This is a genomic window from Sutcliffiella sp. NC1, assembly GCF_027594365.1.
GTDB classification, from domain to species: Bacteria; Bacillota; Bacilli; order Bacillales; family Bacillaceae_I; genus Sutcliffiella; species Sutcliffiella cohnii.
This window is the reverse complement of sequence record NZ_CP115153.1, coordinates 3,028,677-3,144,019: the sequence shown is the minus strand read 5'-3', so window position 1 is coordinate 3,144,019 and position 115,343 is coordinate 3,028,677. Positions and strand designations below refer to the sequence as shown.

Here is a 115,343-nt window from a genome sequence, read left to right as displayed (position 1 = left end):
ATGTAATGAATGTGTTACGTGAAGCTCTATACGAATTCCCAGTGTTAGAAGTAAATGTAAACCTTCCTAGCTGGGTAATGGTACTAAAAGAAAGTCATTGGCTACGTGAAAGCTATCAGGATGCTGTGAAAGATACAGTAAAAGATATTAAAAGATTACGCGATGTTGATCGAGTAGTTGGACAGTTTACGGAGTATGATTTTATTGACCGAGCTGGGCTAGCTGGTATTGAAATGGGTCAAGGGGTTGCAGAAATAGACCTATACGCTCCAGATGATTTATATGACCAAATCTTAAAAGAGGTTGTCGGAGTGGAAATTCGAGGGAAAGATCATCTCCTTCAATTAATGCAAGACTTTGCACATGCAAAGCAAGAATATGACCAAGTGGCGGATGCACTAAAAATGGTGAAGCAAACTGGCTACGGAATTGCATCACCTGCGTTAAGTGATATGAGTCTAGAAGAACCAGAAATAATCCGTCAAGGCTCTAGATTTGGAGTTCGATTAAAAGCTGTAGCTCCATCTATTCACATGATTAAAGTTGATGTGGAGAGTGAATTTGCACCGATTATCGGTACAGAAAAGCAGAGTGAAGAGCTAGTACGTTACTTAATGCAAGATTTTGAGGACGATCCATTATCAATTTGGAACTCTGATATTTTTGGTAGATCGTTAAGCTCTATTGTTAGAGAAGGTATTCAAGCCAAATTATCATTAATGCCAGAAAACGCTCGTTATAAATTAAAAGAAACACTTGAAAGAATTATTAATGAAGGATCCGGCGGTTTAATTGCCATTATCCTTTAAAAATACTAACCATGTACTTGTTGAGAAAATACAACTCACAAGTGCATGGTTTTTTTCTTTTTTCTTTTCGATAGAGAGAGAAAAGTAACTTTATGTTATAGTGGACAAAATAGAACCAGTCTTTTCGTATAGATTATTAGATAGTTTTTGTAAAAAAACTTACTACAGTTCAATAAAATAATCTTAAATTATAAAGCAAAAAACGCAAAAAAAGCAATAAGTTCAACAATATTAGACGATTTTTATCAAAAATCGTGAAAACAGTATTGCTTAACCGATTTTCTTATGTTAATCTACTAACAGAATTCATCAATTGGTGAATAATACCTGTACATATTATTATTTACACGACTTTACTTAAAAAAGGTTTATTATTTATCCAATATAGCCATATTGTTTGATTTATCATACTTTGTTATGTATAAAATAATTAATAAGTGTAAAGAAATGATAGTACAATCAATGATTTTAATAGGTCTTTTTAAAAGGGTCTATCAAAGTAATAAACTTCCTTTGGGAGGAGGTGAATGGCATGAACAAGACAGATTTAATTAATGCAGTTGCTGAAGCTAGTGAGATTTCTAAGAAAGACGCTACTAAAGCAGTTGATGCTGTTTTCGATACAATTCAAGAAGCATTAAAAAATGGCGACAAAGTACAACTTATCGGTTTTGGTAACTTTGAAGTACGTGAGCGTGCAGCTCGTAAAGGACGTAACCCACAAACTGGTGAGGAAATCGAAATCGCTGCAAGTAAAGTACCAGCATTCAAACCTGGGAAAGCACTTAAAGATGCAGTGAAATAATCGATTACATATATGTCATCATAAAAAAAAGAGGCGCGAATGAGTGCCTCTTTCTTTTTGGCTTTTTTTGTACAATATGCTAGAATCGGAAAGATAGGAAGCATTTTTTTAGGAGGACATTATACATATGGGACAAGTGAATAAATCTCAAATTGAACAAGCTGTTCGATTAATATTAGAAGCTATTGGTGAAGATCCAAATCGCGAGGGATTGTTAGATACGCCTAAACGTGTTGCGAAAATGTATGAAGAAGTATTTTCAGGATTAAATGAAGATCCTAAAGAACATTTTAAAACTGTATTTGGTGAACCACATGAAGAACTAGTTTTAGTGAAAGATATTCCTTTCTTCTCAATGTGTGAGCATCATTTAGTTCCGTTTTTTGGTCGAGCTCATGTCGCCTATATCCCTAAAGGTGGAAAAGTTACTGGTTTAAGCAAGCTTGCTAGAGCGGTGGAGGCGGTTGCGAAACGACCACAACTACAAGAAAGAATTACTGCTACAATCGCAGATTCTATTGTGGAATCGTTAGAGCCACATGGTGTGATGGTTGTAGTTGAAGCAGAGCATATGTGTATGACGATGCGTGGAGTGAAAAAACCTGGAGCAGTAACAGTTACTTCTGCTGTACGCGGTACATTAGAAAACGATTCAGCTGCTCGTGCTGAAATATTATCTTATATTAAAAAATAAAGGGGAGAGCACACAATGAGTAATTCACAAAATACAGATTATCTAGTAATTAAAGCTTTAGAAGATGGTGTGAATGTAATTGGATTAACACGTGGCTCAGATACAAGATTTCATCATTCTGAAAAATTAGATAAAGGCGAGGTAATGATTGCTCAATTTACAGAACACACTTCAGCCATTAAAATTAGAGGAAAAGCTAGTGTTCAATCAGCTCATGGAACAATCGAATCAGACTAAAGAACAGTAATAATAGAAAGGGCTTTCTTTTGCTTATCTACTTATAAAGAAAAACCTTTTTGATTGTGAATAAAATGTCTTATCACATTGTTTCCTTTTGCTCGCCTCTTGGCGAGTTTTTCTATTATTGCTTAATACATTCTTAAGAAGCAATCGCTAGTGTGTTAAAAATATAAAAAGGGATAGACTATTACAAAAGTAGCTTCTATCCGAATCTAAATACTAAACTTAATGCAAGAAACTATTGAGTCGTTAAGTTTTCACTAATGTCTAAATATGATACGATAAAATAAAGCAATGAACCATATTTTTATGCTATAATAATCTCTGTGCATTTATTAAAGTTTTTATTACATAGAAAATCTTATTACAATTTGCATTATTAAACAGATTATATACCCTATAAACCTTTAAGGGGATCGTGTGACAAAGGGTGGTTTTAGTGGAAGACGTTCAAATACATATTTCAAATTTAAAAGAGAAAATTCAAGAAAAAATACAACATAATTATTTATTTCACCATATTCCTTACCCAATCATAGATGAGGATAAAATACTGATACTACATTCATTACTTGAACCGTTATCGCTAACGAAAGAAAAGAAAGAGCAATATATCCTATCTACAATGCTAGCTCAAATTGCTTTAGACACTCATGAAGAAGTACATTCACATAATGATATGGATGAAAAACAATTTAAAGCACAGCAATTAACGGTATTGGCTGGTGACTTCTTCAGTGGATTATACTTTCAGCTTTTAGCTAATGCTGAGGATATCCCTATGATTAGAACGCTCGCCCATTCGATTAAAGAAATTAATGAATATAAAATTACTTTATATCAAAATGGAATTTCTAAAATGGATGATCTACTGGATTGCATTCGAAATATTGAATCTTCGCTAATTCAAGGAGTATCCGATTATGTTGATGAAGCCATTTGGTCAGATTTAAGTGGGAATATATTACTTTTAAAACGGCTTGTTAATGAGCGAGAGTTATTCATACAAAAAAAGCCATCTTTACTTGTAGACAATATAAAAAAGCTAATTGAATTAGATAAATCTTATAAAGAAGAGATAATTAATATATTTGATGAATACATAGCGAAACTTTGGAAAATGATTCATTCTGTACTAGCAGGAATTCCACATACAAACTTTTTAAAAGAGAGACTAGCTAGTTTTGTAAACGAACTACCATTTTCAACAAATTTGTACGCGGAAGAAGGGTAAGATATTATGCAACATCCATCCAAAGAAGAGAGAGTCCATAAAGTTTTTGAAAAAATTTATGGAAACTATGATAAGATGAATTCGGTTATTAGTTTTAAACGTCATACGGCATGGCGTAAAGATACTATGAAACGAATGAATGTCCAAATAGGAGCTAGTGCGTTAGACGTTTGTTGTGGTACTGCTGATTGGACAATTGCATTATCAGAAGCTGTTGGAGATTCTGGGAAAGTTAGTGGATTAGATTTCAGTAAAAATATGTTATCTATCGGCGAAGAAAAAGTAAAAGCGTTAGGTAAGAAAAATATAGAATTAGTACACGGTAATGCAATGGAATTACCGTACGAAGATAATACATTTGATTATGTAACGATAGGCTTCGGATTACGTAATGTACCGGATTATTTTAAAGTATTAAAAGAAATGTATCGTGTTGTTAAGCCTGGTGGTAAAGTAGTTTGTTTGGAAACATCACAACCAACTTTGATCGGATTTAGACAAATGTACTTTTTATACTTCCAATATATAATGCCAGCGTTAGGGAAGATATTTGCTAAAAGCTATGAAGAGTACGCATGGCTTCATGAATCTGCAAAAGACTTTCCCGGTATGAAAGAACTTAAAGAGATGTTTGAAAAAGCAGGGTTTGAAAATGTCCAAGTGAAGGCCTATACCGGTGGGGTAGCAGCAATGCACTTAGGTTTTAAACCGACTAAGTAGTTAAAGGTGACCTATATGAAATTAAATTTAATGTATTCTTTTTTGAATACGGACCTACAACTAATAGAAAAAGAATTAGAACAAGCTATTCAATCCGATAAGCAACTGTTACAAGAAGCTTCTCTCCACTTGCTGCAAGCGGGTGGAAAGCGCATACGTCCTATTTTTGTATTATTAGCTGCAAAATTTGGTGACTATAACGTAAATAAGATTAAACATGTTGCGGTAGCTTTAGAACTAATTCATATGGCTTCACTCGTGCATGATGATGTTATTGATGACGCTGAGCTTAGAAGGGGAAAACCTACTATAAAGGCAAAGTGGGACAATAAAATTGCTATGTATACGGGTGATTATATTTTTGCTCGTGCGATAGAGCTGATGACTAAAATTGAGCATCCTGATGCACATCGAATCCTATCAAACACCCTAGTTGAGTTAACTAAGGGTGAAATCGAACAAATTAAAGATAAATTTGACTTTGACCAAGATTTACGGACGTATTTGCGAAGAATTAAACGTAAAACTGCGATTTTAATAGCTGCAAGTTGCCAATTAGGTTCCATTGCTTCCGGAGCATCAAAGGAAGTAAGTCATAGCTTATATTTATTTGGTTACTATGTAGGGATGTCTTTTCAAATTACGGATGATATTTTAGACTTTACAGCGACGGAAGAGCAATTAGGAAAGCCTGCAGGAAGCGATTTGTTGCAAGGAAACATTACGTTACCTGTTCTCTATGCAATGAAAGATACTAATTTCAAAGATAAAGTATTGAACGTAAATGAAAATACTCATAGGGATGAACTTCAAGAACTTATTCAATATATTAAACAATCCGAAAGTATTGATCGCTCTATTGCATTAAGTGATCATTATTTAAATAAAGCTTTTAAGGAGCTTGAAAAACTACCAAATAATGTAGCAAAACGTACGTTAAATAATATCGCGAAATTTATTGGAAAGCGTAAATATTAAGATAATTCTCCACTTTTTAAGTTGCGAAACAAGGAAAAGCATGTTATATTTTTCATGGCTAGGAAAAACTTCTAGTTATACATAACAACTTATGGGGTGGAGATTTTATTATGGAAAAAACATTTCTAATGGTAAAACCAGACGGAGTACAACGTAATTTAATCGGGGAAATCGTTACACGCTTTGAAAAAAAAGGCTTTCATTTAGCAGGTGCTAAATTAATGCAAATTTCTACTGAATTAGCAGAGCAACATTATGGGGAACATAAGGAACGTCCATTTTTCGGAGAATTAGTAGATTTTATTACATCTGGCCCAGTATTCGCTATGGTATGGGAAGGGGAAAATGTAATTGCTACTGCTCGTCAAATGATGGGTGCTACAAATCCAAAGGATGCTCAACCTGGAACAATTCGCGGAGACTTCGGTGTAATTGTAGGAAAGAATATCATTCACGGTTCTGATTCACCTGAAAGTGCTGAGCGTGAAATCGGCTTGTTCTTTAAAGAAGAAGAATTAGTAGCATATTCAAAAGATATTAACAATTGGGTTTATTAATTTTGTAAACGTTTTTATGTCAGCTATTAAACTAGCTGGCTTTTTTATTTTCATAAATTGATAAGTTTTCTTGTCGAAACTTTATTAAATTCATATATACTATTTGTAATGATGATAATAGAAAGAAGGATACTTAAGATGGATGGTTATGAGCAATTTATACATAATATTAAAAAGAAAACAGGAATCGACTTATCGTTGTATAAAGAGGCGCAAATGAAAAGAAGACTAACATCTCTTTTTGAGAAGAGAGGCTTTACATCTTTTACAGCTTACTACAAAGGGTTAGAAAGAGATGAATTACTATTAAAAGAGTTTTTAGATAGAATGACAATAAACGTATCAGAGTTTTTCCGCAATTATAAAAGATGGGAAGTACTAAAGGAAAGATTATTACCAGAACTTGTACAAAATAAGCCCTCCAAATTAAAAGTTTGGAGTGCGGCCTGTTCGTCTGGCGAGGAACCGTACACACTAGCAATTGTTTTATCAAATTTTTTTCCTCTAAATAAAATCGACATTTTAGCTACAGATATTGATGACAACATTTTAGCACAAGCAAAAATAGGTTTATATCAAGAGCGTTCGCTCCAGGAAGTACCGGAAGAGCTAAAGTCAAAATTTTTTAATGTGCAGAACGGATATTATAAAATAAATGATGAAATTAAAAAAACAGTCACTTTCAAAAAACAAAATTTGCTAGCTGACCGATTTGAACAAAATTATGATCTTATTGTTTGTAGAAATGTACTAATCTATTTTACCGAAGATGCGAAGGTAGAGTTATATCAAAAGTTTAGCGATGCTCTACAACCTGGTGGATTATTGTTTGTTGGAAGTACAGAACAAATATTTCAGCCTGCTAAATATGGATTTGAAGTAGTGGATACGTTTTTTTATAGAAAAATGAAGTAGCAAATAATAATAAAGAACACAAAAAATGTAAAAGAATCGAAAATTTAAAATATTATATGAAAATACAATGTAGATTGTTTAACGATGTATGTGATATAGTTAAAGTACAATCATCAACACATAAACGCTTTAAAGAGTTAAAGAGGAGGATCGATTAATGAGATATTTAACAGCTGGGGAATCACATGGTCCACAACTAACAACGATATTAGAAGGGGTACCTTCTGGTTTAGCATTAACAGCAGAACAAGTAAACGTAGAATTAGCAAGACGCCAAAAAGGTCATGGTCGAGGCCGAAGAATGCAAATTGAAAAAGATGAAGTGAATATTTTAAGTGGTGTACGACACGGTTACACACTCGGCTCACCTATTACTCTGACAGTAGAAAATAACGATTGGAAACATTGGACAGGGATTATGGGCATTGAACCAATTTCTAAAGAAGAGCAAGACGAAGTGAAACGCAAAATTACTAGACCACGTCCAGGTCATGCTGACTTGAACGGTGCTATAAAATACGGTCATCGAGATATGAGAAACGTGTTAGAAAGATCCTCTGCGAGAGAAACTACCGTACGAGTAGCTGCAGGGGCAGTTGCAAAAGAATTATTAAAAGAATTAGGTATTAAGGTTGCTGGCCATGTTGTTGAAATAGGTGGTATTAAAGCGGAAGTAAATGAGATTAATTCATTGGAACATTTGCAAGAAGTAACAGAAGCTTCACCAGTCCGTTGTTATGATTCGAAGGTAGAACAACAGATGATGGATTTAATAGATACAACGAAAAAAAATGGCGATTCAATTGGTGGTGTCGTAGAAGTAATAGTTGACGGTGTCCCACCAGGTATCGGTAGCTACGTTCATTATGATCGTAAATTAGATGCGAAAATAGCATCATCCATCATGAGTATTAATGCTTTCAAGGGGGTTGAATTTGGTATAGGTTTTCAAGCTGCAAGCCGCCCTGGAAGTGAGGTCCATGATGAAATTGCCTGGTCCGAAAACCGTGGCTACTATCGATTAACTAATAATCTTGGTGGTTTTGAAGGTGGAATGACAACAGGAATGCCAATTGTAGTCCGTGGTGTAATGAAACCAATCCCAACTTTATATAAACCATTAAAAAGTGTGGATATTGATACAAAAGAAGTGTTTGAAGCAAGTATAGAACGCTCTGATAGTTGTGCTGTGCCAGCAGCAAGTGTGGTAGCTGAAGCAGTAGTAGCTTGGGAGATAGCAACTGCTTTAATGGAGCATTTAAGTGGCGATTCTATGGAGTTGCTAAAAGAAAATATACAGAGGTTAAGGGAACATGCCCAACAATTCTAAAGTAATGAAGGTTCAAACGGAAACGAAAACATATTCAATATACGTAGAAGAAAACGCGTCATTACGAATAAAAGAAGTACTGCATTCCTTTCATAAAAATGTTAGTAAAATACTGATCGTTACAGATTCCAATGTTGCCCCACTGTATTTAGAAAAGGTTAGTAACTTAGTACAGGAATATAATCCAATTCAATATATTTTGCCAAACGGAGAAAACGCAAAAAGCTTTGAACATTTTTATGAACTTCAAACTTACGCACTAGAGATGGGGCTTGATCGAAATTCTCTAATCATTGCTTTAGGTGGGGGAGTGGTTGGTGATATTGCAGGCTTCGTAGCGGCCACGTTTATGAGGGGAATTCGCTTTATTCAAATGCCAACAACACTTTTAGCTCATGATAGTGCTGTGGGCGGAAAAGTAGCTATAAACCATCCGCTTGGTAAAAATATGATAGGAGCCTTCTATCAACCAGAAGCGGTTATTTATGATACTGACTTTTTAAAAAGTCTTCCAGAGAGTGAAATTAGATCTGGTTTTGCGGAAGTTTTAAAGCATAGTGTTATCCGTGATAGTGATTTTTATAATTGGATAGAATCAAATATTACAGAGCTATCACAAATGGAAGGATCTAATTTAGTTAAGTGCATTGAAAAAGGAATTAGTATAAAGGCAAGCATCGTTTCAAATGATGAAAAAGAAAATGGAATTAGAGCAATATTAAACTTTGGACATACAGTTGGTCATGCGATAGAAAAAAATTGCGGGTATGGAAAAATGACGCATGGAGATGCTGTTGCATTCGGGATGCTAGTGGCTGCGAAAATTAGTGAAAGAATAAATGGCTTCGCAAATTTTAGTCAACTTTCTGACGTCATTAGCCGATTTAATTACCCAAGTAAAATTCCAACTAATATATCAATCGAACAAATTTTGAAATCGATGAAAAAAGATAAAAAATCACAAAACGGGCATATACATATGGTATTAATAAAAAAGTTTGGAGAAGTATATGTTCAACCAGTTTCGGATGAAATAATTCGTGAAACATTAGTATACTTTCTACCAGAATAAATAATACACATATGCTGCCTCCCAAAAAAGGAGGGAAAATATTCTTGATTAGGGGAATAAGAGGAGCCACGACAATTAATAGCAATACCGAAAATGAAATAGTGGAGAAAACGTTACAGTTAGTTGAAAAAATGATTCAACAAAATGAGATAAAAAGTGAACACGTTGCACAAGTTATCATTTCTGTTACAGACGAAATTACAGCAGCATTTCCCGCCAAAGCATTACGATTGTTAAATGGATGGGAATATGTGCCGGTAATGTGTACACGAGAAGTGCCGGTGCCTGGTTCATTACCTTTTTGTATACGAGTTATGATGACCGTAAACACAAAAACGGCACAAAAAGAAATTAATCATATTTATTTGTACGAAGCAAAAAAGCTACGTCCAGATCTAGTGAAAGAAAATTAATGGATTGACTCTTTTAATGGAATATTATATAGTGTTTAACAAGATTAGTTGAGAGAAAGTTTAGAATAGTTGAGTAGTTGAGTAATTGAATATTTCTGATTTAGCATAGTTTAGTTTAGTTTAGTTGAGCCGAGAATGAGTTGAGATTAGTTGAGGTGTAGTTAAAATTTATAACACTACCCAAAGACTATTGTCTTTGGGTTTTCTTTTTATCGAAAATACTTCTTAAAATCCTCTAATAATCACTCATTCTCCATTTCAAAAAATGGAGGAAAAAAAATGAGTAGCTACAATGATTTCACTTCTTTTTTATCAGCATCATTTAAATATGATACCATTCCGATTTATCAGTCTTTTTTTCTGGATACTGTAACACCTATAAAGGCATTTCAGCTGTTCCAAGAGGAAGCTACTTTTCTGTTAGAAAGTAAAGACGATTCCTCAACGTGGAATAGATATTCTTTTATCGGGCTACATCCATTTTTATCGATTGAAGGTAGAGAAGCTCTTCAAATAATTGGAAAAGAAAATAGCGTTTTGCATGATTGCAAGACGATTCAAGAGGCATTTCAATGTTCTCTAAATATGTTAAAGGTTGCTCCGCTATCGATGGAAATCCCGTTTTTAGGGGGAGCAGTAGGCTATATTTCATATGACTATATAACAACATTAGAAAAAGTATCACCCCATCCAAAGTGTCAAAATGAAAACTTAGTTAACCTCCAATTTTGTGAAACAGTTATAGTATTAGACCATAAAACAAATATGGTTACGATCATTCATTACATTCGTTTAAAAGGATTGGAAACAAAACTAGAAAAGGAAAAAATGTATCAGAGAGGAAAAGCAGAAATTAACCGGTGTGCCACCCAGTTGAATAAAAGAAATGAAGATGAAATGTTTGTAAGTGAAGAATCGAATGAGCATTTCCCCATTCAGTTTAAATCTTCTTATACAAAAGAAAAATTTATACAGCATGTAGAAATAGTAAAAAACTATATCCGTCAAGGAGATATTTTTCAATGTGTTTTAGCTCAAAAATTTTCAGTTGAACTTGATATAGACGGTTTTGATGTTTATCGAGTATTACGAAATGTTAATCCTTCACCATATCTGTTTTATATTAAATTATCGGATCGAGAGTTAATTGGCAGCTCTCCAGAAAGACTAGTAGAAGTAAAGGATAGAATTTTAGAAATACATCCGATTGCTGGCACACGTAGAAGAGGAAAGACAAAAGAAGATGATGAACGAATGGGTAGTGAACTGCTTTCCGACAAAAAAGAGCAAGCAGAACATGTCATGTTAGTAGACCTAGCTAGAAATGATATTGGAAAGGTTGCAAAGTTTGGGAGTGTTCATGTTTCTGAATTTAAAAAACTTGTTTACTTCTCGAAGGTTATGCACATTATTTCAATCGTTAAAGGAGAGCTAGAAAAAACTAAATCCCCTTTAGATGCGTTGTTGGCTACTTTTCCGGCGGGGACTGTCTCTGGCGCTCCTAAGGTAAGAGCGATGCAAATAATTCAAGAACTAGAGCCTGTGGAAAGAAATACGTATGCAGGGGCAATATGTTACATCGGTTTTGACGGCAATATTGATTCTTGCATAACTATTCGGACAATCGAAAAGAAAAAAGATACTTTCCAAATACAAGCTGGTGCGGGGATTGTCGCTGATTCTATACCGGAGTTAGAGTGGAAAGAAACCAATAACAAAGCTAGAGCCTTATTAGAAACTTTACAAATAGCCAATCAACTATTTCAAAAAGAGAAAAGAGGGTGATAATCATGTTTCAACAATATTTACAAAGAGTAATAGATAACAAGTCGTTAACTGAAAAGGAAGCAGAACATGCGATGTCACTTATTATGGATGGAAATATAACAGCTAGCCAAATAGCAAGTTTTATTACAGTGTTGCGTTTTCGGGGGGAAACAGTAGAAGAAATGCTAGGTTTCACACAGGCAATGAGAATGAAAATGAAAAAAATAGAATTTAATCATCCTAACGTAATAGATACATGTGGAACAGGAGGAGATAGTGCTTCCACTTTTAACATATCAACAGCTGCGGCGATTGTTGCTTCCAGTGGTGGTGCTAAAGTTGCGAAGCATGGAAACCGAGCGTTTACATCTAAAAGCGGTAGTGCCGATGTGTTAGAGCAATTGCAAATACCAGTACAGCAAACAACGGAGGATGTGAAAGCTGCTCTCCAAAAAAAAGGAATGGCCTTTTTATTTGCACCTAACTATCACGAAGGAATGAAGCATGCTGTCCAACCACGAAAAGAAATTGGTTTCCGAACGATATTTAACATATTAGGACCTTTAGCCAACCCAGTTCAATGTAAAAACCAAGTGATTGGAGTTTTCTCTAAAACTTATGCGGAAAAAATGGCACAAGTACTCGTCAAATTAAAGGCTACTCATGTTCTTTTAGTTTGTGGTGAGGACGGATTAGATGAGTTTTCTATAACAGGAAAGTCTCACGTACTTGAGGTGAAAAATGGTCAGCTCCACAAATTTTCGGTTGAACCTGAAGAAGTTGGGTTACGAAGACATAGTCTACAAGACATTCAAGTTCGCAATTCTTTAGAAAGTGCACAAACAATTCAGCAAGCTTTTCAGCTAAAGTCAACCGAAGCCGTTATTGATACGATTGCCTATAACGCTGGAGCTGCATTGTATGTTGCGAATATAGCAAAATCTATGATTGAAGGGATTTATCAAGCTAAGCAACTATTAAAAAATGGAGACGCATTAAGACAATTACAACTACTTAAACAGGAAAGGGGACAATTTCATGCTAGCGCAAATCATTGAGCAAAAAAAGAAAGAAGTTAAAACCTTAACTGCGAGACCGAAACAAAATGTTGAAAAGGTTTCCTTTTATAACGCACTAAAAAACCCGAACCGATCACTTGCGGTAATTGCAGAAATAAAAAAAGCTTCTCCGTCAAAAGGGGTCATAAGAGACAGATTCGATCCGCTAGAAATTGCAGCTCAATATGAAGCAGTTCTTGTAGATGCTATTTCCGTTTTAACGGATGAAACTTTTTTCCAAGGCTGCCATCATGATTTATCAATGGTGAAACAAGTTACAAGTGTTCCTATTTTGAGGAAAGACTTTATTATTGATCCAAAGCAAATTACGGAAAGTGTGGAAATAGGCGCGGATGCAATATTATTAATTGCGGAAGTGTTGGAAGATAAACAGTTATACCAATTATATAATGAAGCGTATAACCATGGTTTAGATGTGTTAGTCGAGGTTCATAGCTTATCTCGATTAGAGCGGTTATTACAAACATTTATACCTAAAATAATCGGAGTTAACAATCGGAATTTAGACACGTTTGAAACGAGCTTACAAACAACGGTAAATTTAGCGAAATATATACCGGAAGAATCTCTTTTTGTTAGTGAAAGCGGGATTCGTTCATTCGATTGTATTGAAACAATCGTAAATAGCGGTGCTAACGCCATACTTGTAGGGGAAACATTTATGAAAGAAAAAAATGTAAAAGCAGCCGTTACCAAACTGTTTAAGGAACACGTAGTATGAAAAATTTACTTTTAAAATTTTGTGGAACAAAAAGTGGTGAAGACCTCCAAATCGTATCGCAATCTTCTGCAAGTCATATAGGGTTTATATTTGCAGAAAGTAAGAGGCAAGTTACGGTCCAACAAACTTTGAAGTGGTTAAGTGATGTCGATATTACTGATAAAAAATTAGTTGGTGTTTTTGTCAATCAATCTATCGAAGAAATTGTAAGTATAGTAAAATCATTAAATCTATCAATTATCCAATTACACGGTGACGAATCACCAGGTTATATTCGGAAATTAAAAGAAAAGACCCTTGTGGAAATATGGAAAGTTTTTCACCATAAAGGGGATGAAACAGTTAGGAAAATAGAAAAATATGAAAAGTTGATTGACGCGGTTTTAATAGATTGTAAAGTGGGTTCGCAGTATGGAGGGACAGGAAAAGTGTTTGACTGGACGTATATTCCAAACTATAAGGAAGTAACAAAACGTCTTTTTGTCCCACTAATTGTTGCTGGTGGTATTACAGTTGATAACATTGAAAAACTTTTATTATATGAAGAACTGGACGGAATTGACCTTTCGAGCGGGATCGAAGTGAATTTTCAAAAAAACAAAGAGCTAATAGAAAAATTAGAAAGTAAGGTGAGAGGATGATACCAGATTATTTTGGAAGATACGGCCAATTTGGTGGTAAGTATGTGCCTGAAACGTTAATGGCACCCCTAGAAGAATTAGAGAAAGGCTTACAGGAAGCATTACAAGATGAACAATTTTCTCAAGAACTTCTATTTCATTTAAACGAATTTTCGGGAAGACCGACAGCGCTAACTTTTGCGAAAAACATAACAGAAGAACTTAATGGAGCAAAAATATATTTGAAAAGGGAAGACCTTAATCATACAGGTGCACATAAAATTAATAATGCTATCGCTCAAGCATTGTTAGCGAAAAGGTTAGGGAAAAAGAAAATAATAGCGGAAACAGGTGCGGGTCAACACGGTGTTGCGGCTGCTACCGTTGCTGCCAAATTTGGCCTTGAGTGTAAAGTTTTTATGGGTGAAGAGGATATAAGGAGACAAGAATTAAATGTATTTCGAATGAAATTGTTAGGGGCTGAAGTTGTTCCTGTGGATAGTGGCAGCAAAACTTTAAAAGATGCCACAAATGAAGCGATTAGATATTGGGTTCAGCATTGTGAGGACCACTTTTATATGATTGGTTCAGTTGTAGGACCACATCCTTATCCATACATGGTACGGGAATTTCAAAAAATAATTAGCGAAGAAGCGAAAGGACAGTTTCTTGAAAGAGAAGGGAAGTTGCCTACGAAAGTAGTTGCATGTGTAGGTGGTGGTAGTAATGCAATAGGGATGTTTTATCACTTCCTACAAGATGTAGTGGAATTAATAGGAGTAGAAGCTGGTGGAAAAGGCATTCATACAGACAATCATGCTGCAACGTTAGCTAAAGGGTCAAAGGGAGTTATCCACGGTTCTTTAACCTATTTACTTCAAGATGAATATGGCCAAATTACGGAACCTTATAGTATTTCAGCTGGTTTAGATTATCCGGGAATTGGACCAGAACATGCCTACTTACATGATACAAACCGTGTAAAATATGTTAATGTCACGGATATGGAAGCGCTAGAAGCACTTTCGTTTTTATCAAAAAAAGAAGGGATTCTCCCAGCATTAGAATCATCCCACGCGCTGGCATTCGCCTTCAAAGCAGCGAAGAATATGAAAAGTAATGAATCAATACTAGTATGTCTATCTGGTAGAGGGGATAAGGATGTTCAAACTATAATGAATACGATGGAGGAACAAGGCTATGTACGGTAACAGATTACCTAATCATTCGAAAATGTTTATACCTTTTATAATGGCAGGTGATCCAACTCCACAATTCACGATAGATTTAGCGCTTTTACTTCAAGAGGCTGGTGCATCCGTAATAGAATTAGGGGTACCTTATTCCGACCCGCTTGCAGATGGACCTATTATTCAACGGTCCTCTCAAAGAGCGTTACGAGGAAATATGAATTTAGAAAATGCTATTAATTTAGCTGGGCAGATGAGAAAAAAAGGAGTAAAAATTCCGATTATTCTCTTTACGTACTTTAATCCTGTGTTACAATTAGGATATGAACGCTTTTTCGCTTTAACGGATAAAAATGAGGTAGATGGATTACTCGTTCCCGATTTACCATTCGAGGAGAGTGAAATAGTTCGACAGCGCTGCCAACAAAATGGACTAAAATATATATCTTTAGTTGCGCCAACATCTAATGAAAGAATAAAATTAATTGCAAATAATGCAGAAGGTTTCCTTTATTGTGTCTCTTCGTTAGGGGTTACAGGGATAAGAAAAGAACTTTCTCCAAAAGTTCAACAATTTCTTCAAGATGCAATGAAAGAAAGTAACATACCTGTAGCAGTTGGATTCGGAATTTCAAGTGCTGAACAAATAAAAGAACTTCTCCCGCATTGTAACGGGATAGTGATAGGTAGTGCCATTATTGAGTTAGTCGAAAAGCAATTAAGTAATATTTCAACTAATAACGACGTCGCACTCCATTTTATACAGAAACAAGTGCAATCCATGATTGCACCTATTATTTTAGAAAGGTAGATCAATCATGAAGCTTAAACAACAGCTAACGTCATTAAAACCATATCAACCCGGTAAACCAATCGAAGAAGTAAAGAGGGAATATGGTTTAGAAAACATTGTAAAACTTGCATCTAATGAGAACCCATACGGTTGTTCTCCAAATGTAAAAACAACTTTATTTGAAAAATTAGAGAAAAGTGCTACATATCCTGATGGATATGCACAACAATTAAGAACGGTAATCGCAAATCATCTTGACGTTACTGAGAAACAGCTAATGTTTGGGAATGGTTCAGATGAACTTATTCAAATCATTTGCCGTGGACTGCTAGCACCTGGGAAGAATACGGTAATGGCAACTCCTACTTTTACTCAGTATAAACATAATGCTATTATCGAAAATGCAGAAATCCGTGAAGTACCGTTAACGGAAGATGGAGACCATAATCTTCAGCAAATGTTAGAACAAATAGATGAGAAAACAGCTGTTGTATGGTTATGTAATCCTAATAATCCAACAGGGAATTATATTAATGAACAACAGCTAATACCATTTTTAGAAAAAGTACCTTCCACTACGTTAGTAGTAGCGGATGAAGCGTACTATGAATACGTTACGGAAGATGATTATCCTAATTCCGTAGCCCTTCTTTCCCGTTTTTCTAATTTATTCATTACTAGAACATTCTCAAAAGCTTATGGATTAGCAAGTTTTCGCTTAGGTTATGGAATTAGTAGTGAAGAAGTCATACGAGCCTTAGAACCGGTGAGAGAACCGTTTAATGTTAATAGTTTTGCTCAAGCTGCTGGTGCTGCAAGTATTGAAGATTCTGCTTTCGTGCAATCTTGTGCTAGAAAAAACAAAGAAGCTTTAAGTACTTTTTATTCTTTCTGTGAAGAAACAGGGCTAAAGTATTACAAGTCACAAGGAAACTTCATTCTTATTGATTTCCAAAGAGATGGAGACGAAGTGTTTCAATATTTATTGGAACGAGGATACATTGTTCGTTCTGGAAAGGCGTTAGGATTCCCTACTTGTGTTCGTATCACAGTAGGTACACCGGAACAAAATGAGGAACTCTTTTCTCTTATAACTCAATTTCTTCAAGAAAATGTTTAAAGAGAGGATGACTTCCTCTCTTTCTTTTTTGCATGATTATTTATTCCTGTTCGCTTCCTAGGCGAACTAACTATTTTTATTTTTTTGAGTTATTTAAAGAGGGGAGAGATGAACACAGTGGATGGTAATGTTTTAGTTATTGGGCTCGGTTTAATAGGCGGCTCTATAGCGGTTTCTATTAAAGCTACATATCCTTCATCCGTTATTTTTGGATTTGATGTAAAAGAAGAACAAGCAAACCTAGCTAAGACGCTTGGGGTAATAGATAAAGTAAGTAATGATTATTTAGTAACGGCAGAAAAAATGGACTTAATTATCGTATCGGTTCCTGTTTTACAAACAAAAGAAGTGTTACAACGTTTAAGTAAAGTTTCTTTTTCTAAAGAGGTAATTATTACAGATGTTGGAAGTACTAAAGAAAAAATTGTACAGTTTTCCAAACAGTTATTTGAAGCATCTAACGTAACTTATATAGGGGGGCATCCTATGGCTGGTTCCCATAAAAGTGGTGTTGTTGCTGCGAAGGCTCACTTGTTTGAAAATGCCTTCTATATTTTAACCCCAGATGATAGTATCGGTGAGGACAAAGTTCAATTGTTAAAACAATGGTTACAAGGTACAAGAGCAAAATTTATTACGTTGCAACCTTCTGAACACGATAAAGTGGTAGGTGCAATTAGTCACTTTCCACATATTATAGCGGCAAGTCTTGTCCACCAAGCTGAAGTGTTAAATGAAGAAAATAATATCGTGTCTAATTTAGCTGCTGGAGGATTCAGAGACATCACACGGATTGCCTCAAGTAATCCAGTAATGTGGAAAGATATACTTATTCAAAATAAAGAGCATTTGTTACAATTATTTAATAACTGGGAAAAAGAAATGACGGATATAAAAGAAAAATTGTTACGTGGGGATGAAGAAGAATTAGTATCATTTTTTGAGAGTGCGAAATCGTTTCGAGATGGTTTGCCAGTGAAACAAAAAGGAGCAATCCCTTCATTCTATGACTTATATGTTGATATTCCTGACCACCCAGGTGTGATATCAGAAATAACCGGTTATTTAGCGAAGGAAAAAATAAGTATTACGAATATCCGTATTATTGAAACACGAACAGACATTTATGGCGCATTGCGAATAAGTTTTCAATCAGAAGAAGATAGGGTTAAAGCACAACGATGCATTCAACAACATACTTCATATGAAACGTATTTAAATGTATAATATAAAATTTTGGAGGATTAACAATGAAAGAATTGGTGACAAATGTAAAAAATCTACGAGGAGAAATAGACATACCAGGTGATAAGTCTATTTCCCATCGAGCAGTGATGTTTAGTTCTATTGCAACTGGTACGACAACAGTTGAAAACTTTCTAGAAGGAGAAGATTGTTTAAGTACGATACATTGTTTTCGAAAATTGGGTGTTGAAATTGACCAAAAAGGTACAGAGGTTACAGTTCATGGAAAAGGACTTAAAGGACTAGTAGAACCTACTGAAGTGCTGGACGTTGGGAATTCAGGAACTACTGCTAGATTGATGATGGGTCTACTTGCTGGACAGCCTTTCCATTCAGTAGTTGTTGGAGATGAGTCCATTGCAAAGCGGCCAATGAAACGTGTAACAGACCCACTTCGTAAAATGGGAGCAAACATTCACGGAAGAGCTGATGCAAACTATACCCCGATTTCCATTTCTGGTAGTGATATTTCAAACATAGAGTTTCATTCGCCTGTAGCATCTGCACAAGTAAAATCAGCTTTACTTCTCGCTGCGTTGCAAGGTGAAGGAGAAATGGTTATACATGAGCCTGCTAAGTCAAGAGACCATACAGAAAGAATGTTACAAGCATTTGGCTGTGAAATAGAAGAAACAGGCAATACTGTTCGACTGAAAGGCAATCAGACTTTAACTGGTGGAATACATATTACTGTTCCTGGTGATATATCTTCGGCCGCCTTTTTTATCGTAGCAGCATTAATCGTTCCAAACAGTAAAATAACGTTGAAAAAAGTAGGTTTAAATAAAACGAGAACCGGCATTATTGATGTGGTAGAACAAATGGGTGCGACTGTTTTCTACGAGAATAAAAATGTAGAAGGTCCAGAACCTTATGCTGATTTAATTGTGGAAACGAGTGAGTTACACGGTATTGTAATTGGTGGTGAAATTATGCCGAGACTAATTGATGAAATCCCAATAATAGCTTTATTAGCAACAAGAGCAAAAGGAACGACTGTCATAAAAGATGCTGAGGAATTGAAAGTGAAGGAAACAAATAGAATTCGTACTGTTGTTAGTGAACTAACAAAATTGGGTGCTAATATAACGGAAACAGACGATGGGATGGTTATTGTCGGCAATAATACACCATTGCATGGAGCAGAAGTTAACAGTTATGGAGATCATCGTATCGGCATGATGCTAGCGGTAGCAGCTTTAATAGTAGAAGAAGGAGAGGTGCTGTTACAAAATAGTGAAGCTATCTCAGTGTCTTATCCTAACTTTTTTGACCACCTTTCCAATTTAATTTCTTAATATATATCATATATTAATCCTTCCTAACATAGTTTGTTGATAAGACAAGCTATAATAGGAGGGATATTTAAATGGCCTATATAATGGAGGAAGTGAATGTTTTAAAGCACGATAAAGAAATTAAAACGTACTCCCTCTTAGTAAAACACAATAAAATTTCTTTTATGAAAGAAAATAACCAACCAATAGAAAGTTATTTTACGATGAATCTATCGCAATATATTTTAACACCTGGTCATGTCATGATAGATTATAATATGCAAATGATGAATTTTTCACAATTTAAAACATACATAACGAATAAGCTTATTAACAGAGGTTGTACAACGTTGATATCGGTCTTTACCATTGAGAGTGAAAGAGAATTTCACGACCGATTAAAAGAAGCTAGAGCACGTCTGCTCAATAGTCCTATCGATTATTATTTAGCATTAAAACTACCGCTAGAAAAATTAACTCCCTCTATTGTAAGAAAGTGCAAAAGAAATAAAATTCCGGCTATTTTTATCGAAATAGAAAATGTAGAAGCCTTTAAAACGCACCCTTGGGGATGGATTAAAGATGCTTTATACCAATTTCCACTTGCTTTTTTTCCTATTTACAAAGGACCAAAGATGAAAAGTTTTAATAAAATTTGGTCAGGAGTATTAAAAGAACAAAACATTGTGTTTGTACAAACGTGTCCAAAACAACATGCCCCTTTACCCTTAGATGTGTTGATGAAGATAGGAATTTACCCTTCAAAAGGAGAAATTAGAATTGGAGGGGAGTTAGATTATAATTTATATACGTGTCCAGAAGGGATGATTCTTGAAACTGCAAGCGAACTAGATTATGATAATCAACAACCGGAGATTACATTTCATAGAGGAAAGATATTAAAAGCCGGAAAAGAAGTATATTTTCGTCCTGGATTTGGGAACGAATGTAAAGTAACAGTACCAGGGCATTTTCAACTGCAATGAGAGGGAGAGGGAAAGTTTGTCAAACAATGTAATAGAAAAAGCGATGGAACATATTCTAAGTGGAGATACGGAAACAGGACTATCTCTATTAAAGAAAAATGAGAAGAGCTTTTCCGATGAAGAGAAATATAATATTGCACATTATTATACTCAGCTAGGTTTAATAAACGAAGCGAAAAATATATTCGAAGAGTTGGTAGCTAAATATCCTACGGAAAGTGAATTATTAATATCTCTAGCAGAAGTCTATATTGATGCTGATGAAGATGATGAAGCGGTTGGATTATTAGAAACTGTACCTAGAGATGATGAATCATATCCCCAGACGTTAATGCTTTTGGCAGACTTATACCAAGCACAAGGCTTACTTGAGGTTAGCGAAAGAAAGTTACTAGAGGCAAAAAGTATTTTACAAAATGAGCCAATCATTGATGTCGCTCTTGGTGAAACGTATTTATCAATGGGCGATTATAAAAAGGCTATTCCTTATTTTGTAAATGCAAAAAAATCTGGAGAAATAGTTGATTTTTCTTTTGATGAGAGGTTAGCAGAGTGTTATAGTAGTACAGGCCAATGGGAAGAAGCGATGCCATATTACGACAACGCGTTAAAAAAAGAGTTGAATATTGACGTATTATTTCAGTACGCTTTTACTGCGTTTCAAGCAGGATATTTTAAAACGGCTATCGAAAAGTTTAGAGAGGTAAGAGAGTTAGATTATGAATATGCTTCAGTATATTTATATTTAGCAAAGGCACTTGAACATGAAAATTTATTAGAAGAAAGTTTCCAAGTATCAAAAGATGGTTTAGCAGTAAATGAGTACAATAAGGAATTACAATTATTTAGTGCAAAAATGGCATTAAAGCTGCAAAATTTAGATGAAGCAGAAAAACTATTAAGAGAAGCCATTGCACTTGATCCTGGTTACTTAGAAGCGGCTCTAACGCTAACAAAGCTATTGTTACAGGAAGAACGATTTGATGATGTAGTGGAATGTATCGAGGAATTAGAAAAGTTCGGTGAAACTGACCCTCAATTTGATTGGGATTTAGCATTAGCTAAAGAAGGATTAGAACAATATTCAGATGCATTAAATTACTACCGTCAAGCATATACTTCTTTTAAAGATAATAGTGACTTTCTTCAAGACTATGCCTACTTCTTATTGCAGGAAGGATTGCTACAAGAAGCGAAGCCTCTATTTAAAGTATTACTTCAGGAGGATCCTACAAACATTGAGCTTCAGGACGTATATTCTCGATTAGAGGAATAAAAAAGATATTGCAGAGGAGGGACTTTTATTTGGCTACCCCTGTTTCTGTCAACGAGAAGAAAGAATTCATTCGCTGGTTTTTAGGAAACTATCAGCTAAAGAGACGAGAGTGTGTATGGATTTTAAATTATTTAATGAGTCATGATCAACTGATGAGAAAAGTACATTTTGTTGAGCAGGCGCAATTTTGTCCACGTGGCCTTGTAATGTCTACTCACTGTGTAGACGAAGTGCCGTTTAGATTTTACAAGCAAAATGTTATGACCACTGATGCGGAAAAATCTTTCCACGACATACGATTAAATCGAGACGAAGACATTTATATTCAATTGAATTTCCGGTCTGCATATCATTCCCCACAATATGCAGCAGTCCTCGAGGAAAATCCTTTTATGCCTAAAAATATTCAAGGAAATGAAAAGGATCGTATTTTAGCAGAAAAGTTTTTGGAGGAGTCACTTAATAAGTTCCAACGTGAGAAACTATTAAGTATGATTGATGACGCATTAGATCAACAAGATAAAGAAGCATTTGCGAAATTAACGGAGCAATTAAAACAACTATGAAAGATAAAACCTTGTATAATACAAGGTTTATTTTTTTGCTTGCAACACTGTGTGGTATGTTTTATGTTAAAATGAGAAAATGTCAATAGTTTATGTTAGTTACATAAACTTACATAATAATTTGTATAATAGCCAATCACTGAAAGGAAGATTAAAGATGAAATGGACAACCAAAGACGTTACAGTATATGAACAATCAAAAGAGTATATAGACACAGCTATTATTCCGCTTGTACCTATCAGTTTTAAGGCAGATATGAAGAACTTAGCTTCATTAGGAGAATACATTACAACTTTAACGAATGAGCTTGAGAGGCAGTTTAAAGGACGTGTAATGCTATTGCCAACTTATACATATTTGTTTCATGGAAATGGAAGAATAAAAAAAGAAGCGTTAAATGAATATATTCAACATTTGGAAGCGGAAGGAGTTAAACATATTTTCTTACTAACTTCTGATCAACAATGGAAACAAGAAGAGGAGGAGATAAACGGAAAACTATTATGGCTCCCAGCAATCCCTCTAGAGGATATGGAAGAAAAGTACAAGCAAAAACTAATAACAGATCAAATGAATCAGCTTTTACCAATTTTTATTTCAAAGTGGCATTAATATGAAAAGTCAATAAGAACTTGGTAAAAAATAAAATTGTGCTAAAAAAGTCATAACTAATACATTAATTCTGTAAATGTGATTATTGACCTTGCAACAAGATTGATATATCATGAGAATGTCCTAGTTTTCTATGTGTTATTAACTGCTGTCCGTAATGGACGGACTAAGTTTTTCTATATAAGGGGGGAAAAACAAATGAGTGAGAAAAACCATCGTGTTTCTAGACGTCAATTTTTGAACTACACTCTTACAGGTGTAGGTGGATTCATGGCAGCAGGGATGCTTATGCCAATGGTTCGTTTCGCAATTGATCCAGTATTAAAAGCTGGCGCAGAACAAGACTTAGTTGCAGTTGCAAGTGTAGATGAAATTACAAATGAACCACAACGTTTTGACTTTAAAGTACATCAGGTTGATGCTTGGTACGAATCAGAGGAACCAAGATCTGCTTGGGTATACAAAGATGAGAGCGGAAATATTATCGCATTATCGCCAGTTTGTAAACATTTAGGTTGTACTGTTAACTGGGCTTCCGACCCACAAAATCCAGACAAGTTTTTCTGTCCTTGTCACTACGGCTTGTATTACAAAGATGGTCGTAATGTAGAAGGTACACCACCTATCGCTCCACTTGATGTATACGTACATGAAGTGAAAGACGGAACATTATACTTAGGTGCTGCAAAACCACCACAAAGCTAGAAGGGAGGCGTAATCATTGCTTAATAAGATTTATGATTGGGTCGATGAACGTTTAGATATTACGCCTATGTGGCGTGATATTGCGGACCACGAGGTTCCAGAACACGTTAACCCAGCACATCATTTTTCAGCGTTCGTTTATTGTTTCGGTGGATTAACTTTCTTCGTAACAGTAATTCAAGTTTTATCTGGTATGTTTTTAACTATGTACTACGTTCCAGATATTAAGAATGCTTGGGAATCTGTATACTATTTACAAAATGAAGTTGCATTTGGTCAAATCGTACGCGGTATGCACCACTGGGGTGCTAGTTTAGTTATTGTAATGATGTTCTTACATACATTACGCGTATTCTTCCAAGGGGCATATAAAAAGCCACGTGAACTTAACTGGATGGTAGGAGTATTAATCTTCTTTGTTATGTTAGGTTTAGGTTTCACAGGATATTTATTACCTTGGGATATGAAAGCGCTATTCGCTACAAAGGTAGGTCTACAAATTGCAGAGGCAACACCGTTTATAGGTACTGCCGTAAAAACATTGCTTGCAGGACACCCTGAAATAGTTGGTGCACAAACGTTAACACGTTTCTTTGCTATTCATGTATTCTTCCTACCAGCAGCATTATTCGGTTTAATGGCTGCTCACTTTATTATGATTCGTAAACAAGGTATTTCTGGTCCACTATAAAATTAAGTGAAGATAAAAGGAGGGGAAATGTATGCATAGAGGTAAAGGAATGAAGTTTGTTGGAGATTCTCGTGTTCCTGCAGAAGGAAGAAAGCCGAATATCCCGAAAGATTATTCGGAGTACCCAGGAAAGACAGAAGCTTTCTGGCCTAACTTCCTTCTAAAAGAATGGTTGGTTGGTGCTGTTTTCTTAATTGGTTTCTTATGCTTAACAGTAGCTCATGAACCTCCATTAGAACGTATTGCGGATCCAACAGATACAGCTTACATCCCAGTACCTGACTGGTACTTCTTATTCTTATATGAGTTATTAAAATATCAGTATGCGGCTGGTCCTTATACTGTAATCGGTGCAATGGTAATGCCTGGGATCGCATTTGGTGCATTATTACTTGCTCCATTCTTAGATCGTGGTCCAGAGCGACGCCCACATAAGCGTCCACTAGCTACTGGTTTCATGTTACTAGCTATTGCTTCTACGTTCTTCTTAACGTGGCAATCTGTAGAATCTCATGATTGGGAGGCAGCTGCAGAGCAAGGTGCCATCAGAGAAGAATTAGCAATCGAAATTGATGAAACAGCACAAGGTTACGAAATATTACAAGCACAAACGTGTTTATCTTGTCACGGTAACGACCTACAAGGTGCTCCTCCACTAGGACCATCCCTATTGGATAACCCTGATTATACTGCAGAAGATTACATGAAAATCGCTGTAGAAGGAATCGGTGGTATGCCAGGTGATGTATTTAAAGGTACTGATGAAGAATTAGAAATTCTTGGTCAATATTTAGTGGAAATGAACGAAAAAGTTGCAGAACTAGAATAAAACTGGCTATTATAGCCAGTTTTTTTTTGTCTGTTTCAAGTATTATAATAAACAAATTGGTCCATAATGAAATGTTATTATTCTATAGAAGGCCAATTTTTCTCTTCATGACTGGATTTTTACAATCGGAAAAGTTTACAATTGTAATGTTGTAATAAAATATTAGAATACTCTTTAGGAAAGGAGAACAACTCATTGAAATCTACTTGGATACTGCAATTATTAGCACATAGATCAATCCTATGGTTATTACTAATTGTCAATATTTTCGGCACAATATATGGATACATATGGTATGGAGTTCAATTATCGAGCACACCGCTTCACTTTATTCCGTTTGTCCCTGATAGTCCAACAGCTAGCTTATTTTTTGTAATTGTTTTAATCGGTTTTTTGATAGGTAAAAACTTTAAATTATTTGAGGCGTTAGCACTTATTACGTTAGTAAAGTACGGAGTATGGGCTGTTGTCATGAACCTATTAACGCTCATGGAAAATGGTTATTTATCATGGGACGGTTATTTGCTAATTGCCTCACATGGTGCCATGGCGGTACAAGGCATTCTGTACAGTTCTTACTATCGTTTTCGCATGTCACATTTAGTTATTGCAGCAATATGGACAATACATAACGATATTATAGATTATGTTTTTGAGATGATGCCTTGGTACGGTAGTTTATCTCAATATATGCAGCCAATCGGTTATTTTACGTTTTGGTTAAGTATTTTTTGTATCGGATTAGCATATTATCTTGTCATACGAAAAGATAGCTATAAACTACAACTGAATTAATGTTCTATCCTTGTCCCATTTTACATATGATTTAATAGATTGCATGGGAGGGACAAGGTATGATGGTTCGCTTACTTATTGGAATAATAGCTATCTTTTTATGTTTCCCTATTACACAAGTGACAGCTGCAGATTCCAAACCTTATGAAAAACTAAATGATTTACTAGAAACATCTATTCAGTTATCTCGACAAGAACGTTATGTTGAAGCACACAATTTATTAGAAATATTTATGGATGATTTTTCGAAAATGATGACCACACAAAAAAATGTAAAAATGGATGATGTCCGTGTCATTATGTCGGTACATTCACAAACGAAGGATATTTTAATGAACGGAACAGTACCTCATGAAGAAAAAGTCAGGAATGTAATGATGTTACGTCTGGCCGTCGATGCGATGAGTTCGGAACATCAGCCGCTATGGACAGAAATGGAAGAACCGATTATTACTACCTTCCAGCAGTTAAAGCATTCAGTTGAGTCGAAAGATGAGAACATATTCGGTCAGCATTACTATCGGTTAATTAAAACTTATAATCTAATCCTTCCTAGCCTTAGAATGGATGTAAAACCTGAGTATATTGCAAAGGTTGATGCTCACTTACAATATTTAGACCAAAACAAGCGTACAATAATTCAAGATCCATCTAAAATGGATCAACTTAATGCAATGGAAACAGATTTTAGAGCATTATTTGAACAGTTAAAGGAAGATGAAACAGATCCGAGTTTATTATGGGTAATGATCAGTACAGGGAGCATTATTTTACTTACATTGTCCTATGTTGCTTGGCGGAGGTATGAGGCAGAAAATCGTAAGCGAAAGCGTAAAAAGCAAAAAGATTGACAACAATAATGAATAATAAATAAAATAAAATTATCATTATGTTGTTAATTTATTTTCTAGGAGGAACAATACGGAATGGCGATGTTCATAATATATTTTGCTGCTTTGCTTATTTTACCATTATGGGCACAATCAAAAGTAAAAAGTGCATATAAAAAATATTCTAAAATTGCAAACACATCAGGTATGACAGGTGCACAAGTTGCAAGAAAAATATTAAATGATAACGGCATGTATGATGTACGAGTAGAAGAAACAAGAGGAATTTTAACAGATCACTATGATCCGCGTTCTAAAGTTGTTCGTCTCTCATCAGAAAACTATCATGGACATTCAGTTGCTGGTGCAGCCATTGCAGCCCATGAGGTGGGGCATGCAATCCAAGATAATCAAGACTATGCTTTTTTAAGATTTCGGCACGCGTTAGTTCCAGTTGCGAATCTTGGATCTAATTTTTCTTACTTTTTAATTTTGGCTGGTATTTTTATGTATTCAAATAACTTACTTCTTCTTGGTATTTTATTCATGGCTGCTGCCGTTTTATTTCAAGTAGTAACGTTACCAGTAGAGTTTAATGCATCGAATAGAGCAATGGATCAACTAGTTGCTACTGGGATTATTACAAATAGTGAAGAGCGTGAAACGAAAAAGGTATTAAATGCTGCTGCATTAACATATGTAGCTGCAGCTGCTGTAGCAGTACTGGAGTTACTCCGCTTCGTATTAATTTATTTAAACAATAGAGAATAACATTTAACGCAAGGACATAGTCCTTGCGTTAAATGTTAGCGAAGATACGTTCAATTTGGAAGTTATTCTATAATGGTCATGAAATAACCGAATGGTAAGTGGACATATTAATTAAAGCGGTAGTAGGAAGAATAAAACGTTTTAAATGGAAAACGCAACGATTTTTTCGCTGCGTTTTTCTCTATTACGTTATTTATTATCGTTCTAACGGGTTTTTGTTCTCATCTAAAGTAAAACCTTCCCCTAGTACATCATGAACATCACTTACGGCTACAAAGGCGTGTGGGTCAGTTGATGTAATAATATTTTTAAGTTTTACTATTTCATTTTTGCCTACTACACAATATAAAATATCTCGGTCTTGTTTAGTATAAGAGCCTTGACCACGCAAAATGGTTACGCCACGATCCATTTCTTTTAATATATTGGATGCTATTAATTCATTTTTATCGGATATGATTGTAGCCCCTTTTGCTGCATATGCTCCTTCTTGCATAAAATCAATCACTCGGGCCGCTACAAAAACTGCAACTAGAGTGTACATCCCTTCACGGTAGGAGAGATACGCAATAATGGAAACGGCAATAACGATGGCGTCGAAAAGAAACATCGTCTTTCCCATACTCCAGCCAATATATTTGTGGGCAAGTCTTGCAATAATGTCAACACCACCAGTAGTTCCACCAAAACGGAATATTATTCCGAGTCCAACACCAATTGTAACCCCAGCCAAAAGAGCAGCTAACGTTAAATCATCCAATAAAGGTGGAAACATAATGTTAGGCGTTCGTTGGAAAATCCATAAAAATACAGACAAACTAACAGTTCCTAAAATGGTATAAATAAAAGTGTTTTTACCTAAAAGTTTCCAACCGATAAAAAAGATAGGGATGTTTAAAATTAGGTTAGTATAGGATGGGTCTAAGTTAAAAACAAAATATAAAAGTAATGTTATCCCAGTAAAACCGCCTTCTGCTAAATTATTTTGCATATTAAAATTTACTAATCCATAGGCAAAAATTGCAGAACCTAAAAGAATATAAAGTATATTGACAAGTCGTAACCCTTTCATCTTTTATTCCTCCACCGAATCATATTTCAACCGTTTCATTATAAAGTATCTTTAACATAGAAGTAAACCGAATATTATATTTGTCAAATGAGCTACTTTTAGCTAACATGAAAGAGAGGTGAATGATAGTGGAAGAGCGTAAAACGTTGGAACAAATTCAACAAGAAGTGGATAACTACATTTCTCAATTTAAAGAAGGATATTTTAGTCCTTTAGCGATGTTAGCGCGTTTAACAGAAGAGTTAGGAGAGCTAGCTAGAGAAGTGAACCATTATTATGGAGAAAAACCTAAAAAAAATACAGAAACAGAAAAAACAATTGAAGAAGAACTAGGCGATTTATTATTTGTGCTTATATGTTTTGCAAATTCTCAAGGAATAGACCTACAAGAGGCACATGACCGAGTAATGCATAAATTTAACACTCGTGATAAAGATCGATGGACAAAGATTGATGAAGGGATAGAATGATGTGGAAAAAATAAAAATAATTTTAGCCGGCCCTCGTGGTAGAATGGGAAAAGAGGCAGCATTTTTAATACATAATACGGAACACTTTGAACTTGTCGGGTGTATCGACCGAATAAATGATGGTAAAGCATTAGCGGAAGTAGAAGGATTTCCTAACTCTTTAAAGGGTAAAATTTATACTGACGCAGAATACTGCTTTCAAAATGTTGAAGCGGATGTTTTAATCGATTTAACAACTCCTGAAATTGGAAAAAAACATACAGAACTTGCCCTTCAATACGGAGTTCGTCCTGTTGTTGGCACAACAGGGTTTACAGAAGAGGAGTTAGAACATATAGGGAAACTAGCAAAAGAGAAACAGTTAGGTGTAATTATTGCTCCAAACTTTGCAGTAGGGGCAATCTTAATGATGAAATTTGCTCAAATGGCTGCTAAACATTTTGCAGATGTAGAAATTATCGAATTACATCATGATCGAAAATTAGATGCTCCTTCTGGGACAGGAATTAAAACAGCAGAAATGATTTCCCAAACTCGTACATCAAAACAACAAGGTCATCCAGAAGAAGAAGAACAAATGCAGGGAGCAAGAGGGGCAACGACGAAAGATGGTATACATATTCATAGCGTGCGTTTGCCAGGACTAGTAGCCCACCAAGAGGTTATATTTGGAGGAGAAGGGCAATCTTTAACGATACGTCATGATTCTTATAACAGAGCATCGTTTATGTCTGGAGTTAAATTAAGTGTAGAAACAGTAATGAAATTAGATATGCTTGTATATGGATTAGAAAATATTATCGAATAATGGGGGACTAACGATGAAAATTGCATTAATTGCACACGATAAAAAGAAAACAGATATGATTCATTTTGCTACAGCATACAGCACTGTTTTAAAAGAACATGAACTTTTTGCAACTGGTACTACGGGGATGAAAATATCGGAAGCAACAGGACTAAATGTATATAGATTTCAATCAGGCCCACTAGGAGGAGACCAAGAAATTGGGGCAATGATTGCGCAGAATAATATGGATTTAGTTATATTTTTTAGAGATCCATTAACAGCTCAACCACACGAACCAGACGTAACAGCTCTTTTAAGGTTATGTGATGTATATGCGATTCCGTTAGCAACAAATATGGGCACCGCTGAAATTTTAATTAAAGGATTAGAACGTGGAGATTTTGTGTGGCGTAACGTTATTCATGATCGACAGAAGGAAGAGAATTAATAATGAATCTTGATTTTTTAATTTTTGGTGCACACCCTGACGACGTTGAGATCGGAATGGGTGGCACAATTGCAAAATATGTGTCAGAAGGTTTTAAAATAGGTATTTGCAATATAACGAATGCGGAATTGTCTTCTAACGGAACTGTGTCGCTTAGACAAGAAGAAGCTACTAAGGCAGAAAAGGTTCTTGGTATTGCAGTGAGGGAACAGTTGGATATTCCAGACCGTGGTATTTATATACAAGAAGACAATGTGAAGGAAGTAGTTGCAATAATCCGAAAGTGGAAACCGAAAGTAATCTTTTTTCCGTACCATATAGATAGACATCCTGACCATGGTAATTGTGCTGCGCTTGTACGGGAGGCAATCTTTTCTGCCAAAATAAAAAAATTTAATGATAAAAATAGTCTCCCGGCACATCAAGTAGAAAAACAATACTCCTATATGATTAATGGTTTTCACAAACCTAATTTTTTCGTAGATATAACAGATTTCATACATAAAAAACAAGAAGCACTAAGTTGTTATCGAAGTCAATTCGAAAAAGAGGAAGGCGGAGAAGATACACCTTTAACTTCGAACTATATTAGTTCAGTAATTAGCAGAGAAAAAGTGTTTGGTAAAGAAATTGGAGTTGGTTATGCAGAAGGATTTTTTGCAGAGAGCCCACTTGTATTGCATCACGATTTAGTGGGAGGAGCTCGAAAATGACTCGTAAATTGAAAATAGGTATAACATGCTATCCGACTGTTGGAGGTTCGGGCGTTATTGCAACAGAACTTGGCAAATTACTCGCGGAAAGAGGACATGAAATTCATTTTATTTCCTCAAGTATGCCGTTTCGATTAAACAAAGTTTATAGCAATATTTATTATCATGAAGTTCAAGTAAATCAATATTCTGTTTTTCAATATCCACCTTATGATATCGCCTTAGCTAGCAAGATGGAGGAAATCGCTAGGAGAGAAAAATTAGATATACTTCATGTTCATTATGCTATTCCACATGCTATTTCGGCATATTTAGCGAAAAAGATGACAGGGGACAAGCTTAAAATAGTGACAACATTACACGGAACAGATATTACTGTTTTAGGTTACGACCCTTCGCTTACTAATATGATACGATTCGGCATTGAAGGTTCAGATATTGTGACAGCTGTATCCAAATCATTAGTAGAACAAACGTATGAATTGGTTAAACCTAATAAAGAAATTCAAACGGTTTATAATTTCGTAGACGAACGAGTATATTACAAACGAAATTTAGATGAATTAAAACAGCAGTATGGTATATTACCCGAAGAGAAAGTCGTTATACATGTATCTAATTTCCGAAAAGTAAAAAGAGTAACAGATGTTATTAAAAGTTTTGAATTAATACATAAGGAAATACCTTCAAAATTATTATTAGTAGGCGACGGACCAGAAATATCTGTCGTTTGTGATTTAGTAAGAGAAAAGAATCTAGAAGGTCAAGTGTTATTGTTAGGAAAACAGGAAAATGTAGCGGAACTATACTCTATTAGTGACCTCATGCTTCTGCTATCAGAGAAAGAAAGTTTTGGGCTTGTGTTGCTAGAAGCTATGGCATGTGGTGTACCAACTGTCGGAACAAAAATCGGTGGAATACCTGAAGTTATTGATAATGGCGTAACGGGCTACATTTGTGAACTAGGTGATATTAATGACATTGCTAATAAAGCAATTACTATACTAACGGATCCTGATACATATCAACAATATTCACTTCAAGCTTTGAAAAGAGTTAAGGAAAACTTCAGTTCACAAATTATTCTTGAACAATACGAACAGCTTTACTATGCATTAATGAGCGAATGATTATACTCGTAGTTACAGGGAGATTGTTATGAACGCAGCATTTATGAGAGCAATACCAGTGCTAAAAGTGTTAAAACAGGAAGGCCATGAGGCGTATTTCGTTGGTGGATCGGTACGTGATTCCCTACTAAAAAGGGAAATTGGAGATGTAGATATAGCTACTTCTGCAACTCCAGAGCAAATTATTAATATGTTCCCTAAAACAGTGGACATTGGAAAAGAGCACGGAACAATAATTGTTGTAACGGAAGAGGAATCTTACGAAGTGACGACGTTTCGCTCTGAAAGTACATATTCTGATAATAGAAGACCTGATAGTGTAACATTTATAAAAAGTTTGAAGGAAGATTTAAGAAGGCGCGATTTTACTATTAATGCAATGGCAATGACAGAAACAGGAAGTATTATTGACTACTTTCAAGGAAAGGAACACCTTAAGCAGAAAAAGATTCATACTGTTGGCAATGCCGATGAGCGCTTCTCAGAAGATGCACTAAGGATGTTAAGAGCTGCTCGTTTTAGTAGTCAACTAAAATTTACCATTTCACTTAAAACTGTCGAAGCGATGAAAGCAAACGCTAAGCGATTAGCGGCTATTTCTGTCGAACGAAAGACTGTTGAGTTTGAAAAGTTATTAAAAGGCGTAAACATTGTGTACGCATTAAATATTTTATATGAGACTAATCTGCTTTCCTATTTGCCACGGGTGAGTGGAAAAGTAATGCAACTAACACAAATCGGTGAAAAGTTAGAACAAACTAGTTTAAATGAACGCTCAGAACTTTGGACAGCAGTTGTTAAAAGTTGTGGAATTGAAAACATAGAGCTGTTTTTACAGGAATGGAAATTGCCTAAAAAGGTAATTCATTCGGTAATGAAAAATGTACGTATTTGGAATATATTAAACAATTCCTCTTGGGATACATTTAAAGTGTATGAAGCAGGCATTACGACTGCCCTAGAAGTTGAGAAAATTCGATCTGTTATAGAGGGTACGCAGCCTCAATATGAGATAGTAAAAAGCCTATATGAACAATTACCAATTCGTTCAAAACAAGATTTAGCAATAAATGGAACTGACTTAATACATATGTATGGGAAGAAGCCAGGTAAATGGGTCTCAGACATATTAAATAAACTTGAAGAAAAAGTGTTAGAAGGAACGATTATAAACACCCCTTCTACAATAAAGGAGTGGGTTCTTCAATGCAAAATGAAACAAGAAAAAAATTATTAATGATTTTTACAGAAGCAAACGGTGATTGGGTATCTGGTCAAAATATAAGTGAAAAACTAGGTTGTTCCAGAACCGCCGTTTGGAAGCATATTGAAGATTTAAGGCAAGAAGGATATGAACTAGAAGCGGTTCGAAGGAAAGGATACCGAATAACCAAAGTCCCTGATAAAATTAGTGGGAATGAGATTGGACTTGGTCTCCAAACGGAAAGATTAGGGCGCTTCATTCATTTTGAAGAGTCTGTTGACTCTACCCAAAAGATTGCACATAAATTAGCATACGATGGAATGAAGGAAGGAACGATCGTAGTCGCGGAAGAACAAATCTCAGGAAGAGGTCGTTTAGATCGAAAATGGCATTCACCTAAATATACTGGTATTTGGATGAGTGTACTCCTACGACCGAATTTACCACCTCCTAAAGCACCACAGCTCACTTTAATAGCAGCTGTAGCAATTGTTCAAGCAATTGAAGAAGTTACAAGGTTACAACCTAATATTAAATGGCCGAATGATATATTACTGAATGGAAAAAAAATTGTTGGCATTTTAACGGAAATGCAAGCAGAAGCAGACAAAATTAATTCAGTCATTATAGGAATTGGCATAAATGTAAACCAACAGTTAGAGCATTTCCCAGAAGAACTACAGACAATCGCCTCTTCCTTATTAATTGAAAGTGGTAAAACTTATACTAGAGCAAAATTAATTCAAGTTATTTTAGCTAAGCTTGAGAAATTATATGATCAATATTTACAACACGGCTTTTTGCCAATAAAGCTATTGTGGGAATCGTATGCGCTGAGCATTGGTAAACAAATTGTTGCTAGAACGATTACCGGTTCCATAAAAGGAGTAGCTAAAGGCATTACGGACGATGGTGTGCTAATGCTGGAGGATAAAGATGGTAAGACACATTATATCCATTCAGCAGATATTGAAATGGAGAAAAAATAATAGATTCTTTTATCTTAATTCTTTATAATGTACTTGAATGGGCGGTATCTCAAAAGAACTGCACCGATTTTAGTAAAAAAACTTATGAATGAAAGTCTGCCTTGATCTTTTAGGACGGGGACAGAGGGATATAGTCACTTCACTCCTTCTTTCTCAATTTTCGAAAGAAGGTTTTTTATTTTTTCTAACCTCTTCCTACTAAAAAGGCGACATAATACAGGAGGAGATTAACGATATGAAAACTTCTACCGATTTTTTAAAAATGAAAAAGAATAGCGAAAAAATTGTAATGCTTACTGCTTATGATTACCCTTCGGCTAAAATTGCGGAACAAGCTGGAGTAGATGTCATATTAGTTGGAGACTCGTTAGGAATGGTTGTGTTAGGGTATGACACGACTGTGCCTGTAACGATTGAAGATATGATTCATCATACAAAGGCAGTAAAAAGAGGCGCACCATCCACTTATATCGTAACCGATATGCCATTTATGACATATCACCTTTCTATGGAAGATACGTTAAGAAATGCTAGGGAAATCATTCAACAATCTGGTGCACATGCATTGAAGCTTGAAGGTGCAGGTAATGTTATAGAAAAAATGGATGCACTTAACAAAGCTGGGATTCCTGTTGTTGCACATTTAGGATTAACACCACAAACTGTTGGCGTTTTAGGTGGCTATAAAGTGCAAGGTAAAGATATAAAGAGTGCGAAAAAGCTTATAGAAGATGCGAAAAAATGTGAAGAAGCTGGGGCGATAGCTCTTGTTTTAGAATGTATACCAATGCAGCTTGCAAAAGAAGTTTCAGAGTCTATATCAATTCCTACAATCGGTATTGGTGCAGGGATAGATACAGATGGGCAAGTGCTAGTGTTTCATGATGTTGTTACGTACGGTGTTGATCGTGTCCCAAAGTTTGTTAAGCAATATGCAAATATGCAAGAGCAAGCGTTAAAAGGAATAGAATCATACGTTTCAGAAACGAAAAATAATATTTTCCCTACGAGAGAGCATTCATTTACGATGAAAGAAGAAACAGTTCAAGCTTTATATGGAGGGAAAAAGCAATGAAGCGTATTTCAACAGTTTCCGAGATGCAAGAGATTAGTATAAATAATAAAAAGTCAGGTAAACGAATCGGGTTTGTTCCAACTATGGGCTTTTTACACGAGGGACATCTGCAATTAGTAAAGAAAGCTAGAGAGCATAATGATATTGTCGTTTTAAGTATTTTTGTCAATCCACTACAATTTGGTCCTAATGAAGATTTTGAAGCCTATCCTCGTGATATTGAAAGGGATGAAATGCTTGCTAAAGAAGCAGGTGTCGACTATTTATTTTATCCTTCAGTGGAAGAAATGTATAAAGAAAAAAGAACATCGGTGATTCAAGTGGTGGAAAGATCGAATGTACTATGTGGTGTAAATAGAGTAGGGCATTTTGACGGTGTTGCAACGGTCGTAATTAAATTGTTTAATATTGTTTTACCGGATAAAGCCTATTTTGGTATGAAGGATGCTCAGCAAGTAGCAGTTTTAGAAGGAGTTATAGAAGATTATAATATTCCAGTTGCAATTGAAAGAGTACCAACTGTTCGAGAGGAAGATGGTTTAGCCAAAAGTTCTCGAAATGTTTATTTAACAAATGAAGAAAGAGCTGAAGCGCCAGTTTTATATCAAGCGTTACATCTTGGAAAACAATTACTACTTGAAGGTAAAACAACCAACTTTGTTAAAAATAGTATAAAAGAAATGATTGAAAAAGAGACAACAGGTCATATAGAATATATAGAGGTTTTAACTTATCCTGATTTAAAAAGTAAAAGTAGAAATGATAAGGAACTTATTATAGCGTTAGCAGTTAAATTTTCAAAAGCTAGACTGATTGATAATATAGTCTTTACATTTTAATATTTTATGCAGCAGGAGGCCAAAAACATGTTTCGGACATTAATGAATGCGAAAATACATCGTGCAAGAGTAACGGAGTCTAACTTGAACTATGTTGGTAGCATTACGATAGATGAAGATATATTAGACGCTGTAGGGATGGTTGCAAACGAAAAAGTTCATATTGTAAACAACAATAATGGTGCTCGTTTTGAAACGTATATTATCCCTGGAAAGCGTGGGGGGAAGGAATTCTGCCTAAATGGAGCAGCAGCGCGCTTAGTGCAACCAGGTGATGTCATAATCGTCATTTCCTATTGCATGTTACCAGAAGAGAAAATTCATTCGCACAAACCAAAAGTCGCTGTTATGAATGAAGAAAATGAAATAGTAGAAATGTTAGGAACCGAACCAGCAGCAACAATTAAATAAAAAATTATAAGAAGATGAGATTATTCGCTCATCTTCTTTTTTGATCGTTAAGTAACAAAACGTGTAAATTTTGTGGATAACTACTAACTTTACTTACGTTACGTCTAGCTCCGGCTCAAACTTCACTTTTCCTCCGTACGATAAGTCAACATCAGCTTAACGAAGGTTCGCTGTGTTTCCTTTATCTCCCTCGGAAAAGCTCCAGTTTGTTTGGACCTGAACGAGCCGCCTCCGCTTTTCTAACTACTGGAACTAGATTTTGTATGTTACAATACTTTATATAAGTTGTATCTATTATTGGAGGAAGATTTCATTGAAACGAAAAGAGTTTGCGGTTATAGGTTTAGGGAGATTTGGAGGCAGTATTTGTAAAGCGTTAAGCGAAGAAGGAGTAGAAGTACTCGCGATTGATATAGATGAGGATAGAGTAAATGCTTACGCGAATATTGCTTCACATGCTGTTGTTGGAGATACAACGGATGAAGCGGTATTGAAAAGCTTAGGTATTCGTAACTTCGATCATGTAATAGTAGCGATAGGAGATAGTATTCAAGCGAGTATCCTTACAACACTTATTTTAAAAGAATTAGGCGTGCCTCATATTACGGTTAAAGCAACCAATGACTATCACGAAAGAGTGTTAAATAAAATAGGGGCTGACCAAATCGTCCATCCAGAACGAGATATGGGAAAACGCATAGCTCATAATATTATATCTAATAACGTATTGGATTACTTAGAGTTATCTGACGAGCATAGCATTGTAGAAATTGTTGCTAGTAGAAGATTAGACGGTCATTCCATAATTGACTTAGACATACGCGCAAAATATGGAATAAATATCGTTGCTATTAAGCGTGGGAAAGATATCATTGTTTCCCCGCAAGCAACAGAAATTATCCGTCATGGTGATATACTAATTGTCATCGGTGCAGATACAGATATAAATCGTTTCGAGAAAAAGCTAGTTGAAGAATAAAAATATTCAATTGCTGGACCTAAACAGAAATAAATTAAAAATGCAAATAGACAAATAGTTCAAAATGAAACAGGTACCACTATAGCGGTACCTGTTTCATTTTAATTATTGTGCTTAATAAATTTGTGAATTTATTATCCTTCGAAAAGACACTTGATGTTATTAGCAAAGGCCTCCCATTGTTAAATGAAACCTCCACTGGAAGAGCTTGTCTTATACTTGTCAGGAAGGACTCTTCATCTACGCTTTTATATTTATACTTCCATTATAATTGGAAGTATCATTGGGCGACGTTTTGTTTTTTCATATAAAAATGGTGATAACGTGTCCGTTATTTCATTTTTAATTTCAGACCATTGAGTAGTGCGACGTTCCATAATTTTATTAAGATGTTTATGAATTAAACTTTGAGCATCATTAATTAAATCACCAGACTCTCTCATATAAACGAATCCTCGTGATATGATGTCTGGACCAGCAGAAATTTTAAACTCTTTCATATTTATACTTACCACTACTACGACTAAGCCTTCTTCCGACAGGATACGTCTATCTCTTAACACGATGTTACCAATATCACCTATACCACTACCATCGATAAAGACATTTCCGGAAGGTATTTTGCCAGCAACTGCTGCTTCGTCCTCGCTTAATGCTAATACTTCACCATTATCCATTATGAAGCAATTATCAGGATCGACACCACAGTCAATTGCGTGCTTTGCATGCATTTTTTGCATACGGTATTCACCGTGTATTGGCATGAAAAACTTCGGTTTCATTAAACGCAGCATTAATTTCTGTTCCTCTTGACCACCATGACCTGATGTATGTATATCACTTAAAGCTCCATGAATAACATCAGCACCAGCACGGAATAACATATTAATTGTTCGATTAACGCTTAATGTGTTACCTGGAATCGGTGATGAAGAAAATACAACAGTATCTCCAGGTATAATTTGAATTTGACGATGTGTTCCATTGGCAATTCGAGAAAGGGCTGCCATTGGTTCACCTTGGCTACCTGTACAAAGAATAGTAACTTTATTTGCAGGTAATCGGTTTATTTGGTTTGATTCAATAAAAGTATCTTTAGGGGCTCTTATATAACCTAAATCTAAACCAATATTAATGGCTGCTTCCATACTTCTTCCGAATACAGCAATCTTTCTGCCATTCGCGACAGCGGCTTCTGTAACTTGTTGTAGACGATGGATGTTAGATGCAAACGTTGCAAAAATAACTCTTCCAGATACTTTACGGAAAATATCGTGAATACTATCTCCAACTTTACGTTCCGACATTGTAAAGTCTGGCACTTCACTATTTGTACTGTCTGATAAAAGACAAAGTACTCCGTCCTTACCGATTTCAGCCATTTTTGTTAAATTTGCAGGTTCCCCAACAGGTGTAAAGTCAAATTTAAAGTCACCAGTGTGCACGATATTTCCAGGTGGTGTTTTTACAACAATACCGTATGAATCAGGAATGCTATGTGTTGTACGGAAGAACGTTACAGATGTTTTTCTAAATTTAATAATATCGTCTTCTTGTACTTCAATTAATTTGGCAGTTCTTAGTAACCCATGTTCCTCTAATTTGTTCCGAATTAGACCTAGAGCAAGTTTACCACCGTATACCGGGACATTAATTGCTCTTAATAAGTAGGGAATACCACCAATATGGTCTTCGTGACCATGAGTGACGAATAATCCTTTAATTTTTTCTTCGTTTTTTACTAAATAAGTGTAATCAGGAATAACATAATCGATCCCAAGTAATTCATCTTCGGGGAATTTTATTCCAGCGTCAATCAAGATAATTTCATCTTGAAATTGAACTGCGTAGGTGTTTTTTCCAATCTCACCTAAACCACCTAACGCAAACACTGCTGCTTGATTGTTTTTGACAAACTTCATTATCCTATCTCCAATACTTTAAAGTGTTCTGATTGTTGTTCGTAAGCTAAGTATTCACCTTCAACAGGAATTACAATTTCAATGTTGTATGGCTTATCTTTCAATGCAATACGAACATCTTTTTCGGCTTCTCCTTCTACAAACACCGTTTTTGTTTTTTCTCTTACTGGTGCTTCAGTAAGTTGTTCTTGATAATAAACTTTAAAAATCATAAATAATCTCTCCTTGGTTTTATTTCTATATATATTAACTACTTTTAAACGCTTTATTTATACGAAACGAACCGATAAGTGCACAAGCGCAAACATATGCAGCATATCAAAGGGTATGTATAACAAATTGAGAGTACAACAAAAATAACTTCATTATTCTCTATTCTATTAAAAGTAATTTAACTAATAAATTATTGATGTGTTCGACCTTGAATATAATCTGCGGAGGAGGGTAGAAATGTTCCTCTTCCGTACAGAGATAGTAGTTATAAACGGACGGTAGTCTAGATTTTTATTTTACCATAATCCCAGTAACCGAACAAATTGGTACAATTACCATAGTTATCCTTTATTATATATAATTTCTATTCATTTTGCATGTTTTACATGAAAACATATAATATGTATTATTTTTTATATAAAAAAATTATAGGCTGTCCTAAGTATATATTAAATAGTATTTTCGCCGTTTTGGACAGCCTATGTAAATAAATTAAGCGATTGTTCTTCGTTTTAATAAATCGTTCCATCGACGAAGTAACTCTTTTTTTAATTTTTTAAGCATAAAAGTACCTCCTACCTATAGTGTGTTTTTAAGGTATTTGGTTTTATTATGTGTTATTTTCAGAAATACTCTCTTTAAAAAATAAGGAAAAAGATTTCTTCGTTTTTTACGGTTTACGAATAAAAAAGACTATTTACCAATTAGTAAATAGTCTTTCATCTTACATGCATCATTACTTTAGTATTACTATCATTTTATCTTTCAATCGGTGTAGCGTCTTCAGGAGGAGTTGATGGATTTTGTTTATTAATATGGTCATAAAACATTATTCCGTTTAAATGGTCTATTTCATGTTGGAAAACTACCGCAACAAGACCTTTTAATCTTAATTTTAATTCTTCACCCGTAATGGACGTTGCTTTCACAGTTATTCTTGCATATCTCGGTACAAAGCCTTCTATATTTTCGTCCACTGATAAGCATCCTTCACCAGTCGTTAAATAGCTTTTTTCGACAGAATGACTAATTATTTTTGGGTTAACTAGGGAATAGCTATGAAGTGTTCCTTTTTCATCATGAACATGAATTGCTATCATTCTTTTTGAAATGTTTATTTGTGGTGCAGCTAATCCAATTCCTGGACGCAATTTGTATTTAGCTGAAACTTCAGGATCTTGGGAATTTTGAACATATTCCATCATCTTTTCTAAAGTTTCTTTATCTTCATTACTTAATGGTAATTTTACTTCACTCGCTACTTTTCTTAATGTTGGATGTCCATCTTTAATAATGTCATCTGTTGTTAACATTTATGTCACTCCATTCAATGTGTCTATAAAATCATTTTAACAATTATTTTTACTGACTGTACATAAATTTGTAATTTTTTTGGACGAGCACCATACGTTAATTATAAGTACAATTTTATTACACTTACTAATTATTATAACAAATGTGTGAAAAAGCTATTGTCAAACATTGTAGCAAAATTTATAGTTAAGATGTTACTAAGTTAGGGGGATATAATTGTGTGGCAATGGAAAAAAGTATTACTATCGATCGGATTGGCAACTACATTAATATTGACAGGTTGCACAGAGAAAGAAAAAGCAGAACAAAAAATCTTTGATACGTTGGAACATGTAGTAGAATTAGAAACTAACTTTGAAGAGCAACAAGAGCCACTACTTCAACTAGAACAAAAAGAAAAAGAACTTTATGACGAAATCATCTCCCTTGGGATGAAAGAATTCGAGCAGATTATCGTTCTTGCTAAAGAGGCTACATCAGTAGTGGAAGAACGTAGAGAACATATGGAGAGAGAAAAGGCGAGCATCGATGAGGCTAGAGAACATTTTGAAGAAGTTTCTACTCATATGGAAGAATTAGAAGATGAACAATTAAAGCAAGAAGCGCAAGAACTCTATCAATTAATGGAGAAAAGATATGGAGCCTACGATGAACTGTATACGTATTACATGGAGGCAATAGAACTTGACATAGAATTATATGAGTTATTCCAACTAGAAGATTTAACGATGGAGCAATTAAAAAATCAAATAGATAAGATTAACGACACGTATACAAAAATTAAAGAAGCAAATGAGAAGTTTAATGAAAATACAGAACAATATAATGAAGATAAATATAAGTTTTATCAAAATGCTGGCTTAAATGTGGAATATAACAATTAAAGTGTGAGGAAAAGGGTATTATCTAAAGATAATACTCTTTTTTGTATTATCTTTTAAATGTATGAAAAAGTGAAGGCTTTACATAGTTTAAAGTTATTATAAAATAGTATTTTATATAATCTGTTCCAATATTGTAGTACAGTTTATGTTTTTGTATTAATACAGAGTTTTCAATGGGTTTCTATTTTTAATTAAAAAACAAAGTAATTGACTGAATGGAGCGATTTATTGTACACTCATTATTGTACTATTATTAATGTAGTTAACTATTGATACAGGTTAATTATAGTGGTATTGTAAATAAGTACGTACACTATAAATTTTTAAAGCAAAAAGTTGCTGCAATGATTGACAATAAAAATTGTCTTTTTCAATTTGTTTTTGGGCAACCTATTTTTGTATGTTTCAAAACAAATGGTATCAATGAATTTTCTTAATAGAAAGGAAGAGGTGACGAACATGGCAGCAAAAACGAAAAATGCCAAATTCGATCCACAACAACAATTTAAAAAAGTGGAAGAGATTTTTCAAACGTTCCAAATTTTAAATGAAGAAGGAAAAGTGGTTAATGAAGCTGCAATGCCAGAACTAACTGATGAGCAGCTTAAAGAACTAATGCGTCGTATGGTTTATACTCGCGTATTAGACCAACGTTCTATTAGTTTAAATAGACAAGGGCGTTTAGGATTCTACGCTCCAACAGCTGGTCAAGAAGCTTCACAATTAGCTTCACAATTCGCGCTTGAAAGTGAAGACTTTATCCTTCCTGGATACCGCGATGTACCGCAAATGATTTGGCATGGCCTTCCGCTGTACCAAGCATTCTTATTCTCACGTGGACATTTCCACGGAAACCAAATGCCAGAAGGAGTTAATTTATTACCACCACAAATCATTATTGGTGCACAAATTATTCAAACTGCTGGTGTTGCATTAGGATTAAAGAAAAAAGGTAAACAAGCAGTTGCGATTACATACACAGGAGACGGTGGAGCTTCTCAAGGTGATTTCTACGAAGGAATTAACTTTGCAGGTGCGTATAAAGCACCAGCTATCTTTGTTGTTCAAAACAACCGTTTCGCAATTTCTACTCCTGTTGAAAAACAATCGGCTGCAACTACAATTGCACAAAAAGCTGTTGCTGCTGGTATTCCTGGAATCCAAGTAGATGGAATGGATCCGCTTGCTGTGTACGCTGCAGTTCGTGAAGCTCGTGAAAGAGCAATAAATGGCGAAGGTCCAACATTAATTGAAACGTTAACTTACCGTTATGGTCCTCATACAATGGCTGGTGATGATCCAACACGTTATCGTACTTCTGAATTAGATAACGAATGGGAAAAGAAAGATCCGATTGTACGCTTCCGTAAATTCTTAGAAGAAAAAGGAATTTGGAACGAATCAATCGAAAATGAAGTTATTGAACAAGCAAAAGAAGATATTAAAAATGCTATTAAAAAAGCAGATGATCAACCAAAACAAAAAGTTACGGACTTAATCTCCTTCATGCATGAAGAACTTCCGTATAACTTAAAAGAGCAAAACGAAATTTATAAAGCGAAGGAGTCGAAGTAAGCTATGGCGCAAATGACATTGATTCAAGCAATCACTGATGCGTTACGCACAGAACTAAAAAACGACGAGAATGTTTTACTATTCGGTGAAGACGTAGGACAAAACGGAGGAGTATTCCGTGCTACTGAAGGTCTACAAGCTGAATTTGGTGAAGATCGCGTTTTTGACACACCTCTTGCGGAATCAGGAATTGGTGGTTTAGCGGTCGGCCTTGGCGTTACTGGCTTCCGTCCAGTAATGGAAATTCAATTCTTTGGATTTGTATACGAAGTAATGGATTCTTTAAGTGGCCAAATGGCGCGTATGCGTTACCGTACAGGTGGCCGTTGGAATTCTCCAGTTACTATTCGTTCACCTTTTGGTGGAGGAGTTCATACTCCAGAACTACATGCGGATAGCTTAGAAGGATTAGTAGCACAACAACCTGGTTTAAAAGTAGTAATTCCTTCAACACCGTATGATGCGAAAGGTTTATTGATTTCTGCTATTCGTGATAATGACCCAGTTATTTTCTTAGAGCATATGAAATTATACCGTTCTTTCCGTCAAGAGGTTCCTGAAGAGGAATATACAATTGAAATTGGTAAAGCTGATGTTAAAAGAGAAGGTAAAGATTTATCAATGATAACTTACGGAGCAATGGTACATGAGTGCTTGAAAGCTGCGGATGAGCTAGAGAAAGAAGGTATCTCTGCTGAAGTAGTAGACCTTCGTACTATTAGCCCATTAGATATCGACACTATTATTGCTTCTGTTGAAAAAACAGGACGAGCAATCGTAGTCCAAGAAGCACAAAAACAAGCTGGTATTGCTGCAAATGTAGTAGCAGAAATTAACGATCGTGCTATTTTAAGCTTAGAAGCACCAGTATTACGTGTTGCTGCACCTGATACAGTATACCCATTCTCTCAAGCTGAGAGTGTTTGGTTACCTAACTTCAAAGACGTTATTGAAACTGCTAAAAAAGTAATGGAATTTTAATAATTAAAATTAATGAAAAAGGCCCTTTTAATGGGCCTGTGACATTTATATATGTAGGAGGTAGAAAATCGTGGCATTCGAATTTAAATTGCCTGATATCGGTGAAGGTATCCACGAAGGTGAAATCGTAAAATGGTTTGTTAAACCTGGCGATGAAGTTAATGAAGACGATGTTTTAATGGAAGTACAAAATGATAAAGCAGTAGTAGAAATCCCTTCCCCTGTAAAAGGGAAAGTATTGGAATTAAAAGTAGATGAAGGTACTGTTGCAACAGTTGGTCAAACTATTATCACTTTTGATGCGCCTGGTTACGAAGACTTAAAATTTAAAGGCGACGATCATGCTGATGAAGCTCCGAAAGAAGAGGCACCAGCCCCTGAAGAAACGAATGAAACTACTTCAGCTCCAGCAGCTACTGCTGTAGAAGTTGACCCAAGTCGTCGCGTTATCGCAATGCCTTCTGTTCGTAAATATGCACGCGAAAAAGGTGTAGACATTCGTCAAGTTGCAGGAACAGGAAACAATGGCCGTGTACTAAAAACAGATATCGATGCATTTACTACTGGTGGAGCACCTGTAACAGAAGCACCAGCAGCTGCTGCAGAAGTACAAACGGAAGCACCGAAACAAGAAGCTGCTAAACAACCAATTCCAGCTGGTCAATATCCAGAAACTCGTGAAAAAATGAGTGGAATTCGTCGTGCGATTGCAAAAGCAATGGTTAACTCAAAACACACTGCACCACATGTAACGTTAATGGATGAAATTGACGTAACGGAACTTGTAGCTCATCGTAAAAAATTCAAAGGTGTTGCGGCTGACAAAGGCGTCAAACTTACTTATTTACCATACGTCGTAAAAGCTTTAACATCTGCATTACGTGAGTTCCCAGCTCTAAACACTTCCTTAGATGATGCAACAGATGAAATTGTTCATAAGCATTACTACAACATCGGTATCGCTGCAGATACAGATAAAGGTTTATTAGTTCCTGTAGTAAAAGAAGCAGATCGTAAATCTATCTTTACTATCTCTAATGAAATTAATGAACTAGCTGTAAAAGCTCGTGATGGAAAACTTTCTGGTGATGAAATGAAAGGTGCTTCTTGTACGATTACTAATATCGGTTCAGCAGGCGGTCAATGGTTTACTCCAGTTATTAACCATCCGGAAGTTGCTATTTTAGGTATTGGTCGTATTGCTGAAAAGCCAGTAGTAAAAGACGGTGAGATTGTTGTAGCTCCAGTATTAGCTTTATCACTAAGCTTCGATCACCGCATGATCGACGGAGCAACTGCTCAAAATGCGCTTAACCATATTAAGCGATTATTGAACGATCCACAATTATTATTAATGGAGGCGTAATAAATGGTAGTTGGAGATTTCGCAATAGATGTAGATACGCTTGTCATTGGAGCGGGTCCTGGTGGATATGTAGCTGCAATTCGTGCAGCACAATTAGGACAAAAAGTAACAATTGTTGAAAAAGCTACACTTGGTGGAGTATGTTTAAACGTAGGTTGTATCCCATCAAAAGCTTTAATATCAGCAGCACATCGTTATGAAACAGCTCTACATTCTGCAGATATGGGAATTAAAGCTGAAAATGTAACAGTTGATTTTTCTAAAGTTCAACAATTCAAAGCAGGAGTAGTGAAAAAACTTACTGGTGGAGTTGAAGGACTTCTAAAAGGTAATAAAGTAGATATAGTACGTGGTGAAGCATATTTCGTAGATGCAAACACAGTTCGTATCATGGATGAGAACTCTGCTCAAACATACAAGTTTAACAACTGTATTATAGCTTCTGGGTCTCGCCCAATTGAAATTCCAACGTTCAAATATTCTAAACGTGTCCTAGATTCTACAGGAGCTTTAGCGCTTGAAGAAATCCCTAAAAAGATGATCGTAATTGGTGGGGGTTATATCGGTACAGAATTAGGTACAGCTTATGCAAACTTTGGCACGGAAGTTGTAATAGTAGAAGCAGGCGATGAAATTTTAGCTGGTTTCGAAAAACAAATGAGTGCTTTAGTAAAACGTAACTTAAAGAAAAAAGGAAATGTTGAAATCTTCACGAAAGCAATGGCTAAAGGCGTTGAAGAATCAGCAGACGGCGTGAAAGTTACGATAGAAGTAAAAGGTGAAGAAAAAGTTATTGAGGCTGATTACGTATTAGTAACGGTTGGTCGCCGTCCAAATACAGATGAAATGGGCTTAGAACAAGTAGGAGTTGAAATGACGGAACGTGGGATTATCAAAATTGATAAACAATGCCGTACAAACATTTCGAACATCTACGCAATTGGTGATATTGTAGAGGGACCACCACTAGCTCATAAAGCATCATATGAAGGAAAAATAGCTGCTGAAGCTATTTCAGGACATCCTTCAGAAATTGATTATCATGGAATCCCTGCTGTTGTATTCACTGAACCGGAATTAGCTTCTGTTGGTTATACAGAACAAGAAGCTAAAGAGGAAGGTATTGAAGTAACAGCTGCTAAATTCCCATTTGCTGCAAATGGACGTGCTCTTGCTCTAAACACTACAGACGGCTTCTTGAAGCTTGTTACTAGAAAAGAAGATGGTCTTGTAATTGGTGCACAAATTGCCGGTGCAAGCGCATCTGACATGATTGCTGAATTAGGGCTAGCAATTGAGACGGGCATGACAGCTGAAGACTTAGCGATGACTATCCATGCTCACCCAACTTTAGGGGAAATCACAATGGAAGCTGCGGAAGTAGCTATAGGAAGTCCAATTCATATCGTAAAATAAAAATTTATCATATGAGAAGTTGTCTATTTAGTATTATACTAAGTAGACAACTTTTTTATATTGTAGCAATTTTGATTACGACCAGTGCCCTCATTTAAATGGTACATAAAATAATTCTTTCCTTAAAAACGTTGCAAACAGTTTCTAACTACTAGTATTATATGTACTATGTGATACTCTGTATAAATTTGATGCTCGTTTTTCATTTACAAAAATAAGATGTATTCAATTGTAAAATATGTAGAGTGCTAAAAAACACAAATAGCTAAAAAGATGGAGGAAAGGAAATGAAAAACTGGATTATTTCTAGCGTACTTTTACTCTTCCTAACTGCTTGTACGAATAATAATATGGTGGAAGACACAAACAACAAACAAGACAACGAAGAGCCTGTTATTGATATGGAGACAGATGTAGAGGAGAATCCTTCATCCCCTGAAGATAATAACGATGAGATAGTAGATAGCCCTGTAACTGATGAACAAAATGAAAAAGAGCAAATTAATATTAGTCCTCAATATAAAATAAGTGGTGACTGGAGCATCGTACCAATTGATAATGCAAATCCAAAAGTGGTGCTTCTAACAATTGACGATGCGCCGGATCGATATGCTCTTCATATGGCTGAGACATTACATACTTTAGGTGTAAAAGCCATATTCTTTGTAAATGGCCATTTTCTTGATACGGAAGAAGAAAAGAAAGTGTTAAAGGAAATTCATAGGCTTGGTTTTCCAATAGGAAACCATACAATGACACATAAAAGGCTTTCAACTATCAGTGAGGAAGAGCAAAAATCTGAAATAGTAGAACTTAATAATGTAGTAGAAGAGATAATAGGAGAGCGTCCAAAGTTTTTTAGAGCACCATTTGGTGTAAATACTGATTATGCTAAAGATATAGTAAAAGAAGAAGGAATGCTTCTAATGAATTGGACGTATGGATATGACTGGGAACCTGATTATAAAACAAAAGAAACAATATCAGACATAATGGTAAATGCACCAGAACTTAGAGATGGTGCAAATCTTTTAATGCATGATCGTGAATGGACAAGTGAAGCTTTAGAGGACATTGTAGTAGGATTACAAGAAAAAGGATATGAAATCGTAGATCCTGACTTGATTGAAACACCTTAAAACAAAAACAACGGCATAATTAGCCGTTGTTTTTTTATCTTTTATAAAAATACATAACTTTTCCTGTAAATAATTGCAGTTCTGCTTCTAGTTTTTTAGCGATAAACTTACAATATTCATTAGCTTTTCCTTTGTCGCCATGTGTAGATTGGTCATGTAACGTTATTTGGATGTATGATAATGTTTCCTCGTCTTCTCCATTTTCACTAGGTTGTGAACCTATACCGACTAAAATCATCTTGTAGCGATCTTCTATACCTTTTAAATAAAACCATTTTCCTGCTCCTTCTGGATTCTCTTTTATCATATAAGGGAAGGAGGATTCTTCGTATTGCCAGCTTAGTTGTTGACCTGTTTTAGATGTAATATCTTTATAATAGTGGAATAACTCTTTCACGTCGTCGATTGTAAGTGTTTTCTTTTTTGATTTTGGAACTAGTTTAATATATGCACTACTTGCCATTCTACTCACTCCTAGTAAATGCTCTAATAATATCATTCTAGCATTTGCATGAATAATTTGACAACGTTAAAATTTTGTTGCTAAAATTTTAAGTTTTAGGTTATAATAAAATTCAGAATAAAAAAATAAAAAGGAGGTCCTTATGAACCTATTTGACAAATTATATGATGATAATGAAAATGTAAATGCCCGATTTGTAGGCTTTACAACGGAAGAAGCTCGATATGATTTTGCAATTGTTTACACAAATTTATTTTTTGGAAAACCTCTAGTCGTTTGTATGCAAACTGGCCGCTCAACCCTCCTCGACCCTAAAGATATAACCGATTTAAATCACCTACAAACTGTTTTCCGGATTGATTCCAAGGAACAAGCAGAAGATTTAGCCGAATTTTTTAAATCAGCTATACCAAATGTCCCATTTACGGAACAATATTAATATTTGACTAAAAAGAGCTTAGAGAAATCTTAGCTCTTTTTTGTTTTTATAAACATAGTATGAAATATTTGTTATTCGTAGATAAATTTTGTATGATTAAATCGTGTACGATTTAATGAGGAACAGGAGTGATAATGTTGAATTCCGTATATGACTTTACTGTTAAAAAACCTAGTGGTGATGAAATTTCATTAAAAAATTTCAATGCAAAAGCTCTACTAATTGTCAATACTGCTAGTAAGTGTGGACTTACACCACAATTTAAAGGGTTGCAGGAACTTTATGAAAAGTATAAAGATCAAGGTCTGCAAATACTTGGCTTCCCTTGTGATCAATTTAATAATCAAGAATTTGATGATATCGATGAAACAACACAATTTTGTCAATTAAATTATGGTGTATCTTTTCCTATGTTTGCAAAAGTCGATGTTAATGGTGATAAGGAAGAACCACTATTCACATTTTTAAAAACAAAGAAGAAAGGGTTACTAACTAAAAATATTAAATGGAATTTCACCAAATTTCTTGTTGATGAAAATGGTCAAGTAGTTGAAAGATATGCTCCTACTACAGAGCCTGGAAACATTGAAAAGGACATTCAAAGGTTACTGAATTTGTAGGTGAAGAAATGGAAGATTTTTTAACGCTAGAAAACCAACTATGTTTTGCTATCTATGAAACAGCAAATGAATTTATTAAATTATATACAAAAGTTTTAAAACCTTATGATATGACGTATCCACAATATTTAGTATTATTAGCACTATGGGAGAAAGACGGAATTACTCTTAAACAATTAGGACAAAAGCTAAATTTAGGTACGGGGACGTTGACACCAATGATTAAAAGAATGGTTGATAAAGGTTGGCTTGAAAAAGTGCGTTCCGAAGTGGATGAGCGAAATGTCTATATATTTTTACAAGAAAAAGCGATAACACAAAAAAAGATAATCACGACACAAGTTGCTAATGAAATCCAATTATGCAATATTAGTATGGAGGAATATAACGAATTAATGAAACAATTAAAGACTCTCCAAACTAAAATAAATACGAGGTCATAAGCAAAACAAAAGCTTCTAATAGGTGATAACTCACTATTAGGAGCTTTTTTATTATACACATATCCTACTACTTTATAAAAATCTATTCATTTTTATGACTACTATTCTATAAAAAAATAATTAATGTGTTATACAATTTAACTATTGACATAACACATTGCGTGATTTATGATTAAATTAATAAAGGATAACGCTTACAAAAGTGTATTACAAAACGTTTTTAACAAAACGAGTAAAGGGGAAATGGAGAAATGGGTACAATCGTATGTCAAACATGTCAAGCAACGTTAGAATATTTTGAAACAGAAAAAGTTTCCACTCTCTATGCAAAATGCAGTAGTTGTAAGTGTACTAGTAAAGAAGAAAAAAAGTAGTTAAACAGGGGTTTTTATAAATAATAGTTTAGTAGTTTCAACTAAATATATGGATGGGTAGAAATATTAGGATGAAAAGTGATTTCATCCTTTTTCTTTTTTTGTAAAAAAGAGCTTGGCACGGTGCCACCTGGAAAAGTCAGATCTTTCTTTTAACTTCAGGCAGCACCGTAGCTAAGCTCTTTTATATATTATTTAATTGCAACATGTTCTTTAATAACTCTTAGTGTCTTTAATTCATAATCTTCTGGGCCTTGAACTGGTAAGCCGGCTTCTATATTCATTTGTATATAACGTAAATTATCTTCCGTAATAATCTCTCCTGGTGTGAAAATCGGAATCCCTGGTGGATAAACCATGATGAATTCTGCAATAACTCGACCAGCAGATTCTTCAAAAGGAACAACTTCAGTTTCAGAATAAAAAGCCTCACGAGGTGCAATCGCTAATACTGGTATATCTGGTAAATATACTTCTTTATGGTTATGAGGGTTTGACTCGTCTAACCCAAAAGCTTGCGATAAATCTTTTAGAGCGTCTACTAGTATATCTGTTTCTTTATCACTATCACCTGGTGTAATAATACATAGTATATTGTATAAATCTGACAATTCTACCTCGATATTGTACTTTTCGCGTAGCCATTTTTCTACATCGTATCCGTTTATAGAGAGATTTTTAGTTGATATTATCAACTTTGTAGGATCAGCGTCAAACGTTGCTTTTGTACCTAATATTTCTTCCCCAACACAATACAAATGTTCAATTTCATTAATTCTTTTACGTGTTTTATTGGCAAGTTTTATTGCTTGGTCAATAATATCATGTCCTTCTGTTGCTAACCTTTTTCGTGCTACATCTAAAGAAGCTAGTAATAAATAGGATGTTGATGTTGTAGTAAGCATACTTAATATCGATTGAATACGATTTACATTTACTAAACCTTCTCGCACATTTAAAATGGAGCTTTGCGTCATAGACCCGCCTAATTTATGTACACTAGTAGCTGCCATATCTGCCCCTGCTTGCATTGCAGAAAGTGGTAACTCTTCATGGAAATGTATATGCACTCCATGTGCTTCGTCGACTAATACAGGAACATCGTAAGAATGGGCTAGTTCGACTATTTTACTTAAATCAGCCGAAATTCCAAAATACGTTGGGTTTATCACTAATACGCCTTTTGCATCTGGATGTTGTTGTAACGCACGCTCTACTGCATCTGTTGTTATACCGTGAGAAATTCCTAATTCTTTATCTACTTCTGGGTGTATAAAAATTGGAACAGCACCTGAGAAAACGATGGCACTCATTACAGATTTATGCACATTTCGAGGAACAATTATTTTTTCTCCAGGACCACAAACTGCCATTACCATCGTCATAATGGCTCCACTTGTACCTTGTACAGAAAAAAACGTGTGATCCGCACCAAACGCTTTTGCAGCGAGGTCTTGTGCTTCTTTTATAATACCTTTTGGATGATGTAGGTCGTCAAGCGGCCCGATATTTATTAAATCGATTGATAATGCGTTTTCCCCAATATAGTTACGGAACTCTGGATCCATTCCGGTTCCTTTTTTATGTCCCGGTATGTGAAATTGAATTGGGTTTTTCTTTGCATGTTCCACAAGTCCGGAAAACAACGGTGTAGAATTTTGGTTAATAGTCAATTTATGTTAACACCTCTTTAAATCTAGTTATGTTTCAATTAGTGAAAAATATTACATAAAACAAAAGGATTATAGCATTTCTTGTATTATTTGCAAAGAATTTTTTATTATAATTTCACAGTGGAAGTTTACAAATACAATACTTCGAATTCAGTTGTTCAAGTATAAAGGATTTTTTCGATGAAACTAGAAGTAGTAGTAGGTATTAATATTTTGGAGGAGATAAAATGGAATGGAGCACGAGAGTTACCGATTTATTAAATATTAAATATCCAATTATACAAGGTGGGCTCGCATATTTAGCGTACGCTGATTTGGCAGCATCTGTATCTAATGCGGGTGGACTTGGTCAAATTACAGCTATGAGTTTATCAACACCTAACGATTTAAGAATGGAAATACATAAAGTAAGAAAACTAACCAATCAACCATTTGGAGTTAATTTTGCTATTGGACAGCATGGAAGGCCATTTGAAGATATGCTGAATGTTGCTATAGAAGAAGAAGTTCCTGTAATTTCAATGACTGGTGGAAATCCAACGCCGATATTTAAAAGATTAGAAAATACGAATGTAAAAAAATTAGTGTTAGTAGCAGCAAGAAGGCAAGCGGAAAAAGCGGAAGAACTTGGTGCGGATGCAGTAATGGTTGTAGGACAGGAAGGGGGAGGGCATTTAGGGAAAAGTGACATAGGTACGATGGTACTAGTACCAAAAGTAGTTGATTCTGTCTCTATTCCTGTAATCGCATCAGGAGGTATAGGAGATGGCCGTGGATTAATGGCAGCTCTCTCACTTGGAGCCGAAGGAATTGAGATGGGCACACGGTTTATTGCAACGAAGGAATGTATACACGCTCATCCTATTTACAAAGAGATGCTTGTAAATGGTTCTGAAAATGACACCGTTGTTATTAAACGAACACTTGGTGCGCCAGGAAGAGCAATACAAAATGAATGGACAGAGAAAATTTTACAAGTAGAATCTGAAGGTAAAGGATACGAGGAATTAAAAGAATATATAAGTGGAATTGCGAATAAGCGTTTTATATATGAAGGAGAGGTTCATAAAGGGTTTGGTTGGGCTGGACAAGTGATGGGGTTAATAAATGATGTGCCAACAGTTGAAGAACTAATAAATAGTATCGTTAAGGAAGGAGAAAAGATTCGTAAAGCTTGGATATAATAATGGCAAGTGATTGAATGAATTGTTATACTTAACATTATTTTGTACTAGAGGTGAGTTTTATGGATTTTTCCTATCCGCTGTCGATTGATTGGAGCACAGACGAAATAATTGATGTCATTGCTTTTTATGAAGCTGTAGAGGAAGCATATTTGAAAGGGATTGAAAGAGATACTTTAATGTTTAAATATCGTCGATTTAAAGAAATTGTCCCAAGTAAATCTGAAGAGAAAAAATTAACGGATGAATATGAAGAGTTATCTGGTTATTCTTCTTATAAAACAATTCAAAAAGCTAAAAATGCTCCAGCTGGAGAAAGAATAAAAATGTAATAATTACTCTGATCAAAAAAGGTGCTCACTGTAATGAAGTGAACACCTTTTTCATTATTTAAACTGCTGCCTTACTTAAGTCAAATAAAGGTTGTACTGTTTTAAATGTTTCTTCAAATCTTTTTATCGTTTCTTCACCAGATAATGAAATTGCTTCTTCTTTTCGAATATGTATACCACAAAGTATTTCCGCTTTTTTAACAGTTGCAAGTCTTTCAAATAGTGTTAAAAGCTCCTCTTTGGACAGGTCTCCTTGTTTTAATACTTCTGGCTTCATATGATCTTTAGACCAAACAAAATCTTTAGGAATTTTTTCGTATATAGTATCAACATTTTTCATTAATTCTTTCCCAAACTGTTGTTTCATGTTTGCTTCGTATATGACAGCAAACCATGCGAAAACATGTGTCTCCCAAAGGCCAATTTGGAAGTGAGGAACCATTTTGTATCCTCGTTTATTACCAGCAATAGCTACCCATGAATCATTGGGAGGATTTGTCGTTCTACGAGCATGTTTTGCTACATGATAAAACATCTCGTCCCCTGTTTGTCCGCTTAAAACAGATGCGAAATGTTCACCTAATACATGAAATTTAGGCTGTACAAATGTTTGCAATGCCTCCATGCGGTTTTCTAATCCATCTATTGTAAATACGTTAAAATCTTCTTCTTTAAATCCTGAAAACTGTGTATTCATCTCTATTCCTCCTCTACAATCGCCATATTCGACACCATTTTACCATAACAATTCTAACTACCACAAAAAAATGGTACTGAAATTTAGTTCCATATCATTTATTTTCCTCATAATATATACCAACAAATTATTCTTATTCTATGTTTCTAAGTGGTAAGCGGGGATGGGAAAAGGAGGAAAGAATATGGAGCAAGTAATGAAACCATGGAAAAAGAAAACGATAGAAAATAGACGTTCGGTATTAAAGTTAGAAATTGATTATGAGCTTGCTACTTTATACGAAGCGTTGGAATTAAATGATGTAAAAAAGATAAGAGAAACGAAAACAAAATTAAAAAAATTACAAGAAGAAATGTCAAGTTTACAAGAAGTAAAGTAGTTATTTACTCATAACGAACCTTGGTGGTTCGTTTTTCTATGAGGTCAGGCTCCAATCTTGATTTAATGTAAATGTTTCAGTAAGCTAAAGTAAATAGTAATTGATTTGATGAAAGTGGGCGAGAGATCTATGAAATGGTATGACATTGATGTTAATGCGAAAAAATGGACGAAAGAAGCAGGCGAAATAATTCGAAATTCCTTTCAAAATGAATTGCTAATACATACAAAATCAGCTCCTGATGACTTAGTAACTAATATGGATAAGGAAATTGAGCAGTTTTTTATAAAAAAAATAAATGAGACATATCCTGAACATCAAATATTAGGTGAAGAGGGATTTGGGAATGAAATAGAGGAATTGAAGGGAACAGTATGGATAATCGACCCTATCGACGGAACAATGAATTTCGTTCATCAGCAAAGAAACTTTGCTATTTCTGTTGCTGTATATGAAGATGGTGTTGGTAAAATTGGACTTATTTATGATGTTGTTTTAGATGAGTTATATCACTCTATAAAAGGTAATGGTGCATTCTTAAATGAGGAAAAGTTACCTAAATTAAAAAGCACAAAAGTTGCCGAGGCAGTAATTGGGATGAATGTCACTTGGGTCACGGAAAACAAAAGGATAAATCCAACTATTTTAGCTCCATTAGCAAAAGCGGTAAGAGGAACTCGCTCATACGGATCGGCAGCACTAGAGATGGCCTACGTTGCAACAGGAAGAATTGATGCGTATATAACATTACGTTTATCTCCTTGGGATTTTGCTGCGGGTCTTATTATTGTAGAAGAGTTAGGTGGTTATGTAACAACGCTAAAAGGTGAACCATTAAATTTACTAGCTCAAAATAGCGTTTTTGTATCGAAGCCGGGCTTACACGAAGAAATAATGAACGATTATTTATACAAATATAAAGGATGAGCGTGAACTCATCCTTATATTTGTTACCCGTTATTTTGTTCTCTAACTTTTTTCTTCTGTCTAAACCCAAATCCCATTACGATAATTAGTAAAAGGATAGATCCTATTATTCCAATAGTACTTCTTTCGGCAACTGTTATACCAATTAAGGCAAGGGCTGTTGCTGCTAACACTGCATACATAACAAAAATCCATTGAACATTCTTCATCATTCTCTCTCCCTTGTAAGCGCATTTAATGCTATAAAGAATATTTTACATAACTCTCGTCGTCATTTCTACTATGTTTGTGGTATAATACAACAGGTTAAGCATTAATAACGTATGATAATTACTTTTTATGAGGGAAAACTATACTCAGAAAGCTATATTATTATACATTAGTTGAATTTACAGGGAGATGACTTATGAAGATTCGAAATGATATTCGAAATATTGCCATTATCGCTCACGTTGATCATGGTAAAACAACGTTAGTAGACAAATTATTACATCAGGCGGGTACATTCCGTACGAATGAAACAGTAGCAGAACGTGCAATGGACTCTAATGATATAGAAAGAGAACGTGGAATAACTATTCTAGCGAAAAATACTGCTATTAATTATAAAGATACGCGTATTAACATTATGGATACGCCAGGACACGCTGACTTCGGTGGAGAAGTAGAACGTATCATGAAAATGGTGGACGGTGTTCTCTTAGTTGTAGATGCGTATGAAGGTTGTATGCCACAAACGCGATTCGTATTAAAGAAGGCTTTAGAGCAAAACTTAACTCCAATTGTTGTTGTAAACAAAATTGACCGTGACTTTGCTCGTCCTGAAGAAGTTGTTGATGAAGTTATAGATTTATTTATTGAATTAGGTGCTTCTGAAGAGCAAATTGAATTTCCTGTTGTGTATGCTTCTGCTATTAACGGTACAGCTAGTACGAACCCAGAGAAACAGGATGAAAACATGGAAGCTATTTATGAAGGAATTATAAACCATATTCCAGCACCAGTAGATAATAGTGATGAGCCATTACAATTCCAAGTATCATTATTAGATTATAATGATTACGTAGGTAGAATTGGAATTGGTCGTATTTTCCGTGGTACGATGAAAGTAGGTCAACAAGTAGCATTAATGAAACTAGACGGTTCAGTAAAACAATTCCGAGTTACTAAATTATTTGGTTTTATCGGATTAAAGCGTGTAGAAATTGAAGAGGCAAAGGCTGGAGATCTTGTTGCTGTATCTGGCATGGAAGATATAAACGTTGGAGAAACAGTATGTCCAGTTGAACATCAAGACGCTTTACCTGTTTTAAGAATTGATGAACCTACTCTTCAAATGACATTTTTAGTTAATAACAGTCCTTTTGCTGGTAAAGAAGGTAAATTTGTAACATCACGAAAAATTGAAGAACGTTTAGAAGCACAGCTTCAAACAGATGTTAGTTTACGTGTTGATCAAACAGATTCACCTGATGCATGGGTTGTTTCAGGTCGTGGTGAACTTCACTTATCTATTCTAATAGAAAATATGCGTCGAGAAGGTTTTGAGCTGCAAGTTTCAAAACCAGAAGTTATCATTAGAGAAATTGATGGAGTAAAATGTGAACCTGTTGAACGAGTTCAAATTGATGTACCTGAAGAATATACAGGTGGTGTAATGGAATCAATTGGTGCTCGTAAAGGTGAAATGTTAGACATGATTAATAATGGGAACGGACAAGTTCGTTTAATTTTCATGGTACCTTCACGCGGTTTAATCGGTTATTCAACAGAATTTTTATCATTAACTCGTGGTTATGGAATTATTAACCATACTTTTGACAGTTATCAACCTATGGCGCAAGGTCAAGTTGGGGGACGTCGTCAAGGTGTGTTAGTCTCAATGGAGACAGGTAAAGCTTCTTCTTATGGTATTATCGGAATTGAAGATAGAGGTGTAATCTTTGTAGAGCCTGGTACAGAAGTTTACGAAGGAATGATTGTTGGTGAACATAACCGCGATAATGACCTTGTAGTTAATATATGTAAAGTTAAAGCTGCAAATAATATCCGTTCTGCAAATAAAGAACAAACAGTTGGAATGAAAAAACCACGTATTATGACACTTGAAGAGTCATTAGAGTACTTGAACGATGATGAGTATTGTGAAATTACACCACATTCTATTCGTTTACGTAAGAAGCTTTTAGATAAGAACGAGCGTGAAAGAATTGCTAAAAAGAAAAAATACGCTGAAATGAACTAATGAATTTGTAAGTAAGGGGGAGGAACGATATGGAAGATGTAGTAGATCGCCTTTCGCCTTTTGCTAAAATGTTCCGGGTTGATCAAAACCCGGAATTAGGCATGTGGCTACTATTTATCACAATTTTTCTTTTATCCGTATTAGTTTATAAACTAGGGTTTGCACTAAAATTGCCTATATTAAAATCTGCCATCATTTATTTATTCTTATTCTTTGGCAGTACGGTATTAACGTTTTTAGCGATACAGCTACCGGTTGCTGAAGGATTAGTAGTGGCGGCTTTAATATTAATCATTTATAAGATTCGTCTTCATAATTCTAAAAAGGCGGAAGAAGCATAATGAGAAGCCTTCAAGATACTCTCTATAACTGGTTAACCATTAAAGTTGTTGCAGATGCAAGACCGGATGATCATGCTGCAAATGAAACGTATGAATTGTTCACGAATATTTTGAAAGATGATCATAAGGTTGAAAATGTGCAAGTATTGAAAGAAGACCCGATGTACTATGTTTTATATACAACGGAACAAGGTGAAAATAAAAAAGTAAGATTCCCAATGGAACTTATTGATGTGATGATCGACCAAATTAATAACGAACCTGAAAAGTACACGAATTACCCAAAATAACAAAAACCCTGAGATTATCTCAGGGTTTTTGTTTGCAGTTTATCCTTTTTATTTATCTACCCTGAAAATGGACGTGTTTGGGAAAGTGGCATTTCATTATAGACAGCATTGATTGTTGTTATTCGTTTTAAGTTTGTGCGTTTCACTTCACTACAGACTCTTGCTTTCCGCGGGGAGATGTCTAGCTTCGACGGCTAGGTCCGGCTCAAACTTCCCGTTCCGTCCGTACGATAAGTCAACATCGGCTCCTCCGTCGCCGTGTTTCCTTTATATCCTACCGGAACAGTCCAGTTTGTACGGGCCTGAACGAAGCGCCTGCGCTTTTGTTCTCACCAGCCGTCGTCGTTTTTTTTCGGTTCGTTTAGTTTGAAGTTCCCGGTTGCGATTCTTTCTTTTGTCTTTGTTTCGATGCGGTCGTGACAAGCTTGACACATGTATGTATGTATTGGACGATTTCTTAATTTTTTTGCAATTAGTAATTCTTCATGTATGTTTTCAATTTTATCGCAAATGACACATTTAACTCTCATTAGCCCACCTCATAAGGAAAATATGGTATAAGTATAGCACAAGAAAGTCTATATCGTGAAAGTAAGTTTAACTAATATAATTTAACTCCTATTAGACAAGAAATAAAGGTGAGGATATTTTCCTCACCTTACATGTTCTTTCAACCTATTCATTCCCTACGTTTTTATTTCTTTCTTCATCTTTATGACCTTGTGATTGCTCTTGTTGTTTTTGTTCAAGTCTTTGTTCTTGGTCGTTTCCGAGTTGTTGATTATTTTCCTCAGTCGGATTAGGTTCTGCTGGTTCTTTTAAGTCAATCGGGACTTCCGGCATTACTCGACCAACCATTTCGCCTAATTCATTTAAAATTCCTGCAATAGGTCTACCGTTTTGAATGTCATTCCCCATTTCTTGTAAACGAACATACATATCTGCATCGGCAATTATTACCGCATTAGCCCCATATGGATCTTTTTTTAAGCTTTCTGCTACAGAGTATTTAATAGTACTAACTCTTGAGCGGTCTAAATCTGAATTTACATCAATTCCTACAACAGCATATGGACCTAAGACTACTGCAGTTGCATCATTTACATTTGGGATTCTTGTTGACAAATCAACTAAATGTCGAGCTACTTCTTGTCCAGTTTTTCTGTCTACTTGCGTATTAGCTGAATCTTTAACGTGGATTATTCTATTGTCTTCTCCAGCTTGTCCCATGTTTCTTGGTTGGTTTGTGCAGGCAACTAATAAAAGCGCCATCATTATAAGTATTAATATTTTCTTCAAGACCTTCACTCCTTGAATGAACATATTCCTTTAAATGTTCTTTATAGTTATTGTTGATTTGTTCTTCTATCTTTATTCATTGTCACATATATTTTATCAACGGGCCGTCCACTATTAGTAAAAGATACCCTAATAGAGACGGACGCCTTCTACAAGGTGATAGAGAAGAAAACATAAATAGCAGGAGGCGGCATGTTGAAAAAAATATACGTTTTAGACACGAATGTATTGTTGCAAGATCCTTATTCAATTTATTCTTTTGCAGACAATGAAGTAGTAATTCCAGCTGTAGTATTAGAAGAGGTTGATTCTAAAAAGCGTTACATGGACGAAATAGGGAGAAATGCTAGACAAGTGTCAAAATTAATTGATTCGTTAAGGGAATCAGGTAAATTACACGAAAAAATACCATTACATAATGGGGGATCGCTAAGAATTGAATTAAATCATCGCAGCTTTCATCAGTTACAAGAAGTTTTCGTAGAAAAAACGAACGATAATCGCATTTTAGCCGTCGCTAAAAATTTATCTTTAGAAGAACAAACGAAGGAAGATGGTAGACCGGTCATTCTTGTTAGTAAAGATGCGTTAGTACGCGTTAAAGCAGATGCCATTGGTCTAATTTCACAAGATTTTTTAAATGACAGAGTGGTGGAAGTAGATCATATTTACAAAGGGTTTTTAGAAATATTTACTTCAATAAGTTCTTTGAATGAATTTTATGCTAAAGGTGAAATGGAAGTATCGCAGCTTGTAAATAAAGATGCGCTTTATCCGAATCAGTTTATCATTATGAAGGACGAATTAGGTGGTTCTGCATCAGCAATTGGTATGTGTGATTCCGTAGGGAAAAAAGTAAAAAAACTTTCCTTTGACCAAGAGCATATATGGGGTATTCGTCCAAGGAATGTCCAACAGACTATGGCTTTTGAATTACTTTTAAGGAGTGATATCCCTCTCGTAACACTAACGGGAAAGGCCGGAACTGGAAAAACGTTAGTTGCATTAGCTGCTGGGTTATTACAAACAGAAGATTTGAATTTGTATAAAAAACTGTTAGTTGCTCGTCCAATAGTGCCAGTTGGAAAAGATATTGGATTTTTACCAGGAGAAAAGGAAGAAAAGCTACGCCCATGGATGCAACCAATTTATGATAATTTAGAATATCTGTTTAATACTAAAAAACCAGGAGAGTTAGATGCAATATTGGCGGGAATGGGTTCTATCGAGGTAGAAGCTCTTACTTACATTAGAGGTAGAAGTATCCCAGAGCAATTTATCATTATTGATGAAGCGCAAAACTTAACGAAACATGAAGTGAAAACGATACTAACTCGAGTAGGTGAACGAAGTAAGATTGTGTTAATGGGAGATCCAGAGCAAATTGATCATCCTTATTTAGATGAATATAATAATGGACTAACATATGTTGTGGAGAAATTCAAACAACAACAACTTTCAGGGCATATTAAATTTGTAAAAGGTGAAAGATCTCTATTAGCCAAGTTAGCAGCAGATATTTTGTAAATTATTTCATAATAAGAGGGGCTGCCTAAAAAGAGCAGCCCCTAGAACCGAGTTTTTATCGTAAAATTACCTTTTTTACAGATACGATTGGTTCTTCTTTGTTAGAACCGTCGCCATAGTATAAGTGGACAGGCCCATCAGCTTGTAAGGGCTTTCCATTTTTGGAGAAAGCAAAAATAGCTTCGTGGGCATCTTTAAAACTCATCACCACTTCTTTATCCTCTGTAACGAAAACGACTTCCTCTGCAGTTTCTAGTGGTTCCGCATTTTTTAAAAAGGGACTTAATTTTATACCGAATGAACCGGTAAGTACCTTTTCTTTTTCAAATTTCTTCTCAGACTTTAATGTTGGGGGATAAATAGCACCTTCCATTATTTCGCGATCCCAATGTTTAGAAATATTCTTTGTATATGCTTCTAAATCATTAGCATCACCAGCTTCATTTTTATTAAAATATGTATTTAAATCAATCCTACGATCGTCAAATATCCAAACACCAGGATCTAACGTAATTGGAAACTTTACTTTCCCCTCTATTGCAATAATATTCTCCATACATACCCTCCATAATAGTAAAATCACATAATGATGTAAAAAAGGAAAAAAGGTTACTCTAATATTATAGTACACGAAATGTTGGAAGGGAGAAAGAAAAAAGTGCCTTGTAGAAGTGGTGTTGAGTTGCAAAAGTTAGTAGATAAAGCAAAAAGGAAAGCAAATGAAGGGAAAGTGGCTAGTTACATACCAGCCTTACAGTTGGAAAATCCAGAAGATTTATCTTGTGCCATTCTTTTTCCGAATAATGATTGTATTTCAGCTGGGGATATTGAGAAGAAATTTACCCTTCAAAGTATTTCAAAAATCATCTCGCTTGCCTATGCGTTAATAGATTTAGGAGAAGAGCATGTATTTCATAAAGTAGGAATGGAACCGACAGGAGACCCTTTTAATTCGATCATTAAGTTAGAAACAGAATCTCAAGCAAAACCATTGAACCCAATGATAAATGCTGGAGCATTGGCGATTACTTCCTTAATAAAAGGAAAAGATGCAAATGAAAAATTTACTAATTTACTACAATTTGTACGAAAGTTAGCTGGAGATGAATCAATTGGATTTAATAGGGAAGTTGCCATCTCTGAATTCAATACATCTCATTTAAACCGGTCTCTTTGTTTTTTTATGAAAAATAGTGGAGTTATCATAGGAGATGTAGAAGAAATTATGGAAGTATATACAAAACAATGTGCAATCGAGATGAACTGTTTAACGTTAGCAAGAATCGGGTATATTTTTGCTTTCGACGGGAAAGATCCAGAAACTAACGAACAACTTATCCCAAAAAGTGTAGCACGAATTTGTAAGACGTTTATGGTAACTTGTGGAATGTATAATGCTTCAGGTGAATTCGCCATTAAAATTGGTATTCCAGCTAAAAGTGGTGTTTCTGGTGGTATTATGGGGTCTGTTCCAGGTAGGTTTGGAATTGGAATTTTCGGACCAGCCCTTAATGAGATTGGGAATAGCCATACTGGTTTAACTTTACTTGAATATTTAGCGGAAAAATATGAATTAAGTATGTTTTAATATTCTTTTCTTCTTTTATATTGCATAAAATATAATATATTGTGGGACAGTTTTGATGGTTTGTGTTGCAATTTTCCTAGAAAAGCGATAAGATTTATAAAAGATAGTTATTTGTGATAACGGAGGGATCGATATTGGCATCAGAAATTATCGTCGATCATCGTGAAAAAGCGGTATCTCTTTTAAAAGCAGATTCCGATAAAATTTTAAAATTAATACAAGTGCAAATGGACAATCTTACAATGCCTCAATGTCCATTATATGAGGAAGTGTTAGATACTCAAATGTTTGGACTTTCACGAGAAATTGATTTCGCAGTTCGACTAGGGTTGTTAACAGAAAAAGAAGGTAAGGATATTTTAGGAAAGTTAGAACGTGAACTTTCTTCTTTACACGAAGCATGGGAAAGAAAATAATAAAATAAGGCGGCTTGAATCACAAAGCTTTTGTGACTCGAGCCTTTTTATTTACACTAATTAATTGTTAGAAAGTTACAAATCTTGAGAATGGACAAGCACATAGTAGATTTTTAAGTCTAAAAGAATAAATATGCTTAGTGAATATCCCAGTTAGCTTCAATAAGAATTATGAACATGATCAAATAAACTTGTATGAGAAAATTGAAGGAATTTGCTGAATTGTGAAGAATTAAAGCTATAATCAAATTATAATGTCTTCAGGAGGTTATTTATGAGAAAGATTAACAAAATTTTAGTAGCAAACCGTGGGGAAATTGCTATTCGAGTATTTCGGGCATGCACGGAATTAAATATAAGAACAGTTGCTATATATTCTAAAGAAGATGTTGGTTCCTATCACCGTTATAAAGCAGATGAAGCATACTTAGTTGGTGAAGGAAAAAAACCTATTGATGCATATTTAGATATCGAAGGTATTATTACAATTGCGATAGATAATAAAGTAGATGCAATCCATCCCGGCTATGGTTTTTTATCAGAAAATATTGAATTTGCCCGCAGATGTGAAGAGGAAGGAATAGTCTTTATCGGTCCAACTTCTAAACATTTAGATATGTTTGGAGATAAAGTTAAAGCACGTACGCAAGCGATGTTAGCAGAAATTCCTGTTATTCCAGGAAGTGACGGTCCGGTGCATTCGTTAGAAGAAGTGATGGACTTTGCCAATACATATGGCTATCCAATCATTATTAAGGCTGCACTTGGTGGTGGAGGAAGAGGAATGAGAGTTGTTCATTCCAAATCTGAACTAAAAGAATCGTTTGAACGTGCAAAATCAGAAGCAAAAGCAGCTTTTGGAAATGATAATGTTTACGTGGAAAAACTAATAGAAAAACCGAAACATATTGAAGTTCAAATAATAGGGGATACAAAAGGAAATATCGTTCATCTTTACGAACGTGATTGCTCCATTCAACGACGTCATCAAAAAGTTGTAGAAATAGCACCAAGTGTCTCTCTCACTAAAGAACTTCGTGAAGACATTTGTGATGCTGCTGTTAAATTAATGAAAAATGTTGATTACGTTAATGCGGGAACAGTTGAGTTTTTAGTGTCAGGGAATGAATTTTATTTTATTGAGGTAAACCCACGTATTCAAGTTGAACACACTATTACTGAACTTATTACTGGTGTAGACATTGTACAAACACAAATATTAATTGCAGAAGGCTTCGGTTTAAACGATAAAGAAGTAGGTGTCCCACCACAAGATGAAATTAAAATTCATGGCTATGCGATACAGTCACGTGTAACGACGGAAGACCCAACGAACGGTTTCTTACCAGACACAGGTAAGTTAATGGTTTATCGATCTGGGGGAGGCTTCGGTGTTCGACTTGATGCTGGAAATAGCTATCAGGGCGCAGTGATTACTCCATATTATGATTCTTTACTTGTTAAAGTTTCCACTTGGGCACTTACATTTGAACAAGCAGCTATGAAAATGGAGCGCAACTTAAAAGAATTTCGTATTAGAGGAATAAAAACAAATATTCCATTTTTAGAAAACGTAGTGAAGCATCCTAATTTTATGAATGGAGAATATGATACTTCATTTATAGATACGACACCTGAGTTATTTATTTTTCCTAAACGATTAGACCGTGGTACAAAAATGCTATCATATATCGGAAATGTGACAGTAAACGGTTTTCCAGGTGTAGAAAAAGATAGTAAACCATATTTTGAAGGGCCAGCAGTTCCAAGTATTAATAATAGAGAACCTATACCGCAAGGGACAAAACAAATTTTAGATGAAAAGGGAGCAGAGGGACTTGTTCACTGGATAAAACAACAAGAAAACGTGTTGTTAACAGATACAACTTTTAGAGATGCCCACCAATCACTTCTTGCAACGAGAATAAGAACAAATGATTTAATGAAAATTACGGAACCTACTGCAAGACTATTGCCTAACCTATTCTCCTTAGAAATGTGGGGAGGTGCTACATTTGACGTAGCGTACCGTTTCTTAAGTGAAGATCCTTGGGAAAGGCTACTAAAAATGCGTGAAAAAGCACCGAATATTCTGTTTCAAATGTTATTAAGAGCATCCAATGCTGTGGGGTACAAAAACTACCCAGATAACCTAATTAAAGACTTTGTTGAGAAATCTGCACACGCTGGTATTGATGTTTTCCGTATATTTGATAGTTTGAATTGGGTAAAAGGTATGACATTAGCAATAGATTCCGTGCGAGAAAGCGGAAAAATAGCAGAAGCAGCTATTTGTTATACAGGTGATATATTAGATGTATCAAGGCCGAAATATAATTTAGCTTACTACAAAGATTTAGCGAAAGAACTAGAAAACGCAGGTGCGCATATTTTAGGAATTAAAGATATGGCTGGTCTGTTAAAGCCACAAGCGGCCTATGAATTAATATCTACATTAAAAGAAACAGTTGATATTCCTATTCATTTGCATACTCATGATACTAGTGGAAACGGTGTATATATGTATGCCAAAGCAATAGAAGCAGGGGTAGATATTGTTGATGTGGCGGCAAGCTCTATGGCTGGGTTAACGTCTCAACCGAGCGCTAGTACTTTATATTACGCTCTAGAAGGGTCAAATAGGCAGCCTGATGTTAACGTAGATTCTTTAGAGAAGATTTCTCAATATTGGGATGGTGTTCGAAAGTATTACAAAGACTTTGAAAGTGGTATGAATAGTCCACATACAGAAATATACCAACATGAAATGCCGGGTGGTCAGTATAGTAACTTACAGCAACAAGCAAAAGCAGTTGGCTTAGGTGAAAGATGGGAAGAAGTAAAGAAAATGTATCGAACTGTTAATGATATGTTTGGGGATATTGTAAAAGTAACTCCTTCTTCTAAAGTAGTCGGAGATATGGCATTATTCATGGTCCAAAATAACTTAACAGAACAAGATGTTTTAGATAAAGGAGAAACGATCGATTTTCCTGACTCCGTTATTGAATTATTTGAAGGATTTTTAGGACAGCCGCACGGTGGTTTCCCAGAACAGTTACAAAAAGTTATTTTGAAAGGAAAAGAACCTATAAGAGTTCGCCCAGGAGAATTACTTGATGATGTAAATTTCGATGAAATAAAAGAATTGCTATTTCAAAAGCTTAATCGTCAAGTGACCGAACATGAAATTATTTCATACGCACTTTATCCGAAAGTGTTTTTAGATTATCAGAAAAAATATGAAATGTATGGAAGTATATCAGTACTAGATACCCCAACATTTTTATATGGGATGAGACTTGGTGAAGAAATCCAAGTAGAAATTGAACAAGGTAAAACCTTAATCGTAAAATTAGTTTCTATTGGAGAGCCACAAAAAGATGGAACAAGAGTTGTCTATTTTGAACTTAATGGCCAACCACGTGAAGTTCACATTAAAGATGAAAGTGTTCAAACTTCCGTTATTGCAAAGCAGAAAGTCGATCCATCTAATAGAGGACATATTGGTGCAACGATGCCTGGAACAGTAATTAAAGTATTAGTGGAAAAAGGTGAAAAAGTGAATAAAGGTGATCATCTAATGATTACCGAAGCGATGAAAATGGAAACTACAGTCCAAGCCCCATTCTCAGGGACAGTTAAAGAAATCCATGTCCAAGCAAGCGAAGCAATTAGTACAGGTGATTTATTGTTAGAATTAAAAGAGTAGACACCTAAGAAAATTTTGCATAATGGAGAATAAAAAAAATGCGGAGTATTTACTCCGCATTTTTTATTAAGCTTGAATACTACTTTTATTAGATTGATCTGCATCATTCTGTCGATTAAGTTTATTTCTTGTAACTAGCATGACAAAATAACTTAATACACCAAACAAACAAGAAATAATTAAGGCGTGCAGTAACGAAACGACTAAGTTCAATTTAGTAAAAACGATAATTGCTCCAGTTGAAACTTGTAAAGATACGAGTAGCGAACAAACAATCCATCCGTAATGAATAACAGGTTGATGTTTATACTTCTTAATTGCTAAAACTGTTACATATACAATCCATAAAAATAGTAAACCTGCAGCAGCACGGTGACCCATTTGTATCCATTCATGCATCTGAGTAGGGAATCCTAAACCGTTTTTAGTACAAAATGGCCAAGATGGACATGCTAAACTTGCATTTGTATGTCTTACTAATGCACCAGTATAAACAACCATATAACAATAAGTAATGATACCAATAATGTGGAAAGACATTCTTTTGTCTATAATGAGTTTAGTAGCATCAAACTTTTTATCAGCCTCAAAAATTAAGAGGGTTAATAAAAAGACAGTGGCAAATGATATTAAGGAAATTCCAAAGTGTAATGCGAGTACGAAAGAGGATTGTCCCCACATTACCGCTGCAGCACCGATTAACGCTTGAAGAATTAAAAATATAAAAGAAACAATCGATAAAAATTTCGTCTCTCTTAAATGACCAATTGATCTCCAAGCCCATACTGCTAATACTAGTACCATAATTGCTGCTAAGCCAGAAACAAGTCGATGGCTTAACTCTACAACGAGTTCAAATGTTATTTCGCTAGGTATTAATTCACCGTGACATAATGGCCAAGAATCACCACATCCATCTCCAGAATCTGTTTTAGTAACAAGCGCTCCACCTATTAATACGAAGAGCATTACGATGGTTGTACAAACGGCGAATCCTTTTAATTTTCTATGCAATAGATTCACCTACTTAAAAAGTATTTTTTCATTTTATACCAAAAGCATTAAAAAAATGTTAAAATAAAAAACGTCCTACACAATATTACACAATAACCAAAAAAATAACAATCCATATTGTTGGATATGAAATGCTAAATATTATTCTAAAAAAGGTTGAATATTAGTAAGGAGTTTGCTAGAAATAAATAAAGGTGCTAGTAGAGAGTATACTAACTTATAATAGCGCTTTTATTATACACTTTTTCTTGCTCTCAAAGGAGTTTTTCAGACACGAGTCACAAATTAGTCAAAAATTCTCCGAAAAATAGTCACAAAACATTTGGTAAATATGATTTAATATACAGAGAACATCCTCGTTTATATTAAAAAACAAGGCGTGTTTCATTTTTTTGTATTGTTTAGCAGTGGAAACGGATACATCCAATACGACAATTACTGTTACTATTGCTTTTAAAGAAAAGGGAGGAATATAAATGGCGAATTTGAGGACTGTTGATCCAGCGTCAGAAAATATAGCCGAAAGTCGTCCTCAAAAGAGTGTTCAAGCTAGTGCTTGGAGTGATTTCTTATCTTTAATTAAGATAGGAATCGTAAATTCAAACTTTATTACGACATTTACAGGGCTTTGGTTAGCACTATATTTTACAAATAGTGGTTTCCTTAACAATATAAATATTGTATTATTAACGATGATTGGTTCTTCGTTAGTAATTGCCGGTTCATGTAGTTTAAATAACTATATTGACCGTGATATTGACCATTTAATGAATAGAACAATGGATCGTCCAACTGTGTCTGGAAGAATGAATCCTAAATGGGCACTTTACGTCGGGTTATTATTAACTTTTGTAGGAACTATTCTATTAGCATTAACGACTATTACAGCTGCTGTAATTGGATTAATAGGTGTTTTCTCTTACGTAGTACTGTATTCATTATGGTCTAAGAGAACAAGTACATTAAATACAGTAGTTGGAAGTGTCTCGGGGGCTGTACCTCCATTAATTGGGTGGGCTGCAGTTGATCCAAGCCTTTCGCTGCAAGCGTGGATGTTATTCTTTATCCTATTTATATGGCAAATTCCGCATTTTCTAGCAATTGCGATTCGTAGATGTGAAGAATATCGTAATGCTGGGATTCCAATGCTACCAGTAGTACACGGTTTCTCCGTAACAAGAAGACAGATGGTTATATGGACGTTATGTTTAGTACCGCTACCATTTTACTTGTATGACTTAGGTATTGTGTTTTTAACGATTGCAACATTATTAAATGTAGGTTGGGTTGCACTAGGATTTGCTGGATATAAGATGAAGAATGAGATGAAATGGGCAACACTAATGTTTATCTATTCTTTAAATTACTTAACTATTATGTATGTGTCTATGATAGTAGTCACTATTTTTTAATAGTAAAGGTTAAAGAACATCATAATTATTTTTTTGTGATTAGATTTCTTCTAATGTGAACAGAAGAAATTTATCAATACATTCTACTTCACTTACTACTTATGAAAGAGGGGTTTGATCAGGCTATGAAAAGATGGCTACCGAATTTGCGCGTATTTTCACTGTTCAGTGTACTAGCGCTGTTTTTAGCAGGATGTGGTAAACCATACTTATCTGCACTTCAGCCAGTTGGTGAAGTAGCAGATATGCAAATGTCACTAATTTTACTAAGTACTGCGATTATGACAATTGTTGTGGTTGTTGTTTCCATTATCTTCGTATACGTTGTTGTAAAATTCCGTAAACGCAAAGGTGATGAGGACTTTATTCCGAAACAAGTGGAAGGAAGCCACAAACTAGAAGTTATTTGGACTGTTATTCCTATTTTACTATTGTTAATTTTGGCAGTTCCAACTGTATCTTACACGTTTAAATTAGCTGATGTAGAAGCTATGCATAACGAGGAAGAAGATGTATTAGTTGTCGATGTTACGGCACACCTATATTGGTGGGAATTTGAATATCCAGGTTACGGAGTTGTAACTTCTCAAGACTTGGTAGTTCCTACTGATGAAAGAATCTATTTTAACTTAATAGCTAGTGATGTTAAACATTCATTCTGGGTTCCATCAGCAGGTGGAAAGCTTGATACGAATACGGATAACGTTAATAGCTTTTGGTTATCATTTGATTCAAAGCGTGCGGAAGAAGCAGGCAATTTATTCTATGGAAAATGTGCTGAGTTATGTGGACCGTCACATGCTCTAATGGACTTTAAAGTTCAAACAGTTTCACGTGCTGAGTTCGATCAATGGATTGAAAAAATGCAAAACGTAGAACACACTCCAACAACTGACCTTGCTCAAGCAGGAGAAGAAATCTTTGCACAAAGCTGTATCGGTTGTCACGCAATCTCTGGTGATGCTTCAAGTATTGCACCTAACTTAGCAAACTTTGGTGACCGTAGTCGTATTGCGGGTATTTTAGAGCATACTCCAGAAAAACTTCGCTTATGGTTAGAAGATCCAGATTCTGTGAAACCAGCGAACAAAATGACAGGTACATATGGAAAATTAAATCCAGATGAACTAGATGCTCTTGTCGAGTATTTAATGGACTTAAAATTAGAATAAAGTACTTCGAAAGGGAGGTTACACGGTGAGTACTATGGCTCAGAAAAAAGGTTTTGGCGCAACTGTTTGGGACTACTTAACAACGGTAGATCATAAAAAGATTGCGATTATGTACTTAATTGCCGGTGGGTTCTTTTTCCTTGTCGGTGGTTTAGAAGCAATGTTTATACGTGTTCAGTTATTAAAACCGGAAAGTGGTTTTCTAGAGGCTGGTCTGTATAACGAAATTTTAACAATGCATGGAACTACGATGATTTTCTTAGCAGCAATGCCGTTAATCTTTGCATTTATGAATGCTGTTGTTCCGTTACAAATTGGTGCACGCGATGTTGCGTTCCCGTTTCTTAACTCTCTAGGTTTTTGGTTATTTTTCTTTGGAGGAGTTTTCTTAAACTTAAGTTGGTTTATGGGTGGAGCACCTGATGCAGGGTGGACTTCATATGCATCCTTATCACTTGCTTCAGAGGGACATGGAGTTGACTTCTATGTTCTAGGACTACAGATTTCAGGTATAGGTACGCTAATTGCAGGGATTAACTTCCTTGTAACGATTATTAATATGCGTGCTCCAGGGATGACTTACATGCGTATGCCATTATTTACTTGGTCTACATTTGTAGCATCTGCGTTAATTTTATTTGCTTTCCCAGCATTAACAGTTGGTTTATTATTATTAATGTTTGATCGTATGTTCGGGTCTGCATTCTTTGATCCAGCCCTAGGTGGTAACACTATTATTTGGGAGCACTTATTCTGGATTTTCGGACACCCGGAAGTTTACATTTTAATTTTACCAGCATTCGGTATTTTCTCAGAGATTTTTGCAACATTCTCTAAAAAGCGTTTGTTTGGATATTCATCTATGGTATTTGCAACTGTTTTAATCGGATTTTTAGGATTCATGGTATGGGCTCACCATATGTTCACAACTGGTCTTGGACCGATTGCAAACTCTATTTTTGCTGTTGCTACAATGGCAATTGCAGTACCAACTGGTATTAAGATTTTCAACTGGCTATTTACAATGTGGGGTGGCCAAATAAAAGTAAATACAGCGATGCTTTGGGCTATTGCGTTTATTCCATCATTCGTAATGGGTGGAGTTACAGGGATAATGTTAGGTTCAGCAGCAGCTGACTATCAGTATCATGATACGTATTTCGTAGTTGCTCACTTCCACTATGTAATCGTTGGTGGGGTAGTATTTGCTTTATTCGCAGCTACTCACTACTGGTGGCCAAAAATGTTTGGTAAAGTTTTAGATGAAACATTAGGAAAAATCACTTTCTGGTTATTCTTTATTGGTTTCCATTTAACATTCTTTATCCAACATTTCTTAGGATTAATGGGTATGCCTCGTCGTATCTATACGTTCTTACCAGGTCAAGGTTTTGAACTAGGAAACTTTATTAGTACTGTAGGTGCATTCTTTATGGCTGCAGGTACTATTGTATTACTTGTTAACATCGTGAAAACATCATTTAGCAAACAAAGTGTATCTGGCGATGTTTGGGGCGACGGTCGTACGTTAGAATGGGCTACTGCTTCACCACCGTTAGAGTACAACTTTAAACAAACTCCGCTTGTACGTGGCTTAGATCCACTATGGGTAGAAAAAATGGCTGGTAAAAAAGAAATGACACCTGCAGAACCTGTTGGTGACATTCATATGCCAAACGGATCAATTATTCCGTTCATTATTTCCCTTGGTTTATTTATCGCTGCATTTGGTGCGATGTATAATCAAGAACATACGTGGGGTATTCCTGTATTAATCATTGGTCTAGTTATTACGTTTGGTTCGATGTTCTTCCGTTCAGTAATTGAAGACCATGGATACCATATTCATAAAGAAGATATTATCAACGATGATGATAAGGGGGTTGGGGCATAATGCATACTGAGGAAAAACTTACTGCTGAAACTTTCCCAGATTCGCCTGAAAAAGCAACCCTTGAAGGGAAAAATAAATTTTTAGGTTTTTGGCTCTTCCTAGGAGGAGAAACAGTATTATTTGCATCCCTGTTTGCAACTTACTTAGCATTAAAAGATTCAACTGCAGGTACTAAGACTGGTGCAGAAATTTTCGATCTAGGATTAGTTTTTGCTGCAACAATGATCCTTTTAACAAGCTCGTTAACAAGCGTATACGCTATGTATCACATGAAAAACTTCAACTTTAGAAAAATGCAACTATGGATGTTCATTACTTGGCTACTAGGATTATCATTCTTAATTCTTGAGATTTATGAGTTCATGCACTATATTCATTTAGGGCATACTTTTACAAGTAGTGCGTTTGGTTCAGCTTTCTATACGTTAGTTGGAACACATGGTGCTCACGTATGTTTCGGATTACTCTGGATTGGTACTTTATTAATCCGTTACTCCAAAGGCGGTCTTAATTTATACAACGCACCGAAGTTTTATGTAGCTTCTTTATACTGGCACTTCATTGACGTTGTATGGTTATTTATCTTTACAGTAGTATACTTAATGGGATTGGTGGGATAATCTGATGGCGAATCAAACATCAAATTCAGTTAACCCGAAGGTAGATTTAGCTTATCGTCGTAAGAAAAATGCAGAAGAAATGAAACATCAAGTAATTTCATTCGTGCTAATGATCTTTTTAACGATTATTGCATTCGTAGCAGTGGGAGCGGACATGTCTCCGCTATTCATTGTACCTGTTATCATATTGTTAGCCGTAATACAATGTATTTTCCAACTTTACTACTTTATGCATATGAATCATAAAGGTCATGAAGTACCAGCATTATTTCTATACTCCGGCTTAACAGTTGCATTAGTAACTATTTTAGCCTTCGTAACAATTATTTGGTGGTAAGACTTAAAAAGACACTTGGACATACAATACTGTCCAAGTGTTTTTTGTTATATCCTTTACTTCAATATAACCTACATACTCCAACTCTTTCTATCAACTGCTAATATCACATATGTTTGAAAAAACAGTGACGATTCTATGACAAATGCCCTTTCCTTAAACACTCTGTTACTGCCCATTCATTGAATGGTATAAAACCGTATAGTATAATAATATTTAGTAGTTTAGTGTGATTCTGTAATTAGTTTCCGTAAGGAGTGAGTATTTTGTTAAGCAACCTAGAAATTTTTGGTTTTCGAGCATTATGGAGTCCATATTTTATGGTTTCTATGATTATCGTTGCAATACTGTATATTTATGTTACTGGACGAGGAAGAGAAAGATTTGAAGGATCTGAACCTGTTTCTTTAAAGCAGAAAACATTCTTTTTACTTGGTATTGCTTTATTATACTTCTTTAAAGGCGGCCCGATAGACTTATTAGGTCATTTAATGTTAAGTGCGCATATGGCACAAATGGCTTTTTTATACTTAATCATTCCTCCGCTTTTAATTTTAGGTACTCCTGTTTGGTTATTAAAAAAATTCGTTAATCATAAAGCGATTAAACCAGCATTCAATTTCTTAACTAGACCGTTAATTGCTTTAATTTCTTTTAATGCTTTATTTTCTTTTTATCACATTCCTGTAATTTTTGATGTTGTAAAGACCGATGTTACTTTACATACGATCTATACGATATTATTGTTTATTGCTTCATTTATGATGTGGTGGCCACTAGTAGATCCACTACCAGAAGGAAATAAGATGTCTGGAATTAAGAAAATGGGCTACATTATGGCTGATGGTGTACTATTAACTCCAGCATGTGCATTAATTATTTTTGCTGATACACCATTATATGCAGCTTATTCTGATATGACTGCTTGGATGGCAGCATTAGCCTTATGTGTTCCAGCAAGCACGTTAGCAGGTTTAGACCTTGGAGGTCCCGAATTGTTTAATGCTTTACCATTATTGGAGGACCAACAATTAGGTGGTATTATTATGAAAATAATACAAGAAATTATGTACGGTAGTATGTTAGCGTACGTATTCTTCCAATGGGCAAGAAAAGAACGTGAAACAGATGATCTTGATATGAACCCCATTTTGGAAAAGAATTAATTGTAATAAAACAGCATTCAAAGGGGTGCTGTTTTAGTTTGTATCAGTTTTTTGTTGAAATAAAATGTTTAGATAAAAATATTTCGAGAGGAGCTTTTTATGGATTCTTATACAATTCCAATATTACCTACAATTAGTACGTTTTTTATTGTGTTGAGCGCAATTTTTGTAGCGATTGGTTGGTATCTAATCGCAAAAAAGAAAGTAGAAGCACATAAAAAATCAATGACTTTTGCCGCTATTTTTGCTGTTATCTTTTTTATTATATACTCTAGTAGAACAGTGTTTGTTGGAAATACAAGTTTTGGTGGACCAGATGATATTAAAATATACTATACGACATTTTTACTGTTTCATATCACTCTAGCAACGATAGGGGCGGTTCTTGGTATATACACCCTATGGACAGGTTACAAAAACAACTTAAAACGTCACCGTAAAATTGGACCTATTACGAGTATTGTATGGTTTATAACTGCAATAACTGGTGTAGCAGTTTATTTACTACTCTATGTTATCTATCAAGGTGGAGAAACAACATCGGTTATTAAAGCGATATTTGGTTTTTAATAGTAAAGAGGCACATAACGGTAACGTTACGTGCCTCTTCTTTTGTGAGAGAAGTAATTTCTATATTTTAAAATTCAATTTTATTATTCCAGCTTCTTTAGCTGAATTAAAAGCAATAATGACAAGAGGTCCAACAATAAACCCTAAAATACCAATTAATTTTAAACCGATGTACATTGCAATTAAAGTAGCTAAAGGGGATAACCCTATATGAGAACCCATTACTTTCGGTTCAACTGTTCTACGGATAATTAGCAGCACGATTGCTAAAATTGCAAGCTGTGTACCGGTACCGATATTCCCAGTAATCAGTTGGAAGATTGCCCAAGGCCCGATTATCACAATAGATCCAATAATTGGTATAAAGTCTATAATCCATACGACAAATGCCATTATTAATGCGACGTCAGGAGCAATAAATAACAATCCAATTAATGTTACAAAAAATATTATAATACTTACTAGAAATTGAGCTTTGAAAAATCCGAACACAACATAAGAAAGACGAGAAGTCATAAATTTTACTTTTTCAGCTGTCGAATCCTTTAAATGAGCATAGAAGCCTTCTTTTAATTTTGGCATATCTAGTAAAAACAGGAATAATGCAATTAAGTATACAATAAAACTAATTAAATAATTTGGAATGTCTGTGAACAAACTTTTAATTCGCTCTATGTTTACCATGTCAGTAATATTAATTCTTAGATCGTAAAGAAATTTGTCAATTTGTTCACTAATTTCATTTACTAATTCTGGTGGCAAATCTTCAGACGCGTTTGTTATATTTTGTTCCATATCACGCCAAACCCGATTTACCTCGTTTATATAAGAGGGAGCATTTTCTACAATTTTAATCCCTTCTGTTATTACTTTAGTAGTAATAAAGTATCCGATAACACCGATAGACATAACAAAAAGAAGAAAAATAACTAAGACAGATAAACTTCTTTTCCATTTCGCCTTATTTTGTAATAGGGAGACGAGTGGTTCTAAAAATAGAGCAGTAATAAAAGCAATAATTAAAGGTACAGAAACAGGTAAAATAAAATAGCTAATTGTTATTATTACAGCCACAATTAGGATAATGAGAATTAAACGTTTTATAGATTGCGTGGTCAATGGGGTACTCCTTTCAAACAAATACTTTCCTTTATTATATTATGCTTTTTAAACTATGAACAGTAATATTATTCGATATTAGCACAGTATATGGAAACGGGCAAAATAAAAAAACGCATACAAATGCGTTTTTTATTTAATCTTATCGATTTCCTCTTTTAATTGGCTTAGTAATGTTTTACTAGTTGTTACGATGTTGGCAGGGAAGCTTTCTCCTTCACCATATTCCACACCGTGTGGGTAATAGTGTTTTCCTAATAAAGGAGTAAGTAGTTTTACGATAGCATGTTTACCACCAACATCTCCTTCAATAGCATATGCTTGAACTCGTAAATAGTAAGTCGACCCTTTACTTTCGAACTTTTTGTCAAAGGTTACTCGTTCGTAATCCCATTGATCAGCTAGAACAAAGCCTAAACCTTCCATAACATGTGCAAGTCGCGATAATTCAACAACTTCAGATTCTAATCCTATGTTTTCAATTCTCATTATATGTACGCCCCTTTCTATGTATAAAACAAAATGCTCCTAATTAATAATAGTACGAAAGAGAAGAAGTTTCAACGATTGTGTGAAACTTCTTTTTTATATGTTTAAAAATTGTCATGTTTTCGTCTCAATTGGTCAAACTATAAATGGGAAAAAGTTGGCTAGTAACTAAATTGGAAGGGGTGAAAAACGTGAAAAAAATACTAGTTTCTATTTTTCTTTCTGTGTTTGTACTAATTAGTGTCCCGTCTTTTGCATTTGGACAAGGAACAGATACATATACAGTGAAAAGTGGGGATTCTCTTTGGAAAATTGCTCAACGATATCAAATCGGATTGTCAGAAATAATTTCTGCTAACCCACAATTTTCTAACCCAAATCTAATATATCCAGGTCAAAGGGTAACGATTCCGCTAATAGATAGTATAAAGGCAATTGAGCGAGAAGTTATTCGGTTAACAAATCAAGAGCGTGCCAAAAATGGTTTGCCTAGCTTAAAAGAAGATTGGCAATTATCAAGGGTAGCAAGATATAAATCAGCCGATATGCGAGATCAAAATTATTTTTCACATAATTCGCCAACGTATGGCTCTCCATTTACAATGATGCGAAACTTTAATATACAGTATAGAACTGCCGCGGAGAATATTGCAGCAGGGCAACGTACTGCTCAAGCTGTTGTTCAACAGTGGATGAATTCACCAGGACATCGAGCAAATATATTAAAGGCAGATGTAACTTACATCGGTGTTGGATATGCAGAAGGTGGTTCTTATGGGACGTATTGGACCCAAATGTTTATTTCTAAATAGTAAAGCATAGAGGTGATGTTAGTGCAAACAGTTAGAGATGTAATGACAACTAATGTAGACGTATGTACACCATTGGATAACGTATACGAAGTAGCGCTGAAAATGAAAGATCTTAATGTAGGTGCTATACCAATTGTTGAAAATAATCAATTAGTAGGAATGATTACTGACAGAGATTTAGTAGTTAGAGGTATCGCTGAGAAGCATCCTGGTTCCAATTCTGTTACAGATGTAATGAGCGACCATTTAATAACGATTGACCCTAATGCATCGTTACAGGAAGCGAGCACATTAATGGCGGAACATCAAATTCGTAGACTTCCGGTTGTAGAAAATGGGCAATTAATCGGAATTGTCTCGTTAGGAGACTTAGCTACAAATCAATATTCAGATGAGCAAGCAGGTGTTGCATTAAGTGAAATATCTGAACAAGATCATCAATAATTAGAATAAATTGGGACAAGTCGATTGGACTTAGTCCCGTTTTCTTTTTTCATGATGATATTAATCTTGCTCTGAAAAAATTTGGTATGATAGAGAAAAAAGAGGTAATAAATGAATTATATGAAAAACTCTATGAAAATAAAGAAAACTAGAATGAAATGATAACTTCGTTAATATAGTAAAAGTAAAAGGAGGGAGAAGTTTGAGGAATATACTTACTATTATTGTTATCGCAATTTGTGCGGCATTAATAATACCATTTCAATCAACTTTTATAGATTTTGAACCTAAGGATGAAGACTTAGTTGCTCAAGAGTTAAGGAGCGAGAACGAATTAGAAGAAGAAACAATATCTATTCTACCCGTTCATAAAGATATTCAAGTTATGGAAGGGGTAGGAAGCTGGATTAGTAAAACTGACACCGAACTTATTTCTTCATTTGGGGAACCAGACCGTATTGATTTATCACCATATGATTACGAATGGTGGGTATATAATAATTCACTAGAAAATTATGTTCAATTTGGTGTAAGCGAAGGAGTCATCGTCACTGCATATGTAATTGGGGAAGAAGTACAAAATGACCCATTTGTTATAGGAACTAATTATGAAGAAGTAAAACAAAAATTTGCATTTGAATCGGCAATTAATGTTGACTATGATAGTGGATCGTACCGATTTCAATTAAAAGATGAAGACCTTATTACTCGTCCACTTTTAAAAATCGGGGATGTGTTCGTACAGCTTTATTTTGATTCATTTGAGCAAACGTTATCAAGCATACGATTTTTAGACAAGGAAACTTTAATAAAGCAGCGACCATATGAGTTAGTATACAGAGGCACATTAATTGATCCAAATTCAAAAACAGAAGAAGAATGGAAATTAATTGAAAAAGGAACCGCATTACAAATTATCGACTTTACGAATATTCTTAGGGAGCGCTTCCAGTTAAGTCCTGTTGAGTGGCATGAGGAAACCGCAAAAGTAGCTTATTTACACAGTAAAGATATGAACATTAATGATTATTTTTCTCATTCTTCACCAACTGAAGGAACTCTTTCAGAAAGGCTAGCAAAAGGTAATGTAAGCTTTTTATTAGCAGGGGAAAATATAGCAGCAAAATATGTAGACGGGGTAGCAGCAGTAGAAGGTTGGCTCAATAGTGAAGGGCATCGAAATACATTACTAAATGAAAATTTTACTCATCTCGGGGTAGGAGTTTATGAAAAATACTATACACAAAACTTTATTCAGACGTGGAAACAATAAAAGCTCGCTTGTAGCGAGCTTTTATTGTTTATCTATACGTTTATATTCATTAAAAATAAACGTTTTGCCTTCCCAATAGCCTATAAGTTTAACTAATTCTCCAGCATTAGGAGGACTTTTCGTCCATTCCTTTGTTAGTCTTTCTCTACGTTCAACTCTAGTTATTTTTCCATCCTTATATATATTTAAATGGGTAATCATAATGTGAAAATCGTAATAAAACCGCTTCTTTTCATAATAAACGTCTGTTACTTCTCCAACTATGACTGATTCTTCCTTTACTTCTGTTACACTAAGCCATTTTTCTTTATATCTTTTTCGATTCTTTTTAGCTAGAATATAAAAGTAAATAATTAATATTGGAATAACAACAGCGGTAACCATAAAATAGGATCACCTTTTTCGATTTATAATAAAAAAACTACCAGTACTATGAGCAATTAGTTTATGATTTTCTGAAAAAACTTTACCTTCTACAACAATAATTTTCGAACCTTTATGGATGATATTTGCTACGCAACGAAACGCATCACCAATTCCAGGCTTTAAAAAGTTAACTTTCATTTCAGTTGTTACAACGGCTTTATCGTCTGGTAAACTGTTGTTTGCTAACGTTCCCATCGTTGAGTCTAATATTGTAGCGGTTAATCCTCCATGCAAAATACCAATTGAATTATTTAAAAGTGTACTGTTTTGGACCGTTAACGTTAGCGTCCCGTTTTCTTCATCAAAGTCCCTCTCCATTCCGAACAATGCACCTACGAAAGTGCTGTAGTCACCATTTCTTTTTCTTTTAAAACTATGTAATAGTAGTGCTGCTTCAGCTAATTCTTCGTCAGTTGCTTCTTTTAAATAATTTCCCCAATCCTCACGTAAATCCAATTTCCTCATCCTTTTCATTTACCTCTTTCTTCATATAATAACAGTCCTTTCTTGGTAAGAAAATGAAATAGCTTAAAATTTATTATTTCTAATTGCAGGAAGAACAAAGAGAAGAAAATAGGCGAACGTATGACGAATGCAACCCATACAATAAAATAGGCATATGATGGAATGAGGTGAGAGGATGGCTAAAAGTAACTCAAAACAGGAGAGTATTAAACAATTTAAAGAATTTGTCAAAAGGCATCCGAAACTTGTACAAGAAGTTCGTGGGGGTAAAAAAACGTGGCAAGACCTTTTTGAGGAATGGTACTTATTAGGTGAGGAAGACCCTGTATGGGAGCAATACGGTGATGGTCAACAATCCTCAAGTAAAGAAGAGGAGAAAAGTGGGGCTAAATCAGAATTTATTCCAGTAGTATTACAAACTTTAAAAAACATGGATATGAATAAAGTGCAATATCATTTAACAAATGTAAATAGTGCAATAGGCAATATACAACAATTATTACAACAGTTTATTCCTTCTAATCGCCAAAGTAATTCTTCATCACAAGGTCCTAAAAATCCTTTTACATTTCGTAAAGATTAAGGAGATACATTTTAATGAGAAAAGAAGTGTATGATTACATTCAATCGAAAAAAATTTTAAAGCAATTTATTAAAGAACAGCCGATTTGGTACCGTAAATTAAGTAGGGACCCGAATAGCGCTGCAGAAATGGAATTAGCAGCAATGCAATATTATAAGCAGACAATTCCGCACAAAGTTGAAAAATTCCAAAATTCAGTGCAAATGGCCTCGATGATGGTTCATATGTTTCAATCGATGAAACATATGGATTAAGAAAAATTAAATTTGCTTAAAGGAATAGAAAATGAGTACCCTTCCAACAATAGTAATAATGACTACTGGAAGGGGAGTACATAGCATGAAAAAAATGATTACGGTTTTATGTATATTTTTCATATGTTTAATCGGGTGTCAACAAGAGAAACCAGAAGCACTTGTTGTTACAGGGTTACCAACACATTTTTCAGATATAGCTTTAAAAAAATATAATAGCAGTAATAAGGAAAAAAAGTTAACAATGGAAGTACATCACTTTATAAAAGACAACAAAGTTTATATTGAATGTATCGTTACTCCAGATTTTCAATTTAATAAAGGAACGACTAAAAAAGAAGGGAAAGGTTATTTAGAAGTATATAATAACGGGAAGAAACTGGATGAGTTTACTTCTGGTGCTTTTATTTTAACAAACTTACCGAAAGGGAAAAATAAAATAGATATTATGTTAAAATATAACGACAAATCAGATTACGGTTTAGTTAAAAGTTTTACGGTTGAATTGGACTAGATATATTATACAAAAACTTTATAGCATGATATAGTAATTATGGAGGTGTCTATAAATGATTGCCACTTTAGAAAAGATACTACTATTAGATCGTGCTGAAGAATTAGCAAAAATGATTTTACAGTCAGAAGAAATGGCTGACTATTATAAATGTCTTGATGACGTGAGAGAAGATCGTGAAGCTCAGCAGCTAATTAAGGCGTTCAATGATATAAAAGATAAATACGAAGAGGTACAACGTTTCGGTAAGTATCATCCTGACTATCATTCCGTTTCAAGAGAAACAAGAGAATTGAAAAGAAAGGTGGACTTGCACGATACAATATATGCTTTTAAGCAGGCTGAAAAGGCAGTACAAGAATTACTAGATGAAATAAGTGTACTAGTCGGAAGAGCTGTTTCAGAACATATAAAAGTTCCAACTGGAAATCCTTTCTTCGATTCCTTATCAAGCTGCGGCGGAGGCTGTGGTTCTGGTGGCGGATGCTCTTGTAGTGCATAATTTAGAAAAAGGCTGACAATTTTAGTCAGTCTTTTTTTACCGATTTTTAAGGCGGATACAATCCTCACATAAGTTACCACAACAAAACATTTTTTCTTGTGGAACAAAAAAGCGATGACGAAATACGTAAATATTGTCGCTTTTTCTAACAAAATTTGTTTTTACTGTTACTCTTTGTTTATACATAGCTTTTTTTGAGCATATTTTTATTGTTTGGAGGAGTAAATCCAAATCCGCATCTACAGCTGGTGTTATATAAATAAATGGAATGCCGGTAATATCTTTTCGTTCACAAAGTTGGATGATTGAGTTACTGTTCATTTCTGTTAAAAAAATTGCCCAAATAGTTTGTAGGGACATGTTTAGTACCACCATTTCATAACATTATATATATTATTATTTTATCTTTTTCATTTACGTGATAAAATGACACTAGAAATGTTTTCTATTAAAGGAGAAATTACAATGTTGACTGATCGGCAAGGGGTAATCGTTTGGCTTTACTCATTAAAACAAGCTAAACTGTTGAGACGTTATGGAAACGTCATTTATATATCTAAAAAATTAAAATATGGGATATTTTATTGTAATATGGAGGAAACTGCTTCTCTTATTGAGAAATTGGAAAAGCAATCTTTTGTAAAAAAAGTGGACGTGTCTTACCGTCCGTACGTTAAAACACAATATGAAAATTCAAGACCAGATAAAGCAAAAGAATATGATTATAAGATGGGACTATAAAAAGCAACGAATTGATGTATATTCGTTGCTTTTTATTTTCTATTTACTTTAACGGTTGTAAAATATGATTCAATCTTAGGACGCCGGTTAAATATTGATAATACAATTCTTTTTCTTTATAGTAAGTGGATGGTTTTACTTCGAGTTCAATAATATTTTTATTTAATTGATCTGCTAGTTGTTCAAATAACTCAAATCGTTTTGTTCGTTTCTCTTTAGGGCTAGGAATTCCTTCTAATGTCATATATAAAGCTTGAAAATCACCGACAGATGTTGGTTTCATAATGACAACAAATGAACAGACATTACGGTCATTTTTATTCGTATGTAATAATAAAAGCTGATCTACTCTTTCTTTATTATAACGAGCCAGCTCTAGCAATTCATATAAATCAGAGTAGCCTTCACCGAGTTCTATAAATCTTTGTATCAATTGTTATTGCTCCTCTCTAAGTTCCTGCTCATACTTTATCACGTTCAAGCTTTTTTTAAAAGAGTGACAAAATGAGAATGCTGGAAATAAATTAGGGCAGTTGTTTTGTGTTATGAATTAGTGCGTATCATAAGGTGTTTTATAAAAAAAAAACCCTGCAATTTAATAGTGCAGGGTCCCTCTATTACTTGGTGACCAAGTAAAGAAGGCAAAGGGAGAGGAGAAACCGGAGGAAGAACTTATGGGGAAACGTAAGTCTTCTCCGCGGTTGGCAACAACATCACGTAAAAGGATGTTGTTATTTGTCATTATGAACCAAATAAAGAAAGAGTATACACTTTTTGTAAAATTACCTTATGAATAATCTTCTGAGCCTTTTCTTATGAAGTCGATTATGATAGGATATTGTTGAAATTTAATTTGAAAGTTATAAAGATTGTGGTGAGTGGATGAGAGTAGTTTCTGGGAAATTTAAAGGTAGACAATTGAAAGCTGTACCAGGTATGAATACGAGACCTACTACAGATAAAGTGAAAGAATCATTATTTAATATTATTGGTCCTTACTTTACAGGTGGATTAGTTCTTGATTTATTTGGTGGTAGTGGGTCATTAGGTTTGGAATCGTTAAGTAGAGGGATGGATCACGTAATCTTCGTCGATAAAGATGGTAAAGCGATACAAACGATTAAAAGTAACGTTGAATCATTACAAGTTGAGAAGCAAGTAGAAATATATAGAAATGATGCGGGACGTGCTTTGAATGCAATACAAAAACGAGATCTTCAATTTGATTTAATTTTGTTAGATCCTCCGTACAAAAGACACCAATTAGAACAACTTATACATAAAATGAGTGATTTTAAGCTGTTAAAAAGTAATGGTCAAATAGTAGCTGAACATAGTAATGATGTGGTTTTACCTGACGTGATTGGGAACTTTTCTATTCAAAAGCAAGAAACGTACGGCATTACCGTAATTACCGTTTTTAAATGGAGTGAAGTGGTGAAGGGGGAAGGGGAAATATGACAAGCATTGCAATTTGCCCAGGGAGTTTCGATCCGGTAACAAATGGACATTTGGATATAATTAAAAGAACATCTAAAATCTTTGATAACATTTATGTTTGTGTGTTAAATAATGCAGCAAAAAACCCGTTGTTTACCGTAGAAGAACGAATTCAACTGTTAGAAGAAGTAACAAAAGATTTACCTAATGTTAAAATAGAATCATTTCAAGGACTATTAATTGATTATGCAAAAAGTAAAAATGCTACATCAATCGTAAGGGGATTGCGTGCTGTTTCAGACTTTGAATATGAAATGCAAATTACTTCAACAAACAGAGTGTTGGATGAAACTATCGAAACATTATTTATGATGACTAACAATCAATATTCCTTTTTAAGTTCGAGTATTGTTAAGGAAATTGCAAAATATAACGGTGAAGTATCGGAGTTAGTACCTCCAATAGTAAAAAAAGCATTGCAAGAGAAATATAATATGTAACATAGCCAAAAAGAGGCTGAGACAAAACTAATATTATCATGATAAAAGATGAACAATTGTAGAATTAGCGGAGGAAATATACGTAGACTCCAGCGGGAGGCTCACCAGCCGCCCGCGGAAAGCGAAGTATATTTCCGGAGCGGCTTATTTCGACTCTACTTTTTTGTTCGTCTTTTATTTTGATAAAAATAGTTATGTCCCAACCTCTTATTTTTATTTCAAGTTAGGACGCCAGTTTCTATAAAGAATCCACGTGTATATCCATAAAAATAATAAAGTGATAAATGGACCGTAAACTGTTATTGTTTCATACACTTTTTCTATCCATGTTAGATCTTTTAATGGAGCAAAAACGGGAGATTCACCTGATGTTTGCTCAAATCCACCTAATTTTTCATTTAAAGGGCTCCATAGCAAGTACGCGTAAATACCAGCTATGAAAGCGTGTATTATTCGAGCAAAGAAAAAAGGTTTAAATCTAATATCAGTTTCAGCAAGTATACTAGCCACTTGGGCATGTACACTTAGGCCACAAAATGCTAAGAAAAAACTAGTGAGAATTACTTGTTCCTTTAATGTAGCTGTAGTTACCTCGCTCGTCAGTTTCGCCCCTAACGTAATTTCAAAAAAGCCGGATATTAAAGGTATACTTAAATCTGTTGAGAAGCTTAATAATGCTAAAAATATAGTAACAAAAGTTGCAATGATGCTCGTTATTTGTACGAGTGCTAAAATATTATTTAAAACGGAAAAGATTATAATAAAGCCACCAATCATTAATAACGTCTGTACAGAACTCGAAACAGCGTCTCCTAACATTTTACCTAGTGGTTTACTATTTTTTACTCGCGTTTCGTGTAACGCGTCAAAAGCATGGCCGAAAGTTAACTTTTTTGATGTATTATTTTTATTTTCATCAACAGGATGAGAGTACTCGTGAAATCTCATAATAACACCAACAGTAATGTTACCAAGATAATGTGCTAATGCCAGCAAGATTCCTATCTTTGGGTTATGAAAAAAACCTACCGCAATAGCGCCGAAAATAAACAATGGATTAGAAGAGTTAGTAAAAGAAACTAGTCTCTCTGCCTCTATAGCTGAAATTTGTTCTTCTTGGCGAAGTCTTGCAGTAAGTTTTGCTCCAGATGGGTAACCAGAGGCCATACCCATTGCGAGGACAAAACCACCTACTCCAGGAACTTTAAAGATAGGTCTCATTAAAGGTTCAAATAATACTCCAATGAAAGCGACAACACCAAAACCTATCAGTAACTCACTTACGATAAAAAACGGTAATAAGGAAGGGAAAACAACCTCCCACCACATTTTTAAACCACGTAAAGAAGCCTCTAATGCAGCTTGAGGATAAATGATTAAAGAAATCGTGAAAAAGGTAATAATACTTGCGAAAATGAAAGTTTTGAATTTTGAGCCATTCAATATTTATGCCTCCTATAGTAATGTCACAAAAAGTTGTTGAATGTGTGCAAGTTTATTTTAGTGTAAGAATGAAGTTGATTTTGGTAGAATAGTTATAATTAACAAGTAGCTTGTTAAAGAAAAAAAGTTTGTCCACCCTACATTTCAATATACGTATGTATATATAAAATTTAGAACAACAAATTAATATACATTGTTTGGAGGAGAAATGTTGAGAGAACCGACGATAGGGTTAGCGTTAGGATCAGGAGGAGCTAGAGGTTTTGCCCATTTAGGTGCATTAAAAGTACTGCAAGAAGAAAATATACCTGTTAGCTTACTGGCCGGCTGTAGCATGGGTGCTCTTGTAGGAAGTTTATATGCTGTCGGACATGAAATGGAAAGCATGTACAAAATAGCAAAAGCATTTCAGCGGAAATACTATTTAGATTTTACCGTTCCGAAAATGGGGTTTATTAGTGGGAATCGTGTAAAACAGCTTATTCACATGTTTTCGAAAGGTCAAAATATAGAAGATTTAGCAATCCCATTTGCTGTTATTGCAACCGATATTGAAACTGCAGAAAAGGTTGTTTTTACAAAAGGTCCAATTGCGGATGCTGTTAGAGCGAGTATTTCTATTCCAGGAATATTTGTACCTGTAGAATTAGATGGAAGGTTGCTTGTCGATGGAGGCGTGGTTGATCGGGTACCTGCTAGTGTTGTTAAAGAGATGGGGGCAGATATCGTTGTTGCAATTGATGTTTCTTACGTTAAAACGAATGAAGGAATAGATTCCATTTTTGATGTAATCTTACAAACAATTGATATTATGCAAAATGAATTAGTAAAAAAAAGCGAATTAGAGGCAGATGTGATGGTCCGGCCGCCTGTTGCTCATTATAGCTCACGTGCATTTACAAATATTGAAGAAATTATCCAAATCGGGGAAGAGGAAATGAGAAAGCACATTCCCTTTATTCGGCAAGCAGTGGAAAACTGGAAGGAGCGACAAGTGGATGAAAAATAAAAGGATATATGGAAGAGCATTAGTTGTAGGAATTATTTTAGCAGTTATTTTAAATTTTATTACTTTACCTTATTATGTGACGAGGCCAGGATATGCACAAGATTTAAGGCCTATCGTAATGGTAGAAGATCGTTATGAAGATGAAGGCAGGTTTATGTTAACAACAGTAAAAATGAGTAAGGCAAATATATTTACATACTTAATGGCAAAATGGGATGAATATCAATTTATTTATCCATTAGAGCAAATTAGAAGTGAAGGGGAAACAGATCAAGAATACAACCATCGTCAATTATATTACATGGAAGATTCGAAAGAAACGGCGATAAAAGTTGCTTATGAAAGAGCCGATAAAGAAGTAAATATAATATCTAAAGGTGTATATGTATTAAGAACTGTCGCCAATATGCCAGCAGCAGATTTATTACAAATAGGTGATAGAATAGTGGAAGTTGATGGTATAGAAACACCAAATTCAGATGTTTTTATGGGGCTGGTAGGGGAAAAAGCAGTAGGAGATACGCTAAACGTTACTTTTGTTAGAGATGATGAGGTTGATACAGTTCCAATAACTTTACAGCCATTCCCAGATGAACCAGAAAGGGCAGGTGTCGGAATACAACTCGTTACCGATTTAGAAATTACAACTTCACCTAACGTTGAAATTGACTCAGCAAAAATTGGCGGCCCCTCTGCAGGCTTAATGTTCTCTTTAGAAATTTATAATCAGCTAATGGACGAAGATATAGCAAAAGGCTATAAAATTGCAGGTACTGGTACAATCAATCAAAATGGAGAAGTAGGTCGTATTGGTGGAGCTAAACAAAAAGTATATGCAGCACATAAGTCTGGAGTTGACTACTTCTTTGCACCATATGAAAATGGAGCAGAAAATTCTAATTATAACGAGGCAGTGGCTGCAGCTGAAGACATTGGCACTAAAATGGTAATCGTCCCAGTGAACACTTTTGATGATGCACTAAATTATTTAAAAGACTTACAGCCGAAAAATTAACTTATAATTTTCCACTATAGTACACCTTTATTACGTTTAAATGAAATATGTCCAGACACTATAATGAAAAGTTTCCAACTCACTACGATTTAAATAATGACCAAAAAGTCCTAAAGTCAGTTTCTGCTGATTATAGGACTTTTTGGTTCAAACAAACTTTCTTAATTCCTCATCAAAGCGAATCGGAGGCTGAGAAAACTCCTTATGAATAAACGCGCTTCTCTCTGGCTCACTGAGCGGTATAGAATAAGCGATAGTGGCCTTTTTATCTAGTGCTAACCCATCATCGCTAAATGACGCTACATTAGAAATAATAGGTATAGTTATATCTTTTTTGATTTCTCGTAAGTAATGTTGACCTGCTTTCGACATTCCTAATAATCGTACATAACTATATTCCTTTTTTTCTGTTACCCTTTTCATTTCGTCCTTCGTTGTATTTGTTAAAATATGAGTACACATCCGTTGTAATCTTGTCCATGTATATCTTTTCGTTTTTAACATAGTCATAAATTCCTGAAAAGTTTTGCTTTTTTTCATACATTCCTGTAACCTATATTCAATACCTTCTTCGACTTCATAAAAAGTTCTTAATTGTTCAGGAGTACTACATAAAATTTTATATTTTAAAAGTGAATAATAGTCTTCCCAGCGATGAAACGATTTTATTTGTTGGAGAACAGAAAAGGTGGGAGCTGGTACATAATCTTGAACATGTTGTATCTCTCTATTTGTCTCAAATAAATGCTTTCTAATTGCAGTGGCACTAGCAATGTTCGATGGATAGAGTTGCTCATCATGGTAACCGGCAGTAGTTCTCCCAATTGTAAAAGGTTGAATAGGACTTCCTAGTTCTAATACTGCTTTAACATAATGGAAACCTAATATATTATTAGGCTGCGTTAGATCGATTACATTTTCATTTTGAAAAGTTTCTGAAAAGGCGAGAGATGATGCTTTCGGATAGCTGTTACCTTCCTTTATGTATTTTTGTACTGAGGAATGATAGGGATCACTTTTTTCTCCCATTAACTGCACCGTCCGATTAAAGTCTTCAATATTACCTTGTTCACTACCGAAACAAAATGAATCTACTCGTAATTCTGAGAGAATAGAGACAGCACCAGTAGCAAACACCTCTGCTTTCTGAGTGGCAAATGCATATGGTAATTCAACGACGATGTCAATCCCATTTAGTAGTGCCATTTTTGTTCTTTCCCATTTAGAAACGAGTGCAGGCTCACCTCGTTGTAAAAATTGTCCGCTCATTACGGCAATGACAACATCTGGGTTTGTTAAGTTTTTCGATTGCTGTAAATGATATAAATGTCCGTTATGAAAAGGGTTGTATTCTACAATAACTCCTAAAGCTTCCATCATATACTCCTTATCATGATCGTTTTTGGTAGTATTTAACTGTTGCAATAATTTCAAATATTATTAGACAACATTATACTGTAAAGAAAAAATATTGACAAATAAATCTACGGAAGCTATAATTACTTTTGTTGCCTTGAGGTGATTATATTGTTGAAATGGTCATTAATGCAGCTAAACCTTTTTACACATAAAGGATTATATATCGATGAAACAGTTGATTTGAACGACATTACTGCCGTTGATTCATCTATTCGGTCTATTAGTCCTGTGCATGTAACAGGTCGAGCTGATTTAAGTTCTAAAAAAGCTACGTTCCATCTTAAAATAGAAGGTACGATGATTTTACCTTGTACAAGAACGTTAGTAGATGTGAACTTTCCTTTTACAATTGAAACGAAGGAAACCTTTTTATTTGAAACTGCTAGTTATACTGAAGAAGATGAAGAAATTCATGTTCTTCAAGGAGATGTTGTTGATTTAATTCCTATTATTAAGGAAAATATTCTTCTCGAAATACCGATGCAAATCTATGCTGATTCTATAAATGAAGAAGGTGCAGCACCACAATCTGGTAAAGGTTGGAGTGTTGTTGAAGAAGAAGAACAAGGAGACAAAATTGATCCAAGATTAGCAGGTCTAGCAAAATTCTTTGAAAAAAAAGATGAGTAGCTAAAAAAGGAAATGAATGATACACTCTTTAAGGAGGTGGGAAGAATGGCTGTACCTTTTAGAAGAACGTCTAAAACTGCGAAAAGAAAACGTCGTACACATTTTAAACTACAAGTTCCTGGTATGGTAGCATGCCCAAGCTGTGGTGAAGCGAAATTAGCACACCGCGTATGTAAAGCTTGCGGTACTTACAAAGGGAAAGAAGTAGTAAATAAATAATGAGGATATAAATCCTTTACACAAAAAAGCACAAGGCAAATGTCTTGTGCTTTTTGTGTAAGTAAAATTATAAATACATACTTGTGTTCGTTCAATCATGTTTCTTATAGTAAGTAAAAAGGGGGAATAGTAGGGATGGATAATACTAATAAAACAATCGTACATATTGATGAATATCATTTTTTATGGTTCGTTATTAACAGACCAGATAAAAGAAATGCTATTGACTATGATGTTATGGAACAATTAAATAGGGCAATACAGATTGCAAAAACAAATGACTCTATTAGAGGGTTTGTCATTACAGGAACAGGGGATAAAGCTTTTTGCTCAGGCGGAGACTTAACAGTATTTCATCGCTTGAAAACAAAAGAAGAAGCATACTCCATGCTGTCTAAAATGGGTAACATATTATATGAGTTATTAACCTTGCCTATCCCAACATTTGCTTTACTAAACGGAACCGCAGTCGGTGGTGGATGTGAAATTGCTAGTGCGTGTGATATAAGAGTAGCGTTACATAATAATGTGAAGATAGGATTTGTTCAAGGGAATTTAGGAATTACAACTGGCTGGGGAGGAGCTACAATGCTAATGGAAAAACTTCAACCCGCCGACGCCTTAACCTTATTATATTCAGGTAAAATATATAATGTAGAGATGGCCAAACATCTTCATTTTATTCAATCAATGCAACCTTTAAGCACCCGTCAACAACAAAGTGAATATATAGATAACCAGCTTGTACAATCAGCTAATGTTTTGCGTAGTTATAAAAGCGCTCTCATTAAAAAGTGGGTGTTTAGCAATGTTCAAGAAAGAATGGCTGAAGAAATTAATACTTGTGCTATGTTATGGGCACGAGATGAACACCATGAAGCTGTTCAAAGTTTTTTAAATAAATAAGAGATCGGGCAACAACAGGGAGGTAACTAACAATAAAAAAGGTAAATCCCTCGTAAAAGTTTCACATTTGCCCATTTTCGTCGTGCTGAATAACGGAATTCTCCTACCTTTTTGTATATCCTTTTAGTCTATCTTTTCTATTTATTGCATATGTATAGGATAAAAAGTGTGTTAGGGGGATTCCAAAATGACAACGGTTCGACAAGATGCTTGGACACAAGACGAAGATATGTATTTAGCCGAAGTGGTCTTAAGATATATACGAGAAGGTGGAACACAATTAGCTGCGTTTGAAGAGGTTGGAAGAAAATTATCAAGAACATCTGCAGCATGTGGATTTAGATGGAATTCTTATGTGAGAAAACAATATAAAACAGGTATTGAATTGGCTAAAAAGCAAAGAAAAGAATTAAAATTAGAACAAGAAACAAGTGCTGCTCCAGTTCAAAAATGGGTGGAAAATCAAGAAGAAGGCGATAAAACAGCATCTCTTTCTATTCCGAAAGTAATTGCCTACTTACAAGAGTTAGAAGAAGTAGAACAAAAATTTATAAACTTAAGAGAAGAAAACGATACTTTGAAAAAAACAGTAATGAAGCTAGAACACGATTTGCAATTACTTACTGAAAGAAAAGAGGAACTTGAACGTTCTGTACAATTAGTGGAGGAAGATTATAAAGCATTAATTGAAATTATGGATCGTGCAAGAAAAATGGTTGTTTTACAGGAAGAAGAAAAGAATAAAGTTAAATTTCAATTAGATCGAATTGGAAGTTTAGAGAAAGTGGAGAAATAAAATAAAGGTTAGACCTAAACACGGTCTAACCTTTATTCATCCTTTAATGGTTTTCGTAAGTGTGCTTAATTAAGCTTCTAACTCTTCAGTGCTTTGAGCGGAGACTCCTTCTGGATACCATACAAGTGGATTTTCACCTAAATCACGCTCCATATTATAATGAACAGGAGTAAAGCCCATTTTTGTCCAAAAAGCATCACTTTTTACTCTAGGGTTTGTTTTAATAGGTAAGCCGAAGCTTTTTGCGAATTCAACAAGCTCACGACCGAACCCTTTATTTTGATATTTTTGTATTACTTCTAATTTCCAAAGCTCTACATAATCTTGTTTTGGCTCGAAGTACTGATCGAATCTTTTATCTTTACGGTAAAGACTCATTCTAGCAACAAGTTTTTCACCGTAATAAATGCCGTAAAAAGGAGACTCGCTATCGTTTTCGATAATGTTTGCTTGTAAATCTTCTAACATGGACAGTTCTTGTAATCCATATTCTCTAAACTGTTTAAATTCTTCTAACGTTTTATAATTGATGGATAGTTTTTGTACAGTCATAAAAAATCCCCCTTTGATTGTCTAAACATACATTTTATATGACTAACATATAACTGGAAAGTAAGGTCTCCATTAATCATATCGAATGTTATCTATTTTCATACATTTATTATACAACAAAAAAACAAAACATTCTGCAATTATTTACGTAAGCGTTTGCAAAACAAAGAAGGAATACATCAGTTTATGTAGAAATAAATAAATGATGGCCAATATTTTTTGTAGCTTTAAAGAGAGGGGTACTTTCATTGCAAAAAATTTTAATCGCGAACAGAGGAGAAATTGCTGAAAGAGTCATTCGTACTTGTAGAAATTTAGGGATAGAAACGGTGGCCGTTTTTTCGGAAGCCGATAAAGATATGCCATATGTAACTTTAGCTACAAGTGCACACCATATAGGTGGCGCACATCCGCAACAATCGTATTTAAATATGGAGCAAATTATAAAAGTAGCGAGAGAAGAAAAGGTAGATGGAATACATCCTGGCTATGGCTTTTTGAGTGAAAACAGTGCTTTTGCTAGAGAAGTGCGTGAAAACGGATTTATTTTTATTGGGCCGTCAAGTGATGTGATTCGGTTAATGGGGGATAAACTGCAATCACGTCTTGAAATGATTAAAGCAAACGTTCCAGTTATCCCAGGCTCAGATAAGCCTTTAACGAGTGTGGAGGAAGCTTATTCGTTAGCTGAAACAATAGGATTCCCTGTCATGTTAAAAGCAAGTGGTGGCGGAGGAGGAATTGGGATGCATAAGTGTGAAAACAGTGAGGACATTCGTCTGCAGTTTGAAGAAACGAAAAAACGTGCAAAAGCATACTTCAATAATGATGACCTATTTATTGAAAAGTATATAGGAAATGCACGTCATATCGAAGTGCAAATAGTTGGCGATAGCTACGGGAACGTTCTCCATTTACACGAACGTAATTGCTCTGTACAAAGAAGAAATCAAAAAGTAATCGAAGAAGCTACTAGCCCTCATTTACCAGAGGAAGTTCGTAGTAAACTTTATGAGGCAGCGGTAAATGCAGCGAAACAAGTAAATTATTATAATGCAGGTACAGTAGAGTTTATTATGGATGAAAATAATAATTTCTACTTTTTAGAGATGAACACAAGATTACAAGTTGAGCATGCTATTTCAGAAGAAATAACAGGAATTGACCTCGTTGAATGGCAAATATTAATTGCTAATGGCGAAAAAATTCCTTTATCCCAAAATGACATTAATGTTAATGGACATTCGATAGAATATAGGGTGTACGCAGAAGATCCAGTTAAATTTTTCCCTTCACCTGGACAAATTGTAGATTGGAATTTTCCTGTAGAGGAAAATGTTAGAATTGATAGTGGGTATGGTTCGAACTTAAAAGTTACACCTTTTTACGATCCATTAATCGCAAAAATTATAGTAACTGCAAGTTCTAGAGAAGCTTGTATAGAAAAGTCACTTAACTATTTAGAGAAAGTCTCCATAACAGGAATTAATACTAATATCCCATTTTTAATTGCAAGTTTATCCGAGGAATCGTTTAAAGATGGAAAATACTCAACTAATTTTGTAAGTAATCTGATGAACATAAATAAGTAATCTTTTGACATAAGTAGGAGGAATAGAAAATGAAAAAAGTGGAAGCGTCTATGGCCGGAACAGTATGGAAAGTATTAGTGGAAGCAGGGAATAATGTAGAAGCTGGGCAAACAGTAATCATTTTAGAATCTATGAAAATGGAAATTCCTTTAGAAGTAGTGGAGAGTGGAACGGTTAAATCGATATCTGTATCCGAAGGCGATTTTGTCAACGAAGGCGATGTATTACTAGAGTTAGAGTAATAACTTTACATAACGTTTAAGGGGATGGAATAAATGAACGACCAACTAAAAAGATTTGAAGAAATAGTAGGCGAAATAAAAAGAGGTGGACAACCAAAATATCATGAAAAGTTAAAAGAACAGGGGAAGATGTTTGTAAGAGATCGACTCGCTCTTTTATTTGATAACGGTGAGTATGAAGAAGACGGCTTTTTTGCTAATAATCAAGCACAAGGTCTTCCGGCAGACGGAGTAGTAACGGGAGTAGGTAAGGTTAATGGACAAACTGTCTGTGTTATGGCTAATGATTCGACAGTTAAAGCTGGTTCTTGGGGTGCTAGAACAGTAGAAAAAATTATTAGAATTCAAGAAACAGCGGAAAAATTAAAAGTCCCTATCCTATACTTAGTAGACTCAGCTGGAGCGAGAATTACAGATCAATTAGATATGTTTCCTAATAGACGTGGTGCGGGTAAAATTTTTTACAACCAGGTAAAGCTTTCTGGAATGGTGCCACAAATATGTGTTTTATTTGGTCCATCGGCAGCTGGTGGTGCTTATATTCCTGCTTTTTGTGATATTGTTATCATGGTTGATGGAAATGCATCTATGTATTTAGGTTCACCGCGTATGGCGGAAAAAGTAATTGGTGAAAAAGTAACGCTAGAGGAAATGGGCGGAGCTAGAATGCATTGCACTGTTAGTGGCTGCGGTGATGTGTTAGCAAATGATGAGGAATCGGCAATTAAGGAAGCCCGCCGCTATTTATCGTATTTTCCTGCAAGTTATAAAGAAAAAACAGCAGACATTCAGTCAGTACAGCCTGTAAAAGGAAGAAATTTAACAGAAATAGTACCAGAAAATCAGAATGCTCCTTTTGACATGTACGAAGCAATTGACCAGCTAATCGATGAGGGAAGTTTTTTTGAGATTAAAAAATTATTCGCACCAGAGCTTATTACTGGACTTGCACGAATGGACGGCCGGGTAGTAGGGATTATTGCTAACCAACCGAAAGTGAAAGGTGGAGTGCTTTTCGTAGACTCTGCGGATAAAGGAGCCAAGTTTATTCAACTTTGTGATGCGTTCCATATTCCGCTTTTATTTTTAGCAGACGTACCAGGTTTCATGATTGGTACAAAAGTAGAGCGAGCAGGTATTATTCGACACGGTGCCAAACTTATTGCGGCAATGAGTTCCGCTACTGTTCCAAAAATATCAGTTGTAGTTAGGAAAGCTTACGGAGCAGGTTTATATGCGATGGCAGGACCAGCATTCGAACCTGACTGTTGTATCGCCTTACCAACCGCACAAATAGCAGTTATGGGTCCAGAAGCTGCTGTTAACGCAGTTTATTCAAATAAAATTAATGAAATAGAAGATATAAAAGAAAAAATGGCATTTGTTCAACAAAAGCATGCTGAGTATAAAGAGACAATCGATATTTATAAACTAGCTTCAGAATTAATTGTTGATGAAATAGTCCAACCATCTCAATTGAGGAGTGTACTAATTAAACGATTCGACTATTACTCTTCTAAACAAATGACATTTAGCGAAAGAAAACATCCTGTATATCCAGTGTAATGAAAAAAGAGTGCTCTTATAAAAAAAGAGCACTCTTTTCTGCTTGATAAAAATGAACATGCCAAGATCCCAAGTTTAAAACTATGTGAGTTAAAAGTTTGCACCAAGGCGAACAAAAATAGGAACTTAGATTTTGAGCTACGGAGTGAAACGGACAACCATAAAACAACTATCATATTATCAAGTTAGACACTCATGCAAGTGAAATTTTGCACCATGAGGAATGAAAATAGGGATTTCATTTTAGAACAGTATAATGGTTTTCACTTTCTAGATTTAGAACCGGGAGTGGAACGGAGCGGAAGACACTTGACTCCTCGAAAATGCTATCGCATTTTCTTCGTGCGATGTAATGCTGCCGAAGCCTTCCTTGTCCTGCGGGAGGTAGAGGGAAGGTCGAGACCCCACAGGCGCAGCCGAAGAGGCTCGAATCCACGAAAAGCGGAAGCGCATCGATCTGGCCCGTACAAACTGGAGCAGTCCGGTAGGAGATAAAGGAAACACAACGAAACGTTAGTTGAGTTGATGTTGACTTATCGTACGGACGGACTGGGAAGTTTGATAGGGCCAATGCGCTGGAGCTAGACATCTCCCCGCGGAAAGCAAGTGTCTGCAGCGAAGTGAAACGGACTAGGTTAAAACGTATAATAACAAACAAAGTTGTCTATAATAATATGCTATTTTCCCAAACGCCTATTTTCAGGGTAGACTGTAAAAATCATGAACAAATCACTTTGTATTATGTACAAAATTTACAAGTTTTTCAGATTAATTTCTAATAGAGTATTATCACCCTATAGGATCTTTGATACAATATTTATAAACTTTTTAGGAAAAAAGAACGAGGAGTTATCCAATGGAAATCGCAATTATTGGTGCAGGTGCAACAGGTCTATTATATGCTCATCAGTTGGCTAACATTTTTCGAGTGAAAATATATTGTAAACGTGAAGAACAACGTAATCTTATTCACAAGGAAGGTGTTACTTTAATAGATGGCGAGCAAATAATGAATAAAAAAATAAAAGTAGAACTTTTTTCTGATGAAACCGAAATAAATGAAGATGTACTAATCATAACAGCAAAGCAGTACTCCTTAGAATCAATTATTCGTAACTTAAAAAAATATCAGAATAAAACAATCCTTTTTTTGCAAAATGGAATGAATCACATTACCTATTTTCATGAATTACAACAAAATAAAATATTTGTAGGAGTTATTGAGCATGGAGCTAAAAAGGAAAATGATACAACAGTCTATTTGACTGGTAAAGGGTTAACAAATGTAGCTCCTTACAATGAACATCATACTTCATTATTTTTTGAAAACTGGGATAGCAAATTAAAAGATTTTCCAATCGTGATGGAAAAACAATGGTATCCGATATTAGCAAAAAAATTAATAGTCAATGCCGTCATAAATCCACTAACTGCTTTATATAAAGTTGAAAACGGTAAGTTACTTTCTAATAAAAATTATTTAATTACAATGGAAACGATCTTTAATGAAGCATTTTCAATATTAAATTTTGGTAAAAAAGAGGAAATGTGGAACCATGTAACGAAAATTTGTACAAGCACTAGTAAAAACCATTCCTCCATGTTACGAGACATGGAAACCGGTAAAAAGACAGAGGTAGATGCGATATTAGGCTATCTTCTCCAAGAGGGTAAAAAAGCGAAAAAAGAATTACCGGTTATACACTTTGTTTATCACGCTCTTAAAGGAATGGAAAATGTTCGAATGAATGAATAAAGGAAGGGAAAAAATATAATGTCTAATATGGTTGCTAGTATTATTGCTACTTTTGTTACAATCCCAATTTTTACATGGTTCTTATTATATTTTATATCAAGGTCCATTACGAAGAATAATAAACGTTCCTTTCAAATGGCTACTGATTACTCTACTTTTTTTTTCATATTAGCTGTTCATTATTTAATCGTTATTATTTGGGATCGTTCTCTTCTTTGGCTTATTTTAATTGTTCTTATCATCATTGCTACTGTCATCGTTCTTGTTCATTATCGAATTAATCAAGAAATTAAATTTAGAAAAGTTTGGAAAGGTTTTTGGCGTACAAATTTCTTACTGTTTTTTTTCTTATACTTTTCCCTTGCTTTTTTTGGTTTAATAAAAAGAATGACAGAACTTTTCTCGATATAAGCATATTTTTTTGATTATTTGTAAATTAGTGCTATACTTCAACGTGGAATTATTTCACTTTAACTTCAATAATCAAACTTCAGTCTTTTTTCTATTGTTAAAGCATTAAGTTAAGTGAACTAACTTAAAATATATAGTCTCCTGGAAATAGAAAGGAAGTAGTTTCATGGATGTTTTAGCTATCTCTCTTCCTACTATTAATAAATTTTCTTCTGATTATTTAAATGGTAAAGAAGAGTTACAAGCTTTTTTTACATATAATCCTTTTTCTGATCATTGTTATCAGGAAAGGTACGACAATATTATAAAACGTGAGTTTAAGCGGGAAGAGCTTGTTGAATATTTAAGGGCATACAATCTTCAATTCAATGCAGGAGAAAAAACGTTCGAAAACATTGAAACGCTTTTAGATGAGAAATCGGTTGTAGTAGTAGGAGGTCAACAGGCAGGGTTGTTAACAGGTCCACTATACACGATATCGAAAATAATAAGCATTATATGCTTAGCGAAAGAGCAAGAACAGTTATTAAATAAGCCTGTAATCCCATTATTTTGGATAGCAGGAGAAGATCATGATTTTCTAGAGATTAACCATGTGTTCGTTCAAGAGCTTAATCGTTTAAAGAAAAAGTCTTTTCATGACCCTTTAGCTGGTAAGAAGATGGTTTCAGATTTAATAATCGATAAGCAAGCAATGAACATTTGGGTTCAAGATGTGTTTCATCGTTTCGGAGAGAGTGAGCATACGAAAGAATTAGTTGCATCATTAGAAAGTTATATTAATCAATCCGAATCATACGTTGACTTTTTCTCATTCATCGTTTCTGACCTGTTTCAAAGTCAAGGTTTAGTATTAATGAATGCAGCCGATTCAAAAGTTAGGGAAATGGAAAGTTCCTATTTTACGTTATTAATGAAAAAAAATAGAGAAATTACGAATGCTGTCCTTCAAACACAAAAAGAATTAAGTAGCTTAAACTATTCAGAAACGTTGGATATACCTTCAACTGCAATGAATATGTTTATCCATATAGATGGAGAGCGGAGATTACTACATTGGAATGAAGAAAAAGAACAAGCGTATACAGAACAAGGTAATTCCTTTTCTTTAGAAGAACTATTTAGTAAGGTGGAACAGTCACCACAAACTTTTTCAAATAACGTCGTAACAAGACCTATTATGCAAGAGTTATTATTACCTACACTAGCATTTATTGCAGGGCCAGGTGAAATAGCTTATTGGGCAGAGTTAAAAGGTGCTTTTTCCTCTATAAATATAGAAATGCCACCTGTCGTTCCTAGATTAACATTTACTTTATTAGAGAGAGAAATATTCTCCTTATTAGAAGAGTTGAATGTTTCACTAGACGAGGCTCTAGATATAGGTGTTGAAGAAAAGAGAAAGTTGTGGTTGTATGAAAATGAACTAAATAAGATGGAAGAAACACTTCTTTCTTTAAGTAATGAATATAGAGAGATGCATCATAAATATCGACAACTTGGCGAAGAAATCGTACCACATCTACAACCTGTTTTCGAAAAAAATTGGTTAAGGGTAGATCAAGAATTTAATTACATGAAAACGTTAATGGAAAGATCTGCATATGAAAAACATCAACATTTGATGAATAAATACGAAAGAGTCCAATTAGCGCTAAAACCGAATAACGCACCACAAGAAAGAATAATGAATGTGTATTACTATATGAATAAGTACGGCAAAGATTTACCAAATAGAATTTGCGAAAAACCGTTCAAGCATGACGGAAAACATAAGGTAGTACTCCTATAAAAAGAATGTCCTCTTTGGGACATTCTTTTTTTTTGCCTATTATCCAGGTAGCCATCTTTGTAAGTGAAGGAATTGCGCTATGGTGAATGAAAATAGGGATTTTAGTTCTGAATAGTTATAAGGCTTCCTTTTATAGATTTAGAACCGTGAGTGAAACGGACTAACTTTAGAAAACAAGCCTATTTCTTTTTGACAAAAACCAACGTGCATTTGCTCGAATAACAAACAGTTCGTAGAATCTTGCGTATTTTTGTATAAACGATAACAAAAAAAGCCAACATTTCAGTGAATTCGAGCCGATGTCAAAAAATGTTGTAAAAAGATGAAAAACGAAAAAAATTTAAGTTAAAAGGATTTCTTTTTCAATTATAGAATAGTACAATAAAGGCAAGTGGTGAAAAGTGGGGGATTGTGGTACAAAGTAGAATGAAAGTGGGGAAGACCGATGTTTATGGGGGAATATCATCATACAATCGATGCAAAAGGAAGAATGATTATTCCTGCTAAATTTCGTGAAAATTTAGGAGAAGCTTTCGTTTTGACGAGAGGTCTTGACCACTGTCTATTCGGTTACCCCATGTCCGAGTGGACAAATGTAGAAGAAAAACTCAAAGAACTCCCACTTACTAAAAAAGATGCCCGTGCTTTCACACGATTTTTCTTTTCAGGTGCATCAGAATGTGAACTCGATAAACAAGGAAGAGTAAATATATCTTCACCGCTATTACAATACGCTGGGTTAGAGAAAGAATGTGTTGTAATAGGTGTTTCGAATCGAATTGAGATTTGGAGTAAAGATAAATGGGAAGGCTATGTGGAGGAATCGGAAGACTCGTTTGCTGAAATTGCTGAAAATCTTGCCGATTTTGATTTATAAACTTCCTCTCTACCAATACTAAATAGATGGAAGAGAAACTAAAAAATATGTTGTCAGCTAGAAAGGCAGTGAATACAAATGTTTCACCACATAACAGTTTTACTTAATGAAGCAGTAGACGGATTAAATATAAAAGAGGACGGAATATATGTAGACTGTACGTTAGGTGGCGCAGGCCACAGTTCCGAAATTGCAAAAAGACTTTCCGGATCAGGTAGACTGATCGCATTTGATCAAGATGATATTGCAATTAATAATGCAAAGAAAGTACTTGAACCATACTTAGATCGGGTTACATTTATTAAAAGTAACTTTAAATACTTAAAAGAAAAACTAAATGAAATAGGAATTACTAGAGTAGATGGTGTTCTATTTGATTTAGGTGTTTCTTCACCGCAACTGGACACACCAGAAAGAGGGTTTAGTTACCACCACGAAGCATCGTTAGATATGAGAATGGACCAATCTAGTTCACTAACTGCTTATCACGTCGTAAATGAATGGCCGTATGAGAAATTAGTAAGAATTTTCTTTCAATATGGCGAAGAAAAGTTTTCTAAACAAATTGCAAGGAAAATTGAGGAGCATAGAAAAAGTGCCCCAATAGAAACGACACTCCAGTTGGTAGACATTATTAAAGAAGGAATACCAGCTCCTGCAAGAAGAACAGGTGGTCATCCTGCCAAAAGAGTGTTCCAAGCTATTAGAATTGCTGTTAATGATGAACTTGGTGTTTTTGAAGATGCAATTAAACAAGCTATTGATGTAACAAAAGTTGGTGGGAGAATTTCCGTTATTACGTTCCATTCATTAGAAGATCGAATTTGTAAAGTGGCGTTTAAAGAAAAAAGTGAAATTCCACCTTTACCACCAGGATTGCCAATTATTCCTGAGGAGTTTCAACCAATTTTAAAACTAGTTAACCGTAAACCAATAATACCGTCTGAAGAAGAATTAGAAGGAAATAACCGAGCACGATCTGCCAAATTAAGAGTTGCAGAAAAAATAAAGGATAATTAGGAGGAAAAAAGTTGAGTAATTTAGCCCATAAAATACAACGTAATCATGAACATCAACAACAACCAACCCGTAAACAACATGTCGTAATTAGAAAAAAAGCACGAATTACGTTAGGGGAAAAACTTTTAATCGGTCTATTTTTAGCATTGGTTACATTTTCCTCCATTCATTTAGTATCTAATCATGTTACAATTTACGATGTTAATAAAGAAATTCGCGTGATAGAAACTTCATTACAAGAACAACAATTAGCAAACCGCGACTTACAATTAAAAGTTGCAGAATTAAGTACTTCTGATCGTATTTTACAAAAAGCGAAAGAATTAGGATTAACTATTAATGAGTCAAGCGTAAAAAATGTACGGGATTGATTACATATGAAAAACTTTATTCACAAAAAAAGAATTCACTTTGGCGCAGCATTGTTATCTGTTTTATTTGCTTCGCTCTTTTTTCTTTTTGTCGGAAGGTTCTTTTACATCCAAGCATTTGGTGAAGTAAAAGGAGAAGACTTACATGCGTTAGCGGATGGTAAGTATAATGTAACAATTGATTTAAATGCATCTAGAGGAACAATTTATGACCGGAATGAAAATCCGATTGCAGAGGATACACCTTCATACACAGTTGTTGCCGTTCTTGATGAGGCGTTAACAACTAACGATGAAAAGCCGAGGCATGTTGTGGACCCGCAAAATACTGCTAAACAACTAGCTCCACTATTAAATGTAGAGGAAAGCTTTCTTTTAGAGCAGCTAACGAGGTCTGCTAAACAAGTAGAGTTTGGTTCAGCTGGACGTGACTTACCTATATCTATAAAAGAAGAAATTGAAGACCTAGAGTTGCCGGGAATTCGGCTGATTCAAGGATCTAAACGCTTTTACTACAATGGTAATTTTGCGAGTCATGTTATCGGTTTTGCTCGTGCCAATGATGACGGTAAAGTAGCAGGTGTTCTAGGTTTAGAAGCAATGTTAGATGAACAGTTAAAAGAAACGAATGGACGCTACACTTATCGACGTGATACTTCAGGGATACCTTTTATTTCTAATCCTGAAGTTTCATATGATGACCCGAAAAATGGAAATGACGTCTACTTAACTCTCGATAGAACCATTCAAACGTTCTTAGAAGATTCGATGAGCGAAGTAGCTGAACAGTATAGTCCTGAACGGATGATAGGAATTGTTGCTGATCCGAAAACAGGAGAAATATTAGCAATGTCTACTCGCCCTACGTTTAATTTAAATACAAGAGTAGGCCTTAGTACAAATTGGAATAATGATGCTGTATCTAGTCGTTTTGAACCAGGATCTACGATGAAAATTTTTACGTTAGCGGCAGCGATTGAAGCAGGTGTATATAATGGTAATCACTATTTTCAATCAGGTTCATATAAAGTAGGACCTGATACGATTCGTGATCATAACCGAAATGGATGGGGAGAAATTTCCTTTGATGAAGGAATGCAGCGATCATCTAATGTGGCCATCGCTTTACTTGTGGAAAAAATGGGTGCTGAAAATTTATTAAACTATTACCATGCATTCGGTTTAAACGAAAAAACAGGTATTGATTTACCAGACGAAGCCACTTCTATTTTTAATTATCATTACCGGATTGAACAAATAACGACCGCGTTCGGACAAGGTACTGCGATTACACCAATACAACAAATACAAGCTGCAACAGCTATTGCGAACAATGGAAAAATGATGCAACCATATATAATAGATAAAATAGTGGACCCTAATACAGGTCAAATATTGAAAGAGAATGAACCGATTATTAAAGGGGAACCTGTATCTGAAAAAACAGCGAATAAAGTTTTGGAAGTATTAGAATCAACCGTTACTTCTGATGTCGGAACAGGTAGACATTATAGTTTAGATGGATATCGAGTTGCATTGAAAACTGGTACAGCTCAAATATCAAACCCTAATGGACCGGGCTACTTATCAGGTAGGGGTGAATATATTTATTCTGTATTAGGAATGGCTCCTGCGGATAACCCGCAATTAATTGTTTACATTGCCATTGAAAAACCTAAGCTTGGTCAATATGAAACGACTGGAACGAATGCGTTAAAAGGTGTATTCAATCCGGTTATGCAAAGAAGTTTACAATATTTAAGTGTTAAACCGAACTTTGAAGAGACAGAGAGCGCTTCTAATGATGGTGTCGAAGTTAAAAGCTTTATTGGGAAGACCGTGACAGACCTGTCTGAAGAACTTAAAAATCGTAAAGGTCCTAATATCGTAGTAGTTGGTAACGGAAATAAAATAATCAATCAAATGCCAGTTGCTGGTCAGAAAGTATTAGTAGGAGAAAAAGTAGTGCTACTAACAGAGGAAGACCCCCCAATTCCTGATATGACGGGCTGGTCCGTAAGAGATGTTATTAAACTAACAAATTTATTGGAAATTAACCCACATATAATCGGGAATGGTTATGCTTTTCGTCAAAGTGTTTCTCCAGGACAACTAGTTGATGATCGTGAGCAATTTGTTGTAGAATTTAAGTCCAATCGACCTCTACCAGACGTTGAAGAAGAGGAAATGGAGATTGGCGGATAATTCGATATAAAAAAGCTAGTCATTTTGTCACGTACAAATAATGGCTAGCCTTTTTGTGTTTCAAGCCTACCCAGCTCAGTTCTATTTATAAAAGTACAAGCATATATTGGAACGAGCTATAAAGGGGGGCTACACTTGCGAGTATCACACGTTACAGTGAGACGTAGGTTAACGGTTGTATTATTAGTAGGAGTTTTGTTGTTTAGTATTATTGATTTACGATTAGGGTATGTTCAATTTGCTTTAGGTAATATGTTAACAGACCGAGCAAAAGATTCCTGGAGTCGAAATATCCCTTTTGAGCCAGAGCGTGGGGAAATATTAGATAGAAATGGAGTACCGCTTGCTACTAACATGAGTGCGCCAACAGTGTTAGTTGTTCCTAGGCAAATTGTTGACCCCAATGAAGTTTCAGAAAAGCTCGCAGCAACTTTAAATACTTCTAAAGAAGATGTGTATAAACAAATAACTCAAGTCACATCGATGGTGAGGTTAAAAGAGGGACGAAAAATTACACATGAAAAGGCAAAGGAAATTAGATTGTTAGATTTGAAAGGTGTATATATTGCAGAAGATTCCAAAAGGCATTATCCGTTTGGTAGCTATTTATCACACGTATTAGGCTTTGCTGGTATAGATAATCAAGGATTAATGGGGCTTGAACTGCAATATGATGAACAATTAAAGGGTGAAAAAGGGTACGTCCAGTTTTATTCAGATGCAAAAGGACGAAGAATGCCAGATATACCCGATGATTATGTATCTCCTATAGATGGAATGGATCTTAAATTAACCATTGATTGGGAAGTACAAACAATCGTTGAGAGGGTTCTAGATAATGCAAATGAACTATACAATCCAGATGGTATTATCGCCATTGCAATGGATCCGAAAACAGGAGAAATATTAGCAATGTCAAGTAGGCCTGATTTTGATCCAGCTGACTTCCAAAATGTAGCTCCAGAAATATATAATCGAAATTTACCTGTTTGGAGTACGTATGAGCCAGGTTCAACTTTTAAAATAATAACGCTTGCGGCTGCGTTAGAGGAAGAAAAAGTAAACTTAATGAACGACAAGTTTTATGATGATGGCGCAGCAGAGGTCGGGGGAGCGCGACTTCGTTGTTGGAAAAAAGGTGGACATGGCCATCAAACATTTCTAGAAGTTGTACAAAATTCTTGTAACCCAGGTTTTGTTGAATTAGGACAACGTTTAGGAACAGATACATTATTTAAATATATAAAAAACTTTGGTTTTGGTGAAAAAACTGGAATTGACCTTGCTGGAGAAGGAAAAGGTATTTTGTTTAAACCTGAAAATGTAGGGCCGGTTGAGCTTGCTACAACAGCATTCGGGCAAGGTGTATCTGTTACTCCAATACAGCAAGTTGCAGCAGTGTCAGCGGCAATTAACGGTGGTATTTTATATCAGCCATATATTGCAAAAGAATTTATTGACCCTGTTACTGGAGAGGTTGTTTCAAGACAAACTCCTGTTGAAAAGCGTAGAGTTATTTCAGAAGAAACGTCAAAACAAGTACGTTACGCTTTAGAAAGTGTCGTGGCCCAAGGTACTGGTAAAAATGCCTTTGTGGAAGGCTATAGAGTTGGCGGAAAAACTGGTACGGCACAAAAAGCCCAAGGAGGCCGCTATTTAGAAAATAACCATATCGTTTCCTTCATTGGTTTCGCTCCAGCAGATGACCCGCAAATCGTTGTCTATCTCGGTGTAGATAACCCTAAAGGAACAGTCCAATTTGGAGGGGTAGTTGCAGCGCCGTTAGTAGGTGAAATAATGGAGGACAGTTTAAGAGCAATGGGAGTAGAGAAGCGAAAGGGCCAAATAGAGAAAGAAGTTGCATGGCCAGATACCCCATTAGTAGAAGTACCGAACTTAAAAGGAATGACACGAAAAGATATTCATCATGAATATTACAATTTACAGTTAGATGTAAGCGGTGAAGGAACTACTGTTGTTCAGCAGTCACCAGAGCCGGGGACAAAAGTAAAAGAAGGTTCAGTTATAAGAGTATATATGGCTGGCGATTCATAATTTCATACCTTAACTAGTCACTTTTACCAGTTACTCTAGGTGAGGGTGGCTTTTTTCCTTTAAGTAAATGTTTACTTATTAATAAACGGAAAGTGTTTTAATGAATCGAAAAACAATAAGAAATAAATAGGCTCATAACCATCCCCTTTTGAATAGTATACAACAGCAAATGTATGTAAGTAGCTGATTGCTTGCCTTTTTGCTTGCAATTCTATCATAAGGAGGATGGTGCTTTCATGAACTTAAATGAACTCGTTCAACATATACATCATTATAGTATTTCTTCGGAAAATAACCCTTTTATTACACAGTTAGACAATGATTCTCGAACCGTAAAGAGTGGTAGTCTGTTCTTTTGTATAAAGGGGTTTACAGTAGACGGTCATGATTACGTACAGCAAGCTGTAGCTAACGGAGCAGTTGCTATTATTGCTGAAAAGCCCATAAAGGCAGAAGTTCCTGTAGTCATAGTCCGTGATACGAATCGTGCGTTAGCGATTATGGCAGATGTTTTCTATGGCCAACCTTCTCATTCTTTACATGTAATAAGTGTGACTGGAACGAATGGTAAAACTACAACCTCCCATTATATTGATCATATCTTCCGTTATCATTCTAAAAAAACTGGAATGATAGGGACTATTCATATTAAAATTGATGATGAAACGTACCCGGTAAAAAATACAACTCCAGACCAACTATTGTTACAACAATCTCTTCATAAAATGAAAAATAAAGGTGTGGAAATGGTTGTGATGGAAGTTTCTTCTCACGCACTTGATCTAGGAAGAGTAAGAGGATGTGATATTGATATAGCTATTTTTACAAACTTATCACATGACCATTTAGACTATCATCATTCAATGGAAGAATACCGTAATGCAAAAGGTTTGTTATTTTCAAGTCTAGGTAACACATATAATATAGAGAAGCCTAAAGTAGCCATCTTAAACGAAGATGATACTGCATCAGAATATTACAAAAAAGTATCATCAGCTCAAATTTTGACGTATGGAATTGAAAAAAATAGTGATTTTATGGCGAAAAACATTCGTTATACAGCAGAGGGTACGTATTTTGACCTTCATTATGAAGGGAAAATATCCCCAGTAAAATTGAAACTTGTTGGAAAATTTAACGTCTATAATATTTTAGCGGCGATAACTTCCTGTTACGTTTCAAAAATTCCAATGGAGACGATACTTAAAGCTATTGGGACAATTAAAGGTGTTCCAGGTAGATTTGAGCTAGTAAACGAGGGTCAACCGTTTACAGTTATCGTTGATTATGCCCATACACCTGACAGTTTAGAAAATATTTTAAAAGCTGCTAAACAAATAACAACGAATCGACTCATTTGCATTGTGGGTTGTGGGGGTGACCGTGACCGGACAAAAAGACCGCTTATGGGTCGAATAGCTGTAGAGCGTGCAGATTGGACTATTTTCACCTCAGATAACCCTAGAACAGAAAAGGTGGAGCAAATCATAGCAGATATGGAATCAGAGGTAAGTAACAATAAATATGAAGTAATAGTTGATAGGGAAAAGGCAATCTTTCACGCAATGAAAAGTGCGCAGAAGGGAGATTGTATTATTATTGCTGGTAAAGGGCATGAGACGTATCAAGTGATTGGAAAAGAAATAATTAGCTTTGATGATCGTAAAGTTGCAAAAGCTGCTATTAAAGCTAAATTACGTAAACAAAATTAATTTTAATGATTAAAAATATGATAGAATAAAATGGTTGTTATTAAAAAAGTGTTGCATGTTATCAAAAAAACGTTAAAATTTATTTTTGTTACGTCTATTTTAAGAAAAAGCTAATACCATTCTAAAGAAGTGTACTGTTGAGTCGAAGTCTTAGTATATTTATATATTAACTAATGAAACTATGCATACACTTTTAAAAAATGATTTTAATTAATTGATGAATCAAACAATTGTTGTGTTGCATCTTTACTTCAATTGTTTTACTGCAATTAGTGGGGGATAATCCCCCCTCCTGATTGAAGTAGCTTTATTATGCGAAGTTTTAAATGGAATATTTCAATACATAATTAGACAAGTCGCATATCAAAATTTTGACGTAAATGAGAGAGGAGGGAATAACGATGTTACAACAAGTATTATTATTTACCATCGTTATGTCTTTTTTAGTTACTGTTTTATTATCACCGCTTTTTATTCCCTTCCTAAGGAGATTAAAATTTGGTCAAAGTATTAGAGAGGAAGGACCACAGTCCCACCAAAAGAAAACGGGTACCCCGACTATGGGAGGGATAATGATTCTACTTTCTGTCATTGTTACAACACTAGTAATGACAGGAAAATATACGGAGCCATCTGTCGAAGTTTATTTACTACTGTTCGTAACAGTAGGTTTTGGATTGTTAGGATTTTTAGATGACTTCATTAAAGTTGTTTTAAAAAGAAACTTAGGTTTAACTTCTAAACAAAAATTAGCTGGTCAAATAATTATATCGATTATATTCTTTATAGTATTTCAGCAATCTGATTTCTCAACGGCAGTTGGTTTCCCTGGGACAGATTGGGAAATTGAATTAGGATATTTTTATGTGCTATTTTTAATCTTTTGGTTAGTTGGCTTTTCTAATGCGGTTAACTTAACAGACGGTTTAGACGGTTTAGTTTCTGGTACAGGTGCAATTGCTTTCGGTGCGTTTGCAGTTTTAGCTTGGAATGTAAGCATGTACGAAGTTTCTATATTCTCGGTTGCAGTGGTAGGAGCTCTACTTGGATTTTTAGTATTTAATGCTCATCCTGCAAAAGTATTTATGGGCGATACAGGATCTTTAGCGCTTGGTGGTGCGATAGCAACTGTAGCGATACTTTTAAAATTAGAAATACTTTTAATAATTATAGGTGGTGTTTTTGTAATTGAAACACTTTCTGTTATTATTCAAGTAATTTCATTTAAAACAACTGGGAAAAGGGTATTTAAAATGAGTCCACTTCACCACCACTATGAACTAGTAGGTTGGTCAGAATGGCGAGTAGTCGTCACGTTCTGGACAATTGGATTTATATTTGCTATCCTAGGAATTTATTTAGAGGTGTGGATATAATTTGAAAATGATTAGCGGTTATCAAAACAAAAACATACTAGTATTAGGTTTAGCAAAGAGCGGTACCGCAACGGCAATGCTTTTACATAAGCTAGGTGCAAAAGTAATTGTGAATGATTTAAAGCCATTAGAGGAAAATCCACAAGCTAAAATGTTACAAGAACATGGAATAGAAGTAGTTTGTGGCGGACATCCACTCTCCATTTTTGACGAGAAGATAGAAGTCGTGTTTAAAAATCCAGGAATACCTTATTCGAACCCAATCTTAATTCGTGCTACAGAATTAAATATTCCGATATTAACGGAGGTAGAGCTTGCTTATGAAGTTAGTGAAGCTCCGTTTATTGGTATAACAGGTTCAAACGGTAAAACAACTACGACTACACTTATATTTGAAATGTTGCAACAAGATAATAAGAATCCTTTAATTGCTGGGAATATCGGAACAGTAGCAGTAGAAGTTGCTCAACAAGCTAAACAAGAGAATATTATTGTTACCGAGTTATCCTCGTTTCAATTGATGGGAATTTCAAAATTTCAACCGAAAATATCCGTGCTATTAAATTTATTTGAGGCACATCTTGATTTCCACGGGACGATGTTAGAATATGCACAAGCAAAAGGTAAGATTAGTGAAAACCAAACAGCCGATGATTATGTTGTTTATAACTATGATGACATGTATTGTAAGGAAATGATAAAAAGTAGTAACGCTACACTAATCCCTTTCTCTACAAAAGATATTTGCGAAAATGGTGCCTATTTACTAAATGATTCTCTATACTTTCAAGACGAGGAAATCATTCCAATAAAAGATATCGTTTTACCTGGAAAGCATAATATAGAAAACATCTTAGCTGCCATTGCAGTGTGTAAATTATATAGTGTTAAAAATGAAGCGATACGAAAAGTGCTTGCAACATTCACAGGAGTTAAGCATCGTTTACAATATGTAAGTACTGTTCAAGAAAGAAGATTTTATAATGATTCGAAGGCGACGAACATTTTAGCAACTCAAAAAGCCTTATCTGCTTTTGAAGAGCCTGTTATATTACTAGCAGGTGGTCTTGATAGAGGGAATGAGTTTGACGAGCTAATCCCTTATTTAAAAAATGTTAAAACATTAATCACTTTTGGCCAAACAGCTGAAAAGCTAGAAAAAGCTGGTATGGAAGCTGGGATTCCGAACATTGAAAGAGTAGCAAATGTTGAAAAAGCAGTACAAACTGCTATGGGGAAATCGACAAAAGGCGACGTAATTCTTCTATCACCAGCTTGTGCTAGTTGGGATCAATATAAAACATTTGAAGAACGAGGAGACATTTTTATCAACGCCGTGCATATGCTTAAATAAGGGCTTGGCCACTACATTAAAAGCTATTGACCACTAGTATCTCGTAATAGGGGGATTTTTCCTTAGTTTGCGGAGATTAACTTACGGGCATAGCTTTTAATAGGCTTAACTCTAATTTTTAGCATAGAGGTGTTTGGTAGTGTCTACAAAGCGATCTACTCCGGATTTCATTTTAATAATAACGACATTCTTATTATTAGCAATTGGACTTATTATGGTTTATAGTGCCAGTGCGGTATGGGCTGATTATAAATTTGACGACACATTGTTTTTCGCTAAACGACAGTTGTTGTTTGCTGGATTAGGTGTAGTTGCTATGTTTTTCATTATGAACATAGACTATTGGACGTGGCGAACATGGGCCAAAGTGATACTAATAGTATGTTTTATATTACTTGTACTCGTACTAATCCCCGGAGTAGGTATGGTTCGAAACGGGTCACGAAGTTGGATCGGTGTTGGTGCCTTTTCCATTCAACCTTCTGAATTTATGAAAATTGCAATGATTTTCTTCTTATCAAAATACTTAAGCGAAAACCAGAAAACAATTACTTCATTTAAAAAAGGGCTAGTACCAAGTTTATCTTTAGTATTTTTAGCATTTGGTATGATCATGCTACAGCCAGATTTAGGAACTGGGACAGTTATGGTCGGTACATGTGTTGTCATGATTTTTGTAGCTGGTGCAAAAATAAGTCACTTTGTAGGACTAGGTTTACTAGGTTTAGCGGGCTTTGTCGGCTTAATACTATCCGCACCTTATAGGATGGACCGTATTACATCGTTTTTAGACCCCTGGCAAGATCCTTTAGGTACAGGCTTTCAAATCATTCAATCGCTTTATGCAATTGGACCAGGTGGACTTTTCGGATTAGGACTTGGACAGAGTAGGCAAAAATATTTCTATTTACCGGAACCACAAACGGATTTTATTTTTGCTATACTGGCGGAAGAATTAGGCTTTATTGGAGGTTCCTTCGTTGTTATCCTATTTGCAATTTTGTTATGGCGAGGAATAAGAATAGCATTAGGTGCGCCAGACTTATATGGTAGCTTTTTAGCAGTAGGAATTATATCAATGATAGCAATCCAAGTTTTCATTAACATTGGGGTTGTAACAGGCTTAATGCCAGTAACAGGAATTACATTACCGTTTTTAAGTTACGGTGGTTCATCATTAACGTTAATGCTGTTAGCGGTCGGTGTTTTATTAAACATTAGTAGGTACGCAAGGTACTAAAATAACTTTTAAAAACACCCTGAAATTTTTCGGGGTGTTTTTGTGTAGGAAACAAAAGACGAGTGTTATTATATTAATATATCAAAAAGATGAAATTTGCATTACAATGTTGCAAAACTCATTGCGAAAAGTCCAAGTGTATATATATTATTAATGTACTATGATATTTACGCTTTTTAAACAGTTATCAGTAAACAAATCCAATATGTTTGAAATTACACTTTTTAAGAAACGATTGTAATAGTGCCTTTCTTTCGAGAAGGAAAATGAAATACATAATAATAGGCATCTGTACCGTTTATACGTGTGTGGCATATAATAATGTATTAAAAACAAAAATATTTTATTTGTATAAAGTTAGTATAGATTTTTTAAGGCTTTCACGTTAGGAGGAAATGAAATGGTGTTATCACAGCTATTATTAGATTTGCAAAAAGCAGAAGTTGGAAAAGTCCGTGAAAAAGAACCTTTAGCAAATCATACTACGATGAAAATTGGTGGACCAGCTGATATATTAGTTGAGCCAGCAAATATTACAAAATTAGAAGAAACAATGAAAATTATAAAAAAGCACGGTTCTAAATGGAGGGCAGTAGGGAGAGGTTCTAACTTACTAGTTTCGGACAAAGGAATAGAAGGTGTTGTAATAAAGCTTGGTGCTGGAATGGATCATTTAGAAATAAAAGATGGAATTGTAACAGTTGGTGGGGGCTATCCACTTGTTAAATTAGTAACTGTTGTAAGTAAACAAGGTTTGTCAGGGCTGGAATTTGCTGGGGGTATCCCAGGATCAGTCGGTGGGGCTGTGTTTATGAATGCAGGAGCACACGGTTCTGATATTTCGAAAGTATTAGTTCGTGCACATATTCTTTTCGAAGATGGAACGATGGAATGGGTAAACAATGGACAATTACATTTTTCTTATAGAACATCTGTATTACAAACAATACGACCTGGAATTTGTTTAGAAGCAGTTTTTCAATTAGAGCAAAAAGATCGTAAAATGGTGGTCGATCAGCTACAAAAAAATAAAAATTATCGAAGAGAAACACAGCCGTTTTCATACCCAAGCTGCGGAAGTGTATTTCGAAATCCTCTACCTAATTATGCAGGCCAACTCATTGAGGAAGCAGGATTAAAAGGATATGTAGTTGGAGGAGCGCAAATATCAGAACAGCATGCTAATTTTATTATTAATAAAAATAATGCGAAAGCGCAAGATGTGTTAGATATCATTCAACATGTGAAAAAGACGATATTAGAAAAGCGTGGAATTGAAATGAAAACAGAAGTTGAAATTATAGGAAGGAATTAGGATAATTTCCCCCTTATTCCTTTTCTTTTATGATATAATATTTTTAAAATTACGTAGAACGGCATTTTGTTAGTTTAATTATTATGCTGCTCTAATTTAAAGGGGATTTCAATTATATAAACTAGTGAATTCCCAATATTATTATATTTGAGTGAGGAAAAAAGGCTTTTCTAATTGATAGGTGTTGAGGTGAAAACTTGCTCTGATGGAAAAAAATAAAGTAGTTACATTAGAAGATCGAATTCCAAAAATAAGAGAAATGCGTAAACAAAAAGCGAATCGCCGCCTTGTTTTATCTCTCTCCCTATTTTTTATTCTTTTATCTTTCATTATCTATTCTCAATCATCTTTAAGTAAAGTTTCTTCTATTTCTGTACAAGGACATCAATATGTTGAGTTAGAAACTATCATAAAGGTTAGTGAAATAAAGGAAGGTACATCGAGCTTTTTTCAAGTTAAAAAAGCTGATGTAGAAAGCCGAATTGAAGAGTTACAAGAAATTAAGTCTGCAACTGTAAATAAAGAACTACCAAACAATATACATATTGACATTGAAGAATATAAACGAATTGCTTATATACTAAATAATGGAACGTATACTCCTGTAATTGAAAATGGAGATATATTATCATCATCCACCATTGACATCTTACCCCATGATGCTGCATTAATGATTGGTTGGAATAACAAAGTAAAGGTGGATGAGTTTATTAATGAGTTAATGAAGTTACCAGAGTCTGTAATTTATGCAATTTCAGAGGCTCATTTTACACCTAATGAAACAGATCCTAATCATATTACTCTGTTTATGAATGATGGTTTTGAAGTAAGCGGAACTATTCGTAATTTTTCGAGTAAAATGGCTTCCTATCCTTCCATTATCGCTCAATTAGACCCTGAGCAAAAAGGTGTCATTAATATAGAGGTTGGAGTATTTTTCAAACCCTATGATGTAGAATTAGATGGAGATGAAGTAGAGGATGAAGGTTAATGGTAAACACGTTGTTTTATCATTTGTATGTTTAGTATTAGGGTTTATGATTTCCTTTTCGTATCAGCTAACCCAAAAGGAAGAAGATCGAATATCTGATAGACAATGGGAACGTGATCATAATATTCGTACAATGATTATTAATACGGAAGAACGAAATAGAGAGCTCCAAAATGAATTATTTGAGAAACAAGAAATCGTTAGGCAAATCG

General features: G+C 34.9%; 126 protein-coding genes (2 of these 126 cut by a window edge). 105 read left to right on the top strand and 21 right to left on the bottom strand.

All coding sequences use genetic code 11. The features are described from left to right. The 31 genes from spoIVA to O1A01_RS16230 all read left to right on the top strand — a co-directional run. Nucleotides 1-809: the 3' portion of a stage IV sporulation protein A gene (spoIVA, locus tag O1A01_RS16380; protein ID WP_066416888.1), read on the top strand. Its footprint begins 670 nt before the window's first position; the window shows 809 of its 1,479 coding nt (coding positions 671-1,479); the start codon falls outside the window, past its left edge; it ends in the stop codon at nucleotides 807-809. 532 nt (nucleotides 810-1,341) lie between these two features. Then, nucleotides 1,342-1,614, top strand: a complete 273-nt coding sequence (locus tag O1A01_RS16375; RefSeq protein ID WP_066416887.1) for an HU family DNA-binding protein — start codon at nucleotides 1,342-1,344, stop codon at nucleotides 1,612-1,614. Between the two features lie 127 nt (nucleotides 1,615-1,741). Further along, nucleotides 1,742-2,308 carry a GTP cyclohydrolase I FolE gene (folE, locus tag O1A01_RS16370; RefSeq protein ID WP_066416885.1) on the top strand — a complete coding sequence of 189 codons (567 nt, stop codon included), beginning with the start codon at nucleotides 1,742-1,744 and terminating at the stop codon, nucleotides 2,306-2,308. 15 nt (nucleotides 2,309-2,323) lie between these two features. After that, nucleotides 2,324-2,545 carry a trp RNA-binding attenuation protein MtrB gene (gene mtrB, locus O1A01_RS16365; RefSeq protein ID WP_066416883.1) on the top strand — a complete coding sequence of 74 codons (222 nt, stop codon included), beginning with the start codon at nucleotides 2,324-2,326 and terminating at the stop codon, nucleotides 2,543-2,545. A 442-nt stretch (nucleotides 2,546-2,987) separates the two neighbouring features. Next, entirely contained in the window at nucleotides 2,988-3,782 is a 795-nt protein-coding gene (locus tag O1A01_RS16360) for a heptaprenyl diphosphate synthase component 1 (RefSeq protein ID WP_157729283.1), read from the top strand. 6 nt (nucleotides 3,783-3,788) lie between these two features. After that, nucleotides 3,789-4,502, top strand: coding sequence for a demethylmenaquinone methyltransferase (locus O1A01_RS16355; RefSeq protein ID WP_066416877.1), 714 nt, complete (start codon nucleotides 3,789-3,791; stop codon nucleotides 4,500-4,502). A 15-nt stretch (nucleotides 4,503-4,517) separates the two neighbouring features. Then, the gene (hepT, locus tag O1A01_RS16350; RefSeq protein ID WP_066416874.1) at nucleotides 4,518-5,480 is read left to right on the top strand and encodes a heptaprenyl diphosphate synthase component II; all 963 of its coding nucleotides are present in this window, start codon (nucleotides 4,518-4,520) and stop codon (nucleotides 5,478-5,480) included. A gap of 110 nt (nucleotides 5,481-5,590) precedes the next feature. Beyond that, nucleotides 5,591-6,037, top strand: coding sequence for a nucleoside-diphosphate kinase (gene ndk, locus O1A01_RS16345; RefSeq protein ID WP_066416872.1), 447 nt, complete (start codon nucleotides 5,591-5,593; stop codon nucleotides 6,035-6,037). 138 nt (nucleotides 6,038-6,175) lie between these two features. Further along, complete coding sequence (locus O1A01_RS16340) at nucleotides 6,176-6,952, top strand: CheR family methyltransferase (protein WP_270064497.1); 777 nt, start codon at nucleotides 6,176-6,178, stop codon at nucleotides 6,950-6,952. Between the two features lie 157 nt (nucleotides 6,953-7,109). Continuing rightward, nucleotides 7,110-8,282 (top strand): chorismate synthase, encoded by a 1,173-nt coding sequence (aroC, locus tag O1A01_RS16335; RefSeq protein ID WP_270064496.1) that lies wholly within the window; start codon nucleotides 7,110-7,112, stop codon nucleotides 8,280-8,282. After that, nucleotides 8,266-9,354 (top strand): 3-dehydroquinate synthase, encoded by a 1,089-nt coding sequence (gene aroB, locus O1A01_RS16330; protein ID WP_084380461.1) that lies wholly within the window; start codon nucleotides 8,266-8,268, stop codon nucleotides 9,352-9,354. Before aroC ends, aroB begins: the two co-directional genes overlap by 17 nt. 44 nt (nucleotides 9,355-9,398) lie before the next feature. Further along, a complete protein-coding gene (aroH, locus tag O1A01_RS16325) occupies nucleotides 9,399-9,767 on the top strand; it encodes a chorismate mutase (protein ID WP_066416866.1) in 369 nt (122 codons plus the stop codon). A 279-nt stretch (nucleotides 9,768-10,046) separates the two neighbouring features. Beyond that, on the top strand, nucleotides 10,047-11,552 hold the full coding sequence (trpE, locus tag O1A01_RS16320) for an anthranilate synthase component I (protein WP_270064495.1): 1,506 nt from the start codon (nucleotides 10,047-10,049) through the stop codon (nucleotides 11,550-11,552). 5 nt (nucleotides 11,553-11,557) lie between these two features. After that, complete coding sequence (gene trpD, locus O1A01_RS16315) at nucleotides 11,558-12,592, top strand: anthranilate phosphoribosyltransferase (RefSeq protein ID WP_270064494.1); 1,035 nt, start codon at nucleotides 11,558-11,560, stop codon at nucleotides 12,590-12,592. Next, on the top strand, nucleotides 12,573-13,334 hold the full coding sequence (gene trpC, locus O1A01_RS16310; RefSeq protein WP_066416860.1) for an indole-3-glycerol phosphate synthase TrpC: 762 nt from the start codon (nucleotides 12,573-12,575) through the stop codon (nucleotides 13,332-13,334). Before trpD ends, trpC begins: the two co-directional genes overlap by 20 nt. Next, nucleotides 13,331-13,975, top strand: a complete 645-nt coding sequence (locus O1A01_RS16305; RefSeq protein ID WP_066416858.1) for a phosphoribosylanthranilate isomerase — start codon at nucleotides 13,331-13,333, stop codon at nucleotides 13,973-13,975. The genes trpC and O1A01_RS16305 overlap by 4 nt, the downstream gene beginning before the upstream one ends. Beyond that, the gene (trpB, locus tag O1A01_RS16300) at nucleotides 13,972-15,165 is read left to right on the top strand and encodes a tryptophan synthase subunit beta (RefSeq protein WP_270064493.1); all 1,194 of its coding nucleotides are present in this window, start codon (nucleotides 13,972-13,974) and stop codon (nucleotides 15,163-15,165) included. The genes O1A01_RS16305 and trpB overlap by 4 nt, the downstream gene beginning before the upstream one ends. Next, nucleotides 15,155-15,955 (top strand): tryptophan synthase subunit alpha, encoded by an 801-nt coding sequence (gene trpA, locus O1A01_RS16295; protein ID WP_066416854.1) that lies wholly within the window; start codon nucleotides 15,155-15,157, stop codon nucleotides 15,953-15,955. Before trpB ends, trpA begins: the two co-directional genes overlap by 11 nt. Nucleotides 15,956-15,962: 7 nt before the next feature. Continuing rightward, nucleotides 15,963-17,057: a histidinol-phosphate transaminase gene (gene hisC, locus O1A01_RS16290; protein WP_066416852.1), complete on the top strand. Its 1,095-nt coding sequence runs from the start codon at nucleotides 15,963-15,965 to the stop codon at nucleotides 17,055-17,057. A gap of 117 nt (nucleotides 17,058-17,174) precedes the next feature. After that, entirely contained in the window at nucleotides 17,175-18,284 is a 1,110-nt protein-coding gene (locus O1A01_RS16285) for a prephenate dehydrogenase (protein ID WP_270066426.1), read from the top strand. A gap of 23 nt (nucleotides 18,285-18,307) precedes the next feature. Continuing rightward, nucleotides 18,308-19,600, top strand: coding sequence for a 3-phosphoshikimate 1-carboxyvinyltransferase (gene aroA / locus O1A01_RS16280; RefSeq protein ID WP_066416850.1), 1,293 nt, complete (start codon nucleotides 18,308-18,310; stop codon nucleotides 19,598-19,600). A 71-nt stretch (nucleotides 19,601-19,671) separates the two neighbouring features. Continuing rightward, nucleotides 19,672-20,565 carry a hypothetical protein gene (locus O1A01_RS16275; protein WP_066416847.1) on the top strand — a complete coding sequence of 298 codons (894 nt, stop codon included), beginning with the start codon at nucleotides 19,672-19,674 and terminating at the stop codon, nucleotides 20,563-20,565. A gap of 16 nt (nucleotides 20,566-20,581) precedes the next feature. Then, nucleotides 20,582-21,841 (top strand): tetratricopeptide repeat protein, encoded by a 1,260-nt coding sequence (locus O1A01_RS16270; RefSeq protein ID WP_066416845.1) that lies wholly within the window; start codon nucleotides 20,582-20,584, stop codon nucleotides 21,839-21,841. 29 nt (nucleotides 21,842-21,870) lie between these two features. Continuing rightward, nucleotides 21,871-22,407: a ReoY family proteolytic degradation factor gene (locus tag O1A01_RS16265; RefSeq protein ID WP_066416842.1), complete on the top strand. Its 537-nt coding sequence runs from the start codon at nucleotides 21,871-21,873 to the stop codon at nucleotides 22,405-22,407. A 157-nt stretch (nucleotides 22,408-22,564) separates the two neighbouring features. Continuing rightward, the gene (locus tag O1A01_RS16260; RefSeq protein WP_270064492.1) at nucleotides 22,565-23,020 is read left to right on the top strand and encodes a YpiF family protein; all 456 of its coding nucleotides are present in this window, start codon (nucleotides 22,565-22,567) and stop codon (nucleotides 23,018-23,020) included. A gap of 198 nt (nucleotides 23,021-23,218) precedes the next feature. Further along, nucleotides 23,219-23,725 carry a ubiquinol-cytochrome c reductase iron-sulfur subunit gene (locus O1A01_RS16255; RefSeq protein ID WP_066416838.1) on the top strand — a complete coding sequence of 169 codons (507 nt, stop codon included), beginning with the start codon at nucleotides 23,219-23,221 and terminating at the stop codon, nucleotides 23,723-23,725. Nucleotides 23,726-23,741: 16 nt separating this feature from the next. Beyond that, nucleotides 23,742-24,416: a menaquinol-cytochrome c reductase cytochrome b subunit gene (gene qcrB, locus O1A01_RS16250; protein ID WP_066416836.1), complete on the top strand. Its 675-nt coding sequence runs from the start codon at nucleotides 23,742-23,744 to the stop codon at nucleotides 24,414-24,416. Between the two features lie 31 nt (nucleotides 24,417-24,447). After that, nucleotides 24,448-25,245 carry a menaquinol-cytochrome c reductase cytochrome b/c subunit gene (locus tag O1A01_RS16245; protein WP_066416834.1) on the top strand — a complete coding sequence of 266 codons (798 nt, stop codon included), beginning with the start codon at nucleotides 24,448-24,450 and terminating at the stop codon, nucleotides 25,243-25,245. 195 nt (nucleotides 25,246-25,440) lie between these two features. Then, on the top strand, nucleotides 25,441-26,040 hold the full coding sequence (locus tag O1A01_RS16240; RefSeq protein ID WP_066416833.1) for a lipoprotein heptaprenylglyceryl N-acetyltransferase LhaT: 600 nt from the start codon (nucleotides 25,441-25,443) through the stop codon (nucleotides 26,038-26,040). Between the two features lie 59 nt (nucleotides 26,041-26,099). Beyond that, a complete protein-coding gene (gene ypjB / locus O1A01_RS16235; RefSeq protein WP_066416830.1) occupies nucleotides 26,100-26,891 on the top strand; it encodes a sporulation protein YpjB in 792 nt (263 codons plus the stop codon). A 75-nt stretch (nucleotides 26,892-26,966) separates the two neighbouring features. Continuing rightward, the gene (locus O1A01_RS16230; protein ID WP_066416828.1) at nucleotides 26,967-27,641 is read left to right on the top strand and encodes a zinc metallopeptidase; all 675 of its coding nucleotides are present in this window, start codon (nucleotides 26,967-26,969) and stop codon (nucleotides 27,639-27,641) included. 196 nt (nucleotides 27,642-27,837) lie between these two features. Here the strand turns inward: O1A01_RS16230 and O1A01_RS16225 are convergent, their stop codons facing one another. Further along, nucleotides 27,838-28,713: a YitT family protein gene (locus O1A01_RS16225; RefSeq protein WP_066416825.1), complete on the bottom strand. Its 876-nt coding sequence runs from the start codon at nucleotides 28,711-28,713 to the stop codon at nucleotides 27,838-27,840. A gap of 128 nt (nucleotides 28,714-28,841) precedes the next feature. Between O1A01_RS16225 and O1A01_RS16220 the strand changes: the two genes are divergently transcribed. From O1A01_RS16220 to O1A01_RS16170, 11 genes are all read left to right on the top strand, one after another. After that, nucleotides 28,842-29,183 (top strand): nucleotide pyrophosphohydrolase, encoded by a 342-nt coding sequence (locus O1A01_RS16220; protein ID WP_066416823.1) that lies wholly within the window; start codon nucleotides 28,842-28,844, stop codon nucleotides 29,181-29,183. A 1-nt stretch (nucleotide 29,184) separates the two neighbouring features. Next, nucleotides 29,185-29,991 (top strand): 4-hydroxy-tetrahydrodipicolinate reductase, encoded by an 807-nt coding sequence (gene dapB, locus O1A01_RS16215; protein ID WP_066416821.1) that lies wholly within the window; start codon nucleotides 29,185-29,187, stop codon nucleotides 29,989-29,991. Nucleotides 29,992-30,004: 13 nt separating this feature from the next. Then, nucleotides 30,005-30,421 (top strand): methylglyoxal synthase, encoded by a 417-nt coding sequence (gene mgsA, locus O1A01_RS16210; RefSeq protein ID WP_066416819.1) that lies wholly within the window; start codon nucleotides 30,005-30,007, stop codon nucleotides 30,419-30,421. Continuing rightward, nucleotides 30,421-31,134, top strand: coding sequence for a bacillithiol biosynthesis deacetylase BshB1 (gene bshB1 / locus O1A01_RS16205; protein ID WP_412766311.1), 714 nt, complete (start codon nucleotides 30,421-30,423; stop codon nucleotides 31,132-31,134). Before mgsA ends, bshB1 begins: the two co-directional genes overlap by 1 nt. Next, nucleotides 31,131-32,264 carry an N-acetyl-alpha-D-glucosaminyl L-malate synthase BshA gene (bshA, locus tag O1A01_RS16200; RefSeq protein WP_066416815.1) on the top strand — a complete coding sequence of 378 codons (1,134 nt, stop codon included), beginning with the start codon at nucleotides 31,131-31,133 and terminating at the stop codon, nucleotides 32,262-32,264. The genes bshB1 and bshA overlap by 4 nt, the downstream gene beginning before the upstream one ends. A gap of 28 nt (nucleotides 32,265-32,292) precedes the next feature. After that, nucleotides 32,293-33,501 carry a CCA tRNA nucleotidyltransferase gene (locus O1A01_RS16195; RefSeq protein ID WP_270064491.1) on the top strand — a complete coding sequence of 403 codons (1,209 nt, stop codon included), beginning with the start codon at nucleotides 32,293-32,295 and terminating at the stop codon, nucleotides 33,499-33,501. Then, nucleotides 33,471-34,457, top strand: a complete 987-nt coding sequence (locus O1A01_RS16190) for a biotin--[acetyl-CoA-carboxylase] ligase (RefSeq protein WP_066416812.1) — start codon at nucleotides 33,471-33,473, stop codon at nucleotides 34,455-34,457. The genes O1A01_RS16195 and O1A01_RS16190 overlap by 31 nt, the downstream gene beginning before the upstream one ends. Before the next feature lie 235 nt (nucleotides 34,458-34,692). Next, nucleotides 34,693-35,532: a 3-methyl-2-oxobutanoate hydroxymethyltransferase gene (gene panB, locus O1A01_RS16185; protein ID WP_066416805.1), complete on the top strand. Its 840-nt coding sequence runs from the start codon at nucleotides 34,693-34,695 to the stop codon at nucleotides 35,530-35,532. Next, nucleotides 35,529-36,371, top strand: a complete 843-nt coding sequence (panC, locus tag O1A01_RS16180; RefSeq protein WP_066416799.1) for a pantoate--beta-alanine ligase — start codon at nucleotides 35,529-35,531, stop codon at nucleotides 36,369-36,371. The genes panB and panC overlap by 4 nt, the downstream gene beginning before the upstream one ends. Before the next feature lie 27 nt (nucleotides 36,372-36,398). Further along, a complete protein-coding gene (panD, locus tag O1A01_RS16175; RefSeq protein WP_066416797.1) occupies nucleotides 36,399-36,782 on the top strand; it encodes an aspartate 1-decarboxylase in 384 nt (127 codons plus the stop codon). 313 nt (nucleotides 36,783-37,095) lie between these two features. Next, complete coding sequence (locus tag O1A01_RS16170; RefSeq protein ID WP_066420027.1) at nucleotides 37,096-37,761, top strand: potassium channel family protein; 666 nt, start codon at nucleotides 37,096-37,098, stop codon at nucleotides 37,759-37,761. 254 nt (nucleotides 37,762-38,015) lie between these two features. Here the strand turns inward: O1A01_RS16170 and rnjA are convergent, their stop codons facing one another. The 3 genes from rnjA to def all read right to left on the bottom strand — a co-directional run bounded on the left by rnjA (nucleotide 38,016) and on the right by def (nucleotide 41,209). Then, nucleotides 38,016-39,683, bottom strand: a complete 1,668-nt coding sequence (gene rnjA, locus O1A01_RS16165) for a ribonuclease J1 (RefSeq protein ID WP_066420029.1) — start codon at nucleotides 39,681-39,683, stop codon at nucleotides 38,016-38,018. Beyond that, nucleotides 39,683-39,895 (bottom strand): DNA-dependent RNA polymerase subunit epsilon, encoded by a 213-nt coding sequence (locus tag O1A01_RS16160; protein WP_066420031.1) that lies wholly within the window; start codon nucleotides 39,893-39,895, stop codon nucleotides 39,683-39,685. Before O1A01_RS16160 ends, rnjA begins: the two co-directional genes overlap by 1 nt. Before the next feature lie 759 nt (nucleotides 39,896-40,654). Then, complete coding sequence (gene def / locus O1A01_RS16155; RefSeq protein ID WP_066420033.1) at nucleotides 40,655-41,209, bottom strand: peptide deformylase; 555 nt, start codon at nucleotides 41,207-41,209, stop codon at nucleotides 40,655-40,657. A 219-nt stretch (nucleotides 41,210-41,428) separates the two neighbouring features. Here def and O1A01_RS16150 point away from each other — a divergent pair, with 219 nt between their 5' ends. The 6 genes from O1A01_RS16150 to O1A01_RS16125 all read left to right on the top strand — a co-directional run bounded on the left by O1A01_RS16150 (nucleotide 41,429) and on the right by O1A01_RS16125 (nucleotide 48,571). Further along, nucleotides 41,429-42,094 (top strand): YkyA family protein, encoded by a 666-nt coding sequence (locus O1A01_RS16150; RefSeq protein WP_066420035.1) that lies wholly within the window; start codon nucleotides 41,429-41,431, stop codon nucleotides 42,092-42,094. A gap of 459 nt (nucleotides 42,095-42,553) precedes the next feature. Beyond that, entirely contained in the window at nucleotides 42,554-43,669 is a 1,116-nt protein-coding gene (gene pdhA / locus O1A01_RS16145; RefSeq protein ID WP_066420036.1) for a pyruvate dehydrogenase (acetyl-transferring) E1 component subunit alpha, read from the top strand. A 3-nt stretch (nucleotides 43,670-43,672) separates the two neighbouring features. Further along, complete coding sequence (locus O1A01_RS16140; RefSeq protein ID WP_066420039.1) at nucleotides 43,673-44,650, top strand: alpha-ketoacid dehydrogenase subunit beta; 978 nt, start codon at nucleotides 43,673-43,675, stop codon at nucleotides 44,648-44,650. A 70-nt stretch (nucleotides 44,651-44,720) separates the two neighbouring features. Continuing rightward, entirely contained in the window at nucleotides 44,721-46,016 is a 1,296-nt protein-coding gene (locus tag O1A01_RS16135; RefSeq protein ID WP_066420041.1) for a dihydrolipoamide acetyltransferase family protein, read from the top strand. Nucleotides 46,017-46,019: 3 nt separating this feature from the next. Then, the gene (gene lpdA, locus O1A01_RS16130) at nucleotides 46,020-47,432 is read left to right on the top strand and encodes a dihydrolipoyl dehydrogenase (protein WP_066420043.1); all 1,413 of its coding nucleotides are present in this window, start codon (nucleotides 46,020-46,022) and stop codon (nucleotides 47,430-47,432) included. A gap of 287 nt (nucleotides 47,433-47,719) precedes the next feature. After that, nucleotides 47,720-48,571, top strand: a complete 852-nt coding sequence (locus tag O1A01_RS16125; protein WP_066420045.1) for a polysaccharide deacetylase family protein — start codon at nucleotides 47,720-47,722, stop codon at nucleotides 48,569-48,571. Nucleotides 48,572-48,605: 34 nt separating this feature from the next. Here the strand turns inward: O1A01_RS16125 and O1A01_RS16120 are convergent, their stop codons facing one another. Next, nucleotides 48,606-49,034, bottom strand: a complete 429-nt coding sequence (locus O1A01_RS16120) for a DUF1885 family protein (protein WP_066420047.1) — start codon at nucleotides 49,032-49,034, stop codon at nucleotides 48,606-48,608. 142 nt (nucleotides 49,035-49,176) lie between these two features. Here O1A01_RS16120 and O1A01_RS16115 point away from each other — a divergent pair, with 142 nt between their 5' ends. From O1A01_RS16115 to O1A01_RS16100, 4 genes are all read left to right on the top strand, one after another. Next, the gene (locus O1A01_RS16115; protein WP_066420051.1) at nucleotides 49,177-49,473 is read left to right on the top strand and encodes a DUF3055 domain-containing protein; all 297 of its coding nucleotides are present in this window, start codon (nucleotides 49,177-49,179) and stop codon (nucleotides 49,471-49,473) included. 137 nt (nucleotides 49,474-49,610) lie between these two features. Next, nucleotides 49,611-50,093 carry a glutathione peroxidase gene (locus O1A01_RS16110; protein WP_066420052.1) on the top strand — a complete coding sequence of 161 codons (483 nt, stop codon included), beginning with the start codon at nucleotides 49,611-49,613 and terminating at the stop codon, nucleotides 50,091-50,093. A gap of 8 nt (nucleotides 50,094-50,101) precedes the next feature. Continuing rightward, entirely contained in the window at nucleotides 50,102-50,536 is a 435-nt protein-coding gene (locus O1A01_RS16105) for a MarR family winged helix-turn-helix transcriptional regulator (RefSeq protein ID WP_270064490.1), read from the top strand. A gap of 251 nt (nucleotides 50,537-50,787) precedes the next feature. After that, on the top strand, nucleotides 50,788-50,910 hold the full coding sequence (locus O1A01_RS16100; protein ID WP_066420055.1) for a GapA-binding peptide SR1P: 123 nt from the start codon (nucleotides 50,788-50,790) through the stop codon (nucleotides 50,908-50,910). Nucleotides 50,911-51,101: 191 nt separating this feature from the next. Here O1A01_RS16100 and O1A01_RS16095 read toward each other — a convergent pair whose 3' ends face one another. Further along, on the bottom strand, nucleotides 51,102-52,577 hold the full coding sequence (locus O1A01_RS16095) for an aminotransferase class I/II-fold pyridoxal phosphate-dependent enzyme (RefSeq protein WP_066420072.1): 1,476 nt from the start codon (nucleotides 52,575-52,577) through the stop codon (nucleotides 51,102-51,104). Nucleotides 52,578-52,810: 233 nt separating this feature from the next. Between O1A01_RS16095 and O1A01_RS16090 the strand changes: the two genes are divergently transcribed. Together O1A01_RS16090 and O1A01_RS16085 are read left to right on the top strand one after the other, a co-directional pair. Continuing rightward, nucleotides 52,811-53,767 carry an NAD(P)H-dependent flavin oxidoreductase gene (locus O1A01_RS16090; protein ID WP_066420056.1) on the top strand — a complete coding sequence of 319 codons (957 nt, stop codon included), beginning with the start codon at nucleotides 52,811-52,813 and terminating at the stop codon, nucleotides 53,765-53,767. Between the two features lie 62 nt (nucleotides 53,768-53,829). Continuing rightward, complete coding sequence (locus O1A01_RS16085) at nucleotides 53,830-54,099, top strand: UPF0223 family protein (RefSeq protein WP_066420057.1); 270 nt, start codon at nucleotides 53,830-53,832, stop codon at nucleotides 54,097-54,099. A 58-nt stretch (nucleotides 54,100-54,157) separates the two neighbouring features. Here the strand turns inward: O1A01_RS16085 and O1A01_RS16080 are convergent, their stop codons facing one another. Beyond that, nucleotides 54,158-54,796: a YktB family protein gene (locus tag O1A01_RS16080; RefSeq protein ID WP_066420059.1), complete on the bottom strand. Its 639-nt coding sequence runs from the start codon at nucleotides 54,794-54,796 to the stop codon at nucleotides 54,158-54,160. A gap of 184 nt (nucleotides 54,797-54,980) precedes the next feature. Here O1A01_RS16080 and O1A01_RS16075 point away from each other — a divergent pair, with 184 nt between their 5' ends. Both O1A01_RS16075 and O1A01_RS16070 read left to right on the top strand, forming a co-directional pair. Next, entirely contained in the window at nucleotides 54,981-55,175 is a 195-nt protein-coding gene (locus O1A01_RS16075) for a hypothetical protein (RefSeq protein WP_066420060.1), read from the top strand. 129 nt (nucleotides 55,176-55,304) lie between these two features. Next, nucleotides 55,305-56,102: an inositol monophosphatase family protein gene (locus O1A01_RS16070; protein WP_084380665.1), complete on the top strand. Its 798-nt coding sequence runs from the start codon at nucleotides 55,305-55,307 to the stop codon at nucleotides 56,100-56,102. A gap of 23 nt (nucleotides 56,103-56,125) precedes the next feature. Here the strand turns inward: O1A01_RS16070 and O1A01_RS16065 are convergent, their stop codons facing one another. After that, a complete protein-coding gene (locus O1A01_RS16065; protein WP_333482914.1) occupies nucleotides 56,126-56,314 on the bottom strand; it encodes a DUF5325 family protein in 189 nt (62 codons plus the stop codon). A gap of 194 nt (nucleotides 56,315-56,508) precedes the next feature. Here O1A01_RS16065 and typA point away from each other — a divergent pair, with 194 nt between their 5' ends. From typA to O1A01_RS16050, 3 genes are read left to right on the top strand one after another with little or no spacing between them, the layout of a single operon-like run. Then, nucleotides 56,509-58,347: a translational GTPase TypA gene (gene typA, locus O1A01_RS16060; RefSeq protein ID WP_066420068.1), complete on the top strand. Its 1,839-nt coding sequence runs from the start codon at nucleotides 56,509-56,511 to the stop codon at nucleotides 58,345-58,347. Between the two features lie 29 nt (nucleotides 58,348-58,376). Beyond that, nucleotides 58,377-58,688 (top strand): YlaH-like family protein, encoded by a 312-nt coding sequence (locus O1A01_RS16055; protein WP_270064489.1) that lies wholly within the window; start codon nucleotides 58,377-58,379, stop codon nucleotides 58,686-58,688. Further along, nucleotides 58,688-58,978, top strand: coding sequence for a hypothetical protein (locus tag O1A01_RS16050; protein ID WP_066420071.1), 291 nt, complete (start codon nucleotides 58,688-58,690; stop codon nucleotides 58,976-58,978). The genes O1A01_RS16055 and O1A01_RS16050 overlap by 1 nt, the downstream gene beginning before the upstream one ends. 329 nt (nucleotides 58,979-59,307) lie before the next feature. Here the strand turns inward: O1A01_RS16050 and O1A01_RS16045 are convergent, their stop codons facing one another. Both O1A01_RS16045 and O1A01_RS16040 read right to left on the bottom strand, forming a co-directional pair. Then, complete coding sequence (locus tag O1A01_RS16045) at nucleotides 59,308-59,508, bottom strand: YlaI family protein (RefSeq protein ID WP_270064488.1); 201 nt, start codon at nucleotides 59,506-59,508, stop codon at nucleotides 59,308-59,310. Nucleotides 59,509-59,653: 145 nt separating this feature from the next. Continuing rightward, nucleotides 59,654-60,286, bottom strand: a complete 633-nt coding sequence (locus O1A01_RS16040) for a YhcN/YlaJ family sporulation lipoprotein (RefSeq protein WP_333482941.1) — start codon at nucleotides 60,284-60,286, stop codon at nucleotides 59,654-59,656. 183 nt (nucleotides 60,287-60,469) lie between these two features. Between O1A01_RS16040 and O1A01_RS16035 the strand changes: the two genes are divergently transcribed. Beyond that, on the top strand, nucleotides 60,470-61,804 hold the full coding sequence (locus tag O1A01_RS16035; RefSeq protein WP_066419350.1) for a PhoH family protein: 1,335 nt from the start codon (nucleotides 60,470-60,472) through the stop codon (nucleotides 61,802-61,804). 55 nt (nucleotides 61,805-61,859) lie between these two features. On the opposite strand, the gene O1A01_RS16030 is transcribed toward O1A01_RS16035, so the two are convergent. Continuing rightward, nucleotides 61,860-62,360, bottom strand: coding sequence for a hypothetical protein (locus O1A01_RS16030; protein WP_066419349.1), 501 nt, complete (start codon nucleotides 62,358-62,360; stop codon nucleotides 61,860-61,862). A 102-nt stretch (nucleotides 62,361-62,462) separates the two neighbouring features. Here O1A01_RS16030 and glsA point away from each other — a divergent pair, with 102 nt between their 5' ends. The 3 genes from glsA to pyc all read left to right on the top strand — a co-directional run bounded on the left by glsA (nucleotide 62,463) and on the right by pyc (nucleotide 67,520). Further along, nucleotides 62,463-63,392: a glutaminase A gene (gene glsA / locus O1A01_RS16025; RefSeq protein ID WP_235858228.1), complete on the top strand. Its 930-nt coding sequence runs from the start codon at nucleotides 62,463-62,465 to the stop codon at nucleotides 63,390-63,392. 134 nt (nucleotides 63,393-63,526) lie between these two features. Beyond that, on the top strand, nucleotides 63,527-63,808 hold the full coding sequence (locus tag O1A01_RS16020; RefSeq protein WP_066419345.1) for an Fpa/YlaN family protein: 282 nt from the start codon (nucleotides 63,527-63,529) through the stop codon (nucleotides 63,806-63,808). Nucleotides 63,809-64,082: 274 nt separating this feature from the next. Next, complete coding sequence (pyc, locus tag O1A01_RS16015; RefSeq protein WP_066419343.1) at nucleotides 64,083-67,520, top strand: pyruvate carboxylase; 3,438 nt, start codon at nucleotides 64,083-64,085, stop codon at nucleotides 67,518-67,520. Between the two features lie 66 nt (nucleotides 67,521-67,586). On the opposite strand, the gene O1A01_RS16010 is transcribed toward pyc, so the two are convergent. Then, the gene (locus O1A01_RS16010; RefSeq protein WP_270064486.1) at nucleotides 67,587-68,534 is read right to left on the bottom strand and encodes a COX15/CtaA family protein; all 948 of its coding nucleotides are present in this window, start codon (nucleotides 68,532-68,534) and stop codon (nucleotides 67,587-67,589) included. 476 nt (nucleotides 68,535-69,010) lie between these two features. Between O1A01_RS16010 and cyoE the strand changes: the two genes are divergently transcribed. From cyoE to O1A01_RS15975, 7 genes are all read left to right on the top strand, one after another. Continuing rightward, nucleotides 69,011-69,946 carry a heme o synthase gene (gene cyoE / locus O1A01_RS16005; RefSeq protein WP_270064485.1) on the top strand — a complete coding sequence of 312 codons (936 nt, stop codon included), beginning with the start codon at nucleotides 69,011-69,013 and terminating at the stop codon, nucleotides 69,944-69,946. A gap of 125 nt (nucleotides 69,947-70,071) precedes the next feature. Beyond that, the gene (gene coxB, locus O1A01_RS16000) at nucleotides 70,072-71,118 is read left to right on the top strand and encodes a cytochrome c oxidase subunit II (protein ID WP_270064484.1); all 1,047 of its coding nucleotides are present in this window, start codon (nucleotides 70,072-70,074) and stop codon (nucleotides 71,116-71,118) included. A 25-nt stretch (nucleotides 71,119-71,143) separates the two neighbouring features. Next, entirely contained in the window at nucleotides 71,144-73,012 is a 1,869-nt protein-coding gene (ctaD, locus tag O1A01_RS15995; protein WP_066419340.1) for a cytochrome c oxidase subunit I, read from the top strand. Next, nucleotides 73,012-73,632, top strand: coding sequence for a cytochrome (ubi)quinol oxidase subunit III (locus O1A01_RS15990; protein ID WP_270064483.1), 621 nt, complete (start codon nucleotides 73,012-73,014; stop codon nucleotides 73,630-73,632). Before ctaD ends, O1A01_RS15990 begins: the two co-directional genes overlap by 1 nt. A gap of 4 nt (nucleotides 73,633-73,636) precedes the next feature. Beyond that, on the top strand, nucleotides 73,637-73,969 hold the full coding sequence (ctaF, locus tag O1A01_RS15985) for a cytochrome c oxidase subunit IVB (RefSeq protein ID WP_066419337.1): 333 nt from the start codon (nucleotides 73,637-73,639) through the stop codon (nucleotides 73,967-73,969). A gap of 320 nt (nucleotides 73,970-74,289) precedes the next feature. After that, on the top strand, nucleotides 74,290-75,135 hold the full coding sequence (gene ctaG, locus O1A01_RS15980) for a cytochrome c oxidase assembly factor CtaG (RefSeq protein ID WP_066419356.1): 846 nt from the start codon (nucleotides 74,290-74,292) through the stop codon (nucleotides 75,133-75,135). 99 nt (nucleotides 75,136-75,234) lie between these two features. Then, nucleotides 75,235-75,705, top strand: coding sequence for a DUF420 domain-containing protein (locus O1A01_RS15975; protein WP_066419333.1), 471 nt, complete (start codon nucleotides 75,235-75,237; stop codon nucleotides 75,703-75,705). Nucleotides 75,706-75,765: 60 nt separating this feature from the next. Here the strand turns inward: O1A01_RS15975 and ytvI are convergent, their stop codons facing one another. Continuing rightward, nucleotides 75,766-76,824, bottom strand: coding sequence for a sporulation integral membrane protein YtvI (gene ytvI / locus O1A01_RS15970; protein WP_066419331.1), 1,059 nt, complete (start codon nucleotides 76,822-76,824; stop codon nucleotides 75,766-75,768). 132 nt (nucleotides 76,825-76,956) lie between these two features. After that, nucleotides 76,957-77,313 (bottom strand): YugN family protein, encoded by a 357-nt coding sequence (locus O1A01_RS15965; protein WP_066419329.1) that lies wholly within the window; start codon nucleotides 77,311-77,313, stop codon nucleotides 76,957-76,959. 191 nt (nucleotides 77,314-77,504) lie between these two features. Between O1A01_RS15965 and safA the strand changes: the two genes are divergently transcribed. From safA to O1A01_RS15950, 3 genes are all read left to right on the top strand, one after another. Then, entirely contained in the window at nucleotides 77,505-78,125 is a 621-nt protein-coding gene (gene safA / locus O1A01_RS15960; RefSeq protein ID WP_066419326.1) for a SafA/ExsA family spore coat assembly protein, read from the top strand. 21 nt (nucleotides 78,126-78,146) lie between these two features. Beyond that, nucleotides 78,147-78,569 (top strand): CBS domain-containing protein, encoded by a 423-nt coding sequence (locus O1A01_RS15955; RefSeq protein WP_066419320.1) that lies wholly within the window; start codon nucleotides 78,147-78,149, stop codon nucleotides 78,567-78,569. Nucleotides 78,570-78,771: 202 nt separating this feature from the next. Next, entirely contained in the window at nucleotides 78,772-79,842 is a 1,071-nt protein-coding gene (locus O1A01_RS15950; RefSeq protein WP_270064482.1) for a CAP domain-containing protein, read from the top strand. 21 nt (nucleotides 79,843-79,863) lie between these two features. On the opposite strand, the gene O1A01_RS15945 is transcribed toward O1A01_RS15950, so the two are convergent. Both O1A01_RS15945 and O1A01_RS15940 read right to left on the bottom strand, forming a co-directional pair. Further along, a complete protein-coding gene (locus tag O1A01_RS15945; protein WP_270064481.1) occupies nucleotides 79,864-80,226 on the bottom strand; it encodes a hypothetical protein in 363 nt (120 codons plus the stop codon). Between the two features lie 9 nt (nucleotides 80,227-80,235). Then, a complete protein-coding gene (locus O1A01_RS15940; RefSeq protein ID WP_066419309.1) occupies nucleotides 80,236-80,724 on the bottom strand; it encodes a PaaI family thioesterase in 489 nt (162 codons plus the stop codon). A 184-nt stretch (nucleotides 80,725-80,908) separates the two neighbouring features. Between O1A01_RS15940 and ylbD the strand changes: the two genes are divergently transcribed. From ylbD to O1A01_RS15920, 4 genes are all read left to right on the top strand, one after another. Next, nucleotides 80,909-81,316 (top strand): YlbD family protein, encoded by a 408-nt coding sequence (gene ylbD, locus O1A01_RS15935; protein ID WP_270064480.1) that lies wholly within the window; start codon nucleotides 80,909-80,911, stop codon nucleotides 81,314-81,316. A 14-nt stretch (nucleotides 81,317-81,330) separates the two neighbouring features. After that, nucleotides 81,331-81,570: a YlbE-like family protein gene (locus tag O1A01_RS15930; protein WP_066419306.1), complete on the top strand. Its 240-nt coding sequence runs from the start codon at nucleotides 81,331-81,333 to the stop codon at nucleotides 81,568-81,570. A gap of 85 nt (nucleotides 81,571-81,655) precedes the next feature. After that, nucleotides 81,656-82,084: a hypothetical protein gene (locus O1A01_RS15925; RefSeq protein WP_066419298.1), complete on the top strand. Its 429-nt coding sequence runs from the start codon at nucleotides 81,656-81,658 to the stop codon at nucleotides 82,082-82,084. 55 nt (nucleotides 82,085-82,139) lie between these two features. Beyond that, the gene (locus O1A01_RS15920) at nucleotides 82,140-82,586 is read left to right on the top strand and encodes a YlbF/YmcA family competence regulator (protein WP_066419288.1); all 447 of its coding nucleotides are present in this window, start codon (nucleotides 82,140-82,142) and stop codon (nucleotides 82,584-82,586) included. Between the two features lie 36 nt (nucleotides 82,587-82,622). Here the strand turns inward: O1A01_RS15920 and O1A01_RS15915 are convergent, their stop codons facing one another. Then, nucleotides 82,623-82,946 (bottom strand): hypothetical protein, encoded by a 324-nt coding sequence (locus O1A01_RS15915; protein ID WP_066419285.1) that lies wholly within the window; start codon nucleotides 82,944-82,946, stop codon nucleotides 82,623-82,625. A 105-nt stretch (nucleotides 82,947-83,051) separates the two neighbouring features. On the opposite strand from O1A01_RS15915, the gene O1A01_RS15910 reads away from it, so the two are divergent. Then, entirely contained in the window at nucleotides 83,052-83,327 is a 276-nt protein-coding gene (locus O1A01_RS15910) for a YlbG family protein (RefSeq protein ID WP_066419282.1), read from the top strand. 43 nt (nucleotides 83,328-83,370) lie between these two features. On the opposite strand, the gene O1A01_RS15905 is transcribed toward O1A01_RS15910, so the two are convergent. Continuing rightward, nucleotides 83,371-83,760, bottom strand: coding sequence for a DUF7147 family protein (locus O1A01_RS15905; protein ID WP_270064479.1), 390 nt, complete (start codon nucleotides 83,758-83,760; stop codon nucleotides 83,371-83,373). A 241-nt stretch (nucleotides 83,761-84,001) separates the two neighbouring features. On the opposite strand from O1A01_RS15905, the gene O1A01_RS15900 reads away from it, so the two are divergent. The 3 genes from O1A01_RS15900 to coaD all read left to right on the top strand — a co-directional run bounded on the left by O1A01_RS15900 (nucleotide 84,002) and on the right by coaD (nucleotide 85,267). Further along, nucleotides 84,002-84,124 (top strand): hypothetical protein, encoded by a 123-nt coding sequence (locus tag O1A01_RS15900; RefSeq protein ID WP_268874282.1) that lies wholly within the window; start codon nucleotides 84,002-84,004, stop codon nucleotides 84,122-84,124. An 85-nt stretch (nucleotides 84,125-84,209) separates the two neighbouring features. Further along, nucleotides 84,210-84,788 (top strand): 16S rRNA (guanine(966)-N(2))-methyltransferase RsmD, encoded by a 579-nt coding sequence (gene rsmD / locus O1A01_RS15895; protein WP_066419277.1) that lies wholly within the window; start codon nucleotides 84,210-84,212, stop codon nucleotides 84,786-84,788. Then, complete coding sequence (coaD, locus tag O1A01_RS15890; RefSeq protein ID WP_066419274.1) at nucleotides 84,785-85,267, top strand: pantetheine-phosphate adenylyltransferase; 483 nt, start codon at nucleotides 84,785-84,787, stop codon at nucleotides 85,265-85,267. Before rsmD ends, coaD begins: the two co-directional genes overlap by 4 nt. Nucleotides 85,268-85,480: 213 nt before the next feature. On the opposite strand, the gene ylbJ is transcribed toward coaD, so the two are convergent. Continuing rightward, nucleotides 85,481-86,710, bottom strand: a complete 1,230-nt coding sequence (gene ylbJ / locus O1A01_RS15885; RefSeq protein ID WP_066420997.1) for a sporulation integral membrane protein YlbJ — start codon at nucleotides 86,708-86,710, stop codon at nucleotides 85,481-85,483. Between the two features lie 211 nt (nucleotides 86,711-86,921). Between ylbJ and O1A01_RS15880 the strand changes: the two genes are divergently transcribed. Both O1A01_RS15880 and O1A01_RS15875 read left to right on the top strand, forming a co-directional pair. Next, the gene (locus O1A01_RS15880) at nucleotides 86,922-87,719 is read left to right on the top strand and encodes a patatin-like phospholipase family protein (protein WP_066420996.1); all 798 of its coding nucleotides are present in this window, start codon (nucleotides 86,922-86,924) and stop codon (nucleotides 87,717-87,719) included. Then, nucleotides 87,709-88,734 carry a SepM family pheromone-processing serine protease gene (locus tag O1A01_RS15875; protein ID WP_066420995.1) on the top strand — a complete coding sequence of 342 codons (1,026 nt, stop codon included), beginning with the start codon at nucleotides 87,709-87,711 and terminating at the stop codon, nucleotides 88,732-88,734. Before O1A01_RS15880 ends, O1A01_RS15875 begins: the two co-directional genes overlap by 11 nt. A gap of 147 nt (nucleotides 88,735-88,881) precedes the next feature. Here O1A01_RS15875 and O1A01_RS15870 read toward each other — a convergent pair whose 3' ends face one another. Next, entirely contained in the window at nucleotides 88,882-90,114 is a 1,233-nt protein-coding gene (locus O1A01_RS15870; protein ID WP_328225372.1) for a nucleotidyltransferase, read from the bottom strand. Nucleotides 90,115-90,264: 150 nt separating this feature from the next. On the opposite strand from O1A01_RS15870, the gene O1A01_RS15865 reads away from it, so the two are divergent. From O1A01_RS15865 to O1A01_RS15850, 4 genes are all read left to right on the top strand, one after another. Continuing rightward, nucleotides 90,265-90,783 carry a YceD family protein gene (locus tag O1A01_RS15865; RefSeq protein WP_066420993.1) on the top strand — a complete coding sequence of 173 codons (519 nt, stop codon included), beginning with the start codon at nucleotides 90,265-90,267 and terminating at the stop codon, nucleotides 90,781-90,783. Nucleotides 90,784-90,828: 45 nt separating this feature from the next. Further along, on the top strand, nucleotides 90,829-91,002 hold the full coding sequence (gene rpmF, locus O1A01_RS15860) for a 50S ribosomal protein L32 (RefSeq protein WP_066420989.1): 174 nt from the start codon (nucleotides 90,829-90,831) through the stop codon (nucleotides 91,000-91,002). Nucleotides 91,003-91,137: 135 nt separating this feature from the next. Next, complete coding sequence (locus O1A01_RS15855; protein ID WP_066420987.1) at nucleotides 91,138-91,908, top strand: enoyl-CoA hydratase/isomerase family protein; 771 nt, start codon at nucleotides 91,138-91,140, stop codon at nucleotides 91,906-91,908. 187 nt (nucleotides 91,909-92,095) lie between these two features. Continuing rightward, nucleotides 92,096-92,704: an RsfA family transcriptional regulator gene (locus tag O1A01_RS15850; protein WP_066420985.1), complete on the top strand. Its 609-nt coding sequence runs from the start codon at nucleotides 92,096-92,098 to the stop codon at nucleotides 92,702-92,704. A gap of 69 nt (nucleotides 92,705-92,773) precedes the next feature. On the opposite strand, the gene O1A01_RS15845 is transcribed toward O1A01_RS15850, so the two are convergent. Next, on the bottom strand, nucleotides 92,774-93,256 hold the full coding sequence (locus tag O1A01_RS15845) for an N-acetyltransferase (RefSeq protein ID WP_066420983.1): 483 nt from the start codon (nucleotides 93,254-93,256) through the stop codon (nucleotides 92,774-92,776). Nucleotides 93,257-93,504: 248 nt separating this feature from the next. Between O1A01_RS15845 and O1A01_RS15840 the strand changes: the two genes are divergently transcribed. From O1A01_RS15840 to O1A01_RS15755, 18 genes are all read left to right on the top strand, one after another. Beyond that, entirely contained in the window at nucleotides 93,505-94,848 is a 1,344-nt protein-coding gene (locus O1A01_RS15840; RefSeq protein WP_270064478.1) for an acetyl-CoA carboxylase biotin carboxylase subunit, read from the top strand. Nucleotides 94,849-94,877: 29 nt separating this feature from the next. Then, nucleotides 94,878-95,090 carry an acetyl-CoA carboxylase biotin carboxyl carrier protein subunit gene (locus O1A01_RS15835; protein WP_066420979.1) on the top strand — a complete coding sequence of 71 codons (213 nt, stop codon included), beginning with the start codon at nucleotides 94,878-94,880 and terminating at the stop codon, nucleotides 95,088-95,090. A 33-nt stretch (nucleotides 95,091-95,123) separates the two neighbouring features. Next, nucleotides 95,124-96,656, top strand: coding sequence for an acyl-CoA carboxylase subunit beta (locus O1A01_RS15830; protein ID WP_066420977.1), 1,533 nt, complete (start codon nucleotides 95,124-95,126; stop codon nucleotides 96,654-96,656). A gap of 856 nt (nucleotides 96,657-97,512) precedes the next feature. After that, nucleotides 97,513-98,412 carry a 2-dehydropantoate 2-reductase gene (locus O1A01_RS15825; RefSeq protein WP_270064477.1) on the top strand — a complete coding sequence of 300 codons (900 nt, stop codon included), beginning with the start codon at nucleotides 97,513-97,515 and terminating at the stop codon, nucleotides 98,410-98,412. An 18-nt stretch (nucleotides 98,413-98,430) separates the two neighbouring features. Then, nucleotides 98,431-98,823 (top strand): DUF3397 domain-containing protein, encoded by a 393-nt coding sequence (locus O1A01_RS15820; RefSeq protein ID WP_066417651.1) that lies wholly within the window; start codon nucleotides 98,431-98,433, stop codon nucleotides 98,821-98,823. 166 nt (nucleotides 98,824-98,989) lie between these two features. After that, entirely contained in the window at nucleotides 98,990-100,615 is a 1,626-nt protein-coding gene (bshC, locus tag O1A01_RS15815; RefSeq protein ID WP_066417648.1) for a bacillithiol biosynthesis cysteine-adding enzyme BshC, read from the top strand. A 445-nt stretch (nucleotides 100,616-101,060) separates the two neighbouring features. Then, nucleotides 101,061-101,492 carry a division/cell wall cluster transcriptional repressor MraZ gene (gene mraZ, locus O1A01_RS15810; RefSeq protein ID WP_066417645.1) on the top strand — a complete coding sequence of 144 codons (432 nt, stop codon included), beginning with the start codon at nucleotides 101,061-101,063 and terminating at the stop codon, nucleotides 101,490-101,492. A 78-nt stretch (nucleotides 101,493-101,570) separates the two neighbouring features. Then, nucleotides 101,571-102,512: a 16S rRNA (cytosine(1402)-N(4))-methyltransferase RsmH gene (rsmH, locus tag O1A01_RS15805; RefSeq protein ID WP_066417642.1), complete on the top strand. Its 942-nt coding sequence runs from the start codon at nucleotides 101,571-101,573 to the stop codon at nucleotides 102,510-102,512. Between the two features lie 11 nt (nucleotides 102,513-102,523). Beyond that, entirely contained in the window at nucleotides 102,524-102,883 is a 360-nt protein-coding gene (gene ftsL / locus O1A01_RS15800; protein ID WP_066417640.1) for a cell division protein FtsL, read from the top strand. A gap of 6 nt (nucleotides 102,884-102,889) precedes the next feature. Beyond that, the gene (locus O1A01_RS15795) at nucleotides 102,890-105,088 is read left to right on the top strand and encodes a penicillin-binding protein (RefSeq protein ID WP_066417637.1); all 2,199 of its coding nucleotides are present in this window, start codon (nucleotides 102,890-102,892) and stop codon (nucleotides 105,086-105,088) included. Nucleotides 105,089-105,223: 135 nt separating this feature from the next. Beyond that, nucleotides 105,224-107,143: a stage V sporulation protein D gene (locus O1A01_RS15790; RefSeq protein ID WP_066417635.1), complete on the top strand. Its 1,920-nt coding sequence runs from the start codon at nucleotides 105,224-105,226 to the stop codon at nucleotides 107,141-107,143. A gap of 236 nt (nucleotides 107,144-107,379) precedes the next feature. Then, entirely contained in the window at nucleotides 107,380-108,855 is a 1,476-nt protein-coding gene (locus O1A01_RS15785; RefSeq protein ID WP_066417633.1) for a UDP-N-acetylmuramoyl-L-alanyl-D-glutamate--2,6-diaminopimelate ligase, read from the top strand. A 401-nt stretch (nucleotides 108,856-109,256) separates the two neighbouring features. Then, nucleotides 109,257-110,231 (top strand): phospho-N-acetylmuramoyl-pentapeptide-transferase, encoded by a 975-nt coding sequence (gene mraY, locus O1A01_RS15780; protein ID WP_066417631.1) that lies wholly within the window; start codon nucleotides 109,257-109,259, stop codon nucleotides 110,229-110,231. A gap of 1 nt (nucleotide 110,232) precedes the next feature. Then, nucleotides 110,233-111,585: a UDP-N-acetylmuramoyl-L-alanine--D-glutamate ligase gene (murD, locus tag O1A01_RS15775; RefSeq protein WP_066417628.1), complete on the top strand. Its 1,353-nt coding sequence runs from the start codon at nucleotides 110,233-110,235 to the stop codon at nucleotides 111,583-111,585. A 139-nt stretch (nucleotides 111,586-111,724) separates the two neighbouring features. Further along, nucleotides 111,725-112,825: a stage V sporulation protein E gene (gene spoVE, locus O1A01_RS15770; protein ID WP_066417626.1), complete on the top strand. Its 1,101-nt coding sequence runs from the start codon at nucleotides 111,725-111,727 to the stop codon at nucleotides 112,823-112,825. 400 nt (nucleotides 112,826-113,225) lie between these two features. Then, on the top strand, nucleotides 113,226-114,140 hold the full coding sequence (gene murB, locus O1A01_RS15765) for a UDP-N-acetylmuramate dehydrogenase (RefSeq protein ID WP_066417624.1): 915 nt from the start codon (nucleotides 113,226-113,228) through the stop codon (nucleotides 114,138-114,140). Nucleotides 114,141-114,345: 205 nt separating this feature from the next. Continuing rightward, nucleotides 114,346-115,131, top strand: coding sequence for a cell division protein FtsQ/DivIB (locus tag O1A01_RS15760; RefSeq protein WP_066417622.1), 786 nt, complete (start codon nucleotides 114,346-114,348; stop codon nucleotides 115,129-115,131). After that, nucleotides 115,121-115,343: the 5' end (the start) of a DUF881 domain-containing protein gene (locus O1A01_RS15755; protein ID WP_066417619.1), read on the top strand. It continues 464 nt past the right edge of the window; the window shows 223 of its 687 coding nt (coding positions 1-223); it begins with the start codon at nucleotides 115,121-115,123; its stop codon lies off the right edge, out of view. The genes O1A01_RS15760 and O1A01_RS15755 overlap by 11 nt, the downstream gene beginning before the upstream one ends.

Bases quoted from the DNA above. Each gene is read 5' to 3' on its own strand.
- O1A01_RS16375 (WP_066416887.1), top strand. From the start codon at position 1,342: ATGAACAAGACAGATTTAATTAATGCAGTTGCTGAAGCTAGTGAGATT.
- folE (WP_066416885.1), top strand. From the start codon at position 1,742: ATGGGACAAGTGAATAAATCTCAAATTGAACAAGCTGTTCGATTAATA.
- mtrB (WP_066416883.1), top strand. From the start codon at position 2,324: ATGAGTAATTCACAAAATACAGATTATCTAGTAATTAAAGCTTTAGAA.
- O1A01_RS16355 (WP_066416877.1), top strand. From the start codon at position 3,789: ATGCAACATCCATCCAAAGAAGAGAGAGTCCATAAAGTTTTTGAAAAA.
- hepT (WP_066416874.1), top strand. From the start codon at position 4,518: ATGAAATTAAATTTAATGTATTCTTTTTTGAATACGGACCTACAACTA.
- ndk (WP_066416872.1), top strand. From the start codon at position 5,591: ATGGAAAAAACATTTCTAATGGTAAAACCAGACGGAGTACAACGTAAT.
- O1A01_RS16340 (WP_270064497.1), top strand. From the start codon at position 6,176: ATGGATGGTTATGAGCAATTTATACATAATATTAAAAAGAAAACAGGA.
- aroC (WP_270064496.1), top strand. From the start codon at position 7,110: ATGAGATATTTAACAGCTGGGGAATCACATGGTCCACAACTAACAACG.
- aroB (WP_084380461.1), top strand. From the start codon at position 8,266: ATGCCCAACAATTCTAAAGTAATGAAGGTTCAAACGGAAACGAAAACA.
- trpE (WP_270064495.1), top strand. From the start codon at position 10,047: ATGAGTAGCTACAATGATTTCACTTCTTTTTTATCAGCATCATTTAAA.
- trpD (WP_270064494.1), top strand. From the start codon at position 11,558: ATGTTTCAACAATATTTACAAAGAGTAATAGATAACAAGTCGTTAACT.
- trpC (WP_066416860.1), top strand. From the start codon at position 12,573: ATGCTAGCGCAAATCATTGAGCAAAAAAAGAAAGAAGTTAAAACCTTA.
- O1A01_RS16305 (WP_066416858.1), top strand. From the start codon at position 13,331: ATGAAAAATTTACTTTTAAAATTTTGTGGAACAAAAAGTGGTGAAGAC.
- trpB (WP_270064493.1), top strand. From the start codon at position 13,972: ATGATACCAGATTATTTTGGAAGATACGGCCAATTTGGTGGTAAGTAT.
- trpA (WP_066416854.1), top strand. From the start codon at position 15,155: ATGTACGGTAACAGATTACCTAATCATTCGAAAATGTTTATACCTTTT.
- hisC (WP_066416852.1), top strand. From the start codon at position 15,963: ATGAAGCTTAAACAACAGCTAACGTCATTAAAACCATATCAACCCGGT.
- aroA (WP_066416850.1), top strand. From the start codon at position 18,308: ATGAAAGAATTGGTGACAAATGTAAAAAATCTACGAGGAGAAATAGAC.
- O1A01_RS16275 (WP_066416847.1), top strand. From the start codon at position 19,672: ATGGCCTATATAATGGAGGAAGTGAATGTTTTAAAGCACGATAAAGAA.
- O1A01_RS16260 (WP_270064492.1), top strand. From the start codon at position 22,565: ATGAAATGGACAACCAAAGACGTTACAGTATATGAACAATCAAAAGAG.
- O1A01_RS16255 (WP_066416838.1), top strand. From the start codon at position 23,219: ATGAGTGAGAAAAACCATCGTGTTTCTAGACGTCAATTTTTGAACTAC.
- O1A01_RS16245 (WP_066416834.1), top strand. From the start codon at position 24,448: ATGCATAGAGGTAAAGGAATGAAGTTTGTTGGAGATTCTCGTGTTCCT.
- ypjB (WP_066416830.1), top strand. From the start codon at position 26,100: ATGATGGTTCGCTTACTTATTGGAATAATAGCTATCTTTTTATGTTTC.
- O1A01_RS16230 (WP_066416828.1), top strand. From the start codon at position 26,967: ATGGCGATGTTCATAATATATTTTGCTGCTTTGCTTATTTTACCATTA.
- O1A01_RS16225 (WP_066416825.1), bottom strand. From the start codon at position 28,713: ATGAAAGGGTTACGACTTGTCAATATACTTTATATTCTTTTAGGTTCT.
- mgsA (WP_066416819.1), top strand. From the start codon at position 30,005: ATGAAAATTGCATTAATTGCACACGATAAAAAGAAAACAGATATGATT.
- bshA (WP_066416815.1), top strand. From the start codon at position 31,131: ATGACTCGTAAATTGAAAATAGGTATAACATGCTATCCGACTGTTGGA.
- O1A01_RS16195 (WP_270064491.1), top strand. From the start codon at position 32,293: ATGAACGCAGCATTTATGAGAGCAATACCAGTGCTAAAAGTGTTAAAA.
- O1A01_RS16190 (WP_066416812.1), top strand. From the start codon at position 33,471: ATGCAAAATGAAACAAGAAAAAAATTATTAATGATTTTTACAGAAGCA.
- panB (WP_066416805.1), top strand. From the start codon at position 34,693: ATGAAAACTTCTACCGATTTTTTAAAAATGAAAAAGAATAGCGAAAAA.
- panC (WP_066416799.1), top strand. From the start codon at position 35,529: ATGAAGCGTATTTCAACAGTTTCCGAGATGCAAGAGATTAGTATAAAT.
- panD (WP_066416797.1), top strand. From the start codon at position 36,399: ATGTTTCGGACATTAATGAATGCGAAAATACATCGTGCAAGAGTAACG.
- rnjA (WP_066420029.1), bottom strand. From the start codon at position 39,683: ATGAAGTTTGTCAAAAACAATCAAGCAGCAGTGTTTGCGTTAGGTGGT.
- O1A01_RS16160 (WP_066420031.1), bottom strand. From the start codon at position 39,895: ATGATTTTTAAAGTTTATTATCAAGAACAACTTACTGAAGCACCAGTA.
- def (WP_066420033.1), bottom strand. From the start codon at position 41,209: ATGTTAACAACAGATGACATTATTAAAGATGGACATCCAACATTAAGA.
- pdhA (WP_066420036.1), top strand. From the start codon at position 42,554: ATGGCAGCAAAAACGAAAAATGCCAAATTCGATCCACAACAACAATTT.
- O1A01_RS16140 (WP_066420039.1), top strand. From the start codon at position 43,673: ATGGCGCAAATGACATTGATTCAAGCAATCACTGATGCGTTACGCACA.
- lpdA (WP_066420043.1), top strand. From the start codon at position 46,020: ATGGTAGTTGGAGATTTCGCAATAGATGTAGATACGCTTGTCATTGGA.
- O1A01_RS16125 (WP_066420045.1), top strand. From the start codon at position 47,720: ATGAAAAACTGGATTATTTCTAGCGTACTTTTACTCTTCCTAACTGCT.
- O1A01_RS16120 (WP_066420047.1), bottom strand. From the start codon at position 49,034: ATGGCAAGTAGTGCATATATTAAACTAGTTCCAAAATCAAAAAAGAAA.
- O1A01_RS16115 (WP_066420051.1), top strand. From the start codon at position 49,177: ATGAACCTATTTGACAAATTATATGATGATAATGAAAATGTAAATGCC.
- O1A01_RS16105 (WP_270064490.1), top strand. From the start codon at position 50,102: ATGGAAGATTTTTTAACGCTAGAAAACCAACTATGTTTTGCTATCTAT.
- O1A01_RS16100 (WP_066420055.1), top strand. From the start codon at position 50,788: ATGGGTACAATCGTATGTCAAACATGTCAAGCAACGTTAGAATATTTT.
- O1A01_RS16090 (WP_066420056.1), top strand. From the start codon at position 52,811: ATGGAATGGAGCACGAGAGTTACCGATTTATTAAATATTAAATATCCA.
- O1A01_RS16085 (WP_066420057.1), top strand. From the start codon at position 53,830: ATGGATTTTTCCTATCCGCTGTCGATTGATTGGAGCACAGACGAAATA.
- O1A01_RS16080 (WP_066420059.1), bottom strand. From the start codon at position 54,796: ATGAATACACAGTTTTCAGGATTTAAAGAAGAAGATTTTAACGTATTT.
- O1A01_RS16075 (WP_066420060.1), top strand. From the start codon at position 54,981: ATGGAGCAAGTAATGAAACCATGGAAAAAGAAAACGATAGAAAATAGA.
- O1A01_RS16070 (WP_084380665.1), top strand. From the start codon at position 55,305: ATGAAATGGTATGACATTGATGTTAATGCGAAAAAATGGACGAAAGAA.
- O1A01_RS16065 (WP_333482914.1), bottom strand. From the start codon at position 56,314: ATGATGAAGAATGTTCAATGGATTTTTGTTATGTATGCAGTGTTAGCA.
- typA (WP_066420068.1), top strand. From the start codon at position 56,509: ATGAAGATTCGAAATGATATTCGAAATATTGCCATTATCGCTCACGTT.
- O1A01_RS16055 (WP_270064489.1), top strand. From the start codon at position 58,377: ATGGAAGATGTAGTAGATCGCCTTTCGCCTTTTGCTAAAATGTTCCGG.
- O1A01_RS16050 (WP_066420071.1), top strand. From the start codon at position 58,688: ATGAGAAGCCTTCAAGATACTCTCTATAACTGGTTAACCATTAAAGTT.
- O1A01_RS16045 (WP_270064488.1), bottom strand. From the start codon at position 59,508: ATGAGAGTTAAATGTGTCATTTGCGATAAAATTGAAAACATACATGAA.
- O1A01_RS16035 (WP_066419350.1), top strand. From the start codon at position 60,470: ATGTTGAAAAAAATATACGTTTTAGACACGAATGTATTGTTGCAAGAT.
- O1A01_RS16030 (WP_066419349.1), bottom strand. From the start codon at position 62,360: ATGGAGAATATTATTGCAATAGAGGGGAAAGTAAAGTTTCCAATTACG.
- pyc (WP_066419343.1), top strand. From the start codon at position 64,083: ATGAGAAAGATTAACAAAATTTTAGTAGCAAACCGTGGGGAAATTGCT.
- cyoE (WP_270064485.1), top strand. From the start codon at position 69,011: ATGGCGAATTTGAGGACTGTTGATCCAGCGTCAGAAAATATAGCCGAA.
- coxB (WP_270064484.1), top strand. From the start codon at position 70,072: ATGAAAAGATGGCTACCGAATTTGCGCGTATTTTCACTGTTCAGTGTA.
- O1A01_RS15990 (WP_270064483.1), top strand. From the start codon at position 73,012: ATGCATACTGAGGAAAAACTTACTGCTGAAACTTTCCCAGATTCGCCT.
- ctaF (WP_066419337.1), top strand. From the start codon at position 73,637: ATGGCGAATCAAACATCAAATTCAGTTAACCCGAAGGTAGATTTAGCT.
- ctaG (WP_066419356.1), top strand. From the start codon at position 74,290: ATGGTTTCTATGATTATCGTTGCAATACTGTATATTTATGTTACTGGA.
- O1A01_RS15975 (WP_066419333.1), top strand. From the start codon at position 75,235: ATGGATTCTTATACAATTCCAATATTACCTACAATTAGTACGTTTTTT.
- O1A01_RS15965 (WP_066419329.1), bottom strand. From the start codon at position 77,313: ATGAGAATTGAAAACATAGGATTAGAATCTGAAGTTGTTGAATTATCG.
- O1A01_RS15945 (WP_270064481.1), bottom strand. From the start codon at position 80,226: ATGGTTACCGCTGTTGTTATTCCAATATTAATTATTTACTTTTATATT.
- ylbD (WP_270064480.1), top strand. From the start codon at position 80,909: ATGGCTAAAAGTAACTCAAAACAGGAGAGTATTAAACAATTTAAAGAA.
- O1A01_RS15930 (WP_066419306.1), top strand. From the start codon at position 81,331: ATGAGAAAAGAAGTGTATGATTACATTCAATCGAAAAAAATTTTAAAG.
- O1A01_RS15925 (WP_066419298.1), top strand. From the start codon at position 81,656: ATGAAAAAAATGATTACGGTTTTATGTATATTTTTCATATGTTTAATC.
- O1A01_RS15920 (WP_066419288.1), top strand. From the start codon at position 82,140: ATGATTGCCACTTTAGAAAAGATACTACTATTAGATCGTGCTGAAGAA.
- O1A01_RS15915 (WP_066419285.1), bottom strand. From the start codon at position 82,946: ATGTCCCTACAAACTATTTGGGCAATTTTTTTAACAGAAATGAACAGT.
- O1A01_RS15910 (WP_066419282.1), top strand. From the start codon at position 83,052: ATGTTGACTGATCGGCAAGGGGTAATCGTTTGGCTTTACTCATTAAAA.
- O1A01_RS15900 (WP_268874282.1), top strand. From the start codon at position 84,002: ATGGGGAAACGTAAGTCTTCTCCGCGGTTGGCAACAACATCACGTAAA.
- rsmD (WP_066419277.1), top strand. From the start codon at position 84,210: ATGAGAGTAGTTTCTGGGAAATTTAAAGGTAGACAATTGAAAGCTGTA.
- coaD (WP_066419274.1), top strand. From the start codon at position 84,785: ATGACAAGCATTGCAATTTGCCCAGGGAGTTTCGATCCGGTAACAAAT.
- O1A01_RS15875 (WP_066420995.1), top strand. From the start codon at position 87,709: ATGAAAAATAAAAGGATATATGGAAGAGCATTAGTTGTAGGAATTATT.
- O1A01_RS15870 (WP_328225372.1), bottom strand. From the start codon at position 90,114: ATGATGGAAGCTTTAGGAGTTATTGTAGAATACAACCCTTTTCATAAC.
- rpmF (WP_066420989.1), top strand. From the start codon at position 90,829: ATGGCTGTACCTTTTAGAAGAACGTCTAAAACTGCGAAAAGAAAACGT.
- O1A01_RS15855 (WP_066420987.1), top strand. From the start codon at position 91,138: ATGGATAATACTAATAAAACAATCGTACATATTGATGAATATCATTTT.
- O1A01_RS15850 (WP_066420985.1), top strand. From the start codon at position 92,096: ATGACAACGGTTCGACAAGATGCTTGGACACAAGACGAAGATATGTAT.
- O1A01_RS15845 (WP_066420983.1), bottom strand. From the start codon at position 93,256: ATGACTGTACAAAAACTATCCATCAATTATAAAACGTTAGAAGAATTT.
- O1A01_RS15835 (WP_066420979.1), top strand. From the start codon at position 94,878: ATGAAAAAAGTGGAAGCGTCTATGGCCGGAACAGTATGGAAAGTATTA.
- O1A01_RS15830 (WP_066420977.1), top strand. From the start codon at position 95,124: ATGAACGACCAACTAAAAAGATTTGAAGAAATAGTAGGCGAAATAAAA.
- O1A01_RS15825 (WP_270064477.1), top strand. From the start codon at position 97,513: ATGGAAATCGCAATTATTGGTGCAGGTGCAACAGGTCTATTATATGCT.
- O1A01_RS15820 (WP_066417651.1), top strand. From the start codon at position 98,431: ATGTCTAATATGGTTGCTAGTATTATTGCTACTTTTGTTACAATCCCA.
- bshC (WP_066417648.1), top strand. From the start codon at position 98,990: ATGGATGTTTTAGCTATCTCTCTTCCTACTATTAATAAATTTTCTTCT.
- mraZ (WP_066417645.1), top strand. From the start codon at position 101,061: ATGTTTATGGGGGAATATCATCATACAATCGATGCAAAAGGAAGAATG.
- rsmH (WP_066417642.1), top strand. From the start codon at position 101,571: ATGTTTCACCACATAACAGTTTTACTTAATGAAGCAGTAGACGGATTA.
- O1A01_RS15795 (WP_066417637.1), top strand. From the start codon at position 102,890: ATGAAAAACTTTATTCACAAAAAAAGAATTCACTTTGGCGCAGCATTG.
- O1A01_RS15785 (WP_066417633.1), top strand. From the start codon at position 107,380: ATGAACTTAAATGAACTCGTTCAACATATACATCATTATAGTATTTCT.
- mraY (WP_066417631.1), top strand. From the start codon at position 109,257: ATGTTACAACAAGTATTATTATTTACCATCGTTATGTCTTTTTTAGTT.
- murB (WP_066417624.1), top strand. From the start codon at position 113,226: ATGGTGTTATCACAGCTATTATTAGATTTGCAAAAAGCAGAAGTTGGA.
- O1A01_RS15760 (WP_066417622.1), top strand. From the start codon at position 114,346: ATGGAAAAAAATAAAGTAGTTACATTAGAAGATCGAATTCCAAAAATA.